We start from the raw sequence: 110,145 nt of genomic DNA, 5'->3' as shown, positions 1-110,145 counted from the left end.
TCCCAGACCTCGTTCGACACGGTGATGCCGTTGCCGTTCAGGTCCATCGAGAAGGGCGTGATGATATGCGCCTCGGTTCCGTAGCCGATCGTCGCGGCGAGCGGCTGGCCCGCCAGCATATGCGCGCCATCAAGCTGGCCGTCGATCACGCCGTCGAGCAGCACCTTCCAGTTGGCCTGCGCCTCGAGGGTCACGAAAAGCCCCTCGTCCAGGAAGTAGCCCTGCTCGTAGGCCACCGCGAGCGGGGCCATATCCGTGAGCTTGATGAACCCGAAGGTCAGCTCGTCCGTCTCGAGCTCGAGCATCTGCGCCGTGGCGGTGCTGGCGAAGAGCGCGGCGAAGGCGGCTCCGGCAAAGCGATGTCTCATCTGTCGTCGTCCCTGTCGTCGCCCCGTCCGGGAAGCGCGGGACGGGGTCGGAATGCAAAAAGGCCGCATCAACCGAGACCGCGCATGACTGCGCGGACGGTCGAGCGGCCATGCTCGGGTCAACCCTGCTTAGGGAGAGAGTATCGAAGCGCCCCGTTGCTCTTCGATGGAACCTTGGATGCGGGATGCCTGCGGACCCGGCAAGACACTTTATGACCGGGCCGTGAATTTCTGCCGGTCTCGCCCGATCCGCGGACGCGGGATGCACAAGGCTGCGTCAGTTGTCCCGGCTTGGGTCGAATATCTGCCCGTCGAAGAAGCGGTTTTCGAAGAGCTCCATCTGCCCCGTGTCGGAGGCGACCATGGTGCCGGCGGTGATTCCACCCTCCACCTTCTCGGAGGCGCCGGGCATCTGGGCACCGGCCCCCGCGAGGTGGCGGCGGTAGAGGTCGGTGCGGAACACCGCCTTCGCGGCTGTGCTCGCACCCTCGCGCTCGAGCCCGAGGCGCGCGGCCATGCGGTGCCCCATCCAGGCCGCCTGGCTCTTCCATGGAAAGGTGGCGGCGCCGGCGAAGAACTCGAGAAAGCCGGGCACCGCATGCGAGCCGCCGCCCGGAGAGACGACGAGATGCCCCGACAGCGCCCGGTCGACCAGCTCGGGCGGCAGGCCAAGATAACCCTCGCGCGCCAGGATCTCGGCCGCCGTGGTCGCGACGCCGCCGGTGCCGAGCCAGCGCGCCGCCCGCCAGATCGCCCGCATCAGGCGGCCCGCCAGCTCCGGCTCGGCCTCGGCCCAGTCGGTGCGCAGGGCGAGGACCTTCTCGGGCGCGAAGCTCCAGATCGAGGAGCCGGGAAGCAGGAGCCGCCCGACCCCCGTCTCGACCGCCAGCGATCCCCAGGGCTCGCCCACGCAGAAGGCGTCGATCTCGCCGGCGCCGATAGCCTCGGCCATCAGTGCGGGCGGCACGGTCCGGATCTCGACGCCCTCCGGCGCGGGCAGGCCCGAGGCCGAGAGCCAGTAGTACAGAAGCTCCGCATGCATGGAGAAGGGAAAGGGCACGCCGACCCGCAGCCGCCCCCCCGCCGCCGCCGCGAGCGCCCGCCCGGCCCCCGCCGCATCGCCGAAATCCGGCGCGCCCGCATCGGCGATCCGCGCGGCAAGCGCCTGCGACACGCCGACGACATTGCCGTTGACCGAGAGGACCTGCACCGCCGAGACCCGCGCCGCGACACCGCCGAGGCCCAGCGCCATGGCGACGGGAATGGGCGAGAGAAGATGCGCGGCCTCGACCCGCCCGAAGGCCAGCCAGTCGCGGACCGAGGACCACGACGGCGCGCGCAAAAGGTCAAGCTCCAGCCCCTCTTCCTCGGCGAAGCCCAACTCCTTGGCGACGATGATGGGCGCCGCATCGACCAGCGGGACATAGGCGACCGACAGGCGCGCCTTCACGACAGAAGCCCCGCGGCGGTCACGAGCGCGGCGGCGACATCGGCGATGCGCCGGTTCTGGTCCATCGCGGTCTTCCGCAGAAGCCCGTAGGCGGCGCCCTCGTCGATGCCGCGGGCCTTCATCAAAAGTCCCTTGGCGCGGTCGATGACCTTGCGCTCCTCAAGCGCGCGCTTGGTCTCGGCCAGCTCGTCGCGTATCCGCCGGACCATGTTGAAGCGGGTGACGGCGGCGTCGATGACCGGCTTCACCCGGTCGGGGCGCAGCCCGTCGACGACATAGGCCGAGACCCCCGATTCGATCGCCGCCCGCGTCAGCCCGTCGTCCGAGCGGTCGACGAACATCGCGACCGGGCGCTCGAGCGGCGCGGTCGCGAGGGTCAGCTCCTCGATGGTGTCGCGCGAGGGGTTGGCGATGTCGATGAGGACGATGTCGGGGTTCCGCTCGGCAAGCCGGCGGGCAAGGCCCGAAACCTCCGAGATCACCTGGATGTCATGGTCGCCGGTCTCGCGCAGGCCGTCGACGATCGCGAGCGCACGGTCACGATCGATCTCGACGACGACGATGGAAAGCCCCTTGCTCACAGCGCTCTTGTAGGGCCCGGCGCCGCGGATGCACCGGCGAGCCGCCCGCACCCGGGGGCTATGGCGACCCGTTGCACCAAGAGCGTGCAGGTGCCGGGCCGAATGATCGCAAAACGGTCATTGTTTCGATCACCCGGCGACGCGAGGGGTCGAGGCCCAAGTCGCGGCACGGCCGGGCCCGCGATGCCGGCGCAGGACAGGCGGCATCCCCGCCGGCAAGGTCGCGCTGCGGCAGGCCGGAAAAAGCGGCGCCTGGCCCTTGCAGACAGACGCCGAAAACGACATGAATGCGCGGCAAGTCGTGTGGCAGGATGCCAAGGCATCGCGCGAAACGCCTTGTCTGGTGGGTTGGCGGAGAGGTTACGCAGCGGATTGCAAATCCGTGTAGACCGGTTCGATTCCGGTACCCACCTCCAAGCCTCTCTCCTCACACAATCCTTCGCCATGTCGCGCTGCGGCACGCAGTCGAGATCGGTCTTCCCTCTCGCGGTCCGGGCGGGCAGAACGGTGGGACAGCCCCCTAGTCCGAGGTCCAGACATGCCGCGTTCCAGCCTTGCCCTTCTCCTGCCGCTCCTTCTTCTCGGCGCCTGCGGCGCGGTGGGCAGCCGGGCGGTGGTGCAGAATACCGGGCCGGACGAGTTGCTCAAGCTGCGGGCCGGGCCCGGGCTGGGCTACAGCGTGATCCTCGGCCTGCCCGACGGCACCGAGCTCGAGCGGCGGCACTGCGTGACCGAGGTTGGTCAGCTGTGGTGCCGCGTGGCGCTGGCCGATGCGCCGAGCGTGACGGGCTATGTCTCCGAGGATTACCTCTCGGACGGCTGAGGCGCGACGCCCTTCAGCCGCGGCGGGCGGCCAGCGCCTGCCCCGCCGCGACGCCGGAGGACCAGGCCCACTGGAAATTGTAGCCGCCGAGCCAGCCGGTCACGTCGACCGCCTCGCCGATGGCATAGAGGCCGGGGACCGACCGCGCCTCCATCGTGCGCGAGGAGAGGGCGGCGGTGTCGACGCCGCCGGCGGTCACCTCGGCCTTGGCGTAGCCCTCGGTTCCCGTCGGATGCAGCACCAGGCCCGAGAGCATGTCGGCGGCGCGGTCGATCTCGGCGTCCGGGGTATTGCCCAGCTCCCGCGCGAAGCCGATGCGGGCGGCCATGACCTCGGCCAGTCGGGCGGGCAGATGCTCCGCCAGGGCCGCGCGCAGGCCGGATCGGGGCATTCGTCCCCGCGCCTCGCGCAGCGCCGCCCCGGCCTGTGGCAGCAGGTCCAGCGTCACCGCCTCCCCCGGCTGCCAGTAGCTCGAGACCTGCAGGATCGCGGGACCGGAGAGGCCGCGATGCGTGAAGAGCGCCGCCTCCTCGAAAGACGCCCCGCCGCTGCGGGCGGTCACGGGGAGCGAGACGCCCGAGATGTCGCGAAAGGCCTGCGCGTCCTCGCCCAGCACCAGCGGCACCAGCGCCGGGCGCGGCGGCACGACAGCAAGGCCGAAGCGGCGGGCGATGTCGAAGGCGACGCCGGTCGCGCCCATCTTCGGGATCGAAGGGCCGCCGGTGGCGATGACGAGCTGCGGCGCGGTATCGCCGCCGAGGCTGAAGGTCGCGCCGTCATGGCCGATCTCGCCGATCTGTGTCGAGAGGCGAATCTCGACGCCGCCGCGCGCGCATTCCTCGAGCAGCATGGCCACGATCTGCCGGGCGGAGCCGTCGCAGAAGAGCTGGCCCAGCGTCTTCTCGTGCCAGGCGATGCCGTGCCGTTCGACCAGCGCGAGGAAATCCCACTGCGTGTAGCGGCTGAGGGCGGATTTCGCGAAATGCGGGTTCTCCGACAGGTAGCAGCCGGCCTCGGTATGCATGTTGGTGAAATTGCAGCGCCCGCCGCCCGAGATCAGGATCTTCTTGCCGGCCTTTTCGGCGTGATCCAGCAGCAGCACGCGCGCCCCGGCCTGCCCGGCCGTGGCCGCCGCCAGCAGCCCGGCGCCGCCGGCGCCGAGGATGATCGCGTCGTAGTGCACGGCCCCGCCGGCGTCAGCCGCCGAAGCCGCGCGTGCCGCCGGTCGCGCCGAAGCCGCCGCGCGAGGACAGCGTGGCGCGCGTCATCGGCGGCTGGCCCGCGGTGCGCGGGGGCGTGCGGAACTGGCTCTGGTTCAGCGTGGCCGCGCCGCGGTTCGACGAATAACTCGAAGTGCCGGCGGCATTGGTGAAGCGCCCGTCGCCGCTGCGGTAGAGCGGCTGCGCCGCGCTCATGCCGCCGCGCCCGCTCATCATGTTGCCGATCAGGTAGCCGGCGAGCAGCGGCATGAAGATATTGCCCGACCCCGTCTGCGCCACCGACTGCTCGTCGCCGCAGTTGCCCTCGCCATGCTCTTCCTCGCAAAGGGCGAGGTTCTCGTAGCGGGGGGCGGATTCGACGTGCAGCGTCTCGGCCTCGGCAAAGGCCGCCTCGCAATCGGCGGCGCTGAAGGTATCGTCGCCCACCGCCGACTGGCAGCTTTGCAGATCGGGGAAGGCCTGCGCCTCGACCTGCTCGTCGCGGCACCCGGCGAGGGCGAAGGAGGCGGCGCCGAGGATGCCGAGCGCGACGGTGGTTGAGCGTTTCCTCATCGAGCGGTCCCTTCTAGTCCCTGATGAAATGCGGCTTGAACCGCGACAGATCCTGCGTGATCCGCGAGCGGTCGTCGCGCAGACCCATGCCGACGCAGGTCTCGCCCACGATCCATGTGCCGATCACCGGGCGGAAGCCCTCCATCACCGGCAGCGGATGGTATTCCTGAATGATATGGGGCCCGGCGGCATAGCTGTCATCGGGCGAGGCCTCGATCACCTGCCCGCCTTCGGTAATCGTGATCGAGCTTCCCTCGCGCGAGAAAAGCGGCTTGCGCACGGCGCGGTCCAGCGCCGGGGCATCCCCCTCGAAGTAGCTGGGCAGCAGGTTAGGATGGCCTTCGAACATCTGCCACAGGATCGGCAGGATGCCCTTGTTCGACAGCAGCGCCTTCCACGGCGGCTCGATCAGCCGCATCCCAGAGGCGCTGAGACGCTCGGCATAGTCGTCGCGCAGCAGATCCTCCCAAGGGTACAGCTTGAAGAGCACGCCGATCACCCGCTCCTCGTCGTCGAGGAACTGCCCCTCGGTGCTGAGGCCGATGGACTGCAGGTCGAGGTAATGGGCGCCGAGGCCCGCCTCGCGCGCGGCCCAGCCCAGCATCTCGACCGTGGCGTAATCCTCGGGCTGGCCGCCGACGGCGGTGAAATGCAGGTCGGTGTCGGGCTCGAACATGTCGCCGAAGCGCTCGGTCAGCGCCTCGTGGATGCCGTTGAACTGGTCGTCGCCGGCCTCCAGCACGCCCAGCTCCATCTGGTCTTCCAGCCAGAGCCACTGGAAGGCCGCGCTCTCGTAAAGCGAGGTCGGGGTGTCGGCGTTGTATTCCAGCAGCTTGGCCGGCCCCTGCCCGTCGTAGGCCAGATCGAAGCGGCCATAAAGCTCGGGCTCGCCGGCGCGCCAGCTGTCCCGCACGAGGTCGCGGTGCGCCCCGGGGATGGCGAGGCGGTCCATCATCTCCTCGCTGTCCACGATCTTCGCCACCGCCTCGCGGCACATGGCGTGCAGCTCGGTCGAGGGATCCTCGAGCCGGGTCTCGACCTCCTGCAGGGAGAAGCGGTAGGCGCTGGTCTCGTCCCAGTAGGGCTCTCCGTGCATATCGGCGAAGGTGAAGCCCAGTTCCTCGGCCTTGGCGCGCCAGTCCGGGCGCTCCGGCAGGGTGATCTTCTCCATGGCGCGCCCTCCTGCTGCCGCCGCGCTCGCGGCGGGCGCGCGCAGATCTGGAGAAGATCGCTGCGGGCGGCAAGGGGATTCGCGCCCGCCCCCGCGCGGCGCCGACCGCTTTGCGTGTGCCGCGCCCCCTGCACAGCCCTCTGAGCGTGAAAATGCTGGTGATTCCGGGGGCCAGCATGGCGTCAGCAGGGTTGTAAATCGCATGCCGAGCCGGTTTGATGCAGCCACACGAAAATGATCGGGCGGCAGATGCCGGACCCGGCAGCCAAGGCTGCCGGCCTGAAGTCGAATGCGCCCAACAGGGAACAAGGGAAGATTTCATGGACGACTACACCAAGTTTCTGACGCGGCAGGTCGCCCGTGGCCGCATGGGCCGGCGCGAATTCATGGGCCGCAGCCTGGCCGCCGGCCTCGGCGCCGCGGCCGCGCCGCTCTTTGCCAGCGCCGCCTCGGCGCAGGAGGCCCAGAAAGGCGGCCACCTGCTGATCGCCCTGAACGGCGGCGCCTCGACGGATTCGCTCGACCCGGCGGCGGCGACCGGCTCGGTCATGTTCACCGCGGTGCAGACCTGGGGCGACACGCTGGTCGAATCCGACCCGGTCGAAGGCACGCCGGTCCCGAACCTTGCCGAAAGCTGGACCCCCTCGGCCGATGCGACCGAATGGACCTTCAAGATCCGGCAGGGCGTCACCTTCCACGACGGCAGCCCCTTCACGGTCGACGACGCCGTTGCCACGCTGCAGCGCCACACCGACGCGGAATCGCAGTCGGGCGCGCTTGGCCTGCTGCAGTCGATCACCGGGATCGAGAACCGCGGCGGCGATCTGGTCATCACGCTGGACGCCGGCAATGCCGACCTGCCGCTGATCCTGACCGACTACCACCTGATCATGCAGCCGAATGGCGGCCGCGACGCCCCCGATGCCGCCATCGGCACCGGCCCCTACAAGCTCGAGACCGCCGAGCAGGGCGTGCGTCTGACCTTCACCCGCAACGAGGACGACTGGCGCGACGACCGCGGCCATGTCGACAGCGCCGAGATCCTGGTGATCAACGACAACACCGCGCGGGTCGCGGCGCTCAGCTCGGGCCGGGTGCATTTCGCCAGCACCATCGCGCCCAAGACCGTGCCGCTGCTGCAGCGCGCCCCCAACGTCGAGATCCTGACCACATCGGGCAAGGGCTACTACTCCTTCCTGATGCATTGCGACACGGCGCCCTTCGACAACAACGACCTGCGCATGGCGCTGAAGCTGGCGATCGACCGCGAGGCGATGCTGCAGCAGGTGCTGGGCGGCTTCGGCACCATCGGCAACGACTTCCCGGTGAACGAGGCCTATGCCCTCTTCCCCGAGGGGATCGAGCAGCGCACCTACGACCCCGAGCAGGCGGCTGACTACTACCGCCGCTCGGGTCACGAGGGGCCGATCACGCTGCGCACCTCGGACGTCGCCTTCCCCGGCGCCGTCGATGCCGCCGTGCTGTTCCAGCAGAACGCGGCCGAGGCCGGGATCGAGCTGAACATCGTGCGCGAGCCCGAGGACGGCTACTGGTCCAACGTCTGGAACGTGCAGCCCTTCTCCGCCTCCTACTGGGGCGGGCGCCCGACGCAGGATTCGCGCTACTCCACCAACTTCCTGTCGAGCGCGGAGTGGAACGACACCAACTTCTTCCGCGACGACTTCGACGCGATGCTGCTGGAGGCGCGGGCCGAGCTGGACACCGAGCGCCGCGAGGAGCTGTACCGCGACATGGCGCTGATGGTCCGCGACGAGGGCGGGGCGATCATCCCGGTCTTCAACGACTACATCAACGCCGCCAGCGCCAATCTGATGGGCTACGTCGACGACATCGGCAACGACTTCTCCAGCGGGCGGATGATCAGCCGCGTGTGGCTGAATGAGTGACGCCAGTTCAGGGGGGCAGCGCCGCGGCCTGCCCCCCGTCGCAACCCTGATCCTGCAGCGGCTCGGGCTCTCCGCGCTGCTGCTGATCGCCGTCTCGCTGCTGATCTTCGTCGGGATCGAGGCGCTGCCGGGCGATTTCGCCAGCACCTACCTCGGGCAAAGCGCCACGCCGCAGGCGATCGCCAACATCACTGCCGAGCTCGGCCTCGACCGGCCCATATGGACCCGCTACTTCGAGTGGCTGGGCGGGGCGGTGCAGGGCGATTTCGGCACCTCATGGGCCAGCGGGCAGGACGTCAGCGCGCAGATCAGCCGCCGGCTGGGCAATTCGCTGTTCCTCGCCGCCGTGGCCGCGGTCATCGCCGTGCCGCTGGCCGTGGGCCTTGGCATGCTGGCGGTGCGCTACGTCGACCGCCTTGCGGACCGGCTGATCAACATCGTCTCGCTGGCCGCGATCTCGCTGCCCGAGTTCTTCGTGGGCTACCTGCTGATCCTCTTCTTCGCGGTGAAGTTCGGCGTCGCCCCCTTCCCCGCCACCGTCTACGACAGCATGAGCCTGGGCGAGCGGCTGGGCGCCATCGCGCTGCCGGTGGCGACGCTGGTGCTGGTGGTGATCGCGCATATGATGCGCATGACCCGCGCCGCGATCCTGTCGATCATGTCCTCGCAATACATCGAGACGGCCGAGCTCAAGGGCATCGGCGCTCTGCGCACGATCATCCATCACGCCGCGCCCAATGCGGTGGCGCCCATCGTCAACGTGGTGGCGCTGAACCTCGCCTATCTCGTGGTCGGCGTCGTCGTGGTCGAGGTGGTCTTCGTCTATCCCGGCATGGGCCAGTACATGGTCGATGCGGTAACGGTGCGCGACATGCCGGTGGTGCAGGCCTGCGGGCTGATCTTCGCGGCCGTCTACATCCTTCTGAACATGGTGGCCGATATCGTCTCGATCCTCGCCAATCCGCGGCTGAGGCACCCGCGATGAGGCTGCGCAGCATCCCGCCCTCCGCCTGGATCGGCATGGCCGGCATCGCGCTGGCCTTCGTCGCCGCCCTCTTCGCCCCTGTCCTCGCCCCCTATGGCGAGCGAGAGATCGTCGGCGCGGTCTGGGAGCCGATGGGCCCCGAGCACTGGCTGGGCACCGACAACCTTGGCCGAGACCTGCTGTCGCGCCTGATCTTCGGCGCGCAGACGACGCTTTTCGTGGCGCTCGCGGCCTCGATCCTGTCCTTCGCCATCGGCATCTGCCTCAGCTTCGTGGCTGCCGTGACGCGGGGGATCGTCGATCAGGGGCTGTCGCGGCTGAACGATCTGATGATGTCGATCCCGACGCTGATCTTCGCCCTCGTGGTGCTGGCCGCCCTGCCGCAGAAGCTGTGGATCCTGATCCTCGTCATGGCGATCCTAGATTCCACCCGCGTCTTCCGGCTGGGCCGGGCGGTGGCGGTGGACATCGCCGTCATGGACTTCGTCGAGGCGGCGCGCCTGCGCGGCGAGGGCACGATCTGGATCATCTTCCGAGAGATCCTGCCCAATGCCCTCTCGCCGCTGCTGGCCGAGTTCGGCCTGCGCTTCGCCTTCGCCGTCCTGTTCCTGTCGACGCTGTCGTTCCTGGGTCTCGGCATCCAGCCGCCGCAGGCGGACTGGGGCGGCATGGTCAAGGACAACAGCGACGGCATCATCTTCGGCGTGCCGGCGGCGCTGATCCCGGGCGGCGCCATCGCGGCGCTGGCGGTCTGCGTCAACATCGTCGTCGACTGGCTGCTGCACCGGACCTCGAGTCTGAAAGGGGGCCGCGATGGCTGATCTGCTGGAAGTCCGCGATCTGAAGATCGGCGCCCATGCCTATGAAGAAGACGGCTCGCGCCGCGAGATCGAGATCGTCAAGGGCATCTCCTTCGACCTCGAGAAGGGGCGGGTCCTCGGGCTGATCGGCGAGTCTGGCGCCGGAAAGTCCACCATCGGCCTCGCCGCGCTGGCCTATGGCCGCGGCGGGGTCACGATCACCGGCGGGCAGGTGCGGCTGGACGGCGAGGATATCCTCGCGCTGTCGCCGCGCGGCATCGGGCGGGTCCGCGGCGCGCGCGTCTGCTACGTCGCGCAATCGGCCGCCGCCGCCTTCAACCCGGCGCACAAGCTGGGCGATCAGGTGATCGAGGGCACGCTGCGCCACGGCATCATGTCGAAATCAGAGGCCCGCGCCCGCGCCGCCGAACTTTTCGGCATCCTCGGCCTGCCCGATCCCGAGACCTTCGGGAACCGCTACCCGCACCAGGTTTCTGGCGGGCAGCTTCAGCGGGCGATGACGGCCATGGCGCTATGCCCGCGCCCCGACCTGATCGTCTTCGACGAGCCGACGACCGCGCTCGACGTGACGACGCAGATCGACGTGCTCGCCGCGATCAAGCGCGCCATCGAAGAGACCGGGACAGCCGCGCTCTACATCACGCACGATCTGGCCGTGGTGGCGCAGGTGGCCGACGACATCATGGTGCTGCGCCATGGCGAGACGGTCGAATACGGCCCCACCCGCCAGATCATCGAGGCGCCGGAAGAGGGGTATACCCGCGCGCTGGTCGATGTGCGCACGACCAGCAAACCCGCCGCCACCGATCAGTCAGGCGCGCTTCTGCGGCTCGAGGGGATCTCGGCCTCCTACGGCAGCGGGCCGCAGGTGCTGACTGATGTGTCGCTGCACGTGCCGCGCGGGCAGACGCTGGCCATCGTGGGGGAATCGGGCTCGGGCAAATCCACGCTCGCCCGCGTCATCACCGGGCTGCTGCCGCAGTCCGCGGGGACGGTCACCTTCGACGGAGAGACCCTGCCGCCCCGCCTCGCGCAGCGCAGCAAGGACCAGCTTCGGCAGATCCAGCTGATCTACCAGATGGCCGACACGGCGGTGAACCCGCGCCATACCGTCGCGCAGATCATCGGCCGGCCCCTGCGCTTCTACCACGGCATGCGCGGCAAGGCCCGGCGCGAGCGGGTGCAGGAGCTTCTCGACCAGATCGAGATGGGCCAGGGCTTCGCCGACCGCTACCCGGCAGAGCTGTCGGGCGGGCAGAAACAGCGCGTCGCCATCGCCCGCGCGCTGGCCGCCGGGCCCGAGCTGATCCTCTGCGACGAGCCGACCTCCGCGCTCGACCCGCTGGTGGCCGAGGGGATCCTGTCGCTGCTGATGCGGCTGCAGAAGGAGACGGGTGTCTCCTACGTCTTCATCACCCATGACATCGCCATCGTGCGCGCCATCGCCGACAGCGTGGCGGTGATGCTGAACGGGCGGCTGCAACGCTTCGGCCCGCGGGACGAGGCGCTCTCGCCGCCCTTCGACGACTATACCGACCTGCTGCTGAAATCCGTGCCCGAGATGAAGGAGGGCTGGCTCGAAGAGGCGCTCTCCTCGCGGCGGATCGCCAGCGGCGGACAATGACCGACCCAAGGAGCGTCATGCCCGACACAGACTTCACCGTCATCGAGAACCACTGGATCGACCTTGCCGACGGCACGCGCCTCGCCGCGCGGATCTGGATGCCGAAGGGCGCGGAGGCCGATCCCGTGCCCGCCGTTCTCGAGTTCCTGCCCTACCGCAAGCGCGACCAGACCGCCCAGCGCGACGAGAGCACCTATCCCACCTTCGCCGAGAACGGCATCGCCGGGGTGCGCGTGGATATCCGCGGCTCGGGCGAGAGCAGCGGCATCATCGACGATGAATATTCCTCGCTGGAGCTGGCCAATGCCTGCGAGGTGATCGACTGGATCGCGGCGCAGCCCTGGTCGAACGGCAATGTCGGGATGATGGGCATCTCCTGGGGCGGGTTCAACGCGCTGCAGGTGGCCGCGCTGCGGCCCGCGCCGCTCAAGGCGGTAATCTCCATCGCCTCCACGGTGGACCGCTACAACGACGACATCCACTACAAGAACGGCTGCATGCTCTCGGCCAACATGGGCTGGGCGGCGACGATGCAGGCCTTCCAGTCGCGCCCGCCCGATCCCGCAATCGTCGGCGACGACTGGCGCGCCATGTGGCTGGAGCGGCTCGAGAAGAACCCCGACTGGGCGGAGGACTGGTTCCGGCACCAGCGGCGCGACGACTACTGGCGCCATGCCTCGATCTGCGAGGGTTTCGATGCCGTGCAGATCCCCGCGCTGGTGATCGCCGGCTGGGCCGACGGCTACCGCAACACGCCGATCAAGGCGATCGAGGGGCTGGGTCCGCAGGCCAAGGCGCTGATCGGCCCCTGGGTGCACAAGTACCCCCACTTCGCCTGGCCCAAGCCGCGCGTGGATTTCCTGGGCGAGGCGGTGGCCTGGTGGAACCGCTGGCTGAAGGACGAGGCGAACGGCGCCGAAGACTGGCCGCAGCTGCGCGCCTTCCGCAGCGAGGCGAACCGCCCGCCCTCTCCCCGGCGCGATCGCGACGAGGGCACATGGCTGGCGGTGGACGACTGGCAGAGGCCTGCCCTCGCGCCCTACCACGTCGACGCCGCGGGCGCGCTGAGCACGGGCGAGGCTGCCGATGCGGCGCCGCGCGCGCACTACCTGCGCTCCCCCCTCGATACCGGCATCATGGCGGGCGAATGGTTCACCTCGGCCCCCACCGCCGACATGTCGGGTGACCAGCGCAGCGACGACGGCGGCTCGCTGTGTTTCCAGACCCCGCCGCAGGAGGCGCCGCTGGACCTGCTGGGCATGCCCGAGCTGCGGCTGCGCCTCTCCTGCGAGGACGACTGGGCCAACCTCTGCGCCCGGCTGGTGGATGTGCATCCCGACGGCACCGCCTACCGCATCGCCTACGGGGTGCTGAACCTCGCGCATCGCGACGGCAATGCCGACCCCGCGCCGATGCCGCGCGGCGAGATGGTCGATGTGACGCTGCGCCTCGATGCCTGCGGCTACCGCCTGCGGCCGGGGCACAGCCTGCGGCTGGCGATCTCGACCGCCTACTGGCCGGTCACGCTGCCCGCCCCCACCGATCCCGGCGTCACCATCGACCTGTCGTCGATCCGCCTCGGCCTGCCGCTGCAGGCCGGCGCGCAGGAGATCACCCTGCCCGAGCCCGAGGACGAGAGCCCGCTGCCGGAGCACATCACGCACGAGGAGGGGCACGCCCGCCACTGGATCGAGACCGATCGCAGCAGCATGGTGACGACCCTGCACCTCGAAAACGACGGCGGGCTGGTCGAGCATCCCGAGACCGGCATGTCGAGCCGCGTGATCCAGGACGAGGCCTGGAGCATCACGGCCAACGACCCCAACAGCGCGACGGGCCGCGCCGACTGGATCTGCGAGGTCTCTCGCCCCGGCTGGCACGTCCGCACCCGCACCTCGATGCAGCTGGCCTGCACGGCGGAAGAGTGGCTGCTGTCGGGCGAGGTCGTGGGCAAAGAGGACGGAACGGAAGTCTACCGCCGCCCCTGGTCGCACCGCATCCCGCGCGACTTCACCTGAGCCCGGCCTGCCGCGCGGCGACATAGTCGCGCAGCAGGCCCACGCGCCTTGGCCGGAACGTGCCCCCGCCGGGGCGCGCCCAGCCCATGCGGGCGACATGGAAGACGCGGAAATCCATCCGCAGCCGGCAATGGGCCAGCAGCATCAGCGACTGCGGCCCGTAGGACAGGCCGAGCGGCCAGATCAGCCGCTCGGTCTCGCGCTCCTTGAGGTCGCGGTAGTGGATCAGCAGGTCCGTCTCCTCCCAGCAGGCCTCGCGCAGCAGCGCGGGATCGACCAGCGGCTCGGGGCGCGCATCGACGGCGCGGAAGCTGCGCATCACCGTGTGGATCGCCTGCTGCGCCTGCCGGTCCGGCAGTGTCGCGACGATTCGCGCCAGCGCCGCCTGCCCCGCCTTTTCCAGCACAGGATCGCCCAGGGTTCCGAGGCCCGAGACCGCCAGCACCAGCGCCTCGATCTCGATCCGGTCGAAGCTTTGCGGCGGCAGGGCCGGATCCTCGGTCAGCGTATAGCCCAGCCCCGCGGCGCCATCGATCAGCGCCCCGCCCGCGCGCAGCGTCGCGATGTCGCGGTAAAGCTGCCGCGGCGAGATGCCCGTCTCCTCGGCCAGCCGCTGCGCCGTCACCGGCGCTGGCAGCCGCCGGAGCACGTCCATCAGCCGCATCAGGCGATCGCTGCGGGCCATTTTTCCTCCTGCCGGATTCTGTCAGCAGGGGCAGGATAGACCGGCACCATCCGCAAGCACAGGAGGCGATGATGCCAATCCTCTACCACTCCCCCAATTCCCGCTCTTCCGCCGTCGTGACGCTGCTGGACGAGCTCGGCGCAGCAGACGTCGAGATCCGCGAGGTCACGATTCCCCGGCAGGACGGCAGCGGCAGCCCGGACGCCGCCAACCCGCATCCCGAGAAGAAGGTGCCCTACCTCATCGACGACGACGAGACGGTGCGCGAACGCGGCGCGATCATGCTCTACCTCACCGACATGTACCCGCAGGCCGGCCTTGGCCCCCTGCCCGGCCAGCCCGGGCGCGGCGCCTACCTGTCCTGGCTGTCCTGGTACCAGGGCGTGATGGAGCCGGTCATGGTCATGCAGTTCGCGGGCCTGTCGCATCCGGCGCTCGGGGCGACCTTCCGCGACCCGGCCACCATGATCGCGCGCCTCTCCGAGGCGCTTGCCCGCGGCCCCTGGCTGCTGGGCGAGGCCTATAGCGCCGCCGACCTGCTGTGCAGCAGCCCCTTCCTCTGGTTCCCCGAGTCCGCGCCGGATGATCCCGCGATCCGCGACTGGATCGAGCGCTGCGCCGCCCGTCCGGCGGTGAAACGCACCGCAGAGCGTGACGCCAAGGTCGCGGCCTGACCGCTTGCGGCCAGCCGCCGCGCCGCTAGCATCCGCCGCGCCGGGACAGGCCCCGGCGCGGCAGGAAAGGCAGGGCCCATGCGCTTCGTCATCTACGGAATCGGCGCCATCGGCGGCACATTGGCGGCGATGCTCTCGCTGGCGGGCGAAGAGGTCATCGGCATCGCCCGCGGCCGGCAGCTTCAGGCGATCCGCGAGGGCGGCCTCCTGCTGCGCCGGCCCGAGGGGGACCAGCGCGCGCGCTTAGAGACCGCCGCCAGTCCCGATGAGGTGACCTTCCGGGACGATGACGTGATCCTGCTGACGATGAAGACGCAGGACAGTGCCGCCGCACTGGATGCGCTGGCAGCGGCGGGGCTGCGCGACCAGCATCTCTTCTGCCTGCAGAACGGGGTCGAGAACGAACGTCTCGCCCTGCGCCGCTTTGTCAATGTGCACGGGGTGACGGTGGTGCTGCCGGCCGATTACGTGACACCGGGCGAGGTCGCCGCCTTCGGCGCGCCGCATCCCGGCTACCTCGATATCGGGCGCTACCCCGGTGGCGCCGATGCCATGGACACGCTGGTCGCAGAGCGGCTGACGGCGGCGGGCCTGCCCGCCTTCGCCGATCCGCAGGTCATGGCCAGCAAGCATGGCAAGCTGCTGATGAACCTCGGCAATATCGTGGACGCCGCGGTCGGCGCGCAGGACGAGGCGAAAGAGATCACCGCCCGCCTGCGCGCCGAGGGCGAGGCCGTGTTCCGCGCCGCCGGCATCGACTGGCGCGACAGCCAAGACGACCCGCGCCGAAACACGCTGATGGCGATGGGCCGGATCGAGGGGCTCTCCCGCGCCGGCAGCTCCTCGGCGCAGAGCCTCGTGCGCGGCGCGGGCTCCATCGAGACGGCTTATCTCAACGGCGAGATCGCGCTTCTGGCCCGGCTGCATGGCGCGCCCGCCCCGGCCAATGCGGCGATGGTCGCCCTCGCCCAGCGGATGCTGCGCGAGGGGCTGGCCCCCGGCAGCCTTGCGCCGGACGACCTGCTGGCGGCGATGGAGGCCGGCTAGGCCGCCACCGCCCGCAGCGCCCGCGCGCGGGCCGGCGGGATGCGCCCGATCTCGAGCCCGGTGAAGACGTGCAGCGTGTCCATCTGCTCGTCCACCACGGCATGATCGCTGACCCAGCCGCCCATCTGGATGTAGCTGCGCAGCAAGGGCGGCATGTGCAGCAGCGCCAGCCGTCGGTCCGGGTCGCGCTGCAAGCGCTCGGCGAAGGGAAAGACCCGCGGCGCCTTGACCCGCGGCGTCCAGCGCGGCGGCGCGAGGTGGCCCTGCCGCAGCATCGCGAAGGCATCGAGGTAACGCTCCGCCCGCGTGCCAGCGAAGGAGGCGCAGCCGAACAGCAGCCCGCTGCGCGTCTCGTCCACGACACGCGTCAGCGCGCCCCAGGCCAGGCGCAGCACATCGGCGTCGCGCGCGGCGGGGTGGATGCAGAAGCGCCCCAGCTCCAGTACCGGGCCGTCGAAGCCTTCGAGCCGCGTCAGGTCGTAGTGCTGGGCCGAATAGCTGTCGCCGATTCCCGCGGCATCGGGCAGCGGCAGCAGGCGGAAGGTGCCCAGCAGGCTGCCCGACCGATCCTCGATCAGGACGTGGCGGCACAGCGCGTCATGCGCGTCGCTGTCCAGCCCGCCCGTCGCCGCCGGGTGGAAACACTGCTGCCGCAGCGCCTGCGCGCGCCGCAGGTCGGCGCCGCCGCGCGCGTAGCGGGCCCGCGCTCCGCCCTTCTCCAGCAGTGTCGCGGGTCGCGGGGGCATGTCGGTCTCCTCTGGCGCAGGGCCGGCCGCAGCCTAGGTACGGCCGAACACTGACACCAGGACACGCCGATGGACAAGGTCATCAAATCCGACGAGGCATGGCGCGAGGCGCTGTCGCCCGAGGCCTACAAGGTCACCCGCAAGCACGGCACCGAGCGCGCCTACAGCCACGACGACTTCCCCGAGGGGCCGGGCGTCTTCGCCTGCGTCTCCTGTGGGCAGCCCCTTTTCGAAAGCCGCACCAAGTTCGACAGCGGCACCGGCTGGCCCAGCTTCTACGCGCCGCTGACGCCCGAGGCGGTGGGCGAGCAGACCGATCGCAGCCTCTTCATGAAGCGCACCGAGGTGCATTGCGCCCGCTGCGAGGCGCATCTGGGCCATGTCTTCGACGACGGGCCGGCACCGACGGGCCTGCGCTACTGCCTGAACGGCGTCGCGCTGACCTTCCGCCCCGAGGCGCCGGTGGGCGATCCGGGCGTGGAGGCCGCGCAGGACGCCGCCGAGTAGCCCTAGGGTTCGCCCAGCAGCGCGCCGGCATCGTAGTTGCCGACCGCGCCGACGAGCTGGCGGATCAGCGTCGTGTCGCGCACGTTGTCGCTGGTCACCCGGCGCGACAGCGGCACGACGGCCCCGTCCTCGAGGCCGAAGCGCTCGATGTTCTCGACCCGGCCGGCGGGATCGAAGGTGATCGCCAGCACCTCGCGCTCAACCTCCTGGGGTTCGAGCGCGCCGTAAAGACGGAAGCGGCTCGAGACGTAGTAGTAGCCCGACCCGTTCAGCACGCCCGCCGAGGTGGGGGTGCCCACCGCCTCGGCCACGCTCTCGCGGGTGTCGACGCCGACGGCGATCTGCGCCAGCTGCGCGTCGCTGGGCGTATAGCCGTGATTGCGGTAGCGCGTGGTGCAGCCCGCGAGGGTCAGGGCGAGGGCGGCGCCGATCAGCGCCAGCCTGGGGCTAAGACGCCGCTGGACGAAGGAGCGCTGTCGCACGATGGTCTGGCCTTCCTGTCGGGTCGCGGCTTATGCGCCCGAAGGGACGCGCGGCGGTTGCCTCCGCTTGCCGATCCGATACATCACGCGAACGCCCCTGTTCAAGGGAGGCCCCAGATGGCTGACACACCGCTCTACACGATCCGCCTGTCCGGCGCCGGCCAGCGCGACCCCATCGACTTCGACCTTGCCCCCGAGGCCGAGGATCGCGCCGCGATCGCGCGCGACCTTGGCATCGAGGGGATCAGGAAGCTGCGCTTCGCCGGCAAGCTCTTGCCGACGGGCCGCCGCGACTGGCGGCTCGAGGCCGAGCTTGGCGCCACGGCCGTGCAGGCCTGCGTCGTCACGCTCGAGCCGGTGACCACGCGGATCGACGCGCCGGTCCTGCGCCGCTACCTCGAGGATACAGGACCCGAGCCCACGGCCGGTGAGGTCGAGATGCCCGAGGACGACAGCATCGAGCCGCTGCCGAACGCCGTCGACCTGCGCACCGTCATGACCGAGGCGCTGTCGCTGTCGCTGCCCGATTTCCCCCGCGCGCCGGGGATCGAGCTGCCCGAGACGGTGGTGACCGAAGAGGGCGCCGAGCCGCTGACCGAAGACAAGATGCGGCCCTTCGCCGGGCTCGCCGCCTTGAAAGACAGGCTCGGGGGCGAGGACGACAAGGGCTGATCGCGCAGGCCGGAGAGGCCCGCGCACGACATCGTCTCTTGCGTTCGCGGGCGTTGCCGCTATTTTCGCGCGCTTCGACGGATCGCTGCTCGACAGGGCCGGGCTTTTGGCCTATGTCCCGCCGGACTCAGCGGGGGGCGACCCGCCTATCCGATACCGGGCCCTCGTGTCCGAACCGCCGGGCATCCTGCCCATACTGACACCAAGAGCCGGCGTGCCGGCCTTCATTTACGAGGTTGTGACATGGCCGTTCCGCAGAACAAGATCTCCAAGTCGCGCCGCAACAATCGTCGGGCCCATGACAGCCTGACCGGCGCGAACCCCAACGAATGCCCCAACTGCGGCGAGCTCAAGCGCCCGCACCACGTCTGCCCCTCCTGCGGGCACTACGCGGACCGCGAAGTGATCGCCCAGGCGAACGAGATCGACCTGGACGAAGACGCGGCCTGACGCCGCGACAGACCCCTTCATGACCCAGCCCCGCTCCACTGGCACGACGACCGGCCCCGCGGCCGGCGCGTCCGGTCCGTCATCGGCCCCTGCCGACGAGGTGACCATTGCAGTGGACGCGATGGGCGGCGACAGCGGCCCCCGCCCTGTCGTCGAGGGGCTCAAGCAGTTCCTCGCCAAGGATCCCGGCGCGCGCGTCCTGCTCTTCGGGGACGAGGCGCAGCTGCGTCCGCTTCTGGACAAGCAGGGCATCGACCGGCTCGAGGTGATCCACGCCTCGGACGTCGTGTCGATGACCGACAAGCCCAGCCAGGTCATGCGCCACGGCAAGGACACCTCCATGTGGGGCGCCGTCGATGCCGTGCGTGACGGCCGCGCCGGCGCCTGCGTCAGCTGCGGCAATACCGGCGCGCTCATGGCGGTCTCGATGCTGCGCCTGCGCAAGGCCGAGGGTGTCGATCGCCCGGCCATCGGCTGCCTCTGGCCCTCGACCAATCCCGGCGGGTTCAACCTGATGCTCGACGTCGGCGCCGATGTGCGGGCCGATCAGCATGACCTGCTGACCTATGCCGTCATGGGCGCGGCCTATGCCGCCGAGGGCCTGAACCTCGAGCGGCCGCGGGTCGGCCTGCTGAACGTCGGCACCGAAGAGCACAAGGGCCGGGCCGAGCTGAAGGTCGCGCATGAGCTGATCGGCCGCAGCGCCGAGGCGGGCGGCTTCGACTACATCGGCTTCGTCGAGGGCGGCGACATTCCGTCGGACCGGGTCGACGTGGTCGTCACCGACGGCTTCACCGGCAATGTCGCCCTGAAGACCGGCGAAGGCACCTCTCGCCTGATCTCGAGCCTCCTGCAGGAGGCCTTCCGCAAGACCTGGCTCAGCCGGATCGCTGCCGGCATGGCCATGGCCTCGCTCAAGCGGCTGCGCAAGCGGATCGACCCGCGCCGCGTCAACGGCGGCGTCTTCCTCGGGCTCGGCGGCACGGTGGTCAAAAGCCATGGCTCCGCCGATGCCACCGGCGTCGCGGCGGCGCTGAAACTTTCGGCCCGGCTCGCCCGTTCGGATTTCACCCATCGGCTCGCCAGCCGCGTCGCGGCCGCGCCCCAGCGCGAGACCGAGCAGGGCGACGAGGCGAGCCAGAACATACGGTCCATGTCATGACGCTGCGCGCGACGATCAGGGGCGTCGGGCACTACCTGCCCGAGCGCGTTATGGAGAACGCCGAATTCGAGGCGCTCTTCGAGACCTCGGACGAGTGGATTCGCAGCCGCTCGGGGATCGAACGGCGGCACATCGCGGCCAAGGGCGAGAAGACCGCCGATCTCGCCACCCATGCCGCCCGCAAGGCCCTGGCCAGCGCCGGCATGGAACCGGGCGACATCGACGCCATCATCGTCGCCACCACCACGCCCGACATGACCTTTCCCTCCTGCGCGACCATGGTGCAGGCGGCCCTGGGGATGGAGCGGGGCTTTGCCTTCGACGTGCAGGCGGTCTGCGCCGGCTACGTCTACGCGTTGGCCAATGCCGACGGCATGATCCGCACCGGGCAGGCCAACCGGGTTCTGGTAATCGGGGCCGAGACTTTCAGCCGCATCATCGACTGGACCGACCGTTCGACCGCCGTGCTTTTCGGCGACGGCGCCGGCGCCGTGGTTCTCGAGGCGACAGAGGGCGATGGCACGTCGCAGGATCGCGGCATCCTCGCGACCGATCTGAACTCCGACGGGCGCTACCGCGATCTTCTCTACGTCGATGGCGGCATCGGCAGCGGCAGCCTCGGCGTGCTCAAGATGGAGGGGCGCGAGGTCTTCCGCCACGCCGTCGAGAAGCTGGCCCAGACCGCCCATGTCGCGCTGGACCGCGCCGGCGTCACCCCCGAGGCGGTCGACTGGGTTGTGCCGCATCAGGCCAATATCCGCATCATCCAGGCCACGGCCAAGAAACTGGGCCTGGGGATGGAGCGTGTCGTCACCACGGTGCAGGACCACGGCAATACCTCCGCCGCTTCGATCCCGCTGGCCCTGTCCGTCGGGGTGGAGCGCGGGCAGATCAAGCAAGGCCAGCTCGTGCTGACCGAGGCGATCGGCGGCGGGCTGGCCTGGGGCTCGGTCCTGCTGCGGTGGTAAGGCTGCATCGCGCATGGGTTTGACTTGGCGGCAGGCGCGCGCCTAGGATCGCTTCGACCGGACGAGGGGAACGAGATGTCCGAAAATACGCTGACCCGCCTGGATCTTGCCGAAGCCGTGCACGACGAGGTTGGCCTGTCGCGCAACGACAGCGCGGCGCTGGTCGAATCGGTGCTGGGGCACATCTCGGACGCGCTGGTGCGCGGCGAGACGGTCAAGATTTCCTCCTTCGGCACCTTCTCCGTCAGGGACAAGGCGGCGCGGATCGGCCGCAACCCCAAGACCGGGGAAGAGGTGCCGATCCATCCGCGCCGGGTGCTGACCTTCCGCTCGTCGCACCTGATGAAGAACCGGGTCGCCGCCGGCAATCGCAAGGGCTGATCCCATGGCCAAGAGCGCGGAGGCCTTCCGCACGATCAGCGAGGTCGCGGAGGCCCTGGGGACGCAGGCCCATGTGCTGCGATTCTGGGAGACGAAGTTCACGCAGGTCGCCCCGGTCAAGCGCGCCGGCGGGCGCCGCTACTACCGCCCCGAGGACCTTGTCCTTCTGGCCGGCATCAAGGCGCTGCTGCACGACCAGGGCATGACCATCAAGGGCGTGCAGAAACTGCTTCGCGAGAAGGGCGTCAGGCACGTCGCGGAACAGGGGACGGACTACCTCGCCGATAAGGCCCTGCCCGAGGCCGCGGGTGCGCAGATCGCCCCGGCGCCGGATCAAGCCGCTCCGCCGGCCGAGCCGCCCGTCGCCGCCGAGCCGGAGGCCACGGACGAGCTCCCGTCGCCGGAGGACGGCGCGGTGGAAGAGGCGCCGGCCGCCCCTTCCGTAGCGGATGCAGCGGCCGAGCCGGCGAGAGCCACGCAAATGGATGCACCGGTCGTCAGGATTCTGCCCCTGGATGAGCAGTCGAGGGAGCATCTCGAGCTGAGCTTGCGAAGCCCCCTGTTCACGCCGCCGCACATGCAGGCGACCGCCCCCCTGCCGGATTGGGGCGGGCCGGACCGGGCCGATGAACGTCCGCGGGACTCTGCGGCCCTTACGCAGGATGGTCCTTCCGGCGATCCGGCGGCCGAGGTTGCGGCCATGCCGCCCGCCGCGCCGTCGGAGCGGCGGCCAGCCGCGATGCCCCCGCTTCCCGATGCCGCCGCACCCTTCCCCGGGCCTCTGTCGCGGTTGATCCGGGCCAAGCCCTCGGCCCTCGCGGCACAGGCCGAGGCCCTCGTCCCGCTGGCCGGGAGGCTGCGTCAGCTGCGCGGCGCACTGGGTGACGTCACGGCGCCCTCCGGTGGCAGCACAGAGCGCTGATCCATTGGCGATGGCCCCTTGCCTCCCGCCGCCGGATCGGGCAGAAGCCGCACCAGTCGGGCTATAGCGCAGCCTGGTAGCGCGTCCGTCTGGGGGACGGAAGGTCGCAGGTTCGAGTCCTGCTAGCCCGACCAATAGACCGCCCGCCCTTTGGCGGGCGTTGTCGTTTCCGGGGCCCCGCCCGGCCCCAGCGCCGGAGGTGCCATGACCGATCCCAGCGTCGATCCCGCCCGACCCAGCGGCCTGCTGCCCAGCCAAAGCATCCGCGCCCTCATCGCCTCGGGCGCCATCGCGGCCGATGCGGCGGTGGAGCCGGCGCAGGTGCAGCCCGCCAGCCTCGATCTGCGGCTGGGCGCCGTCGCGCACCGGGTGCGCGCCTCCTTCCTCGCCGGGGCCGGGCGCAGCGTCAGCGACCGGCTGGAAGAGTTCGAGATGCATCGCTTCGCGCTGGACGGCGGGGCGGTTCTGGAGAAGGGCTGCGTCTACGTCGTGCCGCTGCAGGAGCGGCTGTCCCTGCCGCCCGGCATCTCTGCCGCCGCCAATGCGAAAAGCTCGACCGGGCGGCTTGACCTGCTGACGCGGCTGATCGGCGAAGGCGGGACGGAGTTCGACCGCCTGCCCGCGGGCTATGACGGCCCGCTCTGGGCCGAGATCTGCCCCCGCTCCTTCTCGGTGCTGGTGCGGCCGGGAATGCGGCTGAACCAGATCCGCTTTCGCGCCGGCCAGGCGGTGCTGGACGACGCGGCTCTGGAGGCGCTTCACCGCGCCGATCCGCTCGTCTCCGGCCCTGCCACTATCGAGGGCGGGCTGAGCTTCTCCGTCGATCTGGGGCAGCGCGAGGGCGATCTCGCGGGCTACCGGGCCAAGCCGCATAGCGGCGTCATCGACCTGGGGCGCATCGGCGCCTACGATCCCGCGGAATACTGGGATCCCATCGTGCCGCGCGGCGGGCGCATCATCCTCGATCCCGGCGCCTTCTACATCCTCGTCAGCCGCGAACAGGTCCGCATCCCGCCCGATCATGCGGCCGAGATGGCCCCCTACCTCGCGATGGTCGGTGAGTTCCGCGTGCACTACGCCGGCTTCTTCGATCCCGGCTTCGGCCATGCCGCCGCCGGCGGCGCGGGGGCGCGCGGCGTGCTTGAGGTCCGCTGCCACGAGGCGCCCTTCGCGCTCGAGCACGGGCAGACCACCGGGCGCCTCGTCTACGAGCGCATGGCCGAGGCGCCGGACCTGCTCTATGGCCGGGACATCGCCTCGAACTACCAGGGTCAGGGGCTGAAGCTGGCCAAGCAGTTCCGGGGCTGAAGAGCCAAGCAGGAGCGGCGAGAGGCCCCGGGCAGCGGTGCGAGCTTCAGCGCCTGCCGCGCCCCCGGCGCGCAGCATCCCCGCCTGCCCGACCGCGCGCGACGGGCGTTGTGGCAGCGCGCGCTTCCTGCCATCCGCCAGCCCTGACGGTGCCGAGGCCGGACCGTTGCGCCTCGATCGCGAGCGGTGGTGCAGGCGTAAGATGCAGAAGTCAGGACTTCTCCGGAGAGGCCGCCTCGGGCTGCGCCGCCAGGCCCGCCATCCACGTGACGGCATCGGTCGCTCGGCTCGCGCCTGCCACGGGCACGCCGCTCGCCGCATTGGGCCAAGCAGTGGGATCTGACGGCTTGGCGTCAGAGACACTCCTCATCCTGCTCTCCTTCGACGCAGAATCCTGAACGCCTGCCACCTCGGTCGCGGCGCCCTTCGGCCCAGCGCCCTTGGCTCCTGCCCGCCGCGCCGCCTGCCCGCCCCCGGGGCCGGGGAGAACCACCGCCATGCTGTCCTGTGGCAGCTGCGGCTCCACCCGGTTCCGCCCAGCAGCCTTGGCCCGGTAGAGGGCCATGTCGGCGCGCGAGAGGGCGGCATCGAGGTCCTCTTCCCCGGGCAGCAGTTCCGCGCAGCCGAGGGAGACGGTCACGCAGCCCGAGCCGTCGGGAAGCATCACCTGCTCTTCGACCATGCGGCGCAGCCGCTCTGCCAGGGCGGTGGCCCCGATCAGCCGCGTGCCCGAGAGGATCAGCAGGAACTCTTCCCCGCCCCAGCGACAGGCCAGATCCGAGCGGCGCAGCCAGCGGCCGAGCATGCGCCCCGTCTGCCGCAGCACGGCATCGCCGCCGGAATGGCCGAAGCGATCGTTGACCGCCTTGAAGCTGTCGAGATCCAGCAGGATGACCGACAGCCCCTCGCCGGAGCGATTGGCCTGCGCCACCGCCTGCCGCGCGAAGAGGTCGGTGGCGCGCCGATTCGCGAGGCCGGTCAGCACATCGGTGACCGACAGCCGCTCGACTCTGGCGAGGTGCCGCTGCCGCAGCGTCTCGGTGCGCGCCAGAACCCCGAGGGTCCACATCAGGCCGGCCACGACGCAGGCGAGCGCCGCCGCCACCAGCAGCGGCGCCCACCGCACCCAATCGCTCGCCTCGATCCGCAGCAGAAGGCCGCCGCTGACCCAGACCGCGACGAGGCCAAGGGCCATCTGCCGGCGAAGGAGGCGCCCGGCCACCGCGGGCGACAGCAGCAGCCGCAGGATCAGTGGGTCGAGGTGCCGCGTCCCGGCGGCGCAGGCGAGCAGGGCGAGGATCGGCAGCGTGCTCGGCGAGAGGCCGGAAAAGGACCCCGGCAGCCCGTAGCTGAGCGCGACGAGGACAGAGGCGCAGACCACCAGCGCCATCAGCACCAGCCCCGCCCCCAGCGGCGTACGTGGCCGCAGCACCTGGGCAAAGGCGACGCAGGCCAGCGCCAGCACCGCCGCGGGGCTGGTCATCGAGCCCGGCTGCGTCTGCAGCAGCGCCAGGGCCCAGCCCGGCAGCGCCTGCATCGCCGGCACCACTGCCAGCGGCGCGGCGGCCGTCATCTCCGCGGTCCGCAGCCCGAGCAGCAGCAGCGCCAGGCCGGCGGGCAGGATCGACAGGAGCCTTGGCCGCCGCAGCCGCCGCGTGAAGCCCGAGCGCCGGGAGCCGAGGAGAGAGAGCACCAGCAGGGCGGCGATCAAAAGGGTCAGCGGATGGGTCCCGCCAGCGCCGGGCAAAGGCCGATAGAGATGGGCGATATCGAGGACCGCGCCCAGGGCCACGATGATAATCGTCAGCCCGGCGAGAGCCGCCATGAGCGGCCGCCGCGCCTCCAGCCAATGGGCCATTGCCATGGCCCGGCGCAGATCCTGCAGAAAGGAGACCGTCGAGGTCTGGGGTGCTGGTCGCGGCATCTCGCTGCCCCTTACCGAAGCCCGCGGTCCGTCCTGACCGCCCCCTCTTCATCTCCTCGCAAGGTTAAGGAACGGTTTCCGTTTTGGCGCGGCCTGCGCCTATTTCGTTAATCCGTTTCCCCCTGCGCGGCGTCTTCCTCCGGCTCTTCGGTCGTCTCCTGCTCGAAAAGGTCGTCCTGCTCCTCGGGTGCCTCGGCCTCGGGTGGCGGGCGGCTGTCGAGCAGGCCTGCGGCCCGAAGCTCCTTCAGGCCGGGCAGATCGCGCGCGCTGCCCAGCCCGAAATGATCGAGGAAGCCCTCGGTCACGATGAAGGTCACAGGCCGCCCCGGCGTCTGGCGGCGGCGACCGAGGCGGATCCAGCCCATCTCGATCAGCTGGTCCAGCGTGCCGCGGTTGATGCCGACGCCGCGGATCTCCTCGATCTCGGTGCGGGTGACGGGCTGGTGGTAGGCGACGATGGCCAGCGTCTCGATCGCCGCGCGGCTGAGCTTGCGCGTCTCCTCGATTTCGCGGTGCATCAGGAAGGCCATGTCCGGCGCGGTGCGAAAGGCCCAGGCCTCTCCCACCCGTGCCAGTTCCACGCCGCGGCCCCTGTAGCGGCTGCGCAGCGCGGCGAGCGCGCGGGCCGGGTCGCAGCCGGGCGGCATCCGCCCCGCCAGCTGCGGCAGGCTCATCGGCGCCTCCGAGGCGAAGAGCATCGCCTCGATCATGCGCTCCTGCTCGGCCAGGGGCGGCGCCTCGAAGAGGCTGCGTTCGGCTGTATCGTCAGGCATCGGGCCTTCCTTTGCGGCGTATGCTGATCGGGGCAAAGACCCGCTCCTGCCGGATCTCGGCGCGGCCCTCCTTCACCAGCTCGAGGCTGGCGGCAAAGGTCGCGGCGGTGGCCGTGCGGCGCAGCACCGCGTCGCCGTGCCAACCCTCGGGCAGGTAGGTCAGGATGTCGGTCCATTGGCCGGCGAAACCGATCAGCGGGCGCATCCGCTCCAGCGCCTGCTCCATCGTCATCAGCCGGTCTCGGTCCATGACATAGGGGCGGAAATCGTCGCGCGTGCGCAGCCGGGCATAGGCCTGCATCAGGTCGAGCAGCGTCGCGGTATAGCGCGTGGTGCGGGCCTGCGTCACCTCGGGCGGGGCGCCGCGGGCAAAGCGCTCGCGTCCCAGCCGGTCGCGCGCCATCAGCTGCGCCGCCGCGTCGCGCATCGCCGCCAGACGCTCCAGCTGGAAGGCGAGGTGCGCGGCCATCTCCTCGCCGCTCGGCCCCTCTTCGGTGGGATCGGGCGGCAGCAGCAGGCGCGATTTCAGAAAGGCGAGCCAGGCCGCCATGACAAGGTAATCGGCCGCCAGTTCGATCCGCAGCCGCTTCGCCCGCTCGACGAAGGAGAGGTACTGCTCGGCCAGTGCGAGGACCGAGATCTGCCGCAGGTCGACCTTCTGGCTGCGCGAGAGCGACAGCAGCAGGTCGAGCGGGCCCTCGTAGCCGTCCACGTCGACGATCAGCGCCTCCTCGGCGCGGCGCTGAGCGACGTCCTCGGCCTCGATGCCGAAGGCGGGCGGCTCTGCGGGGGGATCGGCGGGGGGCATCGTTTGTCCTGCGGTCTGCGGCTTGGGTGGCTCGAAGCCCGCCTCATAGCGCCTCGCGCGCCTGCGGTCGACAAGCGGCGGCGCTGGCGGCAGGGTGCTGCCGAGAAAGACCAGACGGAAGGATCGCCCGATGACCAGACCCGCAGCCGGACAGGCCTGGGATGCGGCCGGCTATGCCGCCAACGCGGGCTTCGTGCCCGCCCTGGGCACCACCGTGCTCGAAAGGCTGGCCCCGCAGCCCGGCGAGGCGATCCTCGATATCGGCTGCGGTGACGGGGTGCTGACCGCCCGCATCGCCGAGGCGGGCGCGACGGTGACGGGGTTGGAGCCTGACCCATCGCTCGCCGCGGCGGCGGGGGCGCGCGGCATCGCGGTGCTGCAGCAGGACGCGCATGATCAGGTAGAGGCCGGCCCCTTCGACGCCGTCTTCTCGAACGCGGCGCTGCACTGGATGCGGCGGCCAGAGGTGGTGCTGGGCAACATCCACGCCGCCCTGCGCCCCGGCGGGCGGGTCGTGGTGGAACAGGGCGGCTTCGGCAATGTCGCGGCGGTGCTGGTGGCGCTGAACGCCAGCCTCGAGGCGGCGGGCGAAGGGGCGCGGACGGGCAACCCCTGGGACTTTCCGACCCCTGCGCTGCAACGCGACCGGCTGGAGCGGGCGGGCTTTACCGAGATCGACGTCGCCCTTGTCCCGCGCCCGACGCCGCTGCCCACCGGCCTGCGCGGCTGGCTGCAGACCTTCGGCGCGCCGCTGATGGAGGGGCTGGCGCCCACGGTTCGGGAGAGCGTGATCGCCGATTGCGAGCGGCGGCTGGCGCCGGTCCTGCAGGACGAGACCGGCAACTGGGTTGCGGATTACGTGCGCCTGCGCTTCGAGGCGCGGCGGCCGGCCTAGTTCACCACCACCGGGATGCAGGCGGCATCCTCGGCCACGAGGGCCGAGCAGAAGCGCCGCGCATCGGCGAGATCCTCGAAGCCCATGGCGCGCAGCCGGAAGAAGGTGCGCCCGCCGCTCAGCGCCTCCTGCACGACGCGCTCCTTGCCGTTAAGAAGCTCGGCGAAGCGGGTGCCGAGGCGGGTCCATTCGGCGGCGGCCACCTCGGGGCTGTCGAAAGCGCCAAGCTGCACGAGGCTGGTGCCTGCGGGGATCGGCTCGGTCTGCAGGGCGACGGGGCCGGTGCTTGCAGGGGCGGCGGCGGGCGCAGTCAGCGCGGCCACGGCGGTGGCGGGCCTCAGCGTGCGCGGCCGCAGCGGCGGGCGCGGCGCCACGGCAAGGCCGGGCACGCTGGCCGCGACGAGATCGAGGGCCTCGGCCTGATCGTCCTCGAGTGCGGCGTCATCGGCACCGGCATCCGCTGCCACCTCGCCCTCGGGCGCTGCATCGGGGGCCATGAGCACTTCGGTATCGACCTCATCCGACAGCGCCTCGATCGGCACGACGCCGGCGGCGAGGCGGTCGGCAAGGGCCTGAACGGCACCCGGATCGCCGACCTGCGCCACGGCAAGCGGGGCGCCCTGGCTCATCGCGGTGAGGGCGCGGGTGATGCTGTCGCCCTCGGGGCGGCTCTCGTCCGCCTCGGCGACCGGGGCCAGCAGCAGATCCTCCTGCCGCAGGCCGGCGGGCTGCGGCGCGAGGATCAGCCGTTCCTCGGGGCCGGCGGCCTCGCCCATGGCGGCGACATCGTTGACCGAGAGCCCGATGTGAGAGGCGATCTCGCCGCCCGGCTCGCTGGGCGCCTCGCGCAGCGGGCCTTCCATCGCCTGCACCACCGGCACGCCGGTCGCGTCGCGGACCATCAGCCGGTAGCCCCAGACGGCCACGCCGATGACCAGCGCGACCGAGATCAGCGCCCCGATGCCGCGAATGACCTTTGCCGGAAGGGCGCGGGCCGGGCTTTGCGCGGCCTGCTCTTCTGCCTCCTCGTCCCAATCCGCCTCTTCGACGAAGGGTGCCGGTGCCCAGGAGTCCTGGCCCTGCGCGCCCCAGGGCGCATCAGCCGCATATGCCATCACTGCCTCGCTGCCCGGGCGGCCAGTACCGGCCGCCGGGTCTCTTGCCTCGCCTCGATGCCGCCCCGCGCGGGGCGCGGCGGCAGGTCCGACCGGCGCGCGCTTCAGCGCATCTCCTCGACCGGAACCACGCCCAGAATACCCAGACCCTCGGCGATGACAACGGCGGCGGCACGCGCGAGGGCGATCTTGGCCTGCGACGTTGCAGCATCGCCCTCCTGCAGGAAGCGCAGGCCCTGCTCGTCGTTGCCGCGGTTCCACAGTGCGTGGAAGTCGCTGGCGAGGTCGTAGAGGTAGAAGGCGATGCGATGCGGCTCGTGTCCGCGGGCGGCGATTTCCACCAGGCGCGGCCATTCGGCCAGGCGCCGGGCCAGCGTCAGCTCTGCCTCGTGGTCCAGCAGCGACAGGTCGGCGGCGGCGAGCGTCGCGTCATCGGCGGCGATGCCGGCCTCAGCGGCCTTGCGCAGCACCGAGGCCACGCGCGCATTGGCGTATTGCACGTAGAACACCGGGTTCTCGCGCGATTGCTCGAGCACCTTGTCGAAGTCGAAGTCGAGCGGCGCGTCGTTCTTGCGCGTCAGCATGTGGAAGCGGACGGCATCGGCGCCGACCTCCTCGACGAGGTCGCGCAGGGTGACGAAGGTGCCCGCCCGCTTCGACATCTTGAAGGGCTCGCCGTTCTTGAAAAGCTTCACCAGCTGGATCAGCTTGATGTCGAAGGTCAGATCCTCGCCCGCCAGCGCGGCGACGGCGGCCTTCATCCGCTTGACGTAGCCACCGTGATCGGCGCCGAAGACGTCGATGATCTGCGCGTAGCCGCGCGTCACCTTGTCGTAGTGATAGGCGATGTCGGGGGCGAAGTAGGTCCAGCTGCCGTCCGACTTCTTCACCGGGCGATCCACGTCGTCGCCGAAATCGGTGGAGCGGAACAGCAGCTGCTCGCGCGCTTCCCAATCCTCGGGCAGCTTGCCCTTCGGCGGCTCGAGCGTGCCCATGTACAGCAGGCCCTTGCTGTCCAGCACCTCGAGCGCGGCCTCGATCCGGCCGCTTGAATAGAGCGACTTCTCCGAGAAGAAGACATCCTGCCGCACGCCCAGCAGCGCGAGGTCATCGCGGATCATCTCCATCATCGCGTCGGTCGCGAAGACGCGGATATCGGCCAGCCACTCGGCCTCGGGCTTGTCGAGGAGGCTGTCGCCGTAACGCTCTTTCAGCGCCTCGCCCACCGCGACGAGGTAGTCGCCGGGATAGAGGCCCTCGCCGATCTCGGGCGTGCGGCCGCAGGCCTCGCGGTAGCGCTCATAGGCGGAGCGGGCGAGGACATCGACCTGCCCGCCGCCGTCGTTGATGTAATACTCGCGCGTGACCTCGAAGCCGGCGTAATCCAGCAAGGTCGCCAGCGCGTCTCCGAAGACGGCGCCGCGGGCATGGCCGACATGCACCGGCCCGGTCGGATTGGTCGAGACATACTCGACGTTGACCGCCTGCCCCGCCCCGAGGCCCGAGCGTCCGAAGCCGGGCTGCGTCAGCGCGGTGCGCACGACATCCTGCCAGACGGAGGGCGCAAGGCGCAGGTTCAGAAAGCCCGGCCCCGCGACCTCGGCCGCGGCGATGCGCGGATCGGCGGAGAGCTTTTCCGACAGGGCGGCGGCGATGTCGCGCGGCTTCATGCCGGCGGGCTTGGCCAGCACCATGGCGGCATTCGTGGCCATGTCGCCATGGGCGGCGTCGCGCGGCGGCTCGACCGTCACGGCGGCCATGGCCAGCCCCTCGGGCAGCGTGCCTTCGGCGGTCATGGCGCCAAGGCTGTCCAGCACAAGGCTGCGGATATCGGCGAACAGGTTCATCGGGGCCTCCGGCAAGCGTTCGCGGCTTGTAGCACCCGCGGCGCCGGGGTCAACGAAGCCGGGCGCCAAGGGGTCCGGCGTCGCTGGTGCCGTGGCGCGGCCCGAGGCCCCTGCCCGGCCTCAGGCGGTCGAGGGGCGGCCGGGGATCGGCGGGCTGTGGTTCTCGGGCCCGTCGCCCGGCGGGGCGGCAGCGCCCGTGCCCTCGGCCCCCGAGGGCCGGGATGCAGGGCCACCCTCGCCCTTGGGCGCGGTATCCGCGGGTTTGGGCGCCTCCTTCGGCGCCTCCTTGCCTTCGCGCGTCTCGGCGGCGGCGCGGCCGGGCGAGCGGGCGTCCGAGGTGGTGGCCTGGGCGCGGCGCTCGGACCGTCCGGTGCCCTGCCAGTCCTCGGGCGGGATCAGCGAGATTAGCCGCACGCCGGGCGCGGGGCGCACCTCGTCATCCTTGCGGATGAAGCGCGCCTCGCCGCCCGGCGAGACGCGGGCGATCAGCCGCGAATGGGGCCGCCGCTCGCGCCATTCGGCAAGGCCGTATTCCTCGGTCAGGCGGGTGACGCGGATGGTCCAGCCCTCGCGCATCAGCCGCTCGAGGCCCCAGTAGGTCTCGTCCGGGCCGAAGGGGATGCCGGTCAGTGTGCGCGACAGCTGGTGCCGCGCGCTCTCGCCCTTTTCGCGGGCGATCTGGTAGACGTTGTCGCGGCCGAACTCGGGGCCCATGTCGGTGGCGACGAGGGTGTTGTAGGCGTCGTTCGCTGTGGCCGCGACGACAAGGTCGTAGGTCACGAACTCCAGCCACTGCTCGGCCGATTCCGACAGGATGTCGCCCGAGTAGGTGGCCAGCCCCGAGGTGCGGAAATCGCGCAGCGCGTTGTGGTTGGGATCGGCCACCAGCACCGGCACCTCGACCTTCTTCAGGGCCTCGCTCAGCGCGAGGGTGAAGCGGCTGCCGCCGACGATCAGCACCCCGGGTCGCGCCGCGCCCGACAGGCCCAGCCAGCGCGCCATCGGAGCCAGCGAGAAGCCGTGCAGCACCACCGTCGCGGCGACGAGGGCAAAGGCCAGCGGCACGATGCGGTCGCCGTCCTCGACACCGAGGCCGGTCAGCCGCGTGCCGAAGAGGCCCGCCACGGCCACGAGCACCACGCCGCGCGGCCCGGTCAGCGCGACCAGCGTCTGCTCGCGCCAGGGCACGCCCGACCGGAAGAGCGAGGTCAGCACCGTCAGCGGGCGCACCGCGAAGATGATGACCAGCACCACCGCGAGAGAACGCCAGTCCAGCGTCGTCAGGCTTTCCAGCTGCATCGAGGCGGCGAGCAGGATGAAGACGCCCGAGACCAGAAGGACCGTGGCGTGTTCCTTGAACCGCCGCAGCTCGTCGTAGGAGGACAGGCCTGCATTCGCGATGCCAAGGCCCATGACGGTCACCGCCAGCAGCCCGCTTTCGTGCAGTACGCTGTCGGCCACGGCGAAGACCGCCAGAAGCGCGGCGAAGAGGATCGGCACCTTCATGTATTCGGGCGTGCGCCCGTTCTGGAAGGCGTAGCTGATGCCCTTGGCGGCGGCGGCGCCGATGCCGACGGCCACGGCGACGCCCAGCGCGAGGTCGAGCACGGCGGTCATCGGCGTGGCGGCGGTGTTCAGCACCAGCACCACCTCGAAGGCGAGAACGGCGGCCAGCGCGCCCAGCGGATCGTTGACGATCGCCTCCCACTGCAGGAGCGCGGCAGGCCGGCTCGAGAGCTTGGCGGTGCGCAGGAGCGGCGCGATCACGGTGGGGCCGGTGACGATCAGGATGCCGCCGAAGACGGTCGCGCTCTCCCAGCTCATGCCGCCGACATAGCGCAGCGCCAGCGTCGACAGGAGCCAGCCCAGCGGCGCCCCGACGAGGATCAGCCGCCCCACCCCCCGGCTGCGGTCCCGCAGGCTCGAGAGGTTCAGCGACAGCCCGCCCTCGAAAAGGATCACGGCCACGGCCAGCGAAATCAGCGGCGACAGGAGGTCTCCGAACGACTCGGAGGGCGAGAAGAGGCCCGAGAAGGGCCCGACGGCCAGACCGGCGACCAGCATCAGGACGATGGCGGGCATCCGCAGGCGCCAGGCAACCCATTGGCTGCCAACGCCGATCGCCCCAACGAGCGCGATAGCCGCGACCGGGCCCAGACCTTCAATCATTCCAAATCCTTTGTTGTCCCCGGCGCCGAGGCTTCGCCCCAAATAGGCTACTGCAGCAGCAATGGAAGGGAAGTCCTGCGCGATGGCCCTCAGGCGCCGGTGCGCATCCGGATATCAGAGCCTGTCAGCCGCGCATGTTCCTGGATCGCGAAGCGGTCGGTCATGCCGGCGATGTAGTCGCCCACCAGCCGCGCCAGCGCGGTCTCGTCCTCGGCCTCTTCGACGTCCTTGCGCCATTGCTTGGGCAGGCCAGAGGGGTCGCGCATGTAGAGCGGGAAGAGATCCTCGACCACCTGCGTCACCTGCACGCGCATCTTCACCACGTCTGGGGCGCGGTACATGCGGTGGAACAGGAACTCGCGGATCTGTTTCAGGTCCGACCAGAGCCCGTCGGAAAAGCGGACGACCATCCGGCCCGCATGGCGCACGTCATGCGCCGAACGGGGGTTCACCTCGGCCAGCGTCGACTTCGCCACGCCGATCACGTCCTCGACCAGAACGCCGAAGAAGCGGCGCAGCGCCTCGTGACGGCGGCGGTACTTGTCGAGGTCGGGGTGCAGGCGGTCGACCTCGGCGAAGGTCTCGCGCAGGACCGGCAGCTGCGCCAGCTCGTCGGTCGAGAACAGCTCGGCCCGCAGCCCGTCGTGCAGGTCGTGGTGCGAATAGGCGATGTCGTCCGACAGGGCCGCCACCTGCGCCTCGGCGCTGGCATGGGTCTGCAGCTCCAGATCGTGCAGCGCGCCGTATTGCGCCAGCGCATAGGGCAGCGGCGCCCCGACCGGGCCGTTGTGCTTGGCGATGCCTTCCAGCGTCTCCCAGGTCAGGTTCAGCCCGTCCCAGCCGGCATAGTGCCGCTCCAGCGACGTGACGATGCGGATCGCCTGGGCGTTGTGATCAAAGCCGCCATAGGGCGCGAGCAGCGCGTTGAGCGCATCCTCGCCGGTATGGCCGAAGGGCGTATGGCCAAGGTCATGCGCCAGGGCGACGGCCTCCGCCAGCTCCTGGTTCAGGTCGAGCGCGCTCGAGATCGTGCGGGCCACCTGCGCCACCTCGATCGAATGCGTGAGGCGGGTGCGGAAGTAGTCGCCCTCGTGCTCGATGAAGACCTGCGTCTTGTGCTTGAGCCGGCGAAAGGCCGAGGAATGGATGATCCGGTCCCGGTCCCTCTGGTAGGGCGAGCGGAAGGTGCTGACCGCCTCGGGGTGAAGGCGGCCGCGGCTGCCCGCTGGATCGGTGGCGTAGGGGGCCGTCATGGCTGTCCTGCCCGCTGTTGTTCTCGTCGCGCGCTGCTCCTATATTTCAGGGCGCTGCGAACCGATACCCCCAGGGTCGAAAGGATTGCGCCGATGCTGACGCTGCCGCCCAAAGTCACCCCCCGCGCCTGGGAGCGCCTCGCCGAGATCGGCGCCCATGCCCAGGGCAAGGCACTGCGCATCGCCGTCGAGGGCGGCGGATGCTCGGGCTTTCAATACGAGATCGCGCTGGACGCGCGGGGCGAGGATGACCTCGTGCTGGAGGGCCAGGGCGAGGCGGTGGTGATCGATTCCACCTCCCTGCCCTTTCTCGCCGATGCCACGATCGATTTCGCCGACGAGCTGATCGGCGCCCGCTTCGTGATCGAGAACCCGAACGCGACCAGCTCCTGCGGCTGCGGCACCAGCTTCTCGATCTGAAGCGGCAGGGTGGTCGGCAGGCCCAAGAGGGGGCTCTGCCCCCGCCGCCCTTCGGGCGCCTCCCCCGAGATATTTTCGAAAGAGAAGAAGGGGCGGATGCGCTTTCTGCCTTCTTCTCTTTTCAAATATCCCCGCCGGAGGCCCCCTCCGCAGCCCGCGCGCGGCGCAGGCCGGCGGGAACAGCCGCCTGCCGGCGCGCATTGGCTCCTGATGCGCAGGGAAGGAAAGGCAGGCCGTGCTCGCACTCAGTATCACCGTCGTCCTGTGCCTGATCGTGGTGAATGGCGCGCTGGCGATGTCGGAACTGGCGGTGGTCTCTGCCCGCAGCTCGCGGCTGAGGGCCATGGCCGAGGATGGCAGTCGCGGGGCGCAGGCCGCACTTGAGCTTGCCGCGGATTCGGGGCGCTTTCTCTCCTCGGTGCAGATCGGCATCACCATGGTCGGCGTTGTCTCGGGCGCCTTTTCCGGCGCCACACTGGGACGCCCGCTCGGCGCCGCGCTTGCCGGTCTCGGCGTGCCTGCGGACTGGGCGCCAACGCTGGGCACCACGCTGGTCGTCGCGGTCATCACCTACCTTTCCCTGATCATCGGAGAGCTGGTGCCCAAGCAGATCGCCCTGCGCGATCCCGAGGCAGTCGCCGCCCGCATCGCGATCCCGATGCGCTGGGTGGCGCGGATCGCGGCGCCGCTGGTCTGGCTGCTCGATGCCTCTCAGGACGCGGTACTACGGGCACTGGGGCTGAACCAGCAGGGCGAAGAGGGCGTCACCGACGAGGAGATCCGCATGACCATCGCCGAGGCCGAGCGATCGGGGGTCCTGAAGACCGCCGAGCGGGTGATGATCGCCGGCGTCATGGGCATCGCCGACCGCCGCGCCGCCGACCTGATGACACCCTCCGGACAGATCGACGTGCTGTACCTCGATCAAAGCCCCGAGCAGATGATGGAGCGGCTGCGCGGGACCGAACATGGCCGCCTTCCGGTGCTGGAGACCGAGGACGGCCCAGTTTTGGGGATCCTGCCGGTGCGCACGGCGCTGACCGCGCATGACGCCGGCACCTCCGCCGAGGAGCTGCGCGCGTTGATCCGCGAAGCGCCGCGCGTCGCCCCAGAGACCGGCGTGCTCGCGGTGATCGGCGATCTGCAGACCGCGCCGGTGCATATGGTCCTTGTCATGGATGGCGAGAGGCTCGCCGGCGCGATCACCGGCATGGACGTGCTCGAGCCGATCGCCGGGACCTTCCGCGACGAGGGCTCGGACGCGCCGGCGGTGATCGAGCGCGACATGGGCGGCCACCTTGTGGCCGGCTGGATGCCGGCGGAACAGTTCGCGAAGAGCTTCCGGATCGAGCTCGACCCCGAGGAAGGCTCTGCCCGCGATTTCGAGACGGTGGCTGGCTGGGTCCTCCACCGGCTGGGCGGCATCCCGCAGGAGGGGCAGAGCTTCGAGGCCGATGGCCGGATCATCGAGGTCGCCGACATGGACGGCATGCATATCGACAAGCTGCTGGTCACTCGCACGCAGCCCCGCAAGCCGGACCGCCGCACGGCCCCCTCGCGCCGCGGCTGACCCGCGCCTACGCCGTTGCCGCAGGGCGCCGGGCTGCTACAAGGCCCGCGAAGCAGCGGGAGCCCGGGCCATGAAGATCGCGACATTCAACATCAACGGCGTCAAGGCCCGGATCCAGGCCGTGACCGACTGGCTGACCGAGGCAAAGCCGGACGTCGCGCTGCTGCAGGAGATCAAGAGCCAGGACGAGGGCTTTCCGCGCGAGCATTTCGAGGACCTGGGCTACCGGGTCGAGACGCATGGGCAGAAGGGCTTCAACGGCGTGGCGATCCTCTCGCGCCTGCCGCTGGAGGATGTCAGCCGCGGCCTGCCGGGCGACGATGAGGACGAGCAGGCCCGCTGGATCGAGGGCACGGTGATCGGCGACAGGGGCGCGGTCCGGCTGTGCTGCCTCTACCTGCCGAACGGCAATCCCGCGCCGGGGCCCAAGTACGACTACAAGCTGGCCTGGATGGCGCGGCTGCAGGCCCGGGCCGAGGCGCTGCTGGCCGAGGAGCAGCCGGCGGTTCTGGCCGGCGACTTCAACGTGATCCCGATGGCCGAGGACGCGAAGCGCCCCGAGGCCTGGCGCGAGGACGCGCTCTTCCGGCCCGAGACGCGCGCCGCCTTCCGCAAACTTCTCGCCCTCGGCTACACCGATGCCTTTCGTGCGCGGGTGCAGGGTCCGGGGCATTATTCTTTCTGGGACTACCAGGCCGGCGCCTTCAACCGCGACGACGGCATCCGCATCGACCACGCGCTTCTGACGCCTCAGGCAGCAGACAGGCTCACTTCGGCCTGGATCGAGCGCGAGCTGCGGGCGCGCGAGAAGCCCTCGGACCATGTGCCGCTCTGGATCGATCTGGACCTCTAGGACTTCCGTCGCCTTGGATCAGTGCATTCCTGCACAGAACCATTGGCAATAAAAAACGAACTGAACGGTTCAGTTTGTCGTCCCACTGCCTATATCAGTCTCATCGCAACGAACGACTGCCGAAAGACTGATCACATGACCAACCGCATTCTCACCACCGCCCTTGTCGCCCTGACCGCCACCGCCGGTCTCGCCACCACCGCCAGCGCCTACACCGCCGAAGGCGCGCTCGGCGCCCGCTACGAGCAGCCGACCAACTTCTCGGTCGAGTTCCCCGTCGTGAACGCCGCCGAGGCCGGCACCGTCACCGTCCTGCGCGGCGACGGCACCGTCATCGGCGCCACCAACGTCCGCGCCGGCATCAACACCGACGTCCGCGTCAGCTGGCCGGGCCAGCAGGATGGCCGCCTCCGCGCCGTCCTGACCGACGCCTCGGGCACCGAAGTGTCCCAGCGCTGGGTCAACCTCTACCGCTAAACGCGGCGACGGCGCAGCGGCCCTCCCTCCGCTGCGCCTCCCTCCTCCCCTTGCTACCGCGGCGCCCTGTCGGGTCCCGCACATCGAACAGGACCTCCCCATGACCAACCGTATCCTCACCGCCGCCCTCGTCGCCCTGACCGCCACCGCCGGTCTCGCCACCACCGCCAGCGCCTATACCGCCGAAGGTGCGCTCGGCGCCCGTTACGAGCAGCCGACCAACTTCTCGGTCGAATTTCCCGTCGTGAATGCCGCCGAAGCCGGCACCGTCACCGTGCTGCGGGCCGACGGCACCGTCATCGGCGCCACCGACGTCCATGCCGGCATCAACACCGACGTGCGCGTCAGCTGGCCGGCCCAGCAGGACGGCCGCCTGCGCGCCGTGCTGACCGACGCCTCGGGCACCGAAGTGTCCCAGCGCTGGGTCAACCTCTACCGCTAAGCGCCGTAGCGCCGGGGCAACCGATCTGGTGGCCCCGGCGGCAGCGGACCTTGATCCTTTCTCAAAGGGGCATACCCTGCCCCTCCGACCCCAAGAGGAAGACATCATGACCCACAGACTGCTGACCGCAGCCATCCTCGCGCTTGCCACAGCCGGCGGCATCGCCGCCCCGGCCAGCGCCGAGAGCACGATCGGCCTCCGCTACGAGCGGCCCACCAACTATTCGGTCGAATTCCCGGTCGTCCGCGCGGATCAGGCCGGCACCCTCGCTGTGCTTCGCGCCGACGGCACCGTCCTCGGCGCGACCGAGGTGCAGCCCGGCCTGAACGCCGATGTGCGCGTCAGCTGGCCCACGGACGAGAAAGGCCGCTTTCGCGCGGTCCTGACCGATGCCGCCGGCACCGTGCTGGACGAGCGCTGGGTGCGGCTGCGGTTCTAGGCCGCCCCGCCACAGCTGAGCGATCCTACGACCCGCGGTCCTCGCCGCGGGTCGCGTCATATGCGTAAAGCCAGTCCAGCCGCCGCAGATAGGCCCGCGGCGCGACCCGGTCGATCGCCGCCAGCCCCAGATGCGCGACCCGGCGCGCCGGTCCAGACAGATGGTAGTTCCGCGCATTGGCCTGCGCCGCGGCAAGCGCCCGCACCACCCTGTCACGGCGCCGCGCCTGATAGCGCGCCAGTCCCTGCAGCAATGGCTCGGATCCCGTGACGCTCTCGGCCAGGACCCAGGCATCCTCGAGCGCGAGGTTGGCGCCCTGCGCCAGGAAGGGCAGCGTCGGATGCGCGGCATCGCCGAGGATGGCGCTGCGCTGGCCGTGCCAGTGCCGCGCGACCGGATGGCGGAACAGGCCCCAGAGCATGGGCTCTCGCACCTGCTGCAAGAGGTCTTGCAGCTCGGCGCAGGCGCCGGAGAAGGCCCGCGTCATCGCGTCGGGCCGGTCGACATGGCTCCAGCCCTCGGGCGCCCAGGCCGACCGTTCCTCCACCGCGACGATATTCAGCCCCTCGGGGATCGGGTAGGTGACGGCGTGGCGATGCGGCAGCATCCAGATGCGCGCCTCTGGCGCCTGCTCTGCCGGGATGACGGCGCGCCAGGCCACCTGCCCGGCGAACTGCGCCGACGTGGCCTCGTTCAGCGCCGGCCGGACCATCGAGTGCAGCCCGTCGGCCCCGATCACCAGCGCGTCCTCGATCCTCTCGCCACCCTCGAGCGTCAGGACCCCGTCAGTCGCCTCGGTCACCCGGGCGCCGGTGCGCAGTGCGACGCCGGCCTCGGCGCAGGCCTTCCCCAGCAGGGCGACGAGGCCGCGGCGCGAGGCCATGCGATAAGGCGGGCCCGGCAGCCGGGTCAGGTCGAACCGCGCCAGCCTGCGCCCCGTAAGACCGTCTACCGGCACCACCGCCCGCCCCTGAACCGAGACCGCATCGAGGTCGGCGCCAAGGCCCAGCGCCTGGATCACGCGCGCACCGTTGGGGGTGATCTGAAGACCGGCCCCAAGCTCGCGCAGGACCGGCGCCTGCTCCAGCAGCGTGACCGCCACGCCCCTGCGGGCGAGGCACAGGGCCACGGTCAGCCCACCGATGCCGCCGCCGACGACGGTTGCCGTTTTCAGCGCCATGCGCTGGCCGAAGATCCGGTCATCGACTGCATACCTTGGCAGACAAGACGATCAATCGTCGCGGTGGACGCGTTCGCGCCGCTCGTGACGTTCCTGCGCCTCGAGGCTCATGGTCGCGATCGGGCGCGCGTCGAGGCGGCGCAGGCTGATCGGCTCTCCGGTGATCTCGCAATATCCGTATTCGCCCTCTTCGATGCGGCGCAGGGCCGAGTCGATCTTGCTGACGAGCTTGCGCTGGCGGTCGCGGGTGCGCAGTTCGAGCGACCGGTCGGTCTCTTCGCTGGCGCGGTCGGCGACATCGGGGATGTTGCGGGTGCCGTCCTTCATGCCCTCGATGGTGTCGCGGCTGTCGGACAGAAGATCGTCCTTCCAGCTCAGCAGCTTGCGGCGAAAGTACTCGAGCTGACGGTCGTTCATGAACGGCTCGTCCTCTGCGGGACGATAGTCGTCTGGTAGGAAGATCTCGGCTTTCATTATCGGCTGCTCCAGCGTCACTCGCCGGAAGCGGCTCGCCCAACTCACCGCTTGCCGGCACACCCCGTTGTGGCGCCCGTGTAGCGGCTGGGCCGGTCAGTGTCACTTACTTTTTCCGTGCATGGCAGGGCGCTTGCGCAAGCAAGGCGAGTCGCGCGGCGGGGCCGGTGGACATGGGTCCGGGCGCGGGATAGGCCCCACCCGGCACACGCGGCACCCCCGCGCCAGAACGGACGCAGCCCATGATCATACCCTTGGTGACATTCCTGATCGGCGCCGCCATCGGCGCCTTTCGCGCGAAGCGCCGCGGCGGAAATTTCCGCGACATGGCGCAATGGGGCGTCGGCCACGGCATGCTGCTGGGCATGCTGGGCCTCGCCCTCCTGATCGTTCTTCTTAACCTCTGAGGTAGGGTCCGAGGCGGACCTCAACCCTGCTTGCGCGGCCACTCTGCCTCGTTGCTGCCGGCCTCTTCCTCTTCGGCAAGCCGCCCGAGCAGGCGCTCGAAAACGTCGGGAAGATCGGCCTCGACGGGGAAGGCGCGACGGAAGCTTTGCTGCCGGACCTGTTTGTCATGTGCTTCGAACGGCATCGGCTGCCTCCTAGGGCGACCTCCCTCTGGACTGTTGAACCAATGCAGCGGCTGCCACATGGTTCCGCCGCGTCTGGCCCAAGGGCCAAGTGTTGTTGCGTCGCACCACGACGTGAAGCCTTGCCGATTGCGCCGAAGCCGCGGCGCGCCCATTCTTGTAATCGATGCTGAAGCTGACGCCGATCCTTCTGGCCATCGCCTATGGCCTTGCGATGTACCACTTTTCGGCGTGGCGCACGCGGCGTGAGCTATCGAGCAGCTCGACCGAGCTGGCCGATCCGGCCCTCGCGGCCCTGTGCCGCAAGATGGCCGCCGCGCTCGAGATCCCGCGCATTCGCGTCAATATCTACGAGGTTTCCGTCGTCAACGGCCTCGCCGCGCCGGATGGCCGCATCTTCCTGACGCGCGGCTTCCTCGAGCGCTACAACAGGGGCGAGGTCAAGGCCGAGGAGCTGGCCGCCGTCATCGCGCATGAGCTGGGGCATGTCGCGCTGGGTCATTCGCGGCGGCGGATGATCGATTTCTCCAGCCAGAATGCGCTGCGCGTCGCCCTGACGACGGTTCTGGGGCGCCTGATCCCGGGCCTCGGCGGCTGGATCGCGGCGGGCCTCACCTCCCTGCTCTCGGCGCGGTTGTCGCGGCAGGACGAGTTCGAGGCCGATGCCTATGCCTCGGCCCTGCTGATCCGGTCGGGCATCGGCACCGCGCCGCAGAAGGCGCTGTTCCGCAAGCTGGACGCGATGGCCGGCGGCGGTGGCGGCGGGCGCGCGGCCTGGCTGCTGAGCCACCCCCAGGCCGAGAAGCGCATTGCCGCGATCGAGGAGAACGAGCGCAAGTGGCTCGAGGCCTAGCCCGCCAGCCGCTCCACCGTCTTGCCCAGCCTCGGAAGGCGCGCCTTCTTCATCAACGCGCGCAGGGTCCAATCCTCGCCCGAAAGGCGCCGCGCCTCCTCCAGCACCGCCTGCACCACGGAGGTCATCTCCTGCGGATGCGCCAGTGCCAGCCCGGCCAGCCAGCCGTCGGGATCGAGACGCGTCAGCCCCTCTTCCTCGAGCAGGTTTTTCGGGAAATCCTTGGCGTTCACCGTCACGATGGCATCGGCATGGGCCGTGACGGCGGCAGCGAGCACGTGGATATCCGCCGGGTCGGGCAGCCAGAGACGCCGCTCCTGCGCCTCGGTGGGCGTGACGGCGGCCTCGGGCCAGCGGGCCGAGAGGGCGGCGATCTCGCCCCGTGCCACTGCCTCGCCCGCGGGGCCGAGGCGGGCGGCGGCGCGGGCCCATTCCTCGAGGATGCGGGGCGACCAGCGCGGCTCGAAGAGGCGCTCAGCGGCTGCGCCAAGGATCACCTCGCGCATCACCGTCGGATAGAGAACGCAGGCGTCGATCAGCAGGCGCGGCCGCTCCGGCAGGCGGCGCGCGCCGCTCACAGCCGGTAGGTCAGCGTCTTGAGGTAGCCGCTTTCCGCCAGCTGCGGCAGCACCGGATGATCGGGCCCGGCAAAGCCGGTGCGGATGATCGCCCCCGCGCGCCCGGCCTTGCCGATGCCGCGCGTGCAGGCGGCGCGGAACTGCGTCAGATCGGCGGCATGGGAGCAGGAGCAGAGCGTCAGGAACCCGCCCTCCTTGACCAGCGGCGCGGCGAGGCGTGCGATCCGCTCGTAGGCGCGCAGCCCCGCGTCCAGCGCCTGCTTGGAGGGCGCGAAGGCCGGCGGGTCGCAGACCACGAGGTCAAAGCGCTCGCCCTCGGCCTCCAGCGCCGCGAGCGTGTCGAAGGCATCGCCGCGCCGGGTGGCGAAGCGATCCGCCATGCCGCCCGACTCGGCACCTTGCTCGGCCAGCGCAAGCGCCGGAGCGCTGCCGTCGACCGCGAGGGCCGAGGCTGCGCCGCCGGCCAGCGCGGCAAGGGCGAAGCCGCCGACATGGCTGAAGACGTCAAGCACCCGCCCGCCCGGCGCCAGCCGCGCGGCGAAGGCGTGGTTGGGACGCTGGTCGAAGAAGAGGCCGGTCTTCTGCCCGCCCATCACGTCGGCCATGTAGGTCGCGCCGTTCATCGGCACCGGGATCGGCCCCTCGGGCGCCGCGCCCTGCAGCAGGCGCGTCTCTTCGGTCAGCCCCTCCTGCGTGCGGGTGCGGCCGGTGCCGTTCAGGATAACCGTGCCCACGCCCGCCAGCTCGACCAGCGCCGCGGCGATCTCATCGGCCATGGCATCGGCCCAGGCGGCATTCGGCTGCAGCACCGCGACATCGCCGAAGCGGTCGATGATGCAGCCGGGCAGGCCATCGGCCTCGGCATGGATCAGGCGGTAGAAGGGCGCATCGTAAAGCGCATCGCGGTAGCTCAGCGCACGCGACAGCTTCGCCCGCAGCCAGGCGCCGTCGATCACCGCCTCGGGATCGCGGTCCAGCATCCGCGCGGCGATGCGGCTGGCGGGGTTCACGGTAACGAGGCCCATGGGCTGCCGCTCCGCGTCCTCGAGGATCGCGAAGCTGCCGGGGGTCAGGCCCCGGGTGCGCCGGTCCATCACCAGCTCGTTGGCATAGACCCAGGGAAAGCCGTGGCGGATGGCGCGGGCCTCGGCCTTGGGCAGGAGACGGATCGTGGGATAATCACTCATCCACGCGCTGTAGCCCGCCTGCATGAAGGCGGAAAGACCTATCGAAATGCCGCGCTGCAGCGAATTGCGCGAAGGCCCGCATGACGCTACGGTAAGGGTCATGGAACTGTCGCGCCGTTAGCGCTAACGTAATCTCGATCCCTCCCGCTTCGCCACTGCGCCAGCCGCAAGGAGCCGCCATGACACTCCACGCCACGATCGACGCCGTCACCGACCGTATTCGCGCCCGCAGCGAGGCGGCGCGGGGCCAGTACATGGCCACAATGGCCCGCGCCGCCGCCGAGGGGCCGCGCCGGGCGCATCTGACCTGCGGCAACCAGGCCCATGCCTATGCCGCCAGCGACGACAAGCAGGCCCTGGCCGAGGGGCGGGCGCCAAACATCGGCATCATCACGGCCTACAACGACATGCTCTCGGCCCATCAGCCCTACGAGCGCTACCCCGAGCTGATCCGCGCCGCCGCCCGCGCCAATGGCGCCACGGCGCAGGTCGCGGGCGGCGTGCCCGCGATGTGCGACGGCGTGACGCAAGGCCAGACCGGGATGGAGCTGTCGCTCTTCTCGCGCGACGTGATCGCGCTGGCCGCTGCCGTCGGCCTGTCGCACAACACCTACGACAGCGCGCTCTACCTCGGGGTCTGCGACAAGATCGTGCCGGGCCTCGTCATGGCGGCGGCGACCTTCGGCTACATCCCCTCGATCTTCCTGCCCGCAGGGCCGATGACCAGCGGCTTGCCGAACGACGAGAAGGCCAAGGTGCGCCAGCAGTTCGCCGCCGGAGAGGTCGGGCGCGAGGCCTTGATGAAATCCGAGATGGCCTCCTACCACGGCCCCGGCACCTGCACCTTCTACGGCACCGCCAATTCCAACCAGATGCTGATGGAGTTCATGGGCCTGCACATGCCCGGCTCCAGCTTCGTGAACCCCGGCACCCCCCTGCGCGACGCCCTGACCGAGGCGGCGACGAAGCGCGCGGCCGAGATCACGGCACTGGGCAATGCCTATACGCCGGTCTCCGAGATCCTTGACGAGCGGGCCTTCGTGAACGGCATCGTCGGGCTGATGGCGACGGGCGGGTCGACCAACCTCGTCCTGCACCTGCCGGCCATGGCGCGGGCGGCGGGGGTGATCCTCGATCTTGAGGACTTCGCCAATATCTCGGCCGTCGTGCCGCTGATGGCCAAGGTCTATCCCAACGGTCTGGCGGACGTGAACCACTTCCACGCGGCGGGCGGGCTTGGCTACATGATCGGCGATCTGCTGAAAGCGGGCCTGCTGCACGAGGATGTGCGTACCGTGGCCGGCGACGGGCTGTCGCTTTACACGCAGGAACCGACCCTGAAGGAAGGCCGCGTCGTCTACGGCCCCGGCCCCGAAGCGCCGCTGAACGAGCGGATCCTGCGCCCCGCCGCCGATGCCTTCCAGCCCACGGGCGGGCTGCAGCAGCTTTCTGGCAACCTCGGCCGGGCGGTGATCAAGACCTCCGCCGTCGCCGCCGACCGGCAGGTGATCGAGGCGCCGGTGCGCGTCTTTCACGACCAGGGGGCGGTCAAGACCGCCTTCCAGGCCGGGGAATTCACCGCCGATACCATCGTCGTGGTGCGCTACCAGGGGCCGAAGTCCAACGGCATGCCCGAGCTGCACAACCTGACCCCGATCCTCGCCGTGCTGCAGGACCGCGGGCTGAAGGTGGCCCTCGTCACCGACGGGCGCATGTCGGGCGCCAGCGGCAAGGTGCCCGCCGCGATCCATGTCGCCCCCGAGGCGGCAGAGGGCGGGCCCATCGGCCTGCTGCGCGACGGCGACATCCTGCGGCTCGACGCGCCCTCGGGCCGGATAGAGGTGCTGACCGATCTCGCAGGCCGGGTGGCCGAGCGGCCCGATCTCGCCGGCAACGGCAGCGGCGTCGGGCGCGAGCTTTTCGCCGCCTTCCGCGCCTCCGTCGGCTCCAGCGCCGATGGCGCCGCGGTCGTCGTCTGAGGCGCTCCACCTCCACCGCCGGCCGCCCGCCCGAAGGCGGGCGGCGCGGGCCGGCGCGGGCTCGATGCCCGGGCCGGCCCGCCCCCCCTTCCCTTACATCACCTGCGCCGATAAAGACGCCGGCGGACTGACGAGAAGGGGGATCCATGTCGATCCTGGTGATGAAATTCGGCGGCACCTCCGTCGCCACGCTGGACCGGATCCAGCGCGCGGCGAAACGCGTGGCCGTCGAGGTCGCGCGCGGGCACCAGGTGATCGTCATCGTCTCGGCGATGTCCGGCAAGACCAACGAGCTGGTCGGCTGGGTGAACGAGACCTCGCCCCTCTACGACGCGCGCGAATACGATGCCGTCGTCTCCTCGGGCGAGAACGTGACCGCCGGGCTGATGGCCCTGCGCCTGCAGGAGATGGAGGTGCCCGCCCGCTCCTGGCAGGGCTGGCAGGTGCCGCTCAAGACGAACTCCGCCCATTCCAGCGCCCGGATCGAGGAGATCCCGACCGACAACATCATGGAGCGGTTCGCCCAGGGCATGCAGGTCGCGGTCGTCGCCGGCTTTCAGGGCGTCTCGCCCGAGGGGCGGATCACCACGCTGGGCCGCGGCGGGTCTGACACCACCGCCGTCGCCTTTGCCGCCGCCTTCGGCGCGGTGCGCTGCGACATCTACACCGACGTCGACGGCGTCTACACGACCGATCCGCGGATCTGCGAAAAGGCCCGCAAGCTCGACCGCATCGCCTTCGAGGAGATGCTGGAGCTCGCGTCCCTTGGCGCCAAGGTGCTGCAGACGCGCTCGGTCGAGCTGGCGATGCGCTACAAGGTGAAGCTGCGGGTGCTCTCCAGCTTCGAGGAACAGTCGGACGAGGCCGGGACGCTGGTCGTGGGCGAGGAGGATATCATGGAAAGCAATGTGGTCGCCGGGGTCGCCTATAGCCGCGACGAGGCGAAGATGACGCTGATCTCGGTCGCCGACCGGCCCGGCATCGCCGCCGCGATCTTCGGCCCGCTGGCCGAGGCCGGGGTGAACGTCGACATGATCGTGCAGAACATCTCGGAAGAGGGGCGCACCGACATGACCTTCTCCTGCCCGATCGACCAGGTCGCGCGGGCCGAGAAGGCGATGCAGGACGCCAAGGAGCGCGGCGAGATCCGCTTTCACGACACCGTCGCGGACAAGGGCGTCAGCAAGGTGTCGGTCGTCGGCATCGGCATGCGCAGCCACGCCGGGGTCGCCGCGCGGATGTTCAAGGCGCTCTCGGCCGAGGGGGTCAACATCAAGGTCATCACCACCTCCGAGATCAAGATCTCGGTGCTGATCGACCGCAAGTACATGGAACTTGCCGTGCAGGCGCTGCACGACGAGTTCGACCTCGACAAGCCCGCCGCCGAAAGCGTCTGACACGGGCGCCCCGGGTGGCCCGCTCAGCGGGCCACCCGCGTCACCCCACCGGGACCGGTGCCTCTCCAGCAGGCTCCAGCAGGCCCAGCGCCGCGAGGGCGGCGCGCATCGCCTCGGACGGCGGTGTGCGCAGCTCTTCCCCCAACAGCGCGCGCAGGCGCGTGTTGTCGATGCGCAAGGGGTGCGACCAGAGCGGCCGCAGCTCTGCCGCCTCGCGCGCGAAGCCGCCGAAGGGCTCGAGGGCGCGCATCGCCCACCAGGGAAAGCGCTTGCGGGGCAGCCTTCGGCCCAGGGCCTCCTCGACGAGCGCGGGCATCCGCGTCCCGTCCTCATCCCAGAGCCCCTCCATCCCGACCCGCTCGAAGGGGCGCAGGCGCTCCGGCGCGTCCAGCAGGCGCGCGACGGTCTCGGCCACGTCGGGCAGATAGGCCCAGCTGTGCCCGGCGCCGCTCCGGGTCAGCAGGGTCAGCCTGCGCAGCGGGCGCCCCTCGCCGATCATCCCGGCGGAGAACCAGCTCGACCGTGCGCCGGGGCCCCAGTAATCGCCGGCCCGCAGGATCAGCACCGGGGCGCGGCCCGAGGCCTCTTCCAGCCGCCGCTCCAGCGCGACGCGGATCCGCCCCTTCCGGCTGGCCGGCTGCTGCGGGCTGTCCTCGCGCGCCAGGGGCACCTGCGCGGGGTCGTAGTTGTAGACCGTCCCCGGCAGCACGATCCGCGCCCCCCCCGCCCGGGCGGCGGCGATGGTATTGTCGATCATCGGCAGGACAAGCCGGTCCCAGTCGCGGTAGCCCGGCGGGTTCACGGCGTGGACGATGACCCCTGCCCCGCGCGCCGCGGCCATGACATCGGCGCGGCGCATCGCGTCGCCCTGCACCCACTCGATCCCCGGCGCGCCGGTCCAGCCCCGTGCCGCCGTCGCCGCATCCCGCGCCATGCCGCGCACCCTCCAGCCGCGCGCCAGCAGCGCCTCGGCCACCGCGCCGCCGATGCCGCCGGTCGCGCCCAGAACCAGTGCCGTCTTCGCCTCTTGCCCGTACATCCTCGTCTCCTTGCCTTGCACGAGCAGAAGATGACGGGCCAAGACCTCATCAACCATTGCCCAAAGATGCCAAGCTGCTAGTCAATAATGCATGAGCGTCATGCCCCCCTCCTGGGACGATCAGCAGGCCTTTCTCGCGGTTCTTGAGGAGGGCAGCCTCTCCGCCGCCGCGCGGCGGCTGGGGGTGACGCAGCCGACGATGCGGTCTCGGATCGCGGCGCTGGAGGCACGGCTGGGCGTCACGCTCTTCACCCGGTCGTCGCAGGGGCTGCTGCCCACGCCGCAGGCCCGCGCGCTCGAGGCGCCGGCCCGTGCCATGGCCCATGCCTCTGACGCCTTCCTGCGCACCGCCGCCTCGCCGCCCGGCCTCGTGGCGGGGCGGGTGCGGCTGTCGGTGGCGGACTTCGTCGGGGTCGAGGTGCTGCCCGCGATGCTGCCGCCGCTGCTCGCGCGCCATCCCGGCCTGCGGCTTGAGCTGGCGCTGTCGAACCGGCAGGCCAACCTCACCGAGCAGGAGGCCGATCTCGCGGTGCGGATGCATCCCCCGGCGCAGGACACGCTGGTGACGCGGCGCATCGGAGAGATCCCGATCGGCCTCTTCGGCCACCGCGACTACCTCGCGGCGCGCGGCCGGCCCCAGCGGCTGGAGGATCTGGCGCAGCACAGCCTCATCGGGCCCGACCGGTCCGCAGCGGACCTGGCCCTGGCCGAGCAGCTTCTGGGCCCCCGCGCGGCGGAGATGATCACCCTGCGTGTCGACAACCACCCCGCGCAGCTGGCGATGGCGCGGGCGGGGCTGGGCCTCGTCTTCGCGCAGCGGCCCGTCGGGCGCGCCGATCCGCGCCTCATCGAGGTGCTGGAGGGGGCGGTGACGCTGGCGCTGCCGGTCTGGGTGGTCGCGCATCGCGACCTGCGCGCCCTGCCCCGCGTCGGGGCGGTCTTCGACCACCTCGTCGCCGCGCTGACCCGCTATGTCAGAACGGGACGGGCGGGGCCCGAAGACCCCGCCCGCCAGGGCTCGCGCGACTGATCCCGCCGGATCAGAGCATGCCCTTGTCCCAGGGGCCGGTGATCGCGAAGGTGATGCCCGGCGTCTGGATGTTGACGAAGAGGACGCGGCCCGTTGGATCGAAGGTGGCGCCGGCCCATTCGTTCTCGCGGTGATCGCCGGCCTCGATGAAGGCCGGGTTCTTGGCCGCCCGCTCCAGCCGCTCGCTGTCGAGGGTGATGTTGTTCTTGGCGAAGACGTAGGTCTCGCCCTGCGGCGTCAGGCCGAGCAGACGCTCGCCCATGCCGAACTCGTCCTCGACGCCGCCGCCGTCCTCGCACAGGAGCACGCCGCCGCGGGGGCTGACGGTGATGTTGTCGGGGTTGTTGCCGGCGACCGGGTTGTCGGACTTCCAGATGCAGGCCAGAGTCTCGCTGGCGGGATCGTAGGTCCAGACGGCGCCTTCGCCGCGGCCGATCACATTCGGCTCGCCGTCATCCTCGCCCCGGCCGGCAGAGGTGTCGACGATGTAGAACAGTTTCTCGGTGTCCGAGTACCAGATCCCCTCGAGCCGGCTGAAGCGCAGCGCACCCAGATCGCGGCCCTGCTTGAAGGGGCCGGAGGCCATGTTGCCCTCCTCGAAGGGCGCCTCGGTGAAGGGCTGCGGCGGCAGATCGGGATCCTCGATCGCGACCCATTCGATGCGGTGGCTGTCGCCGATCGCCGGGTCGAGCAGGTCGGCCCCCTCCTCGCCCACGACCTTCGCCATGAAGAGCGCGCCGCCCTCGGCGAGCGCGCCGTAGCGCTGGTCGGTGTTCACCGGCACGAACTTGTAGAGGCCGGCCTGATTGCGGTCGTCCTCGGTCAGGTAAAGGCTGCCGGTCGCGGGATCGAGGGCGACGGCCTCGTGGTCCATGCGGCCCATGTCCTTGATCGGCTGGCCCGTCGTCTCGGCGGGATCGGCCGAGACCTCGAAGACGTAGCCATGCGGCAGGCCGCCGTCTTCGGTGAAATCGGCCTTGTCCTCTTCGCAGGTCAGCCAGGTGCCCCAGGGGGTGACGCCGCCGGCGCAGTTGTTGATCGTGCCGCCGATCGAGGGGCGGGCCGAGACCCACTGATCGCCGCGGTAGACCAGCGTGGTGGTGCCGCCCGCGGCCTGACCCGTCTCGCCGTCGTCCGACAGGGTCGCGGTGTCGTAAAGGCCCGGCGCCCGGATCAGCCCGGCCATCGGGCGCACGGTGGATTCGTGGTTGCGGATCAGGGTGATCTCCTGCTCGCCATCCACCATCCGGCTGCCGACGACGCCCATGCCGTCATGCTCGAAGGGGGTGGGGTTGCCGTCGTCCATCGGATCGCCGGCCCAGCCGAAGCTCTGGTAGCTGAAGCCCTCGGGCAGCTGCAGCAGCTCGAGGCCGGTGGTGCGGTCGGCGACCGGGCGGACCGGGCCGTAGGGCGAGGCGATCGGCATCATCCGGCCCTGCGCCATCGCCTGGCGGACATAAAGCCCGCCCAGAGGCGCGGCCAGAAGGGCGCCCGTCGTGCCCTTGAGGAATCCTCGGCGGTTCATCTGATCGAAACCAGTCATGGCTTGCTCCCGTGCTTGCGTCGCGGGCACCCTCGCCCTTTGTGATAACATTCCAGTGACAGGGGCGTGACCGCTGCGCGAAAACGTCGTTCCGCTCGGGCCGGCGATGTGCTCTACAGGGCGGCGGCAGGCGCCGGAGCCCTGATTTCGCCGGCGTCAAGGGGCACTATGGAACAACGGACCGAAAGCGAGAGCAGGAAACTGCTCGGGCGGCTGCGGGCGGTGATGGCCGAAGGCGGCGCCGGGCAGCAGCGGCTGGACCGGATCGTGCAGCTCATCGCCGAGCAGATGCGCACCGAGGTCTGCTCCATCTACCTGTTCCGCGACCCCGAAACGCTGGAGCTTTGCGCCACCGAGGGGCTGCAGCCCGAGGCGGTGCACCAGACGCGGATGCGGCTGGGCGAGGGCCTCGTGGGGCGCACGGTGCGCAGCCGGCGGGTCGTGAACACCGCCAATGCCCCCGCCGAGAAGGGCTTTCGCTACATGCCGGAGACCGGCGAGGAGCGGTACTCCAGCTTCTGCGGCATCCCGATCCAGCGCCTGGGAGAGCCGATGGGCGTGCTCGTCGTGCAGTCCAAGGACGCGCGGCAATACACCGCCGACGAGGTCTATGCCCTCGAGGTGGTGGCCATGGTGCTGGCCGAGATGACGGAGCTGGGCGCCTTCGTCGACCAGGGCGCGGCGCTGGCGGCCCGGCACCAGAACCCCGCCACCTTCCGCGGCACGACGGGACAGGAGGGCGCCGCCGAGGGCTGCGTCTGGCTGCACGAGCCCCGGGTGGTGGTGACCAATCCCATCGCCGAGGACCCGGTGGCCGAGCTGGAGCGTCTGCGCGAGGCCGCCGAGGAGCTGCGCGGCCGCGTCGACGAGATGCTCGAGAACGCCAAGACCGTCGACGCCGAAGAGGTGCAGGTCCTCGAGGCCTACCGCATGTTCGCCAATTCGCGCAGCTGGATGCGCCGGATGGAAGAGGACATCTCCAGCGGCCTTTCGGCCGAGGCCGCGGTCGAGAAGGAGCAGAGCCTCGCGCGCACCCGCATGGCCCGGTCCAACGACGCCTACCTGCGCGAGCGGCTGAGCGATCTCGACGATCTGTCCAACCGCCTCCTGCGCATCCTCAGCGGGCAGGGCCGCGACACCGGCGCCGAGATGCCGGACAACCCGGTCCTTGTGGCCCGCAACATCGGCCCCGGAGAGCTGCTGGATTACGGCAAGACGCTGCGCGCCATCGTGCTCGAGGAAGGCTCGGTCGGCAGCCATGCCGCCATCGTCGCCCGCGCCTGGGCGATCCCGCTGGTAATCCATGCCCGGGGCGTCGTGCAGGAGGCGCTGAACGGCGACGTGATCCTCGTGGACGGCGATCAGGCCGTGGCGCACCTGCGCCCCGACGACCAGATCCGCACCGCCTTCCGCGACAAGATGGCGATGCAGGCCCGCGCGATGGAGCGCTATGCCGGCCTGCGCGAGCTGCCGGCCGAGACGCTCTGCGGCAAGACCATCGCGCTGCACATGAACGCCGGGCTGATGGCCGACCTGCCCTCGCTGCAGGGATCGGGCGCCGAGGGCGTGGGCCTGTTCCGCACCGAGCTGCAGTTCCTGATCCGCAACAAGATGCCCAAGCGGGCCGAGCTTTCGGCCCTCTATGCCCGCGTGATGAACGCGGCCGAGGGCAAGCGCGTCTGCTTCCGCACGCTCGACATCGGTTCGGACAAGGTGCTGAGCTACATGAAGCCCAACGACGAGCCGAACCCGGCCATGGGCTGGCGGGCGATCCGCGTCGGCCTCGACAAGACCGGCGTGCTGCGGATGCAGCTTCAGGCGCTGATCCGCGCCGCCGGCGGGCGGCCGCTGTCGGTGATGTTCCCCTTCATCGCGCAGGCCGGAGAGTTCGCCCGCGCGCGCGAGGAGCTGGACAAGGCGCTGGAGCGCGAGCGCATCCTTGGCCGCCCCCTTCCCGCCTCGGTCGAGGTCGGCGCGATGCTGGAAACCCCCAGCCTCGCCTTCGCGCCCGACCGCTTCTTCGAAGAGGTCGACTTTCTCTCGGTCGGCGGCAACGATCTCAAGCAGTTCTTCTTCGCTGCCGACCGCGAGAACGAGCGCGTGCGCCGGCGCTACGACACGCTGGACGCCAGCTTCCTCGCGCTGCTGTCGCAGATAGTCGCCCGCTGCGAGGCCGCCGGAACGCCGCTCAGCTTCTGCGGCGAGGATGCGGGCCGCCCGGTCGAGGCGCTGGCCCTCGCCGCCTTGGGCTTTCGCACACTGTCAATGCGCCCCGCTTCGATCGGGCCGGTCAAGCACCTGCTGCGGCGCTGCAACCTCGACGAGGTGCGGGGCGTCATCGACGAGACGCGGGCCGCGGGCGAATCCTCGGTCCGCCGGCCCGTCGTGACCTGGCTGACGCAGAACGGCTGGCTGATCTAGGCCGGGCCTGCGGGGCTAGCCGCGCCGGGTCTTGCCCGACAGGACGGTGTGAAACTCGTTCAGCACCGCCTCTTCGCCGTAGTGCCGCACGAGGCGGCGCAGGCCGAAGTGCACATGCGCGACCTCGGTGTAGTAGCCGGTAAAGGCCCAGTTCGTGCCTGCCCCCGCCACGGCGCCGAGGATCGGCACGGCCTGCCCGGCCAGCCGCGCGCCCAGCACGGCGGCGAAGCGCGGGGCAACCCGGGCGATCAGCGTGTTCAGCGCGATCCCGCTGAGGCCGAGCCGCGCGCCCAGAAAGCTGGTGTCGATGCCCGCCTCATCCGGCCCGGCGCCGCCCGCGCCGAAGACGCGCAGGCATTCCAGCCGCGTCTCCTCCGAGGCCGGATCCTCGCCATTGGCCTGCGCCACGCCCTGCACGGCGCGGAAGATGATGGTGGTGGCCACGGGGATCTCGGCCAGCGCCGTCGGCAGCCCGCCGAGGCCGCCGAAAGCACCCGAAACCGTCGCGACGAGCCGATGCTGCCGGTCGGTCGAGACCTGCCGCGTCAGCGCGCCCCAGGGGCCGGCGGAAAAGCCGCGGCTGTCCTCGGCCAGGGCGTAGCTGCGGGTCAGGGCGGCGCGGGCGCCGGCCTCGATCCGGCTGCGCGCCGGCTTCGGCAGCATCCGCATCCCGTCCTCGACCCGCCCACCGGCAAGGCTGACGATCCGCATGAGAAGCGAGGCCGCCTTGCGCTGCCGGTCCGCGAGGGCGGCGATCTCGGCGCGCGCCTCTGCGGTCAGGGGCACGGGCGGGGTGGCGGGGTTGATTTCCTTCATCGCGCGCATGCCCCAGATTTGGCACGCCGGCGCCCGGGGTCAATCGTCCCCGCGCGCGCCGGGGCGCGTCAGGGCGCGATGCGCGAAACGGCGCCGGTCACGCCCTCCCAAGCGCCCTCCTGCAGCGCGACGCCGAGGACGCGGTCGGGGTTCGTGGGGGGCGGCATCTCGACCCCCTCGAGCCGGGCGAAGCCGAAGCGGGCGTAATAGGGCTCGTCCCCCACCAGCAGGACGCGCGGATGCCCCAGCTCGCGCGCCACCTCGAGCGTGCGCCAGATCAGCAGCGCGCCGAGCCCTTCGCCCTGCCGCACGGGATGCACCGCGACGGGCCCCAGCAGCAGCGCCTCGGCGCCACCGACCAGCACCGGCCAGACGCGGATCGCGCCCGCGACCTCGCCCATGCGCCCGCGCACGAGGCGGCAGAGCGCGGGCACCGGGGCCACGTCCTCGCGCAGGCGATAGGAGGACAGCGCCGTGCGCCCCGGCGCGAAGCACAGATCATAGAGCGCCTCGACCTCCGGCGCATCGGCCGGGGTCTCGATCAGGATTTCGGCCACGACGCGCCCCCCGTTTCGTCGCGCCGGGTGCTAGCACGCGTCTCGCGCCTTGCCAAACCGGCACCGGCTGGTGCGCGCGGCGGCGCGGCCTAGGTTGCGACCCGACCGCATTGAGGAGACGCCCATGTTCTACCGCCCGGCCGAGGGCCACGGCCTGCCGCACAACCCCTTCGGCGCCATCGTCGCGCCGCGCCCCATCGGCTGGATCTCGACCCGCGGGACGGATGGTCGCGACAACCTCGCGCCCTATTCCTTCTTCAACGCCGTCGCCTACACGCCGCCGCAGGTCATGTTCTCGACCACCGGCGGCAAGGACGACCGCGATTTCGGCAAGGACAGCCTTGCGAATGCGAAGGACACCGGCGTCTTCTGCGTCAATATCGCGGGCTACGCGCTGCGCGAGGCGATGAACGTCAGCTCAGGCTCCTTCGCCGCCGACCGGGACGAGTTCGCCGAGGCCGGCCTCGAGAAGGCGGACTGCGCCGAGATCGACTGCCCGCGCGTTGCCGCCGCCCCCGCCGCGCTGGAATGCCGCCTGCTGCAGATCGTCGAGTTGAAGGGGGGCGCGAGCCGGATGGCCATCGGCGAGGTGGTCGGCGTGCATATCGACGATGCCGCGCTGGTCGAGGGGCGGCTGGACGTCACCCGCTACCGCCCCCTCTCGCGGCTGGGCTACAACGATTATGCCAGCGTCGCCGAGGTCTTCGAGATGGTGCGCCCCGGCTGATCAGCCCGCGGCGGCCAGAAGCTCCCTTGTATAGGCGTGCTGCGGCGCGTCGAAGACCTGCGCCGCCGGCCCCGCCTCGAGCACGTCGCCCGCACGCATCACCATGATCTTGTGGCTGAGAGCGCGCACCACCGCGAGATCGTGGCTGATGAAGAGATAGGCGAGGCGGTACTTTTCCTGAAGGGCGCGCAGCAGGTCGACGATCTGCGCCTGCACCGTCTGATCGAGGGCCGAGGTCGGCTCGTCCAGCACCATCAGGCGCGGCCGCAGGATCAGCGCCCGCGCGATGGAGATGCGCTGCCGCTGCCCCCCCGAGAACTCGTGCGGGTAACGGTCCATCAATGCGGGATCGAGGCCGACCTCGCGCAGGATCTCGGCAACCATCTCGCGCCTGTCGCGGCCCTTCTCTACGCCGTGCACGCCCAGCCCCTCGGCCACGATCTGGGCCACGGTCATCCGCGGGCTCAGGCTGCCGAAGGGGTCCTGGAAGACGATCTGCATCTCGGAGCGCAGGGGCCGCAACTGCCGCTCTGCCAGCCGCTCGATGGGGCGCCCGTCGAAGCGGATCGCCCCCTCGCTGCCGACCAGCCGCATCACCGCCAGCGCCAGCGTCGTCTTGCCCGAGCCCGACTCGCCGACGACGCCGACGGTCTCGCCCTCTCGCACCGTGAGGGTCGCGTCGTTCACGGCCTTGATATGGCCGACCGTCCGCTTCAGCAGGCCGCGCTGCACCGGGAACCAGATGCGCAGCCCCTCCGTCTCGAGCACCGTCTGCGCGCCCTCCGGCACCGGCGCGGGCAGGCCCGTCGATCCGGCGGCGAGCAGCATCTGCGTGTAGGGATGCTGCGGGTTCGAAAAGATCTCGGCGGTCGGCCCCTGCTCGACGATCTCGCCGTCCTTCATCACGCAGACCCGGTCTGCGATGCGCCGCACGATGCCAAGGTCATGGGTGATGAACAGAAGGCTCATCCCCTCGCGCGTCTTCAGATCGGCCAGCAGCTCGAGGATCTGCGCCTGGATCGTCACGTCCAGCGCCGTCGTCGGCTCGTCCGCGATCAGCAGATCCGGCCCGTTCGCCAGCGCCATGGCGATCATCACGCGCTGCCGCTGCCCGCCCGAGAGCTGGTGCGGATAGCTCGCCAGCCGGCTTTCGGGATCGCGGATGCCGACCTCGTCCAGCAGAGACACGACGCGGTCCCGTGCCGCGGCGCCGCGCAGGCCCGAGTGCAGCTCGATCGATTCGCGCAGCTGCCGCTCGATGGTGTGCAGCGGGTTGAGCGAGGTCATCGGCTCCTGAAAGATGAAGCTGATGTCGTTGCCGCGCACGGCCCGTAGCTCGCGCTCGGGCGCGCCGACCATCTCGCGCCCCTCGTAGCGCACGCTGCCCGACAGCTGCGCGGTATCGCCCAGAAGCTGCACGGTAGAGAGCGCCGTGACCGACTTGCCCGAGCCGCTTTCGCCCACCAGTGCCACCGTCTCGCCCCGGCCGACCTGAAAGCTGACGCCGCGCACCGCCTGCACGAGGGCGCCGTCCTGCCGGAAGGCGATGCGCAGGTTTCGCACGTCGAGGATGGGGTCTGTCATCGGGCCTCCGCCGCGGCCTCGGCATCCTGCGCCGCGACCTCTTCGCTTTCGGGTTGGACCTTCGTGCCGCCGGTGAAGACCTTGCGCGGGTCGAAGGCGTCGCGCACCCCCTCGAAGATGAAGACCAGCAGCGAGAGCATGATCGCGAAGGTGAAGAAGGCGGTGAAGCCCAGCCATGGCGCCTGCAGGTTCTGCTTGGCCTGCAGCGTCAGCTCGCCCAGCGAGGGGGCCGATGAGGGCAGGCCGAAGCCGAGGAAATCGAGCGCGGCCAGCGATCCGATCGCGCCGGTGACGATGAAGGGCAGCATGGTCACCGTCGCCACCATGGCATTGGGCAGCATGTGCCGCCGCATGATCGTGCCGTTCGACACGCCCAGCGCCTTTGCCGCGCGGATGTATTCGAAGTTGCGGGCACGCAGGAATTCCGCCCGCACGACGCCGACAAGCGCGGGCCAGCCGAAAAGCACCGACAGTAGGACCAGCAGCCAGAAGCCCCGGTCGAAGATCGCGAAGACGATGATGATGACGTAGATCGACGGAAGGCCGGTCCAGACCTCGATGAAGCGCTGGAAGATCAGGTCGGTCCAGCCGCCGAAGTAGCCCTGAACCGCCCCGGCCGCGACGCCCAGCACGCTGGCGCAGGCGGTCACGATCAGCGCGAAGAGGATCGAGAGGCGGAAGCCGTAGATCACCCGCGCCATCACGTCGCGCTTGGTGTCGTCGGTGCCCAGAAGGTTGTAGCCGCGCTGGTCCGCGGGCAGCAGGCCGAAATGCCCCTCGCCCGCCGCGTCGGTCCAGCTGCCGATCACGTTCGGCGCCGCCGGGGCCACGCCGGGCCGGTCGACGATGGTGTCGAAGGCATAGGGGATCGGCGGCCAGATCATCCAGCCGGGTTCGAACTGCGCGGGATCGCCGTCGAGGATCTCGGGCGTCTCGCCCTGCTCGACGGCCGCGATCATCCTGTCCGGCTCGTAGAAGCAGTCCTCGATCCCGCCGGTGACGATCAGGCACTGCACCTCGGGATCGGCATAGACCGCCTCGGTCGGGAAATCGCCCCCGAAGGCCCGCTCGGAGTAGAACTCAAGCACCGGAAAGCGCCATTCGCCCCGGTAGGAGACCATGAGCGGCTTGTCGTTCGCCAGCACCTCGGCAAAGAGCGACAGCACGAAGAGCACGCCGAAGATCATCAGGCTGACAAAGGCCCGGCGGTTGCCGCGGAAGTTGCGCCAGCGGCGCCGCGTGAGGGGAGAGACGCGCATCAGCCCCGCCTTTCGAAGTCGATGCGCGGATCGATCAGCACATAGGTCAGGTCGGTCAGGATGCCGACCACGAGGCCCAGCAGCGAGAACGCGAAGAGCGTGCCGAAGACCACCGGGTAATCGCGCTGCAACGCCGCCTCGTAGCCCAGCCGCCCGAGGCCATCGAGGCTGAACAGCGTCTCGATGATCAGCGACCCGCCGAAGAAGACGCCGATGAAGAGCGCCGGAAAGCCCGAGATCACGATCAGCATCGCGTTGCGGAAGACGTGGCCGTACAGCACCCGGTTCTCCGTCAGCCCCTTGGCGCGGGCGGTCATCACGTACTGCTTCTTGATCTCGTCGAGAAAGCTGTTCTTGGTCAGCAGCGTCAGCGTCGCGAAGGCCGAGATCGTGCTCGCCAGCACCGGCAGCGTGATGTGCCAGAAGTAGTCCGCGATCTTGCCCAGCAGGCTCAGGCTTTCCCAGTTGTCGCTGGTCAGCCCCCGCAGCGGGAAGATGCGCCAGTAGCTGCCCCCCGCGAACAGGACGATCAGCAGGATCGCGAAGAGAAAGCCGGGGATCGCGTAGCCGACGATGATCGCGCCCGAGGTCCAGGTGTCGAAGCTGGAGCCGTCGCGCATCGCCTTGCGGATGCCCAGCGGGATCGAGATCAGGTAGGCCAGAAGGGTCGACCACAGCCCCAGAGAGATCGAGACGGGCATCTTTTCCAGCACGAGATCCACCACCGAGATGGAGCGGAACCAGCTTTCGCCGAAGTCGAAGCGCAGGTAGTTCCACATCATCTCGCCGAAGCGCTGGAGCGGCGGCTTGTCGAATCCGAACTCCCGCTCAAGCTCGGCGATGAACTCGGGCGGCAGGCCGCGGGCGCCGACATACTGGCTCGACCCCGTGCTGCCGGCGCCGGCGCCGATGCCGGTGTCGTCCATGACCGGGCCGCTGCCGCCGCCCGAGATGCCCTGAAAGACGTCTCCGCCGCCTTCCATCTGGGCGATGATCTGTTCGATCGGCCCGCCCGGGATGAACTGGATCAGGGCAAAGTTCAGCACCATGATCCCGAGCAGGGTCGGGATCACCAGAAGTAGGCGGCGTAGGATATAGGCAGCCATATCAGCGCAGGGCGCCCGCCTCGCGCAGGTCCTGCGCGGCCGCCTCGTCGTACCACCACAGGCTCAGGCTGCCGAGCGCACCCTCGGGCAGGGTCTCGGGATGGCGGTACATGTCGTAGTAAGCGACCCAGAATTCGTCGTTGTACCACTGCGGAATCCAGAACCTGTCCGCCCGCAGAACCCGGTCGAGCGCATGCACCGAGGTGCGCAGCTCGTCCAGCGTCTGGGCCGCGATGACCGGTTCGATCAGCCGGTCGACAGCCGGATTGCGCAGCCGCATCAGGTTGCGCGAGGAGGCGCCGGCGGTGGCGCTGCCGAACCACTGGTAAAGAACGGTGCTGGGCTCCAGCCCCAGGCTGAAGAGCTGGTTGGCAAGGCCGAAATCGCCCTCGTCCCGCCGTGTGACGTATTGCGAGGTATCGACCCGCTCCAGCCGGGCCGCGACGCCGAGACGCTGGAGGTTCTCGATGAAGGGATTCACGATGCGGTCGTATTCGGGGTTGTACTGCAGGATCGTCAGCGTCAGCGGCACGCCGTCCTTGCTGCGGGCGCCGCTCGGGCCGGCTGTCCAGCCCGCCTCGTCCAGCAGGGCCGAGGCGCGCCTGAGGGCCGCGCGGTCCAGCGCCCGCTCGCTCGAGACCGGCGCCATCACCGCCTCGTCTGTCAGGATGCTCTCGTCCAGCAGCCCCTCCTCGACCAGAGGCTGCAGCAGTGCCACCTCGCCCTCGGAAGGGGTGCCCACTGCCTCGAGGTCCGAGTTCTGCCAGAAGGAGTTCACGCGGGTGTTCAGCCCGTAGAACAGGGACTTGTTGGACCATTCGAAATTGAACATCAGGCCCACGGCCTCACGCACGCGGATGTCCTGCCACTGCGGCTCGTCGAGGTTGAAGGTGAAGCCCAGCGCGGAGGCCAGCCCTTCGTTAGGCAGCGCCTCGGTGACGACCCAGCCGTTCTCGACCGCCGGAAACTCGTAGCCGGTGGCCCAGAGACGTTCGGAATTCTCGGAGCGGAAGGTGTACTCGCCCGCCTTGAAGGCCTCGAAAGCGGCGGTGGAATCGGCGAAATACTCGATCCGGATGGTGTCGAAGTTGAACTGGCCGATGTTGAACTTGTCCTCGGCGCCCCACCAGTCGTCCACGCGGCCATAGGTGATGGACCGGCCGGCATCGAGGCTCTCGATGTCGTAGGGGCCCGTCGCCATGAAGGGCTCGAAGGTGGTGTCGTCGAGACGCGTGCCGCTTTCCTCGAACCAGGCCTTGGAGAAGACGGGCATGCCCCCGGCGAAGGTGACGATGTCGCGCGGCGGGGCGGCCTCGGTGAAGTTGAAGCGGATGCGGTGCGGATCCTCGATCTCGATGCTGTCGATCCAGGAGGAGCGAATGGTCCGGAATTCGGGGATGCCCTGCTCGAGGAACAGCTCGAACGAGAACTTGATGTCCCCGGCGGTCATCGGCGTGCCGTCCCAGAATCGCACGTCGTCGCGCAGGTTGAAGACGACCCAGCTGCGGTCGGCGGGATATTCCAGCGTCGTGCACATGTAGCAGTAGGCGCTGTAGTTGTCGTCCGCCGCGCCGTTCAGCACGCTCTCGTACATCAGGCCCGTCTGGATGCCGACGGCAGAGCCCTTGGTCGTATAGGGGTTCACGCTGTCGAAGACGCCGGGCGACCACTGGCTCATCTCGCCGCCCTTGGGCGCGTCCGGATTGACGTACGCCAGGTGGTCGAAGTCCTCGGGATACTGCAGCTCGCCGAAGTTGGTGTAGCCGTAGGAGACGGTGACATCCTCGCCGCCGCCTTCTTCGGCCTGCGTGGCCGCCGGGTCCGCCTCCTGCGCCGGGACAGGCTGCGAGGAGAGGGCGTAGACCCCGATCGCGGCGAGGGCGGGGGCAAGGGTGCAGGCGCGTCGGGCGGCAGACGACATGAGGCGTTCCTTCACACGGGGGGCCATGGGCCCGGGGGCACCGGATGACGGGCAGGCTAACGACGCCTGCGCCCGGTGTTCAAGTTGCGAATGCGTGAAAGGATCAGGCGCGCCGTTTGGTTAACCAAATGCAAAGAAGGCGCCCGCGGGCGCCTTCGAACCAAGCAGCCTTGCCCGCGGGCGGGGTCAGCCGCCGGGGTTCGTCTCGAGCCAGGCGATCAGGTTCACCCGGTCCTCGGCGCTGGGCAGGCCGGCGTAGGTCATCTTGGTGCCGGGCGCGTAGCCGCGCGGATCGTGCAGGAACTCGAAGATGTGCTCGGGCGTCCATTCGTCCACGACCTCTTCGAGGGCGCCGGAATAGGCGTAGCCCTCGACGCTGTCGACGGGCCGGCCGACCACGTCGTAAAGCGTCGGGCCGACGCGGTTGTCGCCCGCCTCGAGCGCGTGGCAGGAGCGGCAGTTGCGGAACACCGCTTCGCCGGCAGAGGCATCGGCGCTGGCCCAGAGCTCTTCGAAGGGAACCTCGGGCGCGGCCTCTTCGGCGGCGCCGCCGGTCTCTTCGACGGGGATGATGTAGGCCTGCTCTTCCTCTTCGCCGGGGTGGTGGTGGCCGCCCATGCTGTAGAGCTCTCCGGCGAAGTACCCACCGAGGAGAAACACCAGCAGCGCACCGCAGACGGCGCCGACAAGCTTGGTTCCGGTCATTGTGTCGAACATGTCGCGGTCACTCTTAGGCCCTGTTTCAAGCCTCTTATCCGCTTCCAAGCCTTGGGTGCAAGGTGTAGAGCCGCGACCGATCGACCGCTTTGTCATCAAACGTGGAGGAGACGGGTGTGACAGGCCGCATCGCCTTTCAAGGAGAGCTCGGCGCATACGGTCATCAGGCCTGCACCGAGGCGCAGCCGGGCATGGAGCCCCTGCCCTGCCCCACGTTCGAGGACGCGATCGACGCGGTGCGCCGCGGCGAGGCGCAGCTGGGCATGATCGCGGTCGAGAATTCCACCTATGGCCGTGTGGCCGACGTGCATCAGCTGCTGCCCGAAAGCGGGCTGCACATCACCGGCGAGGCCTTCGTGCGGGTGCATATCAACGTGCTCGGACCGCGCGGCGCGCGGCTGGACGGGCTGCGGCGGGTCCGGGCGATGGATATCCTCTTCGGCCAGGCACGCGGCTTCCTGCGCGAGCAGGGCCTCGAGACGCTGAAATGGGCCGACAACGCCGCCGCCGCGCGCGAGGTGGCGACGCTGAACGATCCGGCCGAGGGCGCGATGGGATCGGAGCTGGCGGCGCAGGTCTACGGCCTCGACGTGCTGGCCCGCCATGTCGAGGATCACGACCGCAATACCACCCGTTTCCTGATGATGGCGCGCGATCTCGACCTGCGCCGGCGCGGGAAGGGGCCGATGATGACCAGTTTCGTCTTTCGCGTGCGAAACATCCCGGCCGCGCTCTTCAAGGCGATGGGCGGCTTCGCCACCAACGGCATCAACATGACCAAGCTGGAAAGCTACATGGTCGGCGGCAATTTCACCGCAACCCAGTTCTATGCCGAGGTCGAGGGCCATCCCGACGACCGCGCGATGCAGCTGGCCTTCGAGGAACTGGACTATTTCACCGATCACCTGCGGCTGATGGGCGTCTTCCCCGCCGACCAGCGCCGCTACGAGGTGGCGCGGGGCTAGGCCGCCGCCCTCGGGCGCCCTTCGCCCGCCAGGCCGCGGCGATCTCCTGCCCCTGCGCCTGAACCCGGTCGGAAAAGCGCCGCTCGAGGTTGCCGCGCGCCAGCTTCAGCGATTGCAGCATCAGCCGCGCGGACATGGAGGTCGGCTCAAGCACCAGCTCGACGCTCAGCGCGCAGCGGGCCGCATCGAGCGGGCGCAGCGCCAGGACGAAATCGCCGACGAAGCCGCCGCTGTCGACAGAGAGGCCGTAGCCGGCGGGCGGATCCCACTGCGTCAGCTCCGCGCCGACCTCGCGATGGCGACCGCGAAAGGCGACCTCGCCGTCCCAGCGCGTGCCCAGAAGCCCCTGCTCCGCCGGCTGGCGCTGGAGTTGGGCCCCTCGGGCGCGAATGGCCTCCTCGAACCGGGCGAAATCCGACAGCTGGTCGAAGGCGAACTGCTGCGGGGCGGCAATCTCGGTCTTGGCGGCAAACTTCATGGTCTCTCCGGGTCGTGCCGCCTCAATCTAGGCGGTCCGCCAGCCAGTTCCACAGCAGGAAGCCGGCAATCGCGCTGTGCCGCGGCGTCCGGATCTCCGGATCGCGTCCGGCGAAGATGCGGGCCAGCCGCTCCTTGTCGACCCAGAGCGCCTCGACGATCTCGGTGGGATCGGGGGTGATCTCCTCGCTCAGCGCCTCGGCGTGGCAGCCGATCATCAGGTTAGCCGGGAAGGGCCAGGGCTGGCTGGAGAGGTAGTCGACGCGCCCCAGCTGCACCCGCGTCTCTTCCCAGACCTCGCGCCGGACCGCGGCCTCGACGGTCTCGCCCGGCTCGACGAAACCCGCGAGCAGCGAGAACATGGTCTCGGGAAAGCGCGGGCCGCGCCCCAGCAGCACCCTGTCGCCGCGGGTGACGAGGGTGATGACCACCGGATCGGTGCGCGGGAAATGATGCGTGCCGCAGGCCGGGCAGTCGCGCTGCCAGCCGGCCATGCGCGCCGCGCTTTCGTGACCGCAGCGGGCGCAGAAGCGGTGCGAGACGTGCCAGTCCAGCACCGCCTTGGCCGCGGCGGCCTGCCCGGCCTCGGCGGCATCCAGCTCGGCCATCACCGCGCGCAGCGCCGTGAAGGCGGCGCCGGGCAGATCGGGATGCGGGACGGCATCGGGCAAGGCCCCGTCGCGCAGGGTGGGATCGGCGGCCTCCTCAGGCCCCTCCGGCGGCTGCCAAGCGCCCAGATCCAGCGCCCAGACCCCCTCGCCCGCCTCGAGGCCGAGGAACAGCTCCTGCGTCGCCTCGGGCAGCACCGGGTGCCCGGCCGGGAGCCGCACCAGCCCGCCCTCCCGCACCAGTGGCCGCCCCTGCCAGAAGACGATCCAGCGCGCCCCGGGGCGGCCCGCCAGCGCCCGCAGCGCAGCCTCGTCCCCGCGCAGCTCGGCGGCGCGGGCAAGGCCCGGCCAGGGCGCGGAGGCAGGCGCGGCCTCGCCGAGGCCGCCGAAGGTCACAGTCTCGGCCAGTTTCACCGCGGCAGTTCCTTTTCAAAAAGTGCACATTCCGGCGGCACGTGCCTTTCCGGGATGAAAATTACCCGCTATGGTTGAACGCCTAGGCCGCAGCGAGAGAGTTCCAGCCAGTGTTGTTACAGCACGAGCCACAGCGTCCGAGCAAGCTCGGCACCGAGATCGAGCTGTGCGTTCTGTCGACGACCGACCTGCATGGGCATGTCATGCCCTATGACTATCTCGCCGACCGGCCGGCCTCGGATCGCGGCCTTGCCCGCACCGCCTTGCAGATCCGCAAGGAGCGGAAGCGCCGCGCCAACACGCTGCTGTTCGACACCGGCGACATGCTGCAGGGCAATCCGCTGGCCGATCTCGTCGCCGCCGATGCGGGCTCGGGGCTGGCGCATCCGATGATCGCGGCGATGAACGTTTTGGACTACGATGCCGCCACGCTGGGCAACCACGATTTCGCCTATGGCCTGCCCTTCCTGCGGCGGACCGTGGCGCAGGCGCGGTTTCCGATCATCTGCTCCAACCTCGTGCCGACGCGCGCCTCCTCGGGCTGGCCGCTGCGCCGCAGCGTGGTGATCGAACGCGAGATGCGCGCCAGCGATGGCAGCCGCCAGCCGCTGCGCATCGGGCTCGTCGGGTTCGCCCCGCCGCAGAGCGTGGCCTGGTCGCGCCACCAGCTCGAGGATGCGATCGCCAGCCGCGACATCGTCGACTCGGCCCGCGAGGAGGTGCCGCGGCTGCGCGCGCTGGGGGCCGACCTCGTTGTCGCGCTGGTCCACAGCGGCATCGGCCCGGTCACCCATCAGCCGGGGATGGAGAACGCCGCGATCCCCCTCGCCGCCGTCGAGGGAATCGACATGCTGCTGCTGGGGCACACGCATCTCACCTTCCCCGGCCCGATGGCCCGCTCCGCCGGCGTCGTCGATGCCGCCCGCGGCCTGCTGCACGGCAAGCCGGCGGTGATGCCGGGCTTCTTCGGCTCTCATATCGGGGCGCTCGACCTGGTGCTGGAGATGACGGAGCGGGGCTGGCGCACCCGGACAGAGGCCGCGCGGCTGATCCCTTCGGCCGAGAGCGACGAGAGTCGCGCCGCGGAGACCGGGACCAGCAAGGCGCTGCCCCGCATCGACGCCGCCGTCGGCGCCTGCGTCGCCTGCTGCCACCACCGCACCCTCAACCTCGTGCGCACGCCGATCGGCCGAACCGAGGCACGCCTGCACAGCCACTTCGCGCTGGTCGGGCCCGATGCCACGCTCAGCCTGCTGGCCGATGCGATGCGCGACCGCGCCCGGCACCTGCTGACGGGCCAGCCCGAGGCCGCGCTGCCGCTGGTCGTCGCCGTCTCGCCCTTCCGCTCCGGCGGGCGGGCCGGGCCGGGCAACTACATCGACATCCCGTCCGGCCCGCTGCTGATCCGCCACGCCCACGAGCTGTATCCCTTCGCCGACCGGCTGAAGGTCAGCTGCGTGCGAGCCAGCGTCCTCAGCGACTGGCTGGAATGGTCGGCGCTGGCCTTTCTGCCGATCACCCGAGGCCGGATGGACCAGCCGCTGCTGGATCTCAGCCGCCCGAGCTACCGCTTCGACGTGCTCGACGGCCTGACCTACGAGATCGATCCCAGCGCCTCGCCCGGCGGTCGCGTCGGCCCGATTTCCTGGCGCGGGCGGGTGCTGGACCCGGAGGAGCGCGTGGTGATCGCCAGCAACGATCACCGCCATGCGCCGGGGCATCCAGCGGCCCCGGCCCTGCGCTCTGGCGAGATCGTCGAGGATGGCGGCCGCCTGCCCGAGATCCTGCGCCGCCACATCGCCGCCGCGCCGCTGCGCCCCGATCCGCGCCAGGTCTGGCGCTTTGCCCCCCTGCCCGGCACCGGCGCCTGGTTCGACAGCGGCCCGGGCGCCGTCAGCCGGCTGGAGGAGGCGCCGGTCCGGCTGTGCCCCACCTCCGGCGGGCGCGACGGCTTCTCGCGCTTCGTGCTGCACTTCGACACGCCCGCGCTCGACAGCAGGGCGGCGCGCGGCTAGGCCCGGACCCGAGCAGACCGCGAGGATCCGATGCCGCAGCGCCCCGACCCCCTACCCTTCGATGCCATCGTCTTCGACCTCGACGGCACGCTCGTCGACACCGAGACCCTCTGCAACGAGACCGGCATCGCCGCCCTGCGCGATCAGGACGTCGATCTGCCGATCAGCTTCTTCGAGGCGCTGGCCGGCATTCACGACGCCGAGCGCATGCGCCGGGTCGAGGCCGAGATTGGCCGCGAGATCGACCGCGAGCGCTTCCTGCGCGACTGGGACGCGAGGACCGAGGCCCGGCTCGAGGACGAGGGGCTGCCGCTGCTGGGCGGCGCGCAGGCGCTGATCGAGGCGGCCCATGCCGCGGGCCTGCCGATGGCCATCGCCACCTCCTCGCGCCGCAACATGGCCGAGGTGAAGCTGCGCCATGCCGGTCTCGGGCGCTGGATCGAGACCCTCGTCAGCGTCGACGACATCGCAGAGGCCAAGCCCGCGCCCGACGCCTATCTCGAGGCCGCGCGCCTGCTGGGCGTGGCGCCCGACCGATGCCTCGCCTTCGAGGACAGCGGCACCGGGGCGCAGGCCGCTCATTCCGCCGGCCTGACGGTGGTGCACATGCCGCCGCCGGGCGAGGCGGCGCTGCGGCAGGCGCATTACGCAGCGCGGGATCTGGCGGAGGGCGCCACGGCCGCGGGGCTGGGCCCGCTCCTCGCTGCGAAAGACCAACTGCACGACACTTAGGCACAGGCGGGCCGCAGCGCCTTCTCCTTGGGCATCGCCAGACCGCGATCCGCTGGGCGCAGTGCCGGTCTGGCGGGGCCGAGACGCGGGGGCGCAGGATCGTCGGGACCGATCTGCCGAAGGATGATCCCATGACCCTGATCCGCCCTCTTGCCGCCGCAGCCGCGCTCGCCGCCCTCGCGGGCCCGGCCCTCGCGCAGGAGACCGCGATGCCCTTCGCGCTCGACTGGGTCTTCGAGGGGCCCGCGGCGCCCTATTTCCTGGCCATCGACAACGGGCATTTCGCCGACGCGGGCCTAGAGGTCGAGATCACCGCCGGCTCCGGCTCGCTCGACGCGATCCCCAAGGTCGCGACAGGCGCCTACCCGGTGGGCTTCGCCGATCTGAACAGCCTGATGCGCTTTCTCGACCAGAACCCCGGCGCGCCGGTGGTGGCGGCGATGATGATCTACGACGCCCCGCCCTTCGCGGTGATCGGCCGCAAGAGCCTTGGCATCGAGGAACCCGCCGACCTCGACGGCGCGACCCTCGGCGCCCCGCCGCCCGACGGCGCCTGGGCGCAGTTCCCGATCTTCGCCGCCGAGACCGGCCTCGACATGGACAGCATCACCGTCGAGCCCGTCGGCTTCCCGACGCGCGAGCCGATGCTGGCCGCCGGCGAGGTCGATGCGATCACCGGCTTTTCCTTCACCTCGACCCTGAACGCAGAGCGTCTTGGCGTGGCGCCCGAGGATCAGACCGTGATGCTCATGGCCGACTACGGTCTCGCGCTTTACGGCAACGCGATCCTCGTCAACACCGACTTCGCGGCCGAGAACCCCGAGGCGGTCGAGGGTTTCCTCGCCGCCGTGGCAGAGGGCTGGCAGGATGCCATCGACGACCCCGAGGCCGCAATAGAGGCCCTGCTGGAGCGGAACTCCGCCGCAGATGCCGACCTCGAGCAGCGCCGGCTGGAGCTGTCGATCCGCGACAACGTGCTGACGGATTGGGTGGCGCAGAACGGCTTCGGCATCATCGACCCCGCCCGCATGGAAGAGGCGATCGCCCAGACCGAAACGGTCTACGACTTTCAGGAAACGCCCGAGGCTGCGACCTTCTTCGACGCGACCTGGCTGCCCGAGGGCGGCTTTGACCTGAGCGAGTGAGGCCGGGGGCTCCTTCCCTCGCCGCTCCCGCCGACCACTGGGGTCGGGCCTCACGGCCCGGCCCCGCTGTCACCAGTCCCGCCGAAAGCGCCCGATGCCCGACCTGATCGAGATCACCGACGTCCGCCACGCCTACAAGACCCCGGCCGGCCCGCTGCCCGTGCTGGACGGGCTGACCCTCTCGGTGCCCGAGGGCGCCTTCGCCGCCGTCGTCGGCCCCTCGGGCTGCGGGAAATCGACGCTGACGCGGCTGGTCGCCGGGCTGATGCGCCCCGACGCGGGCGAGGTGCGGCTGCACGGCAGCCCGGTCACCAGCCCGCGCAGCACAGTCGGCATGGCTTTCCAGAACCCCGTCCTGCTGGAATGGCGCAGCATCCTCGACAACGTGATCCTGCCGCTCGAGATCGTTGCCCCGCGCATGCCGCGCCGGGACCGCGTCGCACGCGCGATGGAGCTTCTCGACCTCGTCGGGCTGGCCGGCTTCGAAAACAAGCGCCCGTCGGAGCTGTCTGGCGGGATGCGCCAGCGCGCCTCGCTCTGCCGCGCCATCGTGCACCGGCCCGAGGTGCTGATCCTCGACGAGCCCTTCGGCGCGCTCGACAATTTCACGCGCGAGGACCTGTGGCAAACGATGCGCGACCTGCGCCGGCAGGAGCCCTTCACAGCCATCCTCATCACCCATGACCTGCGCGAATCGGTTTTCCTCGGCGATCAGGTCGTCGTCCTCTCGGGGCGCCCGGCGCGCACGCAATACGTCCTCGATGTCGATCTGCCCGCCGACCGAGAGATCGACATCCTCTACCAGCCCAAGGCGGGCGAGATGCTGCACCTGCTGCGCGACCAGATCCGCATCGCCCAGGGCCGCGGCCCAGCGCAGGAGGCCGCGTGATGCTGCGGCAGATCGGCGTGCCCGTCCTCGCCCTCCTCGTCTTCTGCCTCGCCTGGGAGGCGCTGGTGCAGGTGAACGGCTGGCCGAACTACGTCATGGCCTCGCCCTCGGACCTGCCGGCAGCCTACGCGCGGTTCTGGGATCTCTTCCTCCTCGGCGCCTGGCAGACGCTCTGGCGGACCGTGGCGGGGCTGGTGCTGGCGGTGATCGGCGGCATGATCCTCGGGATGATCATGGGCTTCTCGCGCGTGGCCAACGACGCGCTCTACCCGCTGCTCGTCGGCTTCAACGCGATCCCCAAGGCGACGCTGGTGCCGGTGCTGGCGCTGCTTTTCATCGGGCAGCACGATTTCAACACGGTGCTGATGGCCTTCCTGATCAGCTTCTTCCCGATCGCCGTCTCGGTCGGGATCGGCCTGTCGACGCTGGAGCCGGAGTATCGCGACATCCTGCGCGCGCTCGGCGCCAGCCGGATGGCGATCTTCCGGAAGATCGCCCTGCCCAAGACCCTGCCGGAGTTCTTCGGGGCGCTAAAGGTCGCCGTGACCCTTGCCTTCATCGGCACCAACCTCGTCGAGATCGTCAGCCCGCATGGCAAGGGGCTGGGGGCGCTGTTCCTCTCGGGGCAAACGAACTCGAACTACCCGCTGATGTTCGCGGTGCTCATCGCCCTCGCCGTGCTGGGGATCCTGCTCTACTACGGCGTCGTCTGGCTGGAGCGGATCTTTGCCGGCTGGGCGGTGCGGCCCGCGGGCTAAAGCGGGCCCGACTGCCAGAGGCTGACGCTCAGCCCGCCATGCGGCACGGAGGGGCCTGCGGGCTGCAGCGGGATCCCCACAGCCTTCGCGAGCCCCGGCTCCGAAGTGACGAGGCCCAGCCGCCAGCCGGCAAAGCGCTCCTTCAGCACCCCGCCCAGCGCGGCATAAAGACCGTAGAGCATCTTCTTGTTGCCGATCCGCCCACCATAGGGCGGATTGACCATGACAAGACCCGGCGGCCCCTCGGGCGGCACGATCTCCGACACGGCCTTCCGCTCGAAGAGCACGGCCTCGCCCAGCCCCGCCCGCGCGGCATTGGCCGTGGCACTGGCCACGGCGCCCTGGTCGCGGTCAGAGCCGCGAAAGGCCGGCAGCACTTCGGGCGCGGCCCGCGTCATCTCCACCTTCAGCGCCTCGAAGGCGCGGGCATCGAAGCTGGGAAAGGCCTGAAAGCCGAAATCGCGCGCCCGGCCCGGCAGCAGGCCTGCCGCGATCTCCGCCGCCTCGATCGGGAAGGTGCCCGATCCGCACATCGGATCGAGAACCGGCTGCGTGCCGTCGTAGCCCATCTGCATCAGGAAGGCGGCGGCCATGGTCTCGCGCAGCGGCGCCTTGCCCACGGCCTGTTTCAGCCCGCGCCGGTGCAGCGGCGCGCCAGAGGCGTCGAGGCTGAGGGTGACGAGGTCATCCTCGATCCGGGCGAGGATCTTCAGCGGCTCCTCCCCCTCGGCGGGTTTCTCCGGCGCGCCCATCGCCTCGCGCGCGGCGGTCCCGATGCGCTGGGCCGCGGCCCGGTCGTGGTAGATCTTCGAGCGGCGGCAGGTCGCCTCGACGCTCAGCGCGCGCCCCTTCGGCAGCAGCGCCGGCCAGTCCAGCTTTCGCGACCGCTTGTCGAGCTGCGCGAGATGCATGGCCCGGAACTCCGCCACCCGCACCAGCACCCGCCCGGCCGTGCGCAGGCCCAGATGCGCCCGCCATACCGCGGGCCAGCCGCCGCGGATCGTCACGCCGCCCGCCTCGACCCGGCAGGGCCCAAGGCCCAGCGCTTGCGCCTCCTCGGCCAAAACAGGCTCCAGCCCCGGAAGGGCGGTCAGGAAAATCTCGAACTCCATCCCAGCGCCCTAGCGCCCGGCGCCCCCTGCCGCCAGCCCCCCTCTTCTCTATTCAAATATCCCGGGGGAGGCTCGGCGCAGCCGAGGCGGGGGCAGCGCCCCCTGCCCGGCCGTTGTTTGCGCATTGAAGCGGCGGCAGGTTCCGACTGCCAGCTACCTTGACGGCGGGCAACGCCTCCACTGACGCCAGATGCGGCAAAGGCCCGCTCCGCGCCCAATCTGCCGCGCGCGGCCCGCTCAGACGTGGTGACGAAAGCCCTCTACGAGAGCATCCACGAGAAGGCGCACCCGGCGTGGAACGACTTCGTTGGGTGGACGCAAAAGCGAGATTGCGGATCGGTCGCTGCGCTCTTCGGCTTCGCTCAACAAAGCCAGGAGCCGGCCTGCGACGATATCGTCGGCGACGAGAAAAGAGGGCAGTCGGGCGATGCCCAATCCCCTGAGGCAGGCGGCGTGCAAGGCATCGAGTGAATTGCAACTGAATCCACGCCCCAAGTCGGTGGGAGAGTCTCGGTCACCCATCAGCCTCCAAGCGTTGAATGGTCCCGAGACGTTCAAGGTCAGGCAGGCGTGTCCGGAAAGGTCTTCCGGCACGGTTGGCGCACCGCGTCGCTCCACGTAATCGGGTGAGGCGCAGATGATCCGCCTGTTGTCAGCCAGCCGCCTGGCGATCAGGCTGGAGTCAGGCAGGACAGCGCTGCGCACCGCCAGATCATACCGGTCTTCGACCAGATCGACGAGCGCGTCGGTCAGCGTAAGATCGATGTCCACATCCGGATAGCTCTCCGAGAAATCGAGGACGATGGGTAGCACCTTACGTCGCCCAAGTGCGGTCGAAGCCGTCATGCGGATCGGTCCGCGGATCGCCCCCGTGCCTTCGGCGATGTCGTTCTCGACCTGAGTCAATCTCGCCAGGATATCCTTCGTCCCCGCGGCATAGGTCCGACCGGCCTCCGTCAGCGTCATGCGGCGAGTGGTCCGGACGAAGAGAGGGGCACCGATCCGCCCTTCCATCTGCGAGATACGCTTGCTGACTGCAGAGGGTGTTACGCCGAGCTGCCGGGCGGCACCCGCAAAGCTTCCCGCATCGAGGATCGCGTGGAAGAGGTCGAGCTCACCATCCTGCGCCATTCGTTCTCTCAGTTCACGTTACCCGGTCCATTAGACTGGATTATCACGCTTCCATCAGCATGTCAGTCATCGGTCGTTCCACAAAGGAAGGAATCGCCCGTGCCTCTGTCACTCTACGCAGCCAGCGCCTCTGCTGGCGAAGACCGCAATCCGCTCTTCACTCCCCTGCGCCTTCCCTGCGGCGCGGTTCTTCGAAATCGCATCATGAAATCCGCGATGTCCGACCGTCTGGCAGACGGGAGCGGTCATCCGACGGACGCCCAGGCCGCCCTCTATCGCAAATGGTCTCAGGGCGGCGCGGCCGTCTCCATCATCGGCGAAGTTCAGGGCGATGCGCGGTTTCCGGAAGCTGCGGGAAACCTCGTGCTCGATGGCGAGTCCGACCTGAACCGGTTCGCTCGATTGGCGCGCGAGGGCATGAGGGGGGGCGGTCAGCTCTGGCTTCAGCTCGGCCATGCAGGCGCACTGACCGATCCGGCGATTGGGACACCGAAGGGGCCGAGCGCACTGGATCTGCCGGAACTGTCCTCTGTCGCTCTGAAGGCGGACGAGATCGCCGCCCTTCCGGCACTGTTCGCGCGCACGGCGCGCCTTGCCCAGGTTGCCGGCTTCGGGGGCGTCCAGCTGCATGCGGCGCATGGCTTCCTTCTGAGCCAGTTCCTCTCGCCGCTCTTCAACCGGCGGGAGGATGCGTATGGCGGCTCAATCGAGGCGCGTATGCAGATTGTGCTCGAGATCGTCGATGCCGTCCGCGCAGCCGTTGGACCGGCCTTTCCCATCGCGATCAAGATCAACGCAACAGACCGGCTGGATGGCGGATTGACCGAGACGGACGCCCTGAAATTCGTCGCGGCACTCGAGCAGTCCTCCATCGACCTCATCGAGATCAGCGGCGGCACCTACTTTCCAGGGGCACCGGCAACCTCGGAGCATCGCGGATCCGGTGCGTACTTTGCTTCGTTCGCCCGATCCGCGCGGTCCATGACGGCAAAACCTCTGCTTCTGACCGGGGGGATCAAGACCATGGACCAAGCGGAAAAGATCATATCAGAGGGCACCGCCGACGGCGTGGGCCTCGCGCGCGCCTTCGCGATCATACCGGAGGTCACCAACCTCTGGCGGCGCGGCGAAGCAACGGCACCCGCCTTCCCGCGCTTCACTTCACCTCCGGAAGGAGGCGTGACCGCCTGGTATACGATGCGCTTGGCGGAGATCGCCGAGGATATGGACCATCTTTCCGGCAATAATCTCGATCAGGCCGTGGTCACCTACACCGATCGTGAACAGCGAAAGGCCGATACTTGGCGCAGCCATTTTGACTACGTTTGATCAACGAGGGTTGCAGCAATAGCAGCAGCTTCGCCCGGCATAGCCGCCCTGCACGCGACGTGCATTGAAGGCCTGCATGCCTGCGTGGGCAGGAGGAAAGTCGCCCGCCTTAGAACCGACAGTAATCATGTCACGGCGCCCAAGTGCAGGCGACGGTGCGCATGCTGCCTTCGGCAGCGGAAACGCCTCAGCACGGAATGCTGGTGATGCGCCTGTCCGCCGCCGCCGTGGTCTCATCTCCGACACCGCCTGGCAGCAAGCTGCAGTGGTCCGCCTCGATCACGGCCCCGAGGCCGTGCGCCGCCTTTTCATCGGGAGTCAGCACGATCCGGTGGATCAGCACGGCGAGGAACTCGCGTGCTTGCTCGACGAGGTCAGGGTCGCCCAGCAGCATCTCCATTCGCTCGACGGCCCGAGCGTAGACCTGGGCGATATCGACCTGCACTGAATCTCGGGCGGAGAGGCGGGCCCTGGCCTTGGCGAGACCGTCCTCGACTGCCGTGATCTCGGCGTCCAGTTCCTCGGTCCGCGCCTTGAACAAGGCATAGGGAGCGCCCTGCTCGATCGAGGTCATGATCCCGGCGAGGCGGGACCGAGCCTCGCCGCGCGCGCCTTCCAGCCGGGTGATCTCGCCCTCGATGTCGATGGCGCCGAGCTTCTCGCGCTCGGCGGTGACGGCGGCCTGGAAGCGGGCGGTGGACTCGGGCGACAGGAACGCCTCGCGCAGGCGACCGAAGACACGGGCCTCGATCCGCTTTTGCGAGATCGCGACGTAATTGGTGCAGGCGCCCTTGCGCGCTTCGCCGCATTTGAAGCTGGTGCGGCTGTGCTTGACGTAGGGCTTTCCGCAGCAGCCGCAGATCAGCAGGCCGGAGAAGAGATGCCGACTGCGCCGCGCCGCGACCGGGTTGGCGGCTGCTCTGCACCGGGTGCTGCGGCGGGCCAGCTCCGCCTGCACGGCGTCCCAAAGCTCCTGCGGCACGATCCGCAGCTGCGGGATCTCGATCTCCACAACCTCTGTCGGCGTCTGCTTGGTGCGCTTGGCGCCGGTCTCGGGGTGGTAGCTGCGCGTGGTTGCACGGTGTCGAGGATCGCGGCGCGGCTCCGCCGGGCCTGGCCGAGCGCGAGTTCGACGAGGGCGGTCAGCCGGCCGGCTGAGCAGGAAACGGTCCAGTCCCCCCCCTCATGCCGCGCCTCCCGCGCGGATCATCTGCTTCGGCCTGCGCCGCTCGACCACGACAGGCGCCATGCGCCGCCGCCGGCGATCCGCGAACATCTCGGCTGCCATGTCGCGCTCTGCCTGGATGCGGGCGCGCACCACGAGCAGCCGTTCGGCCGGGCCGCCGGACAGCTGGCCGAGAACGGGGGAGCCGGTGCCGCGGCAGCTGGCGAAGCCGGAGTTGTCGAGAGAGACCATCAGCCGCCGCTTGCCGATGAAGCGCGTGGGACGGTCGAGGCCGAAGGTGGCGTGGTCCTCATGGTGCAGCGCATGCACCTCGTAGCCCCAGTTGGCCCGGCGCGGTGAGCTGGTGCCATAGGCGAGGAGAGCGAAACGCTGTCCCGCCATCTCCTCGATCTCGAGGACGAGGCAGGGCCGCGCCTTTAGCCTGTCCCCCGGCCCGGCCTCCCGAACCGGGAAGCGGAAGCTGACGATATCGCCGGGCGACAGGTGGTCCTGCCACGCGGGCGTCATCGCGAGAATGGTGGTGGTGCTGTCGAGCATTGTCGGGTCCTTGATTGTGAATGTCCGACGCGCGCGATCTGTCCCTTACCTCTTTCGGCCGGGACCTTCCGCCGTGCGCGTCACGAGACGCGCGCACGGCGGAAGGGGTTGGCCCTGCTACCTTTGCCATGCCGTTGCTCCATGCGCTGGTGGGAGAGGGTCGAGAGGGCGTCCCTCTCGACCCCGCAGGGAAGCGAGCCGAAGGGGCTCGGGGAGAGGTGCGGAACGATCTCCCCGGGAGTGGGGGAGGTTCGGAGGGTGAGCGGCGGCCAAGCATCCGTCCGGTGGACGGGTGCCGCCGCGAGCGTGGAGCGGCATCCTCCGGGAGCCTGGGGGTGAGCCATGGCCGCGATCCGTCCGGGGGAGGGATCGCAATGGCGAACGGGGAGTGCGGAACGCCCCCGAGCCCGTCGGGAGACGCCGAGAGGTGCAGGAGAACGGCGCGTGTCCTCCTGCCCTGGGTGTCCAGAGGGGCGGTTCACCCCATGGTCCGGCTGAAAGCCCCTGGCGGGTTCGGGAGGGCGGAGCGTCTCCCGAGCGGCGCGCCAGCGGCGCCGGGGTGCAGGGGCTCGCCCCTGCCGAACGGGTAGCCCGAGCACAAAGGCGCGGCACGCGCCAACTGCGCGGGCTACTTAGTGAGTAGACACCCCCGCGCAGCTATCGCTGCGGCAGGCGTTGGCCCGGACCCTAAGCGATTGCTCTCGAACGGACGCTTCGTCCTGTTGGACCGCTAGAGGCAGGTAGCGCGCTACAAAGCCAAGGAATCGAGTGCTCAAAAACGCTTGGCTATTGTGGCTCACACCAACCGCGAGAGCGGACCTTGGCTGGGCCCGCCCCGAAGGTCGCGGAAGGGCGGAAAGCGGTCCTTCGCTGCGCCTAGCCCGAAGGTCGCGGAAGGGCGGCAAGCCGACCTTCGCCGCGGGCGCGAGGTAGGTCCCGGAAGGGCGGCAAGCGGTCATCCGGTTCACGAGACATGAGCGCCCGATCGGGCGGAGAAGTAAGCTACATTTAACGATGATTCACGACTTCCTTGTTGGCAAGTATTGACTGGCGACGGCGATACTGTGCGAGAGCGAGGTAATCTGGACGCGCGGCCTTAGGCCTTACTGTGGCCGCAATAGGCAAATTGCGTCTTATCTAGTTGTGATGTTGCTTTGCGAATTGGCACGAGTACGTAGACCTGGGCATTTGTAATAATCCGCGGATTTTGATACACTGGAACTAAGGGGATTTATTGAAACTAATGCGAGGATATGGCGGTCGTGAACCTATCGTCCACTCACGCAGAAGGAATATATCTCATAGTTACGAGCAGGAAGGACTCGGCTTCAGCGGGCTCTGAGGTGGCTTAGTTTGATATGTTGATACCATTGGGAAACTCATTTACACAAGGTCAGCGACTTTCTTCACTCGCCTAGTATGGATGCGAACCCACAGCTTTATAGAAGGTCTATAAATTGCCTAAACAAATTGCGCTTTTCAATCACAAGGGTGGAGTCAGTAAGACTACAACGGCTTTTAACCTTGGATATATGCTGGCTCAGAAAGGAAAAAAGGTTCTTTTGGTTGACTGTGATCCTCAGTGTAATCTGACCGGCATGTTTATGGGATTCACTGCGGCTCACGAATTGGAGCAACTGTATAGGGGGAAAGGCATAAAGAACATTCGTGACGGTCTGGCGCCAGCTTTTGAATCGAAACCCATCCCGTTGGCGCCAGTCGAGTGCCAGAGCTTAGAAGATCAGGAAAACCTTTTCTTGCTCCCAGGTCATATTGGGCTTGCTGAGTACGAAACAACTTTAGGGATTGCGCAAGAGCTATCTGGATCGTTGCCGACGCTTCAGAATCTTCCCGGGGCCATGCCGCATCTTTTTAGGATAACGGCAGAAGCAGTTGGAGCCGACATCATCATCGTAGATATGTCTCCAAGTCTCGGCCCGATAAATCAAAATCTATTAACGACAAGCCACTTTTTTCTCGTGCCTATGGCGCCAGACTATTTCTCTGTCATGGCCATCGATTCACTAGCAAATGTGCTTCCGAAATGGCGCGAGTGGCTTACACGCGCCCTAGCAATCAGCACTCTTCAAGATGCAACCTATCCACTTCCTGATGTTGGGCCCAAATTTTTAGGCACAATTATCCAAAAGTATCGGCTTCGTAGTGGCAATACGGCAAGTACGGCTTTTCAAAAATGGATTGATGAAATCGTTGATAAAACTGCATCTGTTTTGATCCCAACCCTCAAGAAGTCTGGGATGTTGCTGAACGAGGAACGTTACACAAGGGCGGGAATTTCTGCTGGGGGTCCTATTCTGCAGATGTCCGACTTTAATGGGCTCATCGCGCAGTCTCAGAAACACAGCTCTCCGGTATTCGCTTTAAGTGATGCGCAGTTGGAGCAAAGTGGAATTGTTTTAGAGCGAATAAAGAAATCCATGGATCGATTCAACAAGCTTTTTTCAGAAGCAGCTGACAAAATAATTATGCTGATTGATTGAATCAGATGAGTCGCTACTTCGACGCGTACCTTGAGAACGCTCAGAGAGTTCGCTCTCTGATTGGGTTCCACGACTCGATGTCAGCGAACTTAACGAGTGCCGTTGACATTTCTGACATTCTTCGTGCCGCTCATGTGTTGTCAGTGAGTGCCCTGGATAGCTTTATACATGAATTGGTTCGAGCAGCTCTGATGGACATCTTTGACGGCAAGAGAGCTGACGTGCCTGGCTACTCTAGGCTTCGAGTAAACTTGGGTAACTTCACCGGATATACCAACATTTCCGGTTCCCGCAATAACGTTGAAAATGACATTCGTGTACAACATGGCTATTTGGCCTTCCAGCATCCAGACAAAATCGCTGATGCTGTTCGTTGTGTCTCAGAGGTAAAGCTTTGGGATGAAGTTGGGTCTATACTTAGTGAGCCTGCCAAACAGGTTAAACAACATCTAATTCTAGTAGTCGAGCGTCGAAATAAGATTGCTCATGAGGCTGACATTGATCCAACTTTTGGAGTTCGTTGGCCCATCCGTTCCGATGATGTCTTGGGTGTCGTGGAGTGTGTCGATAGAATTTCTGGGGCAATTGATCAGATTGTTGACTTGTAAAACTATTTGACCGATTTGATTATTTCGCAAAGAGGGCCTTAATGAAATCCGCACTTGCGCGACTTTATGATTTTGAGGTTTCAACTTTGGTATGGGCGAGGGTGGGTGCACTTCTGTCGCCGGTCCCAGTGTTGAATTGAGGCGGTGGGCAATGGGCGGGTTTTCTGAAAGAATGCTATAGGGCCCGAAGCGGCAGTGTCGGGACAGGGTTATGAACGGCGGGTTCAGGGCGGGAGCGGGCCAGGTTGCGCAGCTGGGTTTAGGTCCGCAATGGGCCGTGAGCTACGGCGCACTTGGGGCAACCACGCGTGTGCCTTGTGCTGCGCTGCCGCAAGTCCGCTTCGAGCCCTTTCCTGACGGTCTTGTCTTGGGCTAAGGCAATGCATGTCTAGCAAAAGCCTTCCGGTCCGAAAGCGTGTCTCGTTCATCTACAGGACATTCGGCGCGCCACATACGACGCTTGAAATGCTCGATCGCGAGCTGCCGCCACGCGCCCCTGGGACACTTCGCGTGAAAGTCTCACATGCGTCGGTCAATCCCTCCGATCTGATCCCGATCACCGGAGCCTATGCACATCGCATTTCGCTGCCGGCCGTCGCGGGATACGAAGGTGTCGGGCGTGTGGTTGAAGCTCCGGAGGCCCTCTCACACATGGTCGGTCGACGTGTCCTGCCGCTGCGGGGAGAAGGCACCTGGCAAACCTATGTCGATTGTCCGGCCCACCATGCCGTGGAGGTGCCCGACACGGTTCCCGACATCGTTGCGGCGCGGGCCTATATCAATCCCATGGCTGCCGCCACGATGCTTCGGCTATGGCCCGCCCGCGGCAAGGTGGTTCTGCTCAGTGGCGCGGGATCTAGCTGTGCCGAACATTTGGGACGGTGGGCCATAGCCCACGGCGCCACGCGTGTCATGGGACTCTATCGTTCGGAGAGCCGGAAGGATCGGTTGCGCCAAGTGGGGATCGAACCGATTTCGACCCAGGATCTCAGTGCCATTTCGAAGGCCTCCGCCTTGGCCGACATTGCCTTCGACTCTCTGGGCGGCGACATCGGGACCCATGTTCTGCAAGGGATGCGCGGGGAGGCGAACTTCGTGGCCTATGGCCTTCTGACGGGCAAACCAGTGACGACCGGAGCCGGGGTCAGGGCGCGCTATCACCGGTTTCACATGCGCGATCACTTCACGGTCTTGGCAGGACTGGGGATGCAGGCCGCGTTCTCCGACATCTGGCCGTTGCTCGAAGGCGCCCCGCCCGCAGAGCCAAGAGTATTCCCCGCCCAGCAATGGCAAGACGCCCTTGCCGAGGCCGAGCGTCCCGGTGGCCAGAAGCCGATACTCGACTTTTGCAGCCTCAACTGAGCAAGGACAGCTTCGTCCGCACTGCCGACCTTGAATCGTTGGAAATGCTGCGGCGAGACCCGAATGGCCGGTTCGCGGAAACCGCACTGCAGCGATAGCCTACCCGGCGAATGTCCGGAGAGGGCCGTGAGCGACGGCGCACTTGGGGCAACCACGCGTGTGCCTCGTGCGGCGCCGCCGTATGACCGCCTCGAGCTCGACGCCGTCCTTCGTCAGATGCCTTATCCGCGGCTTCCGGGACGGAAGCCAGATCTGCGCGCACCGAATGTGACAATGACGCCCGCAACCGCCAGGATAAAGACCGCCCATGGAAACGCGCCCGCTCCTGCGGCATCGAGAAGAATACCGCCCACGATGCTTCCAGAGGCAATCGCGGAATTCCACACCACGACATTCATTGACAGAGCAACGTCCGCGCCTTCACCGGCGGTATCGGCAAGGGCCGTCTGAAGGAAGGTTGCAGCGCCACCAAAAGTCAGGCCCCAGACCACGGCGGCAATGAGGACCGTTTCAGGATGGTGCCCGAACAGACCCAGAGCAAGAGCCATCAGAGCGAAAACCGACAGGCTGATCAGGACCGAACGGCGCAACGCGCGATCGACCAATTGTCCTGAAATCCAGATGCCCAGCAAGGATGCAACGCCAAAGATCAGCAGCACGAGATCTACGCGATCGCCCAAGTCGGCGCGTTCCGCGAATGGCGCGATGTAGGTATAAAGGATATTGTGGCCGAGCATCCAGAGCAGCACCACGGCGAGAACCGCGCGCACACCTGGCATGGCAATGACGCTGCCAAGACGAATTCGGCTTTCCGCTTTCTGGCCCGGATGGTCCGGCACGGCAATCAGGATCCACGCGATCAGCAGGGCGGATAGCCCGGACATGACCGCGAAGGCCATCTGCCATCCGATGGCGGTTCCAAGCCATGTGCCGAGCGGAACGCCCAGAGAGAGGGCAACAGGCGTGCCCACCATCGCAATGGCCATTGCTCGCCCTTGCTGCGCCGCCGAAACCATTCGCCGCGCGTATCCGCCGATCAGGCTCCACGCGAGCCCTGCTGCCGCCCCGGCCATGAACCGCGCGCCCATGGTCAGCCAATAGCTCTCCGACAGGGCTGTCGCTGAGTTGAAGATCAGAAAGCCGAAGACGGTCAGCAGTAGCACAGACCGACGTGGCCATGTTTGCGTCAGGATCGTCAGGGGAATGGCCGCCACGAGCGAGCCGAACGCATAGGCCGTCACGGTTTGTCCTGCCAGGGAGGGTGAAACACCGAGCCCATCGGACATCTGCGGCAGCAACCCCGCAGGCAAGGTCTCGGTCGCAATGCAGATAAAGCCTGTCATCGCCAGCGCCAGCAGGGCCGCGATGGGGAGGCGCTCTTCAGCGCCAAAATGTGTCGTGGTTGTCATTGGGAGTCCATTCCGTATCGAACGATACGGAATTAGAGGACGGTTACCGCCCTTGTCAATGACTTCTGTATCAACTAATTCATTAATCGTCAGGAGGACCAACATGGCAAGAACCGGAAGACCGCGCGGCTTCGACCGCGACGCGGCGCTCGACGCGGCGATGCACCTGTTCTGGGAACATGGCTTTGAGCCGACGACGCTCAACATGCTCAAGGAGGCCATGGGCGGCATCTCTCCCACCAGCTTCTACGCGGCCTTCGGATCTAAGGAGGCCCTGTTCCGGGAAGTCGTGGAACGGTATCGTGTCACGCATGGCAGCGTCACCGACATCCTGCGGGATGAGAGTCTTCCGCCGCGCGAGGTGGTCGAGACATGTCTGCGCCGCTCCGTCGCCATGCAGACGGATGCCTCTCATCCGATCGGCTGCCTTGTGACGCAAGCTGCGACGAATTGCGGCCCCGAAAACCAGTTTGCCGCCGAGGTTCTTTCGGCGGAGCGAAGGGCGAACTTCGACGCGATCTTCAAGCAAGTCGAGCGCGACATTGCATCAGGACACACGCCGCCGGACACCGACGCCCATGCGGTCGCGACCCTTTTCAGCACGTTCATGGTCGGGATCGCCACGTCGGCACGCGACGGCGCAAGCCGAGAGGCGCTTGAAAGGGCTGTAAGTTTGGCCATGGCAAGCTGGAGTGTCTGCCAGCCCACCGAGAAATAGCGGCCTCGACCGGCAACACGCCTTTGCATCTCCAGTCATGCTATTCGGAGAAACCAATGTCAGCTCTGTCCGCGCTGCCGACCTTCATCCTCGGAAAATGCTGCGCGATGGACGGATGGCCGGTTTGATGAAGCTGCACCGCGGCGATCGGTCAGGGACTGAACGGCAGGTTTGGGCCGGCCGCTACAAGCCGACCCAGCCAGTTCAGATGTCCACCGCCTCAGCGATTGCCAGCGCATCCTCCAGTTCGACGCCGAGGTAACGCACTGTGCTGTCCATCTTCGTATGGCCAAGAATGAGTTGCACCGCCCGCAGGTTGCCTGTCTTTCGGTATATCTGCGCAACCTTGGTGCGCCGCATGGAATGGGTGCCATAGGAGCTGGGCTCGAGGCCGATAGAGGTGACCCAGTTCCGGACGAGGCGAGCATACTGTCGCGTCGAGATGTGCGGCCGCTCGAGGAACCGCCCCGGCCAGAGATGCTCCGATCCAACCATGAGCGGGGCCTCGAGCCAGACGCCAATCGCTTTCCGGGTCCCTTCAGTGATCTCGAAGCTCACCGGCCTTCCTGTCTTGCTCTGAACGATCGCGCCTCGGTGCTTGACCTGCCCCGCCGCATAAATGTCGGCGACCTTGAGCCGCACCAGGTCGCAGCCGCGCAGCTTACTGTCGATGGCGAGGTTGAAGAGTGCCAGTCCGCGGGTCCGCTCTGCAATCTCGAGGCGGACCCGGATCGCCCAGACATGCTTCGGTTGGAGCGGACGTTTCTGGCCGACGAGGCGCCCCTTGTTCCAGGCGGGGCGGCAGGCGCGGATGACGGGCAGGTTGGTGGCGGGCATGACGGATCCTCCGATCCACCGCGCCCGCCACGTCTTCGGCATCGAGCCGATGGCCCATCCTACCATGACCCCAGCGCAGCGAAGGTTGGCTTCGAGCCCAATGTGTCCGCTTCTGCGAAGTGGATAGAGGACCGCTCTCGTCGTGCTGCGGTCTGGGTCGACAGGGGAGTGATGGCCGGGACCCTGTATCGGGTCCCGGCGCGTCTGGCTTCAGCTCTGCACGAAGCTGAGCAGGTCCGGGTTCACCAGATCGGGGTGCGTGGCGAAGAAGCCGTGCGACAGGCCCTCGTAAACCTTCAGCGTCCCGTTCGGCAGAAGTTTGACCGCCTTCTCGGCGGAGTTTGCGATCGGGACGACTTGGTCGTCATCGCCGTGCATCACCAGCGTCGGCACGTTCATCGCCTTGAGGTCCTCGGTCTGGTCGGTCTCGGAGAACACCGCGATACACTGGTAATGTGCGGACGCGCTGCCCATCATGCCCTGGCGCCACCAGTTGTTGATCAGACCCTGGCTGACATCCGCACCGTCGCGGTTGAAGCCGTAGAAAGGACCCGACGGAACATCGAGGTAGAACTGCGCACGGTTTGCGGCCAGTGCGGCCCGGAACCCGTCGAATACCTCAAGCGGCACACCGTCCGGGTTGGCGTCGGTCTGCAGCATTAGGGGCGGGATCGCCCCCAGCAGCGCGGCCTTGGCGACACGTCCCGACTCGGCCTTGGCCACGTAGGCCGCGACTTCACCGCCGCCTGTCGAATGGCCGACATGGATCGCGTTTTGCAAATCAAGCGCCGCGGCAAGATCGACGACGTCGTTTGAATAGGTCGCCATGTCATGGCCAAGGTCGGTCTGGTCCGAGCGGCCATGTCCACGCCGGTCATATGCGATCACGCGGTACCCGTTGGCGAGGAAGAACAACATCTGGTTGTCCCAGTCATCGCTGCTGAGCGGCCAGCCGTGATGAAAGACGATCGGCTGCGCATCGCGCGGGCCCCAGTCCTTGTAGAAAATCTTGGTGCCGTCGCGTGTTTCGATGGTGGACATGATGATGTCTCCTTCTTGTTGAGTAGAGGTTTGGGCGGCAAGCGCGGCGGGTATCGCCGAGACCAGCGCAGTTGCTGCACCCACCTGCAAAACGGTGCGTCTGGTGGGTTCGTATCGGGTCATGGTCACTGGCTCCGCAGGGCTTGTTCGATGAAGCCAATGTTGCAATTTGGAGGGCGATCTACGATTGTCACAAATGACAAAGAGAGGTTCAAAAGTGACAAGTGCGAAGAGAGGCTGGGTCTGCGAGATCGGCCTGCTGATCTACCCCGACTGCCAGTTGTCCGCGATCTACGGGCTGACCGATCTGTTCCGGATTGCGGGAGACTGGGCAGAGGGTGACACCGCGCGACAGGTTCGGGTCTCGCATTGGCGTGCCGGGGAAGACGGCGAGCTCACCTGCGCCTGGGACACCCACCCGACCGAGCCCCATCGCCTGGGGTACGTGATCACACCGCCCAGCGTCGCCATGCCCGAACAGATGCAGCCCATGCCAAAAGAGGCCGCGTGGCTTCGCGAAAGACACAAGGATGGCAGTCGCGTCTGTTCGATCTGTGCCGGTGCCTTCGTTCTGGCTGAAAGCGGATTGCTCAAAGGCAGGCGTGTGACGACGCATTGGGCGTTCGCCAAACATCTTGCAGAACGCTACCAGGAGATCGAGGTTGCCGACCGGAATCTGGTGCTGGACGATGGCGATGTCATATCAGCGGGCGGCATCCTTGCCTGGACCGACCTCGGCCTGACCCTCGTCGAACGTCTCTTCGGACGCAGTACGATGCTGTCGACGGCCCGATTTCTGGTCATCCAGCCGCCGCGAGCCACGCAGCTTCCGTTTACCGAGTTCATTCCGGATTTCGATCATGGGGATCAGGCGGTCTTGCGTGTCCAGCACCACATCCACGCCGATCTGACTGCATCGCTGAACCTGGACGATCTCTCTGATCTTGCACACCTGGGAAAACGAACCTTCATGCGCCGTTTCGCCAAGGCGACGTCGCTCACCCCGACCGAGTACATTCAACAGGCCCGCGTGGCCAAAGCCCGAGGTATTCTGGAGCTGACCAACCGTCCCCTGGATCAGGTGGCGTGGGAGGTCGGATACAAGGACCCCTCTGCCTTCAGCAAGATCTTCCAGCGTATCTCTGGGATCTCAGCCTCGGAGTATCGGCACCATTTTGGTGTCTAGCCAACGCTGCCGTAGCCGTTAGCCAAGGCAAAGGCAGGCCTTGGAACAATCGCAGCGGATTGACGCTTTTCCCGCATAGCTGACCCTAGCATGTGCCTATGCCCCCCGGGCATGACAACAGCCGCTTTGGAGAGGCTGCACTGCGGCGTAAGCGCGACATGTGATGATCCGGTTTGGGCCGAGACCGGCTAAGTTCCGTTTTCCTGTCCGAAGCGGCCGCCCAAAGCCGCGATTGGCCAGCTTCGGGCTGCGAGTTCTCCCGGCGCCACCAGGCTACCTCGATCCACTGTCCTTGATATCCGCAGCGCATGCCTCGCCGCGTCGGTCCAACCTCAGCTCGCTTTTCCGTTTCCGACACGATGATCCGATCTCCCGACCTCCCCAGCAGGAGGTCGATAGGTGGAAGAGGCGCAGAAGGAACATCCGGTGGTCATGCGGATGCAGGGGCTCTGGCCGGAGACCATCAAGGGCTATGAGAAGCATCGCAAACGCGAAGGCGGTGATACCGGCCATGTGGACCCTTCCCGCTCAGGTCTGAACAAGCGCCTCATCGGCCGGGAGGACTGGGCGCAGTTCGTGCGCCGGGAGATCCAGCGGATGCGGCTCGCGAACTTCGATCGCGAGCTGGCGCAGCTTCGGAAGCGCCGTCGGACCGCAGAGATCGAGAGGCGGCTGGTGGAGGGACCCAAGGATCCTTGGCGCCCGACGCGGCATGGGCCAATGCGGGAAGTCATCCTTACGGCCAATGCCGAGTGGTTCGAGGGGCCCGATGGCGATCCGTTCGGGGACGGCTACGGGCCCCGCGAGCAGGCTTTCCAACGGCTTGCCGTAGCCTGGCTCAGGAAGACCTTCGGCGACGACTGCGTCCATGCGCGCGCGGACCGTGACGAGAAGGCCTTCCACATCCATGCCGTGATCCTGCCGCGCGCCGTCGGCAGGGACGGGCGCATGATGCTACAACCCTCGCAGCATCCGGTCATCCGACACTACGAGACGGGGCAGGACGATATCGGCGCCTGGTTCGCGGCCGCCGAGATCGGGCTTAAGCGCGGCGAGCGCCGGAAGGCGAAGGTCCGCGAGGCCATCAAGCACAACACACAGCTGCGAAAGGACCAGAAGACGGGGCAGCGGCTGGAGGAGGCCGAGGAGCCCCTGCCGGAGTATCGGCAGCATGTCAGCCCGCGCAAATGGCGCGAGGCGCAGGAGTGCAAGTTTGCCGAGCGCGACACCGCCATCGCTGCCCGCGAGGAGAGCGTCCGCGACGCCGAGGCCGCCCTTGCCGAGCGCGAGACACGGGCAGACTTGAAGGATCGTCAGGCGGACGAGGTGCTGTCGGTCGCTCAGGCCGTGGCGGAGGGCGATCTCACCGGCCTGGCGCAAGACCAGAACCCCGGGGCGCAAGACGAACCTCGCCCCGGCAAGCCGACGCTGGCGCGGCGTCTGTTCGGGAAGGCCATCGATCTTCTTCGAGCAGAGCAACAGGCAAAGGCCCGCGAGGAGGTCGCCGGAGCTTTGGACCAAATCCGCCACGCGGATAACGCGATCGTCGAGATCGCGAACCTTCTGCCAATGGGCGCGCGCCGGCAGATTGCCGCGGCTCGCAAGACGCTCAGCCGCGCCATCATCGCGCTTCGTGGGCACGCCAGCGGACCCCAAGGGAAAGAAGACCAGAAGCGAGCAGGGAGGGAGGAGCCACTGCGCGAATGACTTTTTTCGCCGCACGCGCTTCCGGGCAGAAGCAGTCGGACGGAGATACTGGTCGGGGCCGGGATGGCCCCTTCCAACCATCAAAAGAAAGGACGACCTGATGATCGACGAACCGAAGACCCAGCCGACGCCGAGCCTCCCCGTAACCGGCCAGCAGCCCGAGGCGAAGAAGCGCCGCAAGAAGCCGCCTCTGATCGACTTCGACGCGCTGGATGCCCACCAGCAGAAGACGATCCACAACATCGCGACGGCCGGTGCCCGTGTCGCCACTGCCCAGCAGAAGATCCGGGAGGGCCAGCTGCGCGCGATGAAGGTCACGCTGGCCGAGATCCTGGCCGATCACGAGGAGGCCGATGCCCGCTTTCTCGACGTTTTCTTCCGGGAACTGCTCGAGAAAGCGAGTGCGGCGAATGCGAAGAAGATCGCCGCGCACCCGCTCTGCCCCACCGACCTGGCCGCGCGCCACCGGCCTGCCGCCTGATCGATCCGCTGTGCCGATCCAAACAAAAGGGCGCAGCGATTGCTGCGCCCTTTGCCATGGCGGTTTCGTCCTCAGCCGAAGCAGCGCCGCGCCCGAGCCGCCGATCAGCCCTGGCCGTCCCACGGGGTGGGCCCCTCGGGCAGGCTGCGGCCGAAGACGTTCTCCCGGTGCCAGCGCAGATTCTCCGGATGCGGCGCATTCCGCGGGTCCCCCGGCCTAACCAGCTTGCCATCGGCTGCCAGCAGCCGCCCCACGACGTCCCCGGGCACCTTGTTGTGCGAGACGAGGATCGTCTTGCAGTCATCGGCGACCGAGATCAGGCCGCGATCGAACATCCAGTGCAGTGTCCCGGACAGCGCCAGCCCGTTGCGCACCGAGTCGCTGCCCTGGCTCTCTACGGGGCGAATATGCGCCGCCTGCACCTCCGGCCGCCCCCCACCGTTGCGCAGCATCAGGCCCGACATGGCGCAGCGGTAGCCATAGGCCTCCCGCACCTTCCGGCGGAACGCCACCTCGCGGTAGGGTCTTCGGGTGAGGCGCTCGAGCACCGGACGCTCGAACACCTCGGCGCCCTCATCCAGCTCGGCCGGCTGCGGGTCGTAGCGCGTCGCCTCTACCCGCTCCAAGTCCTGAGGCAGCCCGAAATTGACGATGCGGGCGAAGTCCGCCTCGGGCAGCCGCCGCACGGCAAGCTGCACCGCCCCGCCTTTCTTCGGCGTCCCGTCCGGCTCGGTCAGTGCCACTTCCATGGGACGGCCGTCCAGCAACCGCGGCACCTCGCGGTCGAAGGGCAGGAAGCTCCCCGGCTCGATCATCGCGAGAAAGCGTCCCTGGGCGCCCGGCTTCGGGATAATCCTCTCGATCTTGGCCACTGCGAAATAGCCGCGCGGGCCTGCCTTGACCGGCTCGTAGTAGACGATCCACTCCCCTACGGCCTCCTGGACCGCCTTCAAGTAAGCGCGCGGAAAGTCATAGACGACGTCCGGCTCGTCCTCGTAAATCGAGTCGGACTTGTTCAGGAGAACGAGCTTCGTCATCCGCCCAGGAAATCCGTAGCCCGTGAAAACGCAAGAATTTTCAGCAAGCGCCATCCCCGGACCGATCCCCATGCACCACCTTTCTGGATGGAGCGGGAGCTTGCTCTTTCACGCGATCTGAAAGTGCAAACAACGGCCAAGCAGCGCCCCCTTCGCCCCCTGCCGTCAGCGATGCTTTTCGACGAATCCGGCGAACTTCGTCAGCCAGCCGCCCAGGAAGTCGATCGCCGAGGCCTCGATGATGCGGTCGTCCTGCATCAGTCCCTCGCTCGCCTGCATGTAGACCTGCGGCAGGCCCATGACCTGCATGCCCAGCACCGTGGCCCGCTCGCGCAGCTCCTTCTGCGCGCCCAGCGTCCCCGGCGCGCCCGGGCTGATGCCGCTGATCGCCGCCGGCTTGTCCGGCCAGCAGGATTCGCCCATCGGGCGCGACCCCCAGTCCAGCGCATTGACCATCGCCGGGGTGGTCCCGCGGTTGTACTCGGGCGTGATCAGCATCACCGCATCGGCGGCCTGCACCTCCTGCTTCATCCGCAGGACGGGCACCGGCGGGTCGGCCCAGAGGTCCTCGTTGTAAAGCGGCAGATCGCCGATCTCGCAAAACCGCATCTCGAGCGTCCCTTCGGCAAGCCGGGCGAGCGCATGGGCGTAACGGCGGTTCAGCGACTGCGCGCGCAGCGATCCGACGAGAACGGCGACGGTGGGCATAGGCATGGGCTTCTCCTGATGTCTCGCCCGCGCAAGCTAAGACGGCGCCTCCGCGCGGAAAGGCCGGGTTGCACCGCGCCGCGCCTTTTCCTATATGCGGGGTCGAGAGGTTGGCGCGGGCAGGCGCCTCGCCAACCCGGTCAGGTCCGGAAGGAAGCAGCCGTAACGAGCCCCGCTTGGGTCGTTGTCCAGCCTCTCACCTTTTCCCTTTCGAAAACCCGTCGCGATGTCCTGGCTCCCCGGCCAACCGGTCCGGGCTGCCCTCCGGCACGGCGGCGCGATGCAGGGGGGCGGTGGATCTTGCCGCCCCGCGCGCTTACCCTGCCGCGTGACCCAAGCCCCGGACCCCCTGACCATGACCGACACGCCGTCCTACCAGGTGCTCGCCCGCAAGTACCGGCCCGAGACCTTCGCCGATCTCGTCGGCCAGGACGCGATGGTGCGCACGCTGAAGAACGCCTTCGCCACGGGGCGCATCGCGCAGGCCTTCATGATGACGGGCATCCGCGGCACCGGGAAGACGACGACCGCCCGGATCATCGCCAAGGGGCTGAACTGCACCGGTCCCGACGGCAAGGGCGGGCCGACGATCGAGCCCTGCGGTGTCTGCGACAACTGCCGCGCCATCGCCACCGGCACCCATGTCGACGTGATGGAGATGGACGCCGCCTCCCACACCGGCGTGCAGAACATCCGCGATGCGATCATCGACACGGTCAGCTACCGGGCGGTCTCGGCACGCTACAAGATCTTCATCATCGACGAGGTGCACATGCTCAGCACCTCGGCCTTCAACGCGCTCCTCAAGACGCTGGAAGAGCCGCCCGAGCATGTGAAGTTCATCTTCGCCACCACCGAGATCCGCAAGGTGCCGGTGACGGTCCTCTCGCGCTGCCAGCGCTTCGACCTGCGCCGGATCGAACCCGAGACGATGATCGCCCTGCTGCGCCGCATCTCCGACGCCGAGGGCGCCGAGATCACCGACGAGGCGCTGGCTCTGATCACCCGCGCCGCCGAGGGCTCCGCCCGCGACGCCGAATCCCTGCTCGACCAGGCGATCTCCCATGGCGCGGGCGAGACGACGGCCGACCAGGTGCGCGGGATGCTGGGCCTCGCCGACCGGGGGCGCGTGCTCGACCTCTTCGAGATGATCCTCAAGGGGCAGGCCGCCGAGGCGCTCGAGGAGTTGGGCGCGCAATATGCCGACGGCGCCGATCCGATGGCGGTGCTGCGCGATCTGGCCGAGATCGCCCATTGGGTCAGCGTCATCAAGATCACCCCCGGCGCCGCCGACGATCCGACCGTCGGCCCGGACGAACGCGCCCGCGGCGCCGCCTTCGCCGAGAATCTTCCGATGCGGGTGCTGACACGGCTGTGGCAGATGCTGCTCAAGGCGCTGGAAGAGGTCGGCGGCGCCCCCAACGCGATGATGGCCGCCGAGATGGCGGTGATCCGGCTGACCCATGTCGCCGACCTCCCCTCTCCCGAGGAACTCGTGCGCCGGCTGCAGGACGCCCCGCCGCCGCCACCCGCGCCCTCCGGCGGCGGTGCCCCCGCGCCCCGTGGAGGCGGTGGTGGCGGCGGCGAGGCGCGCGGCGGCCCGGCCCCCTCCGCCCCGCGCGGATCCGGCGCGCAGGCGGCCCTTGCCGAGGCGCCCGATCCCGGCCTCGCCCGCTACGCCAGCTTCGAGCATGTGATCGAGCTGGTGCGCGCCAAGCGCGACGTGCAGCTGCTGGTCGAGATCGAGGGCGGCATCCGCCTCGTCCGCTACGCCCCGGGCCGGATCGAGTTCGAGCCTGCCCCTTCCGCGCCGCGCGACCTCGCCCAGCGCCTTGGCCAGCGCCTCCACCTCTGGACGGGAAACCGCTGGGTCATCACCCTCGCCTCCTCCGGCGGCGCTCCCAGCATCACCGAGGCCCGCGACGCCGAGGCGCTGGCCCTGCGCGGCGAGGCCGAGACGCATCCCTTCGTGCAGGCGGCCCTGGCGGCCTTCCCCGGCGCCCGCATCACCGAGGTGCGCCCCGCCAAGGAGGCCGAGCAGCAGGCCGAGGTCGAGGCCCTCGCCGAGGTCGAGGACGAGTGGGACCCCTTCGAGGAAGACTGAGCCGCCCTTGCGAGGCGGCCCCCGCGTCCGTATCTGCAGGCAAAGACACAGGAGAACCCCATGTTCAAAGGTCTCGGCGGTTTGGGCGACATGTCCAAGATGATGAAAGCCGCGCAGGAGATGCAGGACAAGTACGGCGCCCTGCAGGAAGAGCTCGAGGCACAGACGGTGACCGGCGAATCCGGCGCCGGCCTTGTGAAGGCGACCGCCACGCTAAAGGGCGAGCTGAAGGCGCTGGACATCGATCCCTCGATCTTCGTCGCCTCCGAAAAGGAAGTGGTCGAGGACCTGATCCTCGCCGCGATCAAGGACGCCCAGTCCCGCGCGCAGGAAAAGATGCAGGCCGAGATGCAGCGCATGATGGGCGACATGGGCCTGCCCCCCGGCTTCAAGATGCCGTTCTAGGACGAGGAGGCCGCGCCCTGCCCCAGACCGCTGCCCGCGGCCGGGCCGAAAGGCGCCCGGCCCCCCTTCATGTTTCTGAAAATACTCACGGCGCCCGGCTGACGCCGGTGATCCGCGCGAGATGAGCGCCGAAGGCGACGAGGCGATCCAGAGGCTGATCGCCCTGATGGCGCGGCTGCCGGGGCTTGGCCCGCGCTCGGCCCGGCGGGCCGTGCTGCAGCTCGTCAAGAAGAAGGGCGCGCTGCTGCTGCCCCTCGCCGAGGCGATGCGCGAGGTCGCCGAGACGGCGCGCGAATGCGTGAACTGCGGCAATATCGCCACCCGCGACCTGTGCGAGATCTGCGCCGATCCCAAGCGCAGGACCGGGCAGATCTGCGTTGTCGAGGATGTCGCCGACCTCTGGGCGATGGAGCGGGCGCAGGTCTTTCGCGGCCGATACCACGTGCTCGGCGGCACGCTCTCCGCGCTCGATGCCGTCGGCCCCGAAGAGCTGCGCATCCCCCGGCTGGTGGAGCGCGTGCGCGAGGAGGAGGCGAGCGAGATCATCCTCGCCCTCGCCGCCACGATCGACGGGCAGACGACGGCGCATTACATCGCCGACCAGCTTCCCGGCACCTCCGTCACCAGCCTCGCGCAGGGCGTGCCGGTGGGCGGAGAGCTCGATTACCTCGACGACGGGACGATCACCGCCGCCCTCAAGGCGCGCCGCGCGCTTTAATCCGCGCGCCGCGTCACCTCGTCGACGGCGGCGCTGACCAATTCAAGGCAGTCCGGGCTGGAAAAGCGGTGATCGGCACCGCTCACAAGCGTCAGCCGCAAGTCGGGCGAGGTCGCATGCTCCAGCAGACGCAGCGCCCAGGCGGTCGGCACGGCCTCGTCCTCGGTTCCCTGCATCAGCCGCACCGGGAAGGGCAGCGGCAGCGGGCGGTCCAGCACGCTTTGCGCACGCCCGTCCTCGATCAGCCGGCGGGTGACGGGATAGGGATCGCCCCAGCCCTCGTCCCGCTCGACCGCGCCTTCGGTCATCAGCCGCTCCTGTCCAGCGGCATCGAGCTCGGTCCAGAAGCTCTCGGTGAAATCCGGCGCCGCGGCGATGAGGGCGAGGCCGGCGATGCGCTCGGGTCTGGCGCGGGCCAGCAGCAGCGCGATCCAGCCGCCCATCGAACTGCCGACGAGGATCTGCGGCCCCTCCGTCATCTCGAGCACGGCGGCGGCATCCTCGGCCCAGTCGCCGATGCAGCCTTCCTCGAACAGCCCCTCCGAGGCGCCGTGCCCCGAGTAGTCGAAGCGGGTGAAGCCGCGCCCCGCCTCTTCGGCCCAGCGCTGCAGGTACTGCGCCTTCGTCCCCTCCATGTCCGAGCGGAAGCCGCCGAGGAACAGGATGCCGGGCCCCTCCCCTTCGGTGCTGGCATAGGCGATGCGGCGGCCCTGCGGCGTGGTCAGGTAGTCGGTCATGGCATCCTCTGTCTGCGGCTGCGCCAGATCTGTCGCCCTGCGAGACGGTGACAAGTTACCCTCTTGTCACGTGACTATAGGATCACCTAACGTCATCCCATGGACGCGATCTTCAAGGCCCTGAACGACCCGGCGCGGCGCGCGCTTCTCGACAGCCTGCGGCGCCGGGACGGGCAGACCCTGAAGGAGCTGGAACAGCAGTTGGAGATGACCCGCTTCGGCGTGATGAAGCACCTCAAGGTGCTGGAAGAGGCGCAGCTCGTCGTTCCCCGGCGCGCGGGCCGCTTCAAGCACCACTACCTCAATGCCGTGCCCCTGCAGGAGGCGCTGGACCGCTGGATCGAGCCGTTCCGCGCCGCCCCGCTGGCCCGCAGCCTCCTCGACCTCAAGCATACACTGGAAGGACCGCCCCCGATGACCAAGCCCGATCTCGTCGCCGTCACCTTCATCCGCTGCACGCCCGAGGCGCTGTGGCAGGCCCTGACCGATGCGCAGGCCTATGCCCGCTGGGATTTCCTCGGCCAGACGGCCGAGCGCGACGGCGCGACCGTGACCTACCGCCTGCCCGACGGCACCGTCACCCTGCTCGCCCGCGACCTCGAGGTGGAGGCACCCCGCCGCCTCGTCACCAGCTTCGAGCCGAAGTGGGACGATGTGACCGCCCCCAGCCGCGTCACCTACCTGATCGAGACCGAGGGCAATTTCTGCAAGCTCACCGTCGAGCACTTCGACCTGACCAACGACCCCGATGGCGGCACCGCCGAGGGCTGGCACCGGTCGCTCGCCGGGCTCAAGACCTACCTCGAGACGGGGCAGGACGCGAACTTCGGCGGCGCCTACCTGATGGAGCAGATGTAGCGCACAGGCCCCTCGGGCGGCGTTGACACCCGCCGCCCGCTTCGGCACATCGATCCGGCGCATGTCGCGCGTCATACCCGCAACCGGGCGTTCCGTGGGCGCCAAACCGACGAGGAGCCATGCCGATGGCCGAGATCACCCTGACATTCCCCGATGGCAACGCGCGCCAGTACCCCGCCGGCACCACCCCTGCCGAGGTAGCGGGCTCCATCTCGCCCAGCCTCGCCAAGCGCACCGTGGGCGCGCGCCTTGATGGGCAGGACTGGGACATGGCCTGGCCTATCCATGAGGACGCCGCCATCACGCTGGAGGACGCGAAGTCCGACCTCGGGCTCGAGCTGATCCGCCACGACTTCGCCCATGTCATGGCCAAGGCCGTGCAGGCCCTCTGGCCCGAGACGAAGGTCACCATCGGCCCCGTCACCGAGACCGGCTGGTTCTACGACTTCGACCGCGCGGAGCCCTTCACCACCGAGGATCTCGCCGCCATCGAGGCGAAGATGAAGCAGATCATCAACGCCAACGAGCCGATCCGCACCGAGGTCTGGAGCCGCGAGGACGCCATCGCCCACTACGAGGCGCAGGGCGAGCCCTTCAAGGTCGAGCTGATCGCCCGCATCCCCGAGGGCGCGCCGATCCGCATGTACTGGCACGGCGACTGGCAGGATCTCTGCCGCGGGCCGCACCTGTCGCATACCGGGCAGCTGCCCGCCGATGCCTTCAAGCTGATGGGCGTCTCGGGCGCCTACTGGTTCGGCGACGTCACCCGCCCGCAGCTGCAGCGCATCACCGGCGTCGCCTTCCGCAACCGCGAGGATCTGAAGGCGCACCTGACCTTCCTCGAGGAGGCGGCGAAGCGCGACCATCGCCGGCTGGGCCGCGAGATGGATCTGTTCCACATGCAGGAAGAGGCGCCGGGCCAGGTCTTTTGGCACCCGAACGGCTGGCGCATCTACACCGTGCTGCAGGACTACATACGCCGCCGGCAGGACCGCGGCGGCTACGTCGAGGTGAACACCCCGCAGGTCGTGAACCGCAAGCTCTGGGAAGCCTCTGGGCACTGGGACAACTACCAGGACCACATGTTCATCGTCGAGGTCGACGAGGAGCATGCCCGCGAGAAGACGGTCAACGCGCTGAAGCCGATGAACTGCCCCTGCCACGTGCAGGTCTTCAACCACGGCCTGAAATCCTACCGCGACCTGCCGCTGCGCATGGCCGAGTTCGGATCCTGCGCCCGCTACGAGCCTTCGGGCGCGCTGCACGGCATCATGCGGGTGCGCGGCTTCACCCAGGACGACGGGCATATCTTCTGCACCGAGGCGCAGATCGAATCCGAGACGAAGACCTTCATCGACTTCCTCTCGGGCATCTATGCCGACCTCGGCTTCGAGGGCTGGCGGATCAAGCTGTCCACTCGCCCCGAAAAGCGCATCGGCTCGGAAGAAAGCTGGGACCGGACCGAGGCCGCGCTGGGCAATGCCTGCAAGGCCGCCGGTTACGACTACGAGATCAGCGAGGGCGAGGGCGCCTTCTACGGCCCCAAGCTGGAGTTCGTGCTGACCGATGCCATCGGCCGCGACTGGCAGTGCGGCACGCTACAAGTCGATCCCAACCTGCCCGAGCGGCTGGACGCCAGCTTCATCGGGCAGGACGGCGCCAAGCACCGCCCCGTCATGCTGCACCGCGCCGTCGTCGGCAGCTTCGAGCGGTTCATCGGCATCCTGATCGAGAACTGGGCCGGCAAGCTGCCCTTCTGGCTTGCGCCGCGGCAGGTCGTCGTCGCCACCATCACCTCCGAGGCCGATGCCTACGCCCATGAGGTCGTGGAGGCGCTGCGCGCCGCCGGCATCCGCGCCGAGGCGGATACGCGCAACGAGAAGATCAACTACAAGGTCCGCGAGCATTCCGTCGGCAAGGTCCCCGCGATCCTCGCCCTCGGCGCGCGCGAGGTCGAAGAGCGGACCGTCTCGCTGCGCCGCCTGGGCGAGCAGGGCAGCCGCACGCTGCCCTTGGACGAGGTCACCGCCGAGCTGGCGGCAGAGGCGACGCCGCCGGACCTGCGCTGACCTCGGGCCGGCGGGGGCGTTAGAGCCCCTGCCGGATGACTCCGCCCTCTTCGATCACCGGGCGCTTCATCAGCTTGGGATGCGCGGCCAGCAGCTCCTCCGGGGGGCGGGCCCGCTCCGCCTCGTCCAGCGCGCGCCAGGTCGCCGAGGCACGGTTGATCGCCTTGTCGCCGAGGGCCGCGAGGATCGCCTCCCGATCCGCCGGCGCGATGCCCTGCGCCACGTCCACGAACTCCGGCGCCTCGCCCCGTTCGCGCAGGGTCTTCAGCGCCTTGCGGGTGCTGTCGCAGGTCTTCAGGCCGAACAGGCGCATCGCTCTCTCCTTACGCGGCGCCCCGAAGGGCCGGGGCGGGCCGGAACTACACCCGTCCTGCCGCGTTGCAAAGCCAATCGCAGATACGGAGGACGCCATGCCGACTGGCACGGTCAAATGGTTCAACACCACCAAGGGCTACGGCTTCATCGCGCCGGACAACGGCGGGAAGGACATTTTCGTCCATATCTCGGCGGTGGAGCAGGCCGGCATGACCGGCCTCGCCGATGACGAGAAGGTCGATTACGACCTCGCCACGGGCCGCGACGGCCGCGAGATGGCGACCAACCTCAAGAAGGTCTGAGAGCCCGGATTGATGAGAGGCGGCAAGGCGGGGGAGAGCCCCGCCTTTTTTGTGCGTTATGCCAGTAACCCACTTTCAAGCCAGCACCATCTTCTTCAAGAGATTATATCACGATATTTTTCCATTAAAGCCAGCTCGATTAGTCTATCCTGACCCTTAGCTTTCGCCTCAAGCCACGAAACGAGATCTTCATCCGTAATAACCAGAATATAACCCCGCTGACTTGAAGCTGCGTCTCGGCATCTTTGAAGAGCCCGCGCAGCATCCTCATTACGCCTGCACAACATCCAGCCAAATTTACCTCTATTGTTATCAAATCTTCCCAGCAACTGATCAAATTCAGCATTGCAAATATCTTTAGTGTAGTTTTTACACTCAACGATCAGCATAGTCGCGCTTGTCGGCTCATCGCGCCTTTGAGAAAGGAACCCCTCACGGGAATCGTTCATGTAAACGATGTCTATCCTCTTGCGCCCACCATGAATTGGCCACTCAGATCTAGGGATTGCTAGCTGGGGGTAAAATACTGCTGTTATAATAGCCTGAACCAGCTCATGATAAATATGCGCGTGTTCTGCACCAGGTTGTACGACCTTAAGCTTTTCCTGCAAAACCAAACAAAGGCTAGCCAGAGAGGTATCGTCATCACTAGTGTTCACCAACTCCCCTCTCTCAACGGCGAGTCGTTTATACATTTACAGTAGGCCTGGGTGATCCCGAACCATATCCGCAATGAGTGTTCTGGATTTGGGATGAATCTTCGAAAGATCTTTCTTCGTCGGCTTCTTGACGTGCCCCTTCTTAATCTGCACCGAAGCCGGCTTTCCCCTAACAAGCCTGGACAAACTGGAGTGGGCATTCACATGCTCAACTTGCAAGAAATCCAAGATCTGCTTTCTGTAGAAATCGTCAGCGTTAAGCGACAGAGACCTTCGAACAATTGCTTTGGGAACAAGTAGGATCGGATTCTGTTCGATAAAGGGCAACTTAACAGTCGATGAAATCCACTCCAGCTTCGCACTATCCCAAAGGGGAGGACCATTGTAGTCGGAGAGCGGTATGCCATGCAAACGACATTGATCTCCAGTATACCGCTCTAGCTGCCGCCTTATTATATTTGTGGTCAGATCACTTACTTTATCCCTATTCACTCCATCGACGTATAGCGCGAGCTCTGAGAGGTCTTGAAGCTGCCCAGTCTCAAACGCTTTACTTTTCTTGATTGCGTCGATTAAGCTCTTCGCTTGTTGACTGCCAACCCCTCGACCCTGCGGCTGGCCCTTGGAAATTCCGAGATAGGTTTCTCGAGGTTCGTGTAGCTGACCCAGCAGCCTCATTGCTTCGGCTTCAGCGCCGCTCCTCAATTCAGTCAGCACACAGTCAAAGAAACCTCTAATACTGTTAGCGCATTCGTTAGACCAAGGATCTGAACGAATTTCTATTGCAAATGGATCGATGAAGACCGGGAGATCCTTTTCGGGATCCACATCAACAAAATCCAAGCCTGCTTGAGAACTGCCCAATTGGAAATATCTAGAAAATCTCAACCTCAAACCTCATTAAATTCCCGCCACTCCCGCGCCGCTATACCGAAGGTCTCCTATGTGACCTCCTCCCCGGCAAGCATGCGCCTCACGCACTTCACCCCGGCCGCCGAAAGGGACGCGGCTCCCAGCCGGTCATCGGAGACAGCCGCACAGATGGCAGACACCCGACCCTCGGCCCTCGACGATCCTGCAGATTGCATCACGTGACACCGGACATCCCCTTGCACGTGCAGGATCGGCGGAAAAGCGTGGGATGCGCAAGAGGCTGCGCAGATCGGCCTTCTGACCCATTCGGGTGCAGAGGCAGCCGGCGGGGTCATCCGCGCGAGGGCCTGCTGGCCCGCCGCTCAAGCTCTCCTCCACGCCATGGCGCTGACCCGGCCGCACACCGCGCCGCCCGCGTGTCTCGGCGGGAACACCGGCGGACGGCTTGCGCGCGGGGGCGCCACCTGCATTGACGCGGGACCGGCCACAACCAAGGGTAGGCCGCGACGAATGAAGGGGGGACGCGATGCAGCGCCTGATGACCACCGCGGCGCTGCTGGCGCTTCTGGCCGGATGCGGCGACGGCCAGCCGTTTGACGACCCCCTCCCCGGCGAGGACGGCGGGGGCGAGGATGCGCCCGGCGAGACCCCCGATGACGGCGAGGGTGAGGATGGCGGCATCGGCGGCGACGGCGCCCTGCCGCCCGGCACGGCAGAGCCCAGCGCCGCGGCCTCCATCCGCCGGCGCGAGGCGCTGGACGGTGAGGGCGGCGGCTATGTCAGCGCCGTGGCCTATGACGCGGGGACCGACAGCTTCAGCGTCGATAACCTCGCCTTCGACGGGGCCAATACCTATGCCCGCGCGGATGAGGTCGGCACGCTGAACGGCTTTGCCGTCTACGAGGCCGATCGCAGCGTCGCCGATCCGGCGACGGGCGCCGGGATCGACCAGCTCGACTACCGCGCGCTTTACGGCGTCAGCCGGGGCACGGTCGAGGTCGACGGGGAGCGGCTGCCCCGCAGCCGCTTCGCCATCGTGCGCACCGGCGACTACACCGATTACGGCTTCGGCGGCTTCCTCTACGAGCGCAACGGCGCCGTGACGCTGCCCACCAGCGGGCAGGCCGTCTATGCCGGCGATTACGCGGGGCTGCGGATCTTCGACGGGCGCACCGGCACGGAATACACCCGCGGCGACATGCGCATCGCCATCGACTTCGAGGATTTCGACGCCGGCGACGGGGTGCAGGGCCGGATCACCAACCGCGAGATCCTGGATGCGCAGGGCACCCCCCTGGCGCTCGGGACGGGCGAGGGGGCGATGCGCGCGCCGGACGTGATCTTCGACATCGGGCCGGGCGCGCTGGATGCGAATGGCGAGATGAGCGGGCCCCTGAACAGCTACGACGAGGCCGAGGACGGCGGCCGCACCCCCTACGAGACCGGCACCTACTACGGCGTCATCGCCGGAGAGGATGCGGGCGAGATCGCCGGCATCATCGTGCTGCAGTCGGACGATCCCCGCACGGCGGGGGTGACGGTGCAGGAAACCGGCGGCTTCATCGTCTACCGCTGATGACGCACGGGTTTCGGAGGCTGATCCTGGCGCTGTGCCTCGGCGCCGCCTGCGCCGCGCCGCCCGCCGCCGCGCAGGACGGCGCGGTGACCGAGCTGTCGCCCGAGGGGCTGCGCAGCCTCGCCGCCGCACGGCTGCAGGCCGGCGAGGCGGAGGAGGCCCGCACCCTCGCGCTGGCGCTGCTGGCCCGCGACCCGGGCGATGCGCTCGCGCGGCTTGTGCTGGCCGAGGCCGAGATCCTGCGCGGCGACTGGCCCGCCGCGGCGCGCGCCGGCGGCGCGGCCTTTCGCGGGCTGCCCCCCGACCGCCGATATCGCGCCGCGCGCATCGCTGCCTTCGCGCAGGCCCAACAGGGGCACGACACGCGGGCGCAGATATGGCTGCGCCGGGCGCGGCAGGTCGCCCCCTCCGCCGCCGAGGCGCAGGCCGTCGCGCGCGACTACGGGGCGCTGCGGGCGCGCAACCCGCTCTCGGTCGATCTGTCCTTTGGCCTCGCGCCGACCTCGAACGCCAATGCCGGCACGCGGACGGCGACGATCCCGATCGTCCTGCCGGGCGGCACGATTGCCGATGCGGAGCTTTCGGCCGATGCGCGCGCGCTCTCGGGCCTCGAGATGACGGGGCTGGCGGCCCTGTCCTATCGCTTGCGGCAGGATCGCCGCAGCCTGACGCGCGCCGATCTGCAGCTGTATCACCGGACCTATCGCCTCTCGGCTGAGGCGCGCGAGGCGGCGCCCGAGGCCTCGGGCGGCGATTACGCCGTCTCTGTGCTCTCGCTGGGGCTGCTGCACCGGATGCGACCCGAGGGCTGGCAAAGCGGCATCGATCTGGGCGTGACCGGATCGCGCCTGTGGTACGGCGGCGAGGCCTACGAGGACACGCTGCGATTTTCGCTGTCGAAGCCGCTGCGGCTGGCACCGCAAACCGCCCTGACGCTGACCGCCCTGATGGAGCGGCGCTGGCGCCTGACCCGCGATAGGACCTACTGGGCCTATGGCGCGGAGGCCCGGCTGACGCATGCGCTTGCGGATCGCGGCACCGTGACGGCACGGCTCGGCCTGCGCGATCAGGATACCGCGGCGCCGGACACCGGCTACGAGGGGCTGACCCTCGGGCTGGGCTATGCACCGGGGGACCCTGTCTTCGGCGCACGGCTCGCCCTGCGGGCCGAGGCGGAGTGGCGCGACTACGACGCCTCACTCTACGGCGCCAGCCGCAGCGACAGGCGCGGCGCGCTGACCCTCGAGGCGCAGCTCCCGCGCCTCGAAACCTATGGCTTCGTGCCCCTGGTGACGCTGGAGGGCGAGCGGACGCGATCCGAGGTGCCGCTTTTCGACCGCGACTCTCTGCGCATCGGGGTGGATTTGCGCAGCGCCTTCTGACCCCGCGGCGCCCCGACTGGCCGCAGCGCGCAGCCACGCTAGTCTAAGGGGCAACAGCGACACAGACGGAGGAACGCCTCATGGCACCGGAATATCTGCACACCATGGTCCGGGTTAAGGACCTCGAGAAATCGATGGAGTTCTTCTCCATGCTCGGCCTGAAGGAGCGCACCCGCTCCGAGAACGAGAAGGGCCGCTTCACGCTGGTCTTCATGTGCCCCCCGGGGCAGGAGGACGGCCGCGCCGATGTCGAGCTGACCTACAACTGGGACGGCGACGAAGGCCTGCCCGACGACAGCCGGCACTTCGGCCACCTCGCCTACCGCGTCGACGACATCTACGCGCTGTGCCAGGAGCTGATGGACAGCGGCGTCACGATCAATCGCCCGCCGCGCGACGGCCACATGGCCTTCGTCCGCTCGCCCGACAACGTCTCGATCGAGCTTCTGCAGAAGGGCGAGGCCAAGGAGCCGCAAGAGCCCTGGGCCAGCATGGAAAACACCGGCCACTGGTAAGGACTGCGCAGGCTACGGCCTGCGCCTAATCACGCCCGCTGCAGCTGCGGCGGGCGCAGCCTTTGGGTCGAGCCCGCGCCGCCCGGCCATGCCGTGCTGACGGCGCAAGGCGCCTGAGGGCAAGCACCCTCCCCCCGACGCGCGATCAATAGATATAGCGTATCTGGTCCGTCCAGTACCGCTCCAGCCGGCGCAGGCAGGAGGTCACCTCCTCGAGCCCGGTCTGGTCCAGCACCCCGCGAGAGAGCAGCCCCTCGGCATGGCGGTCAAAAAGCGCCGCGACCGTCTCGCGCACCCTCTGCCCCTTGGTCGTCAGCGAGACCCGGACGGAGCGGCGGTCGATTTCGCAGCGCTGGTGGTGCATGTAGCCGCTCTCGACCAGCTTCTTGAGGTTGTAGCTGACGTTAGAGCCCTGGTAGTAACCGCGGCTCTTCAATTCCCCGGCGGTGACCTCGTTCTCGCCGATGTTGAAGAGGAGCAGCGCCTGAACGGCGTTGATGTCGATGATGCCGACCCGCTCGAACTCGTCCTTGATCACGTCGAGAAGCAGGCGGTGCAGACGCTCCAGCAGGGTCAGGCTGTCGAGGTAGCTGGCAAGGAAGGCCTGTTCCAGCGCCGGGCGCGTCTTGGCCGGCGCCTCGGTCTGGTCGCCCCGCGTTCCGGGGTCGAGGGTCTGGTAAACGCTCATTGCTCTCTCCTTCTCCGTCCCACCCGCTTCAGGGTTGACGGAAATTGGCGAACAAGAGGTTAACTCCACTAGAATTGTGGAGAGACGCGCAGCGTTAAAGGCGCCCGGTCACGCCGGAGGCGCCCCGGGCGATCCGCTCCACCAAGGCGCGATGCTCTTCGGGCGGCGGCTGCTGGCCGGCGATCCAGCGGTAGAGATCGGGATCGTATTCCTCGAGAAGCTGGTCGTAGCGGTCCAGCTCCGCATCACTCATGCCGTCGAGTTCACTCGCGGCGAAGGCGGTCAGGATCAGGTCCATCTCGCGCATCCCGCGCCGCATCGACCGCATCTTGAGGCGGCGCAGCCGCGTCTCGCGCGGCTCCGGCAGCGATGTGCCCATCATTCCGCAGGCCCTTCCGCCAGGTAGCGGCGCATCCGCTTTTCCAGCTGCGCCATCTTCTCGCTGGCGCGCAGCATCTCGGCGCGCAGAAGGCGGATGTCGGCGATCAGGTCGCTCAGCAGCGGCTGGGGCATCTGCGCCTCGGCATCCTCGGGCGGGGCAAGGCCCTCACCGGCGCCGGTCATCAGCCAGGCCATCGAGACGTCCAGCATGGAGGCCATGCTCTGCAGCGCGTTTGCCCGCGGCTCGGCGAGATCGTCCTCCCATTGCCGCAGCAGCTCGTCCTCGACGCCCAGCCGCGCGGCCAGCGCGGGTTGCGACAGGCCCTTGGTCTCGCGCGCGGCGGCCAGCCGGTCTCCGAAGGTCGCCGCGGCGTCGCTGTACCAGCCGGCCTCCGTGCCATCCGTCTCGGTCATGCAGCCTCCCTTGCCCGCCGCGGTCCTTGAACCGCGTCCGGGCCCGCCATATGACACGGGGACAGCCCATTGTCACCCGTTCCACAGTCCCTGCGAGGCCTCGCCATGCCCTTCCTCTCCGACGCGCTCGACCGGGTGCAGCCTTCGGCCACCATCGCCGTGACCAACAAGGCCCGCGAGCTCAAGGCCGAGGGCCGGGACGTCATCGGCCTCGGCGCCGGAGAGCCGGACTTCGACACGCCCCAGAACGTCAAGGACGCCGCGATCGCCGCGATCGAGGAGGGCAAGACGAAGTACACCGCCGTCGACGGCATCCCCGAGCTCAAGCAGGCCATCGCCGCCAAGTTCAAGCGCGAGAACGGCCTGACCTACGCGCCCAGCCAGATCACCGTCGGCACGGGCGGCAAGCAGGTCCTCTACAACGCGCTGATGGCGACGCTGAACGAAGGGGACGAGGTCATCATCCCCGCCCCCTACTGGGTCAGCTACCCCGACATGGTGCTGCTGGCCGGCGGCACCCCCATCACCGTGACGGCCGGAATAGACACCGGCTTCAAGATGACCGCCGAGCAGCTCGAGGCGGCGATCACCGACAAGACCAAGTGGCTGATCTTCAACTCGCCCTCGAACCCCTCGGGCGCCGCCTATTCCGCCGACGAGCTGAAGGCCCTGACCGAGGTCCTCAAGCGCCATCCGCATGTCTGGATCATGTCCGACGACATGTACGAGCATCTGACCTACGGCAATTTCGTTTTCGCCACCCCCGCGCAGGTCGAGCCGGAGCTCTACGACCGCACCCTCACGGTCAACGGCGTGTCGAAGGCTTATGCGATGACCGGCTGGCGCATCGGCTATGCCGGTGGGCCCGAGGCGCTGATCAAGGCCATGGCCAAGCTGCAGTCGCAGAGCACCTCGAATCCCTCCTCGATCAGCCAATGGGCCGCGGTCGAGGCGCTGACCGGCGATCAGGGCTTCATCGCCGAGAACAACCGCGCCTTCCAGCGCCGCCGCGACCTGGTGTGCGAGATGCTGAACGCCGCGACGGGGATCACCTGCCCTGTGCCCGAAGGCGCCTTCTACGTCTATCCCGACATCTCGGGCTGCATCGGCAAGACCAGCGCCGCCGGCACCGCGATCACCGACGACGAGGCCTTCGCCACCGCCCTGCTCGAGGAAGAGGGCGTGGCCGTGGTCTTCGGCGCGGCCTTCGGCGTCAGCCCGAACTTCCGCGTCAGCTACGCCACCTCGGACGAGGCCCTGCGCGAGGCCTGCAGCCGCATCCAGCGCTTCTGCGCGGCGCTGCGCTAGGCGTCATGGCCGCGGATTTGCCGGAGCTGTATTTCCGCCTGCACCCCGGTGGCGCGACCGTCTTCCGGGTCGCGCCCGATGGCGCCCAGCGCAGGCTCGACCTGCTGCCCCTGGCCGAGGTTACACTGCCCGGGGCCGCGATCCGCCCGCTGGGCGCCGCAGATCTGGGCGCGCAGGACAGGCTGGCGATCCGCGCCTGGATCGAGGCCCGCGCCGAGGCCACGCCCGGCCCCGGGGGCGCGCCCCGGCAGAGCGCCGTGACCGCCATCAACCACGCCGCGCATTGGGCCGAGACCAAGGCCACTGACACCGACCTCGAGGCCGCGAGCGAGGAGCTTCTCCTCGCCATGCACGACCTGCGCGCCGTACTCCTTCGCAAGAAGACCGAGCGTCTCGCCGCCACCGCTCCGAAGGCAGACCCACCCCGCGATTGACCCCCGCCCCAGACCCGCCCGCTTTCTTCTCTTTAGAAATATCCCGGGGGTGAGGCCCGCAAGGGCCGAGGGGGCAGCGCCCCCAAGCGCGGCAAAGGCCATAACACCGCCCGTCCGGATGCCGCAGGCTTCGGATCGCGACAGCGCGGCGGACGGATCAGCGAGAGCAATAGGGCCCGGTCAGCCGGATAGCACCCTCCCCCGCAGCGCGCTCCTCAGCCCGGCTTGCGCAGGCAGCCGATGAAGAAGCCGTCCATGCCGCCGGCCTCGGCCAGGTAGTCGGGGCGCAGGCGCAGGCCTTCCTCGCCCCACCAGTCCTCAGGCACGCCCTCCAGCGCCGCGCGCTCGACCGACAGGTCCGGATGCCGCTCCAGCGCCTCGGCGATCTGCACCTCGCCCTCGTCGGGGATCAGCGAGCAGGTGCAGAAGACCAGCCGCCCGCCGGGCTTCAGCAGCGAGAGCGCATGGTCAATCATCGCAGCCTGCAGGTCGATCAGCCCGCCGATCTCGGCGCCGTCGCGCGCCACCGGCAGGTCGGGGTGGCGGCGGATCGTCCCGGTCGCCGAACAGGGCGCGTCCAGCAGGATCGCGTCCCAGCCGGTCCGGTCGAAGGCCAGCGCGTCCTGCGCCACCACCTCGGCCTCGAGGCCGGTCCGCGCGAGGTTCGCCCGCAGCCGCCCCAGCCGCTGGTCCGACAGGTCGACGGCCGTCACCCGCGCGCCGGCGGCGGCGAGTTGCAGCGTCTTGCCGCCCGGCGCGGCGCAGAGGTCGAGCACCGCCTCGCCCGCCTGCGGCGCGAGGATCCGCGCGGCCATGGCGGCGGCGGTGTCCTGCACCCAGAAGGCGCCCTCCTCGTAGCCCGGAAGCGCCGTCACCTGCCCCGCCTCCAGCCGGACCGTGCCGCCCGGCAGCAGGGTGCCGCCCACCGCCTGCGCCAGCGCCGCGGCATCGCCGCGGGCCGTCAGATCCAGCGGCGCGCCGGCCAGATGCGCGGCCTCCATCGCCTCGACCGCGGGTCGGCCCCAGGCCTCGACCAGCGGGCGGCGCAGCCAGGGCGGCAGCTTGGGCACCGGCAGGGCGGGCCAGCGGGCCTCGGCCTCGGGCGCGATCTTGCGCAGCACGGCATTGGTCAGCCCGGCATGGGCGCCGGTCCGCTTGCCCGCCTTCACCACCTCGACCCAGGAGCCGACGACACCATGCGCCGCGCCGCCCAGCGCCAGCTCCACGCAGGCCAGCCGCAGGGCGTTGCGCACCGCCAGCGGCGGCGCCTTGCGCAGGTGCGGCGCCAGCAGCGCATCGGCACGGGCCATGCCGCGCAGCGCCGCGCCCGCCAGCCGCTGCGCCCGCGCGCGATCCTCCGGCGCAAGCCGGTCGAGCATCGGAGAGGGGTCTGACAGCAGCCGCCCCTCGGCGGTCACGCCGGTCAGCAGGGACAGCGCGGCTCGGCGCGCGGCAAGGGCATCCTGGGCATCGGCACGGTCGGTCATCGGGCTGGGCTTTCTGGCACTGGGCGGCCGGTGGGCCTATATACCCGGCATCCGCAGCCGGACAAGAAGGCGCACCCCATGGCCGACAGCCCCGAGACCCGAGACCTGCCCCCCGCCGCGCGCCGCGCGCTGGAAGAGGCCGCGGCCCGCCGCCGCGCGCGCGAGGCCGAGGCGGCGCTGCCGCCCGAGCTCGGCGGACGCGAGGGGCCAGAGCCCGTGCGCTACGGCGATTACGAGAAGAACGGCATCGCCGTCGATTTCTGAGCCGCCCTCAGGCCGGCGCCTCGCTGCGCCGCGCCCAGAGGATCGCCAGCATGAAAAGCGGCGGAACCAGCACCTCGAGCAGTTCCTCCAGCACACCGGCGCCGCGCCCGACGGGAGCCGAGACGTCGATGCCCAGCGGCGCGAGCTTGCGCGCCAGCCCGTCGATCGCCTTGGAAAAGGCCGCCAGCAGGATGCCCCCCGCCACCGCCAGCGCCCAGGGCCGCGCCTGCCGCAGGGCGCGCAGCAGCGCCGGGCCACGGTAGCGGACCAGGGCGATCACGCTGGCCGCCAGCAGCGCCCAGAGGCCCAGCGCCAGAAGCTTTTCCCATAGCGCCGTGTCGTGGATCAGGATCTTGGTGCTCAGGATGCCTTCTGAGGTGAAGCGCTTGTCGAGGTCCCCCTCGCGCGCGGCCATGAAGAGCAGCACCATGGGCACCGCCCAGAAGACCCGCGGCCGCGCCACCCAGAGGTAAAGACCGGCGGCGAGGATATAGCCGATCAGCGACATCATCTCGATCCCGCCGCCCTCGCGCGTCAGCTTCTCGCCGTCGGGAAGCATGGCCCAGTCTGCCCCGACGACGAACGCGGTAAGGGCGAGAAAGCCGCCGACGAGGGCGACCGGCGAGGGCGCGCCGGAGGGCCCGGAGGTTCGGTTGGTGGTCATCATGGCTGGGCCCCCTTCGCATCGGCTGCTGTCCTGGCGCTGCCGGGACGGAGGCGCAGCCCCCGCGCCCGCGGCAGCCCGGCAGAGGGCCGCAGGTCGGCCCAGAGGCCCCGAGGGTCAAGGCCGCTGCGGCGATAACGTAACGGTGGCATGACAAAATGCGGGATTTTCCGGCCATCTGTCACGATGCCGATACGCCGGGCGCCGCGGCGCCCGGGTCATCCCTGCGGCAGGAGGTCCAGGATCTCGGCCTCGGCCCTGCCGTCCGCCAGCCGCAGCAGCGCCAGAGTGACCGGCAGTCGGAACCGCCGCCGCCCGGCGCTGCCGGGGTTCAGGCGCAGCGTGCCGTCCCGCCGCTCCTGCCCCGGCTTGTGCGAATGGCCGAAGATCAGCACATCGGCGCCCGCCGCGCCTTCGAGCGTCTTCACGTCGTGCAGCATGCGGATGCGGCAGCCCGCCAGATCCAGCGTAGCCTCCTCGGGCCAGGTGGCCCATGGGGCGGTGTCGACATTGCCGCGGATCGCGGTGACGGGGGCGATCTCCTCCAGCCGCTCGACGATGCCCTCGGCGCCGACGTCGCCGGCATGGAGGATGTGGTCCACCCCCTCCAGCGCCGCCAACGCCTCGGGGCGCAGCAGCCCGTGGGTGTCGGAGATGACGCCGACCTTCACAGGCCCAGAACGTCGGTCATGTCATACTCGCCCGGCGGGCGCCCCTGCCCCCAAAGCGCGGCGCGCAGGGCGCCGCGGGCAAAGATCATCCGGTCAGTCGCCATGTGCCGCAGCACGACCCGCTCTCCCTGCCCGGCGAAGATCACGTCGTGCTCGCCCACGATGTCGCCGCCGCGCACTGCGGCGAAACCGATGCTGCCGGGCGTGCGCGGGCCGGTGATGCCGTCGCGCCCGCGGGCGGCGACCTGCGGCAGGCTCTGCCCGCGCCCCTCGGCCGCGGCCTCGCCCAGCATGAGGGCGGTGCCCGAGGGGGCATCGGCCTTGCCGGCATGATGCGCCTCGACGATCTCGATGTCCCATTGGGTGCCCAGCGCCTCGGCGACGCGGCGGGTCAGGCCGGCCAGCAGGTTGACCCCGAGGCTCATGTTCCCGGCGCGCACCAGCGCGGCGTGGCGCGCGGCCAGCGAGAGCCGGCGCAGATCCTCTTCCGACAGGCCGGTTGTGCCGATGACATGCACCGCTCGCGCCTGTGCGCAGAGATCGGCCATCTCGACCGTGGTGGCGGGGCCGGTGAAATCGAGCACCGCCTGCGCCCCGGCCAGCGCGTCGAGCGGGCTGTCGGTCACCGCGACGCCGGCGGGGCCCTGCCCGATCAGCGTGCCGATGTCGCGGCCCACCCAGTCGTGGCCCGGGCGCACCACGGCGCCGGCCAGCCGCGCCTCGGGGCTGTCGAGGACGGCGCGCGCCAGCATCCGGCCCATGCGCCCGGCGGCGCCCATCACGACGACGCCCGGCAGTGCCTCGGGGTCCATGGCCTTCTCTCCTTCGTTGCGGCTTTTCCCTGCCTGCCGGGGAACGTCCCCATTGGCAAGACCGGCGCCCTTGCCTAGATCGGGGGCATGAGCAGACACCGCTTCTCCGAAGGCTCGGGCCCCTCGCAGCGCCAGCTGCGCGTGGGAGAGCTGATCCGCCGCACCCTGTCGGACGTGCTGATGCGCGGCGACGTGCATGACCCCGACCTCGTCGGCAAATCGATCACCGTCGGCGAGGTGCGCACCTCGCCCGACCTCAAGGTCGCGACCGCCTTCGTCCTGCCGCTGGGCGGCAAGGACGAGGAGGGCACGCTCGCCGCCCTGCGCCGCAGCACCAAGGAGCTGCGCCACCAGCTGGCAAAGAACACCGAGCTGAAGTTCGCGCCGCAGCTGCGCTTCGAGATCGACCGCACCTTCGACCGCATGGACGAGACGCGCCGCCTGCTGCAGGACGAGACCGTGCGCCGCGACGTGAGCGGCGAGCCGGAGGACGGCGAAGGCGAAGGCCGGCCCGAGTGATCCGGCGCCTTGCCGCCGCGGCCCTGCTGTGCCTGACGGCCGGCGCCGCCCAGGCCGTGGAGTGCCGCAACGAGGTCTTCGAAGGGTTGGAGTTCGCGCTTTGCGAGGTCGATCCCGCCGCCGAGGACCTGCGCCTCTTCCTGAACGACGAGGACGGGCAGCTACTCGGCAGTTTCGACGCGGTGGACAAGGCGGACGCGGGCAGCGCCCTCGTCTTCGCGATGAACGCGGGCATGTACCACCGAGACCGCAGCCCTGTCGGCCTGTACCTCGAAGAGGGCGAGCAGGCGATGCGGCTGGTCACCAATCCCGGGCCGGGCAACTTCGGCCTGCTGCCCAACGGCGTCTTCTGCATCGGCGAGGGCAGCGCCCGCGTGATCGAGAGCCTGGCCTACGAGGCCGAGGCGCCCGACTGCCGCTATGCCACGCAATCGGGGCCGATGCTGGTGATCGACGGCGCGCTGCACCCGCGGTTCCTGCCTGACAGCACCTCGCGCCATATCCGCAACGGGGTGGGCACCACGGCCTCGGGCGACCGCGCCGTCTTCGTCATGTCGAACCAGCCGGTCACCTTCCACGAGTTCGGGCGGCTGTTCCGCGACGGGCTGGGCCTGCCGCAGGCGCTCTACTTCGACGGCAACATCTCGCGCCTCTATGCCCCCGCCCTCGGGCGGCGCGACATCGGCTTTGCCATGGGGCCGATCGTCGGCGTCATGGCCCCGCTTGACCCGCCCGGCGCGGGCGGCTAACCCGCGCGCTTTCCAAGGTTTGAGGGAGTTTCGCATGGCGCGCAGGCGCAAGGGACGGGCCGTCTCGGGCTGGCTGGTGGTCGACAAGCCCGCGGGCATCACCTCGACCGCGGTGGTGAACAAGGTGCGCTGGGCCTTCGACGCGCAGAAGGCCGGCCATGCCGGCACGCTCGATCCCGACGCGACGGGCGTTCTGGCCGTCGCGCTGGGCGAGGCGACGAAGACCGTTCCCTACATCACCGATGCGCTCAAGGCCTACGACTTCACCGTCCGCTTCGGCGCCGCCACCAAGACCGACGATGCCGAGGGCGAGGTGACGAAGACCTCTGACCTGCGCCCGAGCGACGCGCAGATCGTCGAGGCGCTGCAGGGTTTCGTCGGAGAGATCGAGCAGGTGCCGCCCGCCTTCTCGGCGGTGAAGGTCGATGGCGAACGCGCCTATGCCCTCGCCCGCGCGGGCGAGGAGACGGAGCTTGCCGCCCGCCCGCTCTGGGTCGAGAGCCTGCTGCTGACGGACCGGCCCGACGCCGATCACGCGCAACTCGAGATGGTCTGCGGCAAGGGCGGCTACGTCCGCTCCATCGCGCGCGACCTCGGCGAGGCTCTAGGCTGCCATGGGCATGTCCTGCGCCTGCGCCGGACATGGTCCGGCCCCTTCGTCGCCGAGGATGGCATCGGCCTGCAGGTTCTGGACGACGAGGCGAAGTCGCCGGATCTCGACCGGTTCCTGCGCCCGCTGGAAGAGGGGCTGGCCGATCTGCCGCAGGTGACCTGCCCCGATGCCAGTCTTGCCAAGCTGCGCAACGGCAACCCCGCCATGGTCATCGTGCCCGGCGGCACGCAGATCGACTACGGGGACGAGGTCTGGGCCAGCCACGAGG

At 68.8% G+C, this 110,145-nt stretch carries 111 protein-coding genes, 2 tRNA genes and 1 other RNA gene (2 of these 114 cut by a window edge); 62 read left to right on the top strand and 52 right to left on the bottom strand.

Translation table 11 applies throughout. The features are described from left to right. From DFP88_RS11175 to DFP88_RS11165, 3 genes are all read right to left on the bottom strand, one after another. Positions 1–368, bottom strand: partial view of a CmpA/NrtA family ABC transporter substrate-binding protein gene (locus DFP88_RS11175; RefSeq protein ID WP_110814561.1) — the 5' portion only. It extends 1,000 nt beyond the left edge of the window; the window shows 368 of its 1,368 coding nt (coding positions 1–368); its start codon is at positions 366–368; its stop codon lies beyond the left edge, outside the window. A 277-nt stretch (positions 369–645) separates the two neighbouring features. Further along, the gene (locus tag DFP88_RS11170; RefSeq protein ID WP_110814560.1) at positions 646–1,818 is read right to left on the bottom strand and encodes an ABC transporter substrate-binding protein; all 1,173 of its coding nucleotides are present in this window, start codon (positions 1,816–1,818) and stop codon (positions 646–648) included. Then, positions 1,815–2,399: an ANTAR domain-containing response regulator gene (locus tag DFP88_RS11165; RefSeq protein ID WP_110814559.1), complete on the bottom strand. Its 585-nt coding sequence runs from the start codon at positions 2,397–2,399 to the stop codon at positions 1,815–1,817. Before DFP88_RS11165 ends, DFP88_RS11170 begins: the two co-directional genes overlap by 4 nt. A gap of 342 nt (positions 2,400–2,741) precedes the next feature. Between DFP88_RS11165 and DFP88_RS11160 the strand changes: the two genes are divergently transcribed. Both DFP88_RS11160 and DFP88_RS11155 read left to right on the top strand, forming a co-directional pair. Continuing rightward, positions 2,742–2,815 (top strand) — tRNA-Cys (locus DFP88_RS11160). Positions 2,816–2,937: 122 nt separating this feature from the next. Further along, complete coding sequence (locus tag DFP88_RS11155; protein WP_110814558.1) at positions 2,938–3,222, top strand: SH3 domain-containing protein; 285 nt, start codon at positions 2,938–2,940, stop codon at positions 3,220–3,222. Positions 3,223–3,235: 13 nt separating this feature from the next. Here DFP88_RS11155 and DFP88_RS11150 read toward each other — a convergent pair whose 3' ends face one another. From DFP88_RS11150 to DFP88_RS11140, 3 genes are read right to left on the bottom strand one after another with little or no spacing between them, the layout of a single operon-like run. Further along, positions 3,236–4,405 (bottom strand): BaiN/RdsA family NAD(P)/FAD-dependent oxidoreductase, encoded by a 1,170-nt coding sequence (locus DFP88_RS11150; RefSeq protein WP_110814557.1) that lies wholly within the window; start codon positions 4,403–4,405, stop codon positions 3,236–3,238. 13 nt (positions 4,406–4,418) lie between these two features. Continuing rightward, positions 4,419–4,994, bottom strand: a complete 576-nt coding sequence (locus DFP88_RS11145) for a DUF1190 domain-containing protein (protein WP_110814556.1) — start codon at positions 4,992–4,994, stop codon at positions 4,419–4,421. A gap of 13 nt (positions 4,995–5,007) precedes the next feature. Then, positions 5,008–6,165: a glutathionylspermidine synthase family protein gene (locus DFP88_RS11140; RefSeq protein ID WP_110814555.1), complete on the bottom strand. Its 1,158-nt coding sequence runs from the start codon at positions 6,163–6,165 to the stop codon at positions 5,008–5,010. Positions 6,166–6,485: 320 nt separating this feature from the next. Between DFP88_RS11140 and DFP88_RS11135 the strand changes: the two genes are divergently transcribed. The 5 genes from DFP88_RS11135 to DFP88_RS11115 are packed head-to-tail and all read left to right on the top strand — an operon-like array spanning position 6,486 to position 13,520. Then, the gene (locus tag DFP88_RS11135) at positions 6,486–8,072 is read left to right on the top strand and encodes an ABC transporter substrate-binding protein (RefSeq protein ID WP_110814554.1); all 1,587 of its coding nucleotides are present in this window, start codon (positions 6,486–6,488) and stop codon (positions 8,070–8,072) included. Between the two features lie 28 nt (positions 8,073–8,100). Continuing rightward, positions 8,101–9,057 carry an ABC transporter permease gene (locus DFP88_RS11130; RefSeq protein ID WP_220032328.1) on the top strand — a complete coding sequence of 319 codons (957 nt, stop codon included), beginning with the start codon at positions 8,101–8,103 and terminating at the stop codon, positions 9,055–9,057. A gap of 2 nt (positions 9,058–9,059) precedes the next feature. Next, positions 9,060–9,878, top strand: a complete 819-nt coding sequence (locus DFP88_RS11125) for an ABC transporter permease (RefSeq protein WP_220032327.1) — start codon at positions 9,060–9,062, stop codon at positions 9,876–9,878. After that, positions 9,871–11,502 carry an ABC transporter ATP-binding protein gene (locus tag DFP88_RS11120; protein WP_110814551.1) on the top strand — a complete coding sequence of 544 codons (1,632 nt, stop codon included), beginning with the start codon at positions 9,871–9,873 and terminating at the stop codon, positions 11,500–11,502. Before DFP88_RS11125 ends, DFP88_RS11120 begins: the two co-directional genes overlap by 8 nt. Positions 11,503–11,519: 17 nt before the next feature. After that, a complete protein-coding gene (locus DFP88_RS11115) occupies positions 11,520–13,520 on the top strand; it encodes a CocE/NonD family hydrolase (protein ID WP_110814550.1) in 2,001 nt (666 codons plus the stop codon). On the opposite strand, the gene DFP88_RS11110 is transcribed toward DFP88_RS11115, so the two are convergent. Beyond that, positions 13,513–14,205, bottom strand: a complete 693-nt coding sequence (locus tag DFP88_RS11110; protein WP_110814549.1) for a helix-turn-helix transcriptional regulator — start codon at positions 14,203–14,205, stop codon at positions 13,513–13,515. The genes DFP88_RS11115 and DFP88_RS11110 overlap by 8 nt on opposite strands. 68 nt (positions 14,206–14,273) lie before the next feature. Here DFP88_RS11110 and DFP88_RS11105 point away from each other — a divergent pair, with 68 nt between their 5' ends. Then, the gene (locus DFP88_RS11105) at positions 14,274–14,879 is read left to right on the top strand and encodes a glutathione S-transferase family protein (RefSeq protein WP_342767718.1); all 606 of its coding nucleotides are present in this window, start codon (positions 14,274–14,276) and stop codon (positions 14,877–14,879) included. 78 nt (positions 14,880–14,957) lie between these two features. Further along, a complete protein-coding gene (locus DFP88_RS11100; RefSeq protein WP_110814547.1) occupies positions 14,958–15,926 on the top strand; it encodes a ketopantoate reductase family protein in 969 nt (322 codons plus the stop codon). On the opposite strand, the gene DFP88_RS11095 is transcribed toward DFP88_RS11100, so the two are convergent. Next, positions 15,923–16,672 (bottom strand): GNAT family N-acetyltransferase, encoded by a 750-nt coding sequence (locus DFP88_RS11095; protein ID WP_110814546.1) that lies wholly within the window; start codon positions 16,670–16,672, stop codon positions 15,923–15,925. The genes DFP88_RS11100 and DFP88_RS11095 overlap by 4 nt on opposite strands. Before the next feature lie 69 nt (positions 16,673–16,741). Between DFP88_RS11095 and msrB the strand changes: the two genes are divergently transcribed. Next, positions 16,742–17,179: a peptide-methionine (R)-S-oxide reductase MsrB gene (gene msrB / locus DFP88_RS11090; protein ID WP_110814545.1), complete on the top strand. Its 438-nt coding sequence runs from the start codon at positions 16,742–16,744 to the stop codon at positions 17,177–17,179. 2 nt (positions 17,180–17,181) lie between these two features. Here msrB and DFP88_RS11085 read toward each other — a convergent pair whose 3' ends face one another. Next, entirely contained in the window at positions 17,182–17,661 is a 480-nt protein-coding gene (locus DFP88_RS11085) for an outer membrane protein assembly factor BamE (RefSeq protein WP_110814544.1), read from the bottom strand. A gap of 117 nt (positions 17,662–17,778) precedes the next feature. Between DFP88_RS11085 and DFP88_RS11080 the strand changes: the two genes are divergently transcribed. The 8 genes from DFP88_RS11080 to DFP88_RS11045 all read left to right on the top strand — a co-directional run bounded on the left by DFP88_RS11080 (position 17,779) and on the right by DFP88_RS11045 (position 23,524). Continuing rightward, positions 17,779–18,333 carry a YceD family protein gene (locus tag DFP88_RS11080; RefSeq protein ID WP_110814543.1) on the top strand — a complete coding sequence of 185 codons (555 nt, stop codon included), beginning with the start codon at positions 17,779–17,781 and terminating at the stop codon, positions 18,331–18,333. 243 nt (positions 18,334–18,576) lie between these two features. Further along, the gene (gene rpmF, locus DFP88_RS11075; protein WP_110814542.1) at positions 18,577–18,783 is read left to right on the top strand and encodes a 50S ribosomal protein L32; all 207 of its coding nucleotides are present in this window, start codon (positions 18,577–18,579) and stop codon (positions 18,781–18,783) included. Positions 18,784–18,802: 19 nt separating this feature from the next. Beyond that, positions 18,803–19,945 (top strand): phosphate acyltransferase PlsX, encoded by a 1,143-nt coding sequence (gene plsX, locus DFP88_RS11070; protein WP_110814541.1) that lies wholly within the window; start codon positions 18,803–18,805, stop codon positions 19,943–19,945. After that, a complete protein-coding gene (locus tag DFP88_RS11065; RefSeq protein WP_110814540.1) occupies positions 19,942–20,913 on the top strand; it encodes a beta-ketoacyl-ACP synthase III in 972 nt (323 codons plus the stop codon). The genes plsX and DFP88_RS11065 overlap by 4 nt, the downstream gene beginning before the upstream one ends. A 75-nt stretch (positions 20,914–20,988) precedes the next feature. Next, entirely contained in the window at positions 20,989–21,294 is a 306-nt protein-coding gene (ihfA, locus tag DFP88_RS11060; RefSeq protein ID WP_110814539.1) for an integration host factor subunit alpha, read from the top strand. 4 nt (positions 21,295–21,298) lie between these two features. Further along, positions 21,299–22,216, top strand: a complete 918-nt coding sequence (locus DFP88_RS17350; RefSeq protein ID WP_245904782.1) for a MerR family transcriptional regulator — start codon at positions 21,299–21,301, stop codon at positions 22,214–22,216. Between the two features lie 57 nt (positions 22,217–22,273). Next, a tRNA-Pro gene (locus DFP88_RS11050) sits at positions 22,274–22,350 on the top strand. A 70-nt stretch (positions 22,351–22,420) separates the two neighbouring features. Continuing rightward, positions 22,421–23,524 (top strand): 2'-deoxycytidine 5'-triphosphate deaminase, encoded by a 1,104-nt coding sequence (locus DFP88_RS11045; RefSeq protein WP_110814538.1) that lies wholly within the window; start codon positions 22,421–22,423, stop codon positions 23,522–23,524. A 211-nt stretch (positions 23,525–23,735) separates the two neighbouring features. On the opposite strand, the gene DFP88_RS11040 is transcribed toward DFP88_RS11045, so the two are convergent. From DFP88_RS11040 to DFP88_RS11030, 3 genes are all read right to left on the bottom strand, one after another. Next, on the bottom strand, positions 23,736–25,448 hold the full coding sequence (locus tag DFP88_RS11040) for a GGDEF domain-containing protein (RefSeq protein ID WP_146227474.1): 1,713 nt from the start codon (positions 25,446–25,448) through the stop codon (positions 23,736–23,738). A gap of 107 nt (positions 25,449–25,555) precedes the next feature. Then, a complete protein-coding gene (gene scpB / locus DFP88_RS11035; RefSeq protein WP_110814536.1) occupies positions 25,556–26,221 on the bottom strand; it encodes an SMC-Scp complex subunit ScpB in 666 nt (221 codons plus the stop codon). Beyond that, entirely contained in the window at positions 26,214–27,029 is an 816-nt protein-coding gene (locus tag DFP88_RS11030) for a segregation and condensation protein A (RefSeq protein WP_110814535.1), read from the bottom strand. Before DFP88_RS11030 ends, scpB begins: the two co-directional genes overlap by 8 nt. A gap of 130 nt (positions 27,030–27,159) precedes the next feature. Between DFP88_RS11030 and DFP88_RS11025 the strand changes: the two genes are divergently transcribed. Beyond that, positions 27,160–27,924 carry a class I SAM-dependent methyltransferase gene (locus tag DFP88_RS11025; RefSeq protein WP_110814534.1) on the top strand — a complete coding sequence of 255 codons (765 nt, stop codon included), beginning with the start codon at positions 27,160–27,162 and terminating at the stop codon, positions 27,922–27,924. Here DFP88_RS11025 and DFP88_RS11020 read toward each other — a convergent pair. The 4 genes from DFP88_RS11020 to DFP88_RS11005 all read right to left on the bottom strand — a co-directional run bounded on the left by DFP88_RS11020 (position 27,921) and on the right by DFP88_RS11005 (position 34,308). Next, positions 27,921–29,039 carry an SPOR domain-containing protein gene (locus tag DFP88_RS11020; RefSeq protein WP_110814533.1) on the bottom strand — a complete coding sequence of 373 codons (1,119 nt, stop codon included), beginning with the start codon at positions 29,037–29,039 and terminating at the stop codon, positions 27,921–27,923. The two genes, DFP88_RS11025 and DFP88_RS11020, sit on opposite strands and share 4 nt — an antisense overlap. Positions 29,040–29,143: 104 nt before the next feature. Further along, positions 29,144–30,886 (bottom strand): arginine--tRNA ligase, encoded by a 1,743-nt coding sequence (gene argS / locus DFP88_RS11015; protein WP_110814532.1) that lies wholly within the window; start codon positions 30,884–30,886, stop codon positions 29,144–29,146. Between the two features lie 120 nt (positions 30,887–31,006). After that, complete coding sequence (locus DFP88_RS11010; protein WP_110814531.1) at positions 31,007–33,055, bottom strand: cation:proton antiporter domain-containing protein; 2,049 nt, start codon at positions 33,053–33,055, stop codon at positions 31,007–31,009. A gap of 89 nt (positions 33,056–33,144) precedes the next feature. After that, a complete protein-coding gene (locus DFP88_RS11005) occupies positions 33,145–34,308 on the bottom strand; it encodes a deoxyguanosinetriphosphate triphosphohydrolase (RefSeq protein ID WP_110814530.1) in 1,164 nt (387 codons plus the stop codon). Positions 34,309–34,401: 93 nt separating this feature from the next. Here DFP88_RS11005 and DFP88_RS11000 point away from each other — a divergent pair, with 93 nt between their 5' ends. The 6 genes from DFP88_RS11000 to DFP88_RS10975 all read left to right on the top strand — a co-directional run bounded on the left by DFP88_RS11000 (position 34,402) and on the right by DFP88_RS10975 (position 38,509). Further along, a complete protein-coding gene (locus DFP88_RS11000) occupies positions 34,402–34,728 on the top strand; it encodes a HesB/IscA family protein (protein ID WP_110814529.1) in 327 nt (108 codons plus the stop codon). Positions 34,729–34,963: 235 nt separating this feature from the next. Next, the gene (locus DFP88_RS10995; protein ID WP_245904781.1) at positions 34,964–36,298 is read left to right on the top strand and encodes a hemolysin family protein; all 1,335 of its coding nucleotides are present in this window, start codon (positions 34,964–34,966) and stop codon (positions 36,296–36,298) included. Positions 36,299–36,368: 70 nt separating this feature from the next. Further along, positions 36,369–37,151, top strand: a complete 783-nt coding sequence (xth, locus tag DFP88_RS10990; protein ID WP_110814528.1) for an exodeoxyribonuclease III — start codon at positions 36,369–36,371, stop codon at positions 37,149–37,151. 135 nt (positions 37,152–37,286) lie between these two features. Next, positions 37,287–37,628: a hypothetical protein gene (locus DFP88_RS10985; RefSeq protein WP_110814527.1), complete on the top strand. Its 342-nt coding sequence runs from the start codon at positions 37,287–37,289 to the stop codon at positions 37,626–37,628. A gap of 100 nt (positions 37,629–37,728) precedes the next feature. Then, the gene (locus DFP88_RS10980) at positions 37,729–38,070 is read left to right on the top strand and encodes a hypothetical protein (RefSeq protein WP_110814526.1); all 342 of its coding nucleotides are present in this window, start codon (positions 37,729–37,731) and stop codon (positions 38,068–38,070) included. Between the two features lie 106 nt (positions 38,071–38,176). After that, positions 38,177–38,509 (top strand): hypothetical protein, encoded by a 333-nt coding sequence (locus DFP88_RS10975; RefSeq protein WP_110814525.1) that lies wholly within the window; start codon positions 38,177–38,179, stop codon positions 38,507–38,509. Between the two features lie 25 nt (positions 38,510–38,534). Here DFP88_RS10975 and DFP88_RS10970 read toward each other — a convergent pair whose 3' ends face one another. Then, entirely contained in the window at positions 38,535–39,689 is a 1,155-nt protein-coding gene (locus DFP88_RS10970) for an FAD-dependent monooxygenase (RefSeq protein ID WP_110814524.1), read from the bottom strand. Between the two features lie 51 nt (positions 39,690–39,740). Continuing rightward, positions 39,741–40,163, bottom strand: a complete 423-nt coding sequence (dksA, locus tag DFP88_RS10965; RefSeq protein WP_110814523.1) for an RNA polymerase-binding protein DksA — start codon at positions 40,161–40,163, stop codon at positions 39,741–39,743. A 242-nt stretch (positions 40,164–40,405) separates the two neighbouring features. Here dksA and DFP88_RS17055 point away from each other — a divergent pair, with 242 nt between their 5' ends. Beyond that, entirely contained in the window at positions 40,406–40,570 is a 165-nt protein-coding gene (locus DFP88_RS17055) for a hypothetical protein (RefSeq protein WP_181418625.1), read from the top strand. 20 nt (positions 40,571–40,590) lie between these two features. Here the strand turns inward: DFP88_RS17055 and DFP88_RS17050 are convergent, their stop codons facing one another. Continuing rightward, complete coding sequence (locus tag DFP88_RS17050) at positions 40,591–40,755, bottom strand: hypothetical protein (RefSeq protein WP_181418624.1); 165 nt, start codon at positions 40,753–40,755, stop codon at positions 40,591–40,593. Between the two features lie 164 nt (positions 40,756–40,919). On the opposite strand from DFP88_RS17050, the gene DFP88_RS10960 reads away from it, so the two are divergent. After that, entirely contained in the window at positions 40,920–41,606 is a 687-nt protein-coding gene (locus tag DFP88_RS10960; protein ID WP_110814522.1) for a M48 family metallopeptidase, read from the top strand. Here the strand turns inward: DFP88_RS10960 and DFP88_RS10955 are convergent. Next, complete coding sequence (locus tag DFP88_RS10955) at positions 41,603–42,184, bottom strand: RSP_2648 family PIN domain-containing protein (protein WP_281268164.1); 582 nt, start codon at positions 42,182–42,184, stop codon at positions 41,603–41,605. The genes DFP88_RS10960 and DFP88_RS10955 overlap by 4 nt on opposite strands. Continuing rightward, positions 42,181–43,371, bottom strand: coding sequence for an RSP_2647 family RNA methyltransferase (locus DFP88_RS10950; RefSeq protein ID WP_110814521.1), 1,191 nt, complete (start codon positions 43,369–43,371; stop codon positions 42,181–42,183). The genes DFP88_RS10955 and DFP88_RS10950 overlap by 4 nt, the downstream gene beginning before the upstream one ends. A 179-nt stretch (positions 43,372–43,550) precedes the next feature. Here DFP88_RS10950 and edd point away from each other — a divergent pair, with 179 nt between their 5' ends. After that, positions 43,551–45,350: a phosphogluconate dehydratase gene (gene edd, locus DFP88_RS10945; protein WP_110814520.1), complete on the top strand. Its 1,800-nt coding sequence runs from the start codon at positions 43,551–43,553 to the stop codon at positions 45,348–45,350. A gap of 146 nt (positions 45,351–45,496) precedes the next feature. Next, on the top strand, positions 45,497–46,747 hold the full coding sequence (locus DFP88_RS10940) for an aspartate kinase (RefSeq protein WP_110814519.1): 1,251 nt from the start codon (positions 45,497–45,499) through the stop codon (positions 46,745–46,747). Between the two features lie 40 nt (positions 46,748–46,787). Here DFP88_RS10940 and DFP88_RS10935 read toward each other — a convergent pair whose 3' ends face one another. Next, positions 46,788–47,786 carry an NAD-dependent epimerase/dehydratase family protein gene (locus DFP88_RS10935; protein WP_110814518.1) on the bottom strand — a complete coding sequence of 333 codons (999 nt, stop codon included), beginning with the start codon at positions 47,784–47,786 and terminating at the stop codon, positions 46,788–46,790. A 91-nt stretch (positions 47,787–47,877) separates the two neighbouring features. On the opposite strand from DFP88_RS10935, the gene DFP88_RS10930 reads away from it, so the two are divergent. After that, a complete protein-coding gene (locus DFP88_RS10930; protein WP_110814517.1) occupies positions 47,878–48,816 on the top strand; it encodes a LysR family transcriptional regulator in 939 nt (312 codons plus the stop codon). A 10-nt stretch (positions 48,817–48,826) separates the two neighbouring features. On the opposite strand, the gene DFP88_RS10925 is transcribed toward DFP88_RS10930, so the two are convergent. After that, a complete protein-coding gene (locus DFP88_RS10925; protein ID WP_110814516.1) occupies positions 48,827–50,359 on the bottom strand; it encodes a PhoX family protein in 1,533 nt (510 codons plus the stop codon). A gap of 168 nt (positions 50,360–50,527) precedes the next feature. Here DFP88_RS10925 and DFP88_RS10920 point away from each other — a divergent pair, with 168 nt between their 5' ends. Further along, a complete protein-coding gene (locus DFP88_RS10920; RefSeq protein WP_110814515.1) occupies positions 50,528–52,780 on the top strand; it encodes a phosphoenolpyruvate--protein phosphotransferase in 2,253 nt (750 codons plus the stop codon). A 15-nt stretch (positions 52,781–52,795) separates the two neighbouring features. Here DFP88_RS10920 and DFP88_RS10915 read toward each other — a convergent pair whose 3' ends face one another. Next, on the bottom strand, positions 52,796–53,605 hold the full coding sequence (locus tag DFP88_RS10915; RefSeq protein WP_342767717.1) for an EcsC family protein: 810 nt from the start codon (positions 53,603–53,605) through the stop codon (positions 52,796–52,798). Positions 53,606–53,664: 59 nt separating this feature from the next. After that, positions 53,665–54,153 (bottom strand): GNAT family N-acetyltransferase, encoded by a 489-nt coding sequence (locus DFP88_RS10910; protein WP_110814514.1) that lies wholly within the window; start codon positions 54,151–54,153, stop codon positions 53,665–53,667. Between the two features lie 124 nt (positions 54,154–54,277). Between DFP88_RS10910 and DFP88_RS10905 the strand changes: the two genes are divergently transcribed. Beyond that, positions 54,278–54,880, top strand: coding sequence for a flavin reductase family protein (locus tag DFP88_RS10905; RefSeq protein WP_110814513.1), 603 nt, complete (start codon positions 54,278–54,280; stop codon positions 54,878–54,880). Here the strand turns inward: DFP88_RS10905 and DFP88_RS10900 are convergent, their stop codons facing one another. The 5 genes from DFP88_RS10900 to DFP88_RS10880 form a co-directional block, all read right to left on the bottom strand. Next, a complete protein-coding gene (locus DFP88_RS10900) occupies positions 54,881–56,464 on the bottom strand; it encodes an ABC transporter ATP-binding protein (protein WP_110814512.1) in 1,584 nt (527 codons plus the stop codon). Beyond that, positions 56,461–57,723, bottom strand: a complete 1,263-nt coding sequence (locus DFP88_RS10895; RefSeq protein ID WP_110814511.1) for an ABC transporter permease — start codon at positions 57,721–57,723, stop codon at positions 56,461–56,463. Before DFP88_RS10895 ends, DFP88_RS10900 begins: the two co-directional genes overlap by 4 nt. After that, positions 57,723–58,829, bottom strand: coding sequence for a microcin C ABC transporter permease YejB (locus tag DFP88_RS10890; RefSeq protein WP_110814510.1), 1,107 nt, complete (start codon positions 58,827–58,829; stop codon positions 57,723–57,725). Before DFP88_RS10890 ends, DFP88_RS10895 begins: the two co-directional genes overlap by 1 nt. Before the next feature lies 1 nt (position 58,830). Next, positions 58,831–60,750: an extracellular solute-binding protein gene (locus tag DFP88_RS10885; RefSeq protein ID WP_110814509.1), complete on the bottom strand. Its 1,920-nt coding sequence runs from the start codon at positions 60,748–60,750 to the stop codon at positions 58,831–58,833. 186 nt (positions 60,751–60,936) lie between these two features. Continuing rightward, positions 60,937–61,455, bottom strand: a complete 519-nt coding sequence (locus DFP88_RS10880; protein WP_245904780.1) for a c-type cytochrome — start codon at positions 61,453–61,455, stop codon at positions 60,937–60,939. A 128-nt stretch (positions 61,456–61,583) separates the two neighbouring features. Here DFP88_RS10880 and DFP88_RS10875 point away from each other — a divergent pair, with 128 nt between their 5' ends. Then, positions 61,584–62,432 (top strand): prephenate dehydratase, encoded by an 849-nt coding sequence (locus tag DFP88_RS10875; RefSeq protein ID WP_110814507.1) that lies wholly within the window; start codon positions 61,584–61,586, stop codon positions 62,430–62,432. On the opposite strand, the gene DFP88_RS10870 is transcribed toward DFP88_RS10875, so the two are convergent. After that, entirely contained in the window at positions 62,362–62,910 is a 549-nt protein-coding gene (locus DFP88_RS10870; protein WP_110814506.1) for an SRPBCC family protein, read from the bottom strand. The genes DFP88_RS10875 and DFP88_RS10870 overlap by 71 nt on opposite strands. A 22-nt stretch (positions 62,911–62,932) precedes the next feature. Then, positions 62,933–63,931, bottom strand: coding sequence for an NAD(+) diphosphatase (gene nudC / locus DFP88_RS10865; protein WP_342767716.1), 999 nt, complete (start codon positions 63,929–63,931; stop codon positions 62,933–62,935). A gap of 110 nt (positions 63,932–64,041) precedes the next feature. Between nudC and DFP88_RS10860 the strand changes: the two genes are divergently transcribed. The 5 genes from DFP88_RS10860 to DFP88_RS10840 all read left to right on the top strand — a co-directional run bounded on the left by DFP88_RS10860 (position 64,042) and on the right by DFP88_RS10840 (position 69,470). Continuing rightward, positions 64,042–65,946: a 5'-nucleotidase C-terminal domain-containing protein gene (locus DFP88_RS10860; RefSeq protein WP_146227472.1), complete on the top strand. Its 1,905-nt coding sequence runs from the start codon at positions 64,042–64,044 to the stop codon at positions 65,944–65,946. A 30-nt stretch (positions 65,947–65,976) separates the two neighbouring features. Then, positions 65,977–66,678 (top strand): HAD family hydrolase, encoded by a 702-nt coding sequence (locus tag DFP88_RS10855; protein WP_110814504.1) that lies wholly within the window; start codon positions 65,977–65,979, stop codon positions 66,676–66,678. Positions 66,679–66,815: 137 nt separating this feature from the next. Continuing rightward, positions 66,816–67,823 (top strand): ABC transporter substrate-binding protein, encoded by a 1,008-nt coding sequence (locus DFP88_RS10850; protein WP_425450835.1) that lies wholly within the window; start codon positions 66,816–66,818, stop codon positions 67,821–67,823. A 94-nt stretch (positions 67,824–67,917) separates the two neighbouring features. Further along, positions 67,918–68,712 carry an ABC transporter ATP-binding protein gene (locus DFP88_RS10845; protein WP_110814502.1) on the top strand — a complete coding sequence of 265 codons (795 nt, stop codon included), beginning with the start codon at positions 67,918–67,920 and terminating at the stop codon, positions 68,710–68,712. Next, a complete protein-coding gene (locus DFP88_RS10840) occupies positions 68,712–69,470 on the top strand; it encodes an ABC transporter permease (protein ID WP_110814501.1) in 759 nt (252 codons plus the stop codon). The genes DFP88_RS10845 and DFP88_RS10840 overlap by 1 nt, the downstream gene beginning before the upstream one ends. On the opposite strand, the gene DFP88_RS10835 is transcribed toward DFP88_RS10840, so the two are convergent. Further along, the gene (locus DFP88_RS10835) at positions 69,467–70,582 is read right to left on the bottom strand and encodes a THUMP domain-containing class I SAM-dependent RNA methyltransferase (protein WP_110814500.1); all 1,116 of its coding nucleotides are present in this window, start codon (positions 70,580–70,582) and stop codon (positions 69,467–69,469) included. The genes DFP88_RS10840 and DFP88_RS10835 overlap by 4 nt on opposite strands. A 237-nt stretch (positions 70,583–70,819) precedes the next feature. After that, the gene (locus tag DFP88_RS10830) at positions 70,820–71,713 is read right to left on the bottom strand and encodes a LysR family transcriptional regulator (RefSeq protein ID WP_110814499.1); all 894 of its coding nucleotides are present in this window, start codon (positions 71,711–71,713) and stop codon (positions 70,820–70,822) included. A gap of 99 nt (positions 71,714–71,812) precedes the next feature. Here DFP88_RS10830 and DFP88_RS10825 point away from each other — a divergent pair, with 99 nt between their 5' ends. Next, positions 71,813–73,042 (top strand): oxidoreductase, encoded by a 1,230-nt coding sequence (locus tag DFP88_RS10825; protein WP_245904779.1) that lies wholly within the window; start codon positions 71,813–71,815, stop codon positions 73,040–73,042. Between the two features lie 187 nt (positions 73,043–73,229). On the opposite strand, the gene DFP88_RS10820 is transcribed toward DFP88_RS10825, so the two are convergent. Together DFP88_RS10820 and DFP88_RS10815 are read right to left on the bottom strand one after the other, a co-directional pair. Then, positions 73,230–74,054 (bottom strand): recombinase zinc ribbon domain-containing protein, encoded by an 825-nt coding sequence (locus DFP88_RS10820; protein WP_181418623.1) that lies wholly within the window; start codon positions 74,052–74,054, stop codon positions 73,230–73,232. A 171-nt stretch (positions 74,055–74,225) separates the two neighbouring features. After that, positions 74,226–74,765 carry a hypothetical protein gene (locus tag DFP88_RS10815; RefSeq protein ID WP_110814497.1) on the bottom strand — a complete coding sequence of 180 codons (540 nt, stop codon included), beginning with the start codon at positions 74,763–74,765 and terminating at the stop codon, positions 74,226–74,228. Positions 74,766–76,222: 1,457 nt separating this feature from the next. On the opposite strand from DFP88_RS10815, the gene DFP88_RS10810 reads away from it, so the two are divergent. From DFP88_RS10810 to DFP88_RS10800, 3 genes are all read left to right on the top strand, one after another. Continuing rightward, a complete protein-coding gene (locus tag DFP88_RS10810) occupies positions 76,223–77,266 on the top strand; it encodes a ParA family protein (protein ID WP_110814496.1) in 1,044 nt (347 codons plus the stop codon). 5 nt (positions 77,267–77,271) lie between these two features. Then, positions 77,272–77,874 (top strand): HEPN domain-containing protein, encoded by a 603-nt coding sequence (locus tag DFP88_RS10805; RefSeq protein WP_110814495.1) that lies wholly within the window; start codon positions 77,272–77,274, stop codon positions 77,872–77,874. Between the two features lie 384 nt (positions 77,875–78,258). After that, positions 78,259–79,236, top strand: a complete 978-nt coding sequence (locus DFP88_RS10800; RefSeq protein WP_181418622.1) for a zinc-dependent alcohol dehydrogenase family protein — start codon at positions 78,259–78,261, stop codon at positions 79,234–79,236. Positions 79,237–79,457: 221 nt separating this feature from the next. Here the strand turns inward: DFP88_RS10800 and DFP88_RS10795 are convergent, their stop codons facing one another. Next, on the bottom strand, positions 79,458–80,645 hold the full coding sequence (locus DFP88_RS10795; protein ID WP_110814493.1) for an MFS transporter: 1,188 nt from the start codon (positions 80,643–80,645) through the stop codon (positions 79,458–79,460). Between the two features lie 103 nt (positions 80,646–80,748). Between DFP88_RS10795 and DFP88_RS10790 the strand changes: the two genes are divergently transcribed. Further along, positions 80,749–81,363, top strand: a complete 615-nt coding sequence (locus tag DFP88_RS10790; RefSeq protein WP_110814492.1) for a TetR/AcrR family transcriptional regulator — start codon at positions 80,749–80,751, stop codon at positions 81,361–81,363. A gap of 204 nt (positions 81,364–81,567) precedes the next feature. Here DFP88_RS10790 and DFP88_RS10785 read toward each other — a convergent pair whose 3' ends face one another. Together DFP88_RS10785 and DFP88_RS10780 are read right to left on the bottom strand one after the other, a co-directional pair. Continuing rightward, complete coding sequence (locus DFP88_RS10785) at positions 81,568–82,200, bottom strand: tyrosine-type recombinase/integrase (RefSeq protein WP_110814491.1); 633 nt, start codon at positions 82,198–82,200, stop codon at positions 81,568–81,570. Between the two features lie 210 nt (positions 82,201–82,410). Further along, the gene (locus DFP88_RS10780) at positions 82,411–83,364 is read right to left on the bottom strand and encodes an alpha/beta fold hydrolase (protein WP_110814490.1); all 954 of its coding nucleotides are present in this window, start codon (positions 83,362–83,364) and stop codon (positions 82,411–82,413) included. A 94-nt stretch (positions 83,365–83,458) separates the two neighbouring features. Here DFP88_RS10780 and DFP88_RS10775 point away from each other — a divergent pair, with 94 nt between their 5' ends. From DFP88_RS10775 to DFP88_RS10765, 3 genes are all read left to right on the top strand, one after another. Next, positions 83,459–84,427: a GlxA family transcriptional regulator gene (locus DFP88_RS10775; RefSeq protein WP_220032320.1), complete on the top strand. Its 969-nt coding sequence runs from the start codon at positions 83,459–83,461 to the stop codon at positions 84,425–84,427. 399 nt (positions 84,428–84,826) lie between these two features. After that, positions 84,827–86,134: a plasmid recombination protein gene (locus tag DFP88_RS10770; RefSeq protein WP_110814487.1), complete on the top strand. Its 1,308-nt coding sequence runs from the start codon at positions 84,827–84,829 to the stop codon at positions 86,132–86,134. Positions 86,135–86,234: 100 nt separating this feature from the next. Next, positions 86,235–86,615 carry a hypothetical protein gene (locus DFP88_RS10765; RefSeq protein ID WP_110814486.1) on the top strand — a complete coding sequence of 127 codons (381 nt, stop codon included), beginning with the start codon at positions 86,235–86,237 and terminating at the stop codon, positions 86,613–86,615. A gap of 104 nt (positions 86,616–86,719) precedes the next feature. Here DFP88_RS10765 and DFP88_RS10760 read toward each other — a convergent pair whose 3' ends face one another. Together DFP88_RS10760 and DFP88_RS10755 are read right to left on the bottom strand one after the other, a co-directional pair. Next, a complete protein-coding gene (locus DFP88_RS10760; protein WP_110814485.1) occupies positions 86,720–87,652 on the bottom strand; it encodes an HNH endonuclease in 933 nt (310 codons plus the stop codon). Positions 87,653–87,817: 165 nt separating this feature from the next. Next, a complete protein-coding gene (locus DFP88_RS10755) occupies positions 87,818–88,366 on the bottom strand; it encodes an NADPH-dependent FMN reductase (RefSeq protein ID WP_110814484.1) in 549 nt (182 codons plus the stop codon). Between the two features lie 98 nt (positions 88,367–88,464). Here DFP88_RS10755 and ffs point away from each other — a divergent pair. The 4 genes from ffs (at position 88,465) to recR (ending at position 91,587) form a co-directional block, all read left to right on the top strand. Then, positions 88,465–88,561, top strand: an RNA gene (gene ffs, locus DFP88_RS10750) — signal recognition particle sRNA small type. A gap of 154 nt (positions 88,562–88,715) precedes the next feature. Next, complete coding sequence (locus DFP88_RS10745) at positions 88,716–90,464, top strand: DNA polymerase III subunit gamma/tau (RefSeq protein ID WP_110814483.1); 1,749 nt, start codon at positions 88,716–88,718, stop codon at positions 90,462–90,464. Between the two features lie 60 nt (positions 90,465–90,524). After that, positions 90,525–90,869: a YbaB/EbfC family nucleoid-associated protein gene (locus DFP88_RS10740; RefSeq protein WP_110814482.1), complete on the top strand. Its 345-nt coding sequence runs from the start codon at positions 90,525–90,527 to the stop codon at positions 90,867–90,869. Between the two features lie 121 nt (positions 90,870–90,990). After that, complete coding sequence (gene recR / locus DFP88_RS10735; protein WP_110814481.1) at positions 90,991–91,587, top strand: recombination mediator RecR; 597 nt, start codon at positions 90,991–90,993, stop codon at positions 91,585–91,587. Here recR and DFP88_RS10730 read toward each other — a convergent pair. Then, complete coding sequence (locus DFP88_RS10730; RefSeq protein ID WP_110814480.1) at positions 91,584–92,324, bottom strand: alpha/beta fold hydrolase; 741 nt, start codon at positions 92,322–92,324, stop codon at positions 91,584–91,586. The two genes, recR and DFP88_RS10730, sit on opposite strands and share 4 nt — an antisense overlap. A gap of 99 nt (positions 92,325–92,423) precedes the next feature. On the opposite strand from DFP88_RS10730, the gene DFP88_RS10725 reads away from it, so the two are divergent. Beyond that, positions 92,424–93,182, top strand: a complete 759-nt coding sequence (locus DFP88_RS10725) for an ArsR/SmtB family transcription factor (RefSeq protein ID WP_110814479.1) — start codon at positions 92,424–92,426, stop codon at positions 93,180–93,182. Between the two features lie 125 nt (positions 93,183–93,307). Continuing rightward, positions 93,308–95,251: a threonine--tRNA ligase gene (thrS, locus tag DFP88_RS10720; protein WP_110814478.1), complete on the top strand. Its 1,944-nt coding sequence runs from the start codon at positions 93,308–93,310 to the stop codon at positions 95,249–95,251. Positions 95,252–95,270: 19 nt separating this feature from the next. On the opposite strand, the gene DFP88_RS10715 is transcribed toward thrS, so the two are convergent. Next, positions 95,271–95,564 carry an arsenate reductase family protein gene (locus DFP88_RS10715; RefSeq protein WP_110814477.1) on the bottom strand — a complete coding sequence of 98 codons (294 nt, stop codon included), beginning with the start codon at positions 95,562–95,564 and terminating at the stop codon, positions 95,271–95,273. 97 nt (positions 95,565–95,661) lie between these two features. Between DFP88_RS10715 and DFP88_RS10710 the strand changes: the two genes are divergently transcribed. Continuing rightward, positions 95,662–95,868, top strand: coding sequence for a cold-shock protein (locus tag DFP88_RS10710; protein WP_110814476.1), 207 nt, complete (start codon positions 95,662–95,664; stop codon positions 95,866–95,868). 95 nt (positions 95,869–95,963) lie between these two features. On the opposite strand, the gene DFP88_RS16855 is transcribed toward DFP88_RS10710, so the two are convergent. Both DFP88_RS16855 and DFP88_RS16850 read right to left on the bottom strand, forming a co-directional pair. After that, the gene (locus DFP88_RS16855; protein WP_146227469.1) at positions 95,964–96,563 is read right to left on the bottom strand and encodes a hypothetical protein; all 600 of its coding nucleotides are present in this window, start codon (positions 96,561–96,563) and stop codon (positions 95,964–95,966) included. Continuing rightward, positions 96,564–97,370, bottom strand: coding sequence for a hypothetical protein (locus DFP88_RS16850; protein WP_146227467.1), 807 nt, complete (start codon positions 97,368–97,370; stop codon positions 96,564–96,566). 556 nt (positions 97,371–97,926) lie between these two features. Between DFP88_RS16850 and DFP88_RS10705 the strand changes: the two genes are divergently transcribed. From DFP88_RS10705 to DFP88_RS10695, 3 genes are all read left to right on the top strand, one after another. After that, a complete protein-coding gene (locus DFP88_RS10705; protein WP_110814475.1) occupies positions 97,927–98,976 on the top strand; it encodes a hypothetical protein in 1,050 nt (349 codons plus the stop codon). Beyond that, entirely contained in the window at positions 98,976–100,358 is a 1,383-nt protein-coding gene (locus DFP88_RS10700) for a porin family protein (protein ID WP_110814473.1), read from the top strand. The genes DFP88_RS10705 and DFP88_RS10700 overlap by 1 nt, the downstream gene beginning before the upstream one ends. Positions 100,359–100,438: 80 nt before the next feature. Continuing rightward, positions 100,439–100,873 carry a VOC family protein gene (locus tag DFP88_RS10695; RefSeq protein ID WP_110814472.1) on the top strand — a complete coding sequence of 145 codons (435 nt, stop codon included), beginning with the start codon at positions 100,439–100,441 and terminating at the stop codon, positions 100,871–100,873. A gap of 145 nt (positions 100,874–101,018) precedes the next feature. On the opposite strand, the gene DFP88_RS10690 is transcribed toward DFP88_RS10695, so the two are convergent. The 3 genes from DFP88_RS10690 to DFP88_RS10680 all read right to left on the bottom strand — a co-directional run bounded on the left by DFP88_RS10690 (position 101,019) and on the right by DFP88_RS10680 (position 102,356). Further along, positions 101,019–101,561, bottom strand: coding sequence for a MarR family winged helix-turn-helix transcriptional regulator (locus tag DFP88_RS10690; RefSeq protein ID WP_110814471.1), 543 nt, complete (start codon positions 101,559–101,561; stop codon positions 101,019–101,021). A gap of 94 nt (positions 101,562–101,655) precedes the next feature. Then, on the bottom strand, positions 101,656–101,943 hold the full coding sequence (locus DFP88_RS10685; RefSeq protein ID WP_110814470.1) for a succinate dehydrogenase assembly factor 2: 288 nt from the start codon (positions 101,941–101,943) through the stop codon (positions 101,656–101,658). After that, positions 101,940–102,356 (bottom strand): helix-turn-helix domain-containing protein, encoded by a 417-nt coding sequence (locus tag DFP88_RS10680; RefSeq protein WP_110814469.1) that lies wholly within the window; start codon positions 102,354–102,356, stop codon positions 101,940–101,942. Before DFP88_RS10680 ends, DFP88_RS10685 begins: the two co-directional genes overlap by 4 nt. Before the next feature lie 105 nt (positions 102,357–102,461). Here DFP88_RS10680 and DFP88_RS10675 point away from each other — a divergent pair, with 105 nt between their 5' ends. Continuing rightward, a complete protein-coding gene (locus DFP88_RS10675; RefSeq protein WP_110814468.1) occupies positions 102,462–103,664 on the top strand; it encodes a pyridoxal phosphate-dependent aminotransferase in 1,203 nt (400 codons plus the stop codon). Between the two features lie 5 nt (positions 103,665–103,669). Continuing rightward, positions 103,670–104,098, top strand: coding sequence for a hypothetical protein (locus DFP88_RS10670; RefSeq protein ID WP_110814467.1), 429 nt, complete (start codon positions 103,670–103,672; stop codon positions 104,096–104,098). 215 nt (positions 104,099–104,313) lie between these two features. On the opposite strand, the gene DFP88_RS10665 is transcribed toward DFP88_RS10670, so the two are convergent. Then, positions 104,314–105,585, bottom strand: a complete 1,272-nt coding sequence (locus DFP88_RS10665) for an RsmB/NOP family class I SAM-dependent RNA methyltransferase (RefSeq protein WP_110814466.1) — start codon at positions 105,583–105,585, stop codon at positions 104,314–104,316. A gap of 78 nt (positions 105,586–105,663) precedes the next feature. Between DFP88_RS10665 and DFP88_RS10660 the strand changes: the two genes are divergently transcribed. Beyond that, the gene (locus DFP88_RS10660; RefSeq protein ID WP_110814465.1) at positions 105,664–105,849 is read left to right on the top strand and encodes a DUF1674 domain-containing protein; all 186 of its coding nucleotides are present in this window, start codon (positions 105,664–105,666) and stop codon (positions 105,847–105,849) included. Between the two features lie 7 nt (positions 105,850–105,856). Here DFP88_RS10660 and DFP88_RS10655 read toward each other — a convergent pair whose 3' ends face one another. From DFP88_RS10655 to dapB, 3 genes are all read right to left on the bottom strand, one after another. After that, complete coding sequence (locus DFP88_RS10655; protein ID WP_110814464.1) at positions 105,857–106,516, bottom strand: hypothetical protein; 660 nt, start codon at positions 106,514–106,516, stop codon at positions 105,857–105,859. Between the two features lie 215 nt (positions 106,517–106,731). Next, complete coding sequence (locus DFP88_RS10650) at positions 106,732–107,184, bottom strand: metallophosphoesterase family protein (protein WP_110814463.1); 453 nt, start codon at positions 107,182–107,184, stop codon at positions 106,732–106,734. Continuing rightward, the gene (dapB, locus tag DFP88_RS10645; RefSeq protein WP_110814462.1) at positions 107,181–107,996 is read right to left on the bottom strand and encodes a 4-hydroxy-tetrahydrodipicolinate reductase; all 816 of its coding nucleotides are present in this window, start codon (positions 107,994–107,996) and stop codon (positions 107,181–107,183) included. The genes DFP88_RS10650 and dapB overlap by 4 nt, the downstream gene beginning before the upstream one ends. An 87-nt stretch (positions 107,997–108,083) precedes the next feature. Between dapB and rbfA the strand changes: the two genes are divergently transcribed. The 3 genes in view from rbfA to truB are tightly spaced (at most 34 nt apart) and all read left to right on the top strand, a layout consistent with a single transcriptional unit that may run on beyond the window. Continuing rightward, positions 108,084–108,515 carry a 30S ribosome-binding factor RbfA gene (gene rbfA / locus DFP88_RS10640; protein ID WP_110814461.1) on the top strand — a complete coding sequence of 144 codons (432 nt, stop codon included), beginning with the start codon at positions 108,084–108,086 and terminating at the stop codon, positions 108,513–108,515. Next, on the top strand, positions 108,512–109,264 hold the full coding sequence (locus DFP88_RS10635; RefSeq protein WP_110814460.1) for a phosphodiester glycosidase family protein: 753 nt from the start codon (positions 108,512–108,514) through the stop codon (positions 109,262–109,264). Before rbfA ends, DFP88_RS10635 begins: the two co-directional genes overlap by 4 nt. 34 nt (positions 109,265–109,298) lie before the next feature. Then, positions 109,299–110,145 carry the 5' portion of a tRNA pseudouridine(55) synthase TruB gene (gene truB / locus DFP88_RS10630; RefSeq protein ID WP_110814459.1) on the top strand. It continues 71 nt past the right edge of the window, so 847 of the gene's 918 nt are visible here — the first part of the coding sequence; its start codon is at positions 109,299–109,301; its stop codon lies off the right edge, out of view.

The organism is Pseudoroseicyclus aestuarii (assembly GCF_003217255.1).
Taxonomy (GTDB): Bacteria; Pseudomonadota; Alphaproteobacteria; order Rhodobacterales; family Rhodobacteraceae; genus Pseudoroseicyclus; species Pseudoroseicyclus aestuarii.
The sequence above is the reverse complement of the archived record's forward strand: the minus strand, read 5'-3'. Positions and strand labels throughout refer to the sequence as shown.

Excerpts from the sequence above, each read along its gene's own strand:
- DFP88_RS10925 (WP_110814516.1), bottom strand. The coding sequence starts at position 50,359 with ATGACTGGTTTCGATCAGATGAACCGCCGAGGATTCCTCAAGGGCACG.
- scpB (WP_110814536.1), bottom strand. The coding sequence starts at position 26,221 with ATGCCTGACGATACAGCCGAACGCAGCCTCTTCGAGGCGCCGCCCCTG.
- DFP88_RS11115 (WP_110814550.1), top strand. The coding sequence starts at position 11,520 with ATGCCCGACACAGACTTCACCGTCATCGAGAACCACTGGATCGACCTT.
- DFP88_RS10670 (WP_110814467.1), top strand. The coding sequence starts at position 103,670 with ATGGCCGCGGATTTGCCGGAGCTGTATTTCCGCCTGCACCCCGGTGGC.
- argS (WP_110814532.1), bottom strand. The coding sequence starts at position 30,886 with ATGAACCTGTTCGCCGATATCCGCAGCCTTGTGCTGGACAGCCTTGGC.
- xth (WP_110814528.1), top strand. The coding sequence starts at position 36,369 with ATGAAGATCGCGACATTCAACATCAACGGCGTCAAGGCCCGGATCCAG.
- DFP88_RS10845 (WP_110814502.1), top strand. The coding sequence starts at position 67,918 with ATGCCCGACCTGATCGAGATCACCGACGTCCGCCACGCCTACAAGACC.
- DFP88_RS16855 (WP_146227469.1), bottom strand. The coding sequence starts at position 96,563 with ATGTATAAACGACTCGCCGTTGAGAGAGGGGAGTTGGTGAACACTAGT.
- plsX (WP_110814541.1), top strand. The coding sequence starts at position 18,803 with ATGACCCAGCCCCGCTCCACTGGCACGACGACCGGCCCCGCGGCCGGC.
- DFP88_RS11000 (WP_110814529.1), top strand. The coding sequence starts at position 34,402 with ATGCTGACGCTGCCGCCCAAAGTCACCCCCCGCGCCTGGGAGCGCCTC.
- DFP88_RS10795 (WP_110814493.1), bottom strand. The coding sequence starts at position 80,645 with ATGACAACCACGACACATTTTGGCGCTGAAGAGCGCCTCCCCATCGCG.
- DFP88_RS10930 (WP_110814517.1), top strand. The coding sequence starts at position 47,878 with ATGAGCGTCATGCCCCCCTCCTGGGACGATCAGCAGGCCTTTCTCGCG.
- DFP88_RS10730 (WP_110814480.1), bottom strand. The coding sequence starts at position 92,324 with ATGACCGACTACCTGACCACGCCGCAGGGCCGCCGCATCGCCTATGCC.
- DFP88_RS10695 (WP_110814472.1), top strand. The coding sequence starts at position 100,439 with ATGGCACCGGAATATCTGCACACCATGGTCCGGGTTAAGGACCTCGAG.
- DFP88_RS10780 (WP_110814490.1), bottom strand. The coding sequence starts at position 83,364 with ATGACCCGATACGAACCCACCAGACGCACCGTTTTGCAGGTGGGTGCA.
- thrS (WP_110814478.1), top strand. The coding sequence starts at position 93,308 with ATGGCCGAGATCACCCTGACATTCCCCGATGGCAACGCGCGCCAGTAC.
- DFP88_RS10880 (WP_245904780.1), bottom strand. The coding sequence starts at position 61,455 with ATGACCGGAACCAAGCTTGTCGGCGCCGTCTGCGGTGCGCTGCTGGTG.
- DFP88_RS10980 (WP_110814526.1), top strand. The coding sequence starts at position 37,729 with ATGACCAACCGTATCCTCACCGCCGCCCTCGTCGCCCTGACCGCCACC.
- dksA (WP_110814523.1), bottom strand. The coding sequence starts at position 40,163 with ATGAAAGCCGAGATCTTCCTACCAGACGACTATCGTCCCGCAGAGGAC.
- DFP88_RS11080 (WP_110814543.1), top strand. The coding sequence starts at position 17,779 with ATGGCTGACACACCGCTCTACACGATCCGCCTGTCCGGCGCCGGCCAG.
- DFP88_RS10740 (WP_110814482.1), top strand. The coding sequence starts at position 90,525 with ATGTTCAAAGGTCTCGGCGGTTTGGGCGACATGTCCAAGATGATGAAA.
- DFP88_RS10940 (WP_110814519.1), top strand. The coding sequence starts at position 45,497 with ATGTCGATCCTGGTGATGAAATTCGGCGGCACCTCCGTCGCCACGCTG.
- DFP88_RS10665 (WP_110814466.1), bottom strand. The coding sequence starts at position 105,585 with ATGACCGACCGTGCCGATGCCCAGGATGCCCTTGCCGCGCGCCGAGCC.
- DFP88_RS17050 (WP_181418624.1), bottom strand. The coding sequence starts at position 40,755 with ATGCCGTTCGAAGCACATGACAAACAGGTCCGGCAGCAAAGCTTCCGT.
- DFP88_RS10705 (WP_110814475.1), top strand. The coding sequence starts at position 97,927 with ATGCAGCGCCTGATGACCACCGCGGCGCTGCTGGCGCTTCTGGCCGGA.
- DFP88_RS17055 (WP_181418625.1), top strand. The coding sequence starts at position 40,406 with ATGATCATACCCTTGGTGACATTCCTGATCGGCGCCGCCATCGGCGCC.
- DFP88_RS10785 (WP_110814491.1), bottom strand. The coding sequence starts at position 82,200 with ATGCCCGCCACCAACCTGCCCGTCATCCGCGCCTGCCGCCCCGCCTGG.
- DFP88_RS10870 (WP_110814506.1), bottom strand. The coding sequence starts at position 62,910 with ATGAAGTTTGCCGCCAAGACCGAGATTGCCGCCCCGCAGCAGTTCGCC.
- DFP88_RS10885 (WP_110814509.1), bottom strand. The coding sequence starts at position 60,750 with ATGTCGTCTGCCGCCCGACGCGCCTGCACCCTTGCCCCCGCCCTCGCC.
- DFP88_RS11105 (WP_342767718.1), top strand. The coding sequence starts at position 14,274 with ATGATGCCAATCCTCTACCACTCCCCCAATTCCCGCTCTTCCGCCGTC.
- DFP88_RS10920 (WP_110814515.1), top strand. The coding sequence starts at position 50,528 with ATGGAACAACGGACCGAAAGCGAGAGCAGGAAACTGCTCGGGCGGCTG.
- DFP88_RS10765 (WP_110814486.1), top strand. The coding sequence starts at position 86,235 with ATGATCGACGAACCGAAGACCCAGCCGACGCCGAGCCTCCCCGTAACC.
- DFP88_RS10890 (WP_110814510.1), bottom strand. The coding sequence starts at position 58,829 with ATGGCTGCCTATATCCTACGCCGCCTACTTCTGGTGATCCCGACCCTG.
- DFP88_RS10935 (WP_110814518.1), bottom strand. The coding sequence starts at position 47,786 with ATGTACGGGCAAGAGGCGAAGACGGCACTGGTTCTGGGCGCGACCGGC.
- DFP88_RS10800 (WP_181418622.1), top strand. The coding sequence starts at position 78,259 with ATGTCTAGCAAAAGCCTTCCGGTCCGAAAGCGTGTCTCGTTCATCTAC.
- DFP88_RS10805 (WP_110814495.1), top strand. The coding sequence starts at position 77,272 with ATGAGTCGCTACTTCGACGCGTACCTTGAGAACGCTCAGAGAGTTCGC.
- DFP88_RS11120 (WP_110814551.1), top strand. The coding sequence starts at position 9,871 with ATGGCTGATCTGCTGGAAGTCCGCGATCTGAAGATCGGCGCCCATGCC.
- DFP88_RS10710 (WP_110814476.1), top strand. The coding sequence starts at position 95,662 with ATGCCGACTGGCACGGTCAAATGGTTCAACACCACCAAGGGCTACGGC.
- DFP88_RS10715 (WP_110814477.1), bottom strand. The coding sequence starts at position 95,564 with ATGCGCCTGTTCGGCCTGAAGACCTGCGACAGCACCCGCAAGGCGCTG.
- DFP88_RS10755 (WP_110814484.1), bottom strand. The coding sequence starts at position 88,366 with ATGCCTATGCCCACCGTCGCCGTTCTCGTCGGATCGCTGCGCGCGCAG.
- DFP88_RS10900 (WP_110814512.1), bottom strand. The coding sequence starts at position 56,464 with ATGACAGACCCCATCCTCGACGTGCGAAACCTGCGCATCGCCTTCCGG.
- DFP88_RS10960 (WP_110814522.1), top strand. The coding sequence starts at position 40,920 with ATGCTGAAGCTGACGCCGATCCTTCTGGCCATCGCCTATGGCCTTGCG.
- rpmF (WP_110814542.1), top strand. The coding sequence starts at position 18,577 with ATGGCCGTTCCGCAGAACAAGATCTCCAAGTCGCGCCGCAACAATCGT.
- DFP88_RS11005 (WP_110814530.1), bottom strand. The coding sequence starts at position 34,308 with ATGACGGCCCCCTACGCCACCGATCCAGCGGGCAGCCGCGGCCGCCTT.
- DFP88_RS11100 (WP_110814547.1), top strand. The coding sequence starts at position 14,958 with ATGCGCTTCGTCATCTACGGAATCGGCGCCATCGGCGGCACATTGGCG.
- DFP88_RS10815 (WP_110814497.1), bottom strand. The coding sequence starts at position 74,765 with ATGCTCGACAGCACCACCACCATTCTCGCGATGACGCCCGCGTGGCAG.
- DFP88_RS10985 (WP_110814527.1), top strand. The coding sequence starts at position 37,287 with ATGACCAACCGCATTCTCACCACCGCCCTTGTCGCCCTGACCGCCACC.
- msrB (WP_110814545.1), top strand. The coding sequence starts at position 16,742 with ATGGACAAGGTCATCAAATCCGACGAGGCATGGCGCGAGGCGCTGTCG.
- DFP88_RS11030 (WP_110814535.1), bottom strand. The coding sequence starts at position 27,029 with ATGCCCCCCGCCGATCCCCCCGCAGAGCCGCCCGCCTTCGGCATCGAG.
- DFP88_RS11140 (WP_110814555.1), bottom strand. The coding sequence starts at position 6,165 with ATGGAGAAGATCACCCTGCCGGAGCGCCCGGACTGGCGCGCCAAGGCC.
- DFP88_RS10830 (WP_110814499.1), bottom strand. The coding sequence starts at position 71,713 with ATGGCGCAGGATGGTGAGCTCGACCTCTTCCACGCGATCCTCGATGCG.
- DFP88_RS10950 (WP_110814521.1), bottom strand. The coding sequence starts at position 43,371 with ATGAGTGATTATCCCACGATCCGTCTCCTGCCCAAGGCCGAGGCCCGC.
- DFP88_RS11065 (WP_110814540.1), top strand. The coding sequence starts at position 19,942 with ATGACGCTGCGCGCGACGATCAGGGGCGTCGGGCACTACCTGCCCGAG.
- DFP88_RS10915 (WP_342767717.1), bottom strand. The coding sequence starts at position 53,605 with ATGCGCGCGATGAAGGAAATCAACCCCGCCACCCCGCCCGTGCCCCTG.
- DFP88_RS10790 (WP_110814492.1), top strand. The coding sequence starts at position 80,749 with ATGGCAAGAACCGGAAGACCGCGCGGCTTCGACCGCGACGCGGCGCTC.
- DFP88_RS11110 (WP_110814549.1), bottom strand. The coding sequence starts at position 14,205 with ATGGCCCGCAGCGATCGCCTGATGCGGCTGATGGACGTGCTCCGGCGG.
- DFP88_RS11040 (WP_146227474.1), bottom strand. The coding sequence starts at position 25,448 with ATGCCGCGACCAGCACCCCAGACCTCGACGGTCTCCTTTCTGCAGGAT.
- DFP88_RS11145 (WP_110814556.1), bottom strand. The coding sequence starts at position 4,994 with ATGAGGAAACGCTCAACCACCGTCGCGCTCGGCATCCTCGGCGCCGCC.
- DFP88_RS11025 (WP_110814534.1), top strand. The coding sequence starts at position 27,160 with ATGACCAGACCCGCAGCCGGACAGGCCTGGGATGCGGCCGGCTATGCC.
- ihfA (WP_110814539.1), top strand. The coding sequence starts at position 20,989 with ATGTCCGAAAATACGCTGACCCGCCTGGATCTTGCCGAAGCCGTGCAC.
- DFP88_RS10675 (WP_110814468.1), top strand. The coding sequence starts at position 102,462 with ATGCCCTTCCTCTCCGACGCGCTCGACCGGGTGCAGCCTTCGGCCACC.
- DFP88_RS10655 (WP_110814464.1), bottom strand. The coding sequence starts at position 106,516 with ATGATGACCACCAACCGAACCTCCGGGCCCTCCGGCGCGCCCTCGCCG.
- DFP88_RS11095 (WP_110814546.1), bottom strand. The coding sequence starts at position 16,672 with ATGCCCCCGCGACCCGCGACACTGCTGGAGAAGGGCGGAGCGCGGGCC.
- DFP88_RS11135 (WP_110814554.1), top strand. The coding sequence starts at position 6,486 with ATGGACGACTACACCAAGTTTCTGACGCGGCAGGTCGCCCGTGGCCGC.
- DFP88_RS10855 (WP_110814504.1), top strand. The coding sequence starts at position 65,977 with ATGCCGCAGCGCCCCGACCCCCTACCCTTCGATGCCATCGTCTTCGAC.
- DFP88_RS10905 (WP_110814513.1), top strand. The coding sequence starts at position 54,278 with ATGTTCTACCGCCCGGCCGAGGGCCACGGCCTGCCGCACAACCCCTTC.
- DFP88_RS10745 (WP_110814483.1), top strand. The coding sequence starts at position 88,716 with ATGACCGACACGCCGTCCTACCAGGTGCTCGCCCGCAAGTACCGGCCC.
- DFP88_RS10680 (WP_110814469.1), bottom strand. The coding sequence starts at position 102,356 with ATGACCGAGACGGATGGCACGGAGGCCGGCTGGTACAGCGACGCCGCG.
- DFP88_RS10975 (WP_110814525.1), top strand. The coding sequence starts at position 38,177 with ATGACCCACAGACTGCTGACCGCAGCCATCCTCGCGCTTGCCACAGCC.
- DFP88_RS10685 (WP_110814470.1), bottom strand. The coding sequence starts at position 101,943 with ATGATGGGCACATCGCTGCCGGAGCCGCGCGAGACGCGGCTGCGCCGC.
- DFP88_RS10725 (WP_110814479.1), top strand. The coding sequence starts at position 92,424 with ATGGACGCGATCTTCAAGGCCCTGAACGACCCGGCGCGGCGCGCGCTT.
- DFP88_RS10660 (WP_110814465.1), top strand. The coding sequence starts at position 105,664 with ATGGCCGACAGCCCCGAGACCCGAGACCTGCCCCCCGCCGCGCGCCGC.
- DFP88_RS10700 (WP_110814473.1), top strand. The coding sequence starts at position 98,976 with ATGACGCACGGGTTTCGGAGGCTGATCCTGGCGCTGTGCCTCGGCGCC.
- DFP88_RS10895 (WP_110814511.1), bottom strand. The coding sequence starts at position 57,723 with ATGCGCGTCTCTCCCCTCACGCGGCGCCGCTGGCGCAACTTCCGCGGC.
- DFP88_RS10760 (WP_110814485.1), bottom strand. The coding sequence starts at position 87,652 with ATGACGAAGCTCGTTCTCCTGAACAAGTCCGACTCGATTTACGAGGAC.
- DFP88_RS11155 (WP_110814558.1), top strand. The coding sequence starts at position 2,938 with ATGCCGCGTTCCAGCCTTGCCCTTCTCCTGCCGCTCCTTCTTCTCGGC.
- edd (WP_110814520.1), top strand. The coding sequence starts at position 43,551 with ATGACACTCCACGCCACGATCGACGCCGTCACCGACCGTATTCGCGCC.
- rbfA (WP_110814461.1), top strand. The coding sequence starts at position 108,084 with ATGAGCAGACACCGCTTCTCCGAAGGCTCGGGCCCCTCGCAGCGCCAG.
- DFP88_RS11020 (WP_110814533.1), bottom strand. The coding sequence starts at position 29,039 with ATGGCATATGCGGCTGATGCGCCCTGGGGCGCGCAGGGCCAGGACTCC.
- DFP88_RS10835 (WP_110814500.1), bottom strand. The coding sequence starts at position 70,582 with ATGGAGTTCGAGATTTTCCTGACCGCCCTTCCGGGGCTGGAGCCTGTT.
- DFP88_RS17350 (WP_245904782.1), top strand. The coding sequence starts at position 21,299 with ATGGCCAAGAGCGCGGAGGCCTTCCGCACGATCAGCGAGGTCGCGGAG.
- DFP88_RS10970 (WP_110814524.1), bottom strand. The coding sequence starts at position 39,689 with ATGGCGCTGAAAACGGCAACCGTCGTCGGCGGCGGCATCGGTGGGCTG.
- DFP88_RS10840 (WP_110814501.1), top strand. The coding sequence starts at position 68,712 with ATGCTGCGGCAGATCGGCGTGCCCGTCCTCGCCCTCCTCGTCTTCTGC.
- recR (WP_110814481.1), top strand. The coding sequence starts at position 90,991 with ATGAGCGCCGAAGGCGACGAGGCGATCCAGAGGCTGATCGCCCTGATG.
- DFP88_RS11010 (WP_110814531.1), bottom strand. The coding sequence starts at position 33,055 with ATGATTGAAGGTCTGGGCCCGGTCGCGGCTATCGCGCTCGTTGGGGCG.
- dapB (WP_110814462.1), bottom strand. The coding sequence starts at position 107,996 with ATGGACCCCGAGGCACTGCCGGGCGTCGTCGTGATGGGCGCCGCCGGG.
- DFP88_RS11045 (WP_110814538.1), top strand. The coding sequence starts at position 22,421 with ATGACCGATCCCAGCGTCGATCCCGCCCGACCCAGCGGCCTGCTGCCC.
- DFP88_RS10690 (WP_110814471.1), bottom strand. The coding sequence starts at position 101,561 with ATGAGCGTTTACCAGACCCTCGACCCCGGAACGCGGGGCGACCAGACC.